The 107,001-nt window shown below is 59.7% G+C and carries 88 protein-coding genes, 1 tRNA gene and 2 pseudogenes (1 of these 91 only partly in view); 28 read left to right on the top strand and 63 right to left on the bottom strand.

Annotated elements, in window-relative coordinates:
- Positions 1 to 844, top strand: a pseudogene (locus tag HX613_RS03585) (ATP-dependent 6-phosphofructokinase); the annotation flags it as partial.
- A gap of 328 nt (positions 845 to 1,172) precedes the next feature.
- Here HX613_RS03585 and HX613_RS03580 read toward each other — a convergent pair.
- From HX613_RS03580 to HX613_RS03565, 4 genes are all read right to left on the bottom strand, one after another.
- On the bottom strand, positions 1,173 to 5,045 hold the full coding sequence (locus HX613_RS03580; RefSeq protein ID WP_328284889.1) for a DNA-directed RNA polymerase subunit beta': 3,873 nt from the start codon (positions 5,043 to 5,045) through the stop codon (positions 1,173 to 1,175).
- Between the two features lie 68 nt (positions 5,046 to 5,113).
- On the bottom strand, positions 5,114 to 8,593 hold the full coding sequence (gene rpoB / locus HX613_RS03575; protein WP_204234744.1) for a DNA-directed RNA polymerase subunit beta: 3,480 nt from the start codon (positions 8,591 to 8,593) through the stop codon (positions 5,114 to 5,116).
- 196 nt (positions 8,594 to 8,789) lie between these two features.
- On the bottom strand, positions 8,790 to 9,194 hold the full coding sequence (locus HX613_RS03570; RefSeq protein ID WP_328284888.1) for a GNAT family N-acetyltransferase: 405 nt from the start codon (positions 9,192 to 9,194) through the stop codon (positions 8,790 to 8,792).
- A complete protein-coding gene (locus HX613_RS03565) occupies positions 9,086 to 9,847 on the bottom strand; it encodes a GNAT family N-acetyltransferase (RefSeq protein ID WP_235344103.1) in 762 nt (253 codons plus the stop codon). The genes HX613_RS03570 and HX613_RS03565 overlap by 109 nt, the downstream gene beginning before the upstream one ends.
- 24 nt (positions 9,848 to 9,871) lie before the next feature.
- Between HX613_RS03565 and HX613_RS03560 the strand changes: the two genes are divergently transcribed.
- Positions 9,872 to 10,684 carry an MBL fold metallo-hydrolase gene (locus HX613_RS03560; RefSeq protein WP_235344102.1) on the top strand — a complete coding sequence of 271 codons (813 nt, stop codon included), beginning with the start codon at positions 9,872 to 9,874 and terminating at the stop codon, positions 10,682 to 10,684.
- Here HX613_RS03560 and HX613_RS03555 read toward each other — a convergent pair.
- From HX613_RS03555 to HX613_RS03470, 18 genes are all read right to left on the bottom strand, one after another.
- Positions 10,656 to 11,813, bottom strand: coding sequence for a hypothetical protein (locus HX613_RS03555; RefSeq protein WP_235344101.1), 1,158 nt, complete (start codon positions 11,811 to 11,813; stop codon positions 10,656 to 10,658). The genes HX613_RS03560 and HX613_RS03555 overlap by 29 nt on opposite strands.
- Entirely contained in the window at positions 11,810 to 12,598 is a 789-nt protein-coding gene (locus tag HX613_RS03550; protein ID WP_235344100.1) for a hypothetical protein, read from the bottom strand. Before HX613_RS03550 ends, HX613_RS03555 begins: the two co-directional genes overlap by 4 nt.
- Entirely contained in the window at positions 12,595 to 13,215 is a 621-nt protein-coding gene (locus HX613_RS03545) for a hypothetical protein (RefSeq protein WP_235344099.1), read from the bottom strand. The genes HX613_RS03550 and HX613_RS03545 overlap by 4 nt, the downstream gene beginning before the upstream one ends.
- Before the next feature lie 8 nt (positions 13,216 to 13,223).
- Positions 13,224 to 13,829 carry a hypothetical protein gene (locus HX613_RS03540; protein WP_235344098.1) on the bottom strand — a complete coding sequence of 202 codons (606 nt, stop codon included), beginning with the start codon at positions 13,827 to 13,829 and terminating at the stop codon, positions 13,224 to 13,226.
- A gap of 152 nt (positions 13,830 to 13,981) precedes the next feature.
- Positions 13,982 to 14,362, bottom strand: a complete 381-nt coding sequence (gene rplL, locus HX613_RS03535) for a 50S ribosomal protein L7/L12 (protein WP_198398449.1) — start codon at positions 14,360 to 14,362, stop codon at positions 13,982 to 13,984.
- A 57-nt stretch (positions 14,363 to 14,419) separates the two neighbouring features.
- The gene (rplJ, locus tag HX613_RS03530) at positions 14,420 to 14,953 is read right to left on the bottom strand and encodes a 50S ribosomal protein L10 (RefSeq protein ID WP_143921969.1); all 534 of its coding nucleotides are present in this window, start codon (positions 14,951 to 14,953) and stop codon (positions 14,420 to 14,422) included.
- A 351-nt stretch (positions 14,954 to 15,304) separates the two neighbouring features.
- Positions 15,305 to 16,324: an alcohol dehydrogenase AdhP gene (gene adhP / locus HX613_RS03525; RefSeq protein WP_235344110.1), complete on the bottom strand. Its 1,020-nt coding sequence runs from the start codon at positions 16,322 to 16,324 to the stop codon at positions 15,305 to 15,307.
- 125 nt (positions 16,325 to 16,449) lie between these two features.
- On the bottom strand, positions 16,450 to 17,973 hold the full coding sequence (exaC, locus tag HX613_RS03520; RefSeq protein WP_235344097.1) for an acetaldehyde dehydrogenase ExaC: 1,524 nt from the start codon (positions 17,971 to 17,973) through the stop codon (positions 16,450 to 16,452).
- A 146-nt stretch (positions 17,974 to 18,119) separates the two neighbouring features.
- Positions 18,120 to 19,412, bottom strand: a complete 1,293-nt coding sequence (locus tag HX613_RS03515) for a GAF domain-containing protein (RefSeq protein WP_235344096.1) — start codon at positions 19,410 to 19,412, stop codon at positions 18,120 to 18,122.
- A 159-nt stretch (positions 19,413 to 19,571) separates the two neighbouring features.
- On the bottom strand, positions 19,572 to 20,270 hold the full coding sequence (gene rplA / locus HX613_RS03510) for a 50S ribosomal protein L1 (protein WP_143921973.1): 699 nt from the start codon (positions 20,268 to 20,270) through the stop codon (positions 19,572 to 19,574).
- A 64-nt stretch (positions 20,271 to 20,334) separates the two neighbouring features.
- Positions 20,335 to 20,772, bottom strand: coding sequence for a 50S ribosomal protein L11 (gene rplK / locus HX613_RS03505; RefSeq protein WP_198398453.1), 438 nt, complete (start codon positions 20,770 to 20,772; stop codon positions 20,335 to 20,337).
- A gap of 205 nt (positions 20,773 to 20,977) precedes the next feature.
- On the bottom strand, positions 20,978 to 21,874 hold the full coding sequence (gene nusG, locus HX613_RS03500) for a transcription termination/antitermination protein NusG (RefSeq protein ID WP_235344095.1): 897 nt from the start codon (positions 21,872 to 21,874) through the stop codon (positions 20,978 to 20,980).
- Between the two features lie 94 nt (positions 21,875 to 21,968).
- The gene (secE, locus tag HX613_RS03495) at positions 21,969 to 22,244 is read right to left on the bottom strand and encodes a preprotein translocase subunit SecE (RefSeq protein ID WP_198398455.1); all 276 of its coding nucleotides are present in this window, start codon (positions 22,242 to 22,244) and stop codon (positions 21,969 to 21,971) included.
- Positions 22,245 to 22,342: 98 nt separating this feature from the next.
- Positions 22,343 to 22,415 (bottom strand) — tRNA-Trp (locus HX613_RS03490).
- A 125-nt stretch (positions 22,416 to 22,540) separates the two neighbouring features.
- Positions 22,541 to 24,202 carry a metallophosphoesterase family protein gene (locus HX613_RS03485; protein ID WP_235344094.1) on the bottom strand — a complete coding sequence of 554 codons (1,662 nt, stop codon included), beginning with the start codon at positions 24,200 to 24,202 and terminating at the stop codon, positions 22,541 to 22,543.
- A 23-nt stretch (positions 24,203 to 24,225) separates the two neighbouring features.
- Positions 24,226 to 25,305, bottom strand: a complete 1,080-nt coding sequence (locus HX613_RS03480) for a UDP-N-acetylmuramate dehydrogenase (RefSeq protein WP_235344093.1) — start codon at positions 25,303 to 25,305, stop codon at positions 24,226 to 24,228.
- Positions 25,302 to 25,745: a MaoC/PaaZ C-terminal domain-containing protein gene (locus HX613_RS03475; protein ID WP_204234756.1), complete on the bottom strand. Its 444-nt coding sequence runs from the start codon at positions 25,743 to 25,745 to the stop codon at positions 25,302 to 25,304. The genes HX613_RS03480 and HX613_RS03475 overlap by 4 nt, the downstream gene beginning before the upstream one ends.
- Positions 25,742 to 26,191, bottom strand: coding sequence for an FAS1-like dehydratase domain-containing protein (locus HX613_RS03470; RefSeq protein WP_235344092.1), 450 nt, complete (start codon positions 26,189 to 26,191; stop codon positions 25,742 to 25,744). The genes HX613_RS03475 and HX613_RS03470 overlap by 4 nt, the downstream gene beginning before the upstream one ends.
- A 282-nt stretch (positions 26,192 to 26,473) precedes the next feature.
- On the opposite strand from HX613_RS03470, the gene HX613_RS03465 reads away from it, so the two are divergent.
- Complete coding sequence (locus HX613_RS03465) at positions 26,474 to 28,255, top strand: biotin carboxylase (RefSeq protein ID WP_235344091.1); 1,782 nt, start codon at positions 26,474 to 26,476, stop codon at positions 28,253 to 28,255.
- A gap of 76 nt (positions 28,256 to 28,331) precedes the next feature.
- Positions 28,332 to 29,543: a serine hydrolase domain-containing protein gene (locus HX613_RS03460; protein ID WP_235344090.1), complete on the top strand. Its 1,212-nt coding sequence runs from the start codon at positions 28,332 to 28,334 to the stop codon at positions 29,541 to 29,543.
- Between the two features lie 40 nt (positions 29,544 to 29,583).
- Here HX613_RS03460 and HX613_RS03455 read toward each other — a convergent pair whose 3' ends face one another.
- The 11 genes from HX613_RS03455 to HX613_RS03405 form a co-directional block, all read right to left on the bottom strand.
- Positions 29,584 to 30,810 carry an MFS transporter gene (locus tag HX613_RS03455; protein WP_235344089.1) on the bottom strand — a complete coding sequence of 409 codons (1,227 nt, stop codon included), beginning with the start codon at positions 30,808 to 30,810 and terminating at the stop codon, positions 29,584 to 29,586.
- A gap of 33 nt (positions 30,811 to 30,843) precedes the next feature.
- Positions 30,844 to 31,965: an NAD(P)/FAD-dependent oxidoreductase gene (locus tag HX613_RS03450; protein WP_235344088.1), complete on the bottom strand. Its 1,122-nt coding sequence runs from the start codon at positions 31,963 to 31,965 to the stop codon at positions 30,844 to 30,846.
- A 90-nt stretch (positions 31,966 to 32,055) separates the two neighbouring features.
- Entirely contained in the window at positions 32,056 to 33,465 is a 1,410-nt protein-coding gene (locus HX613_RS03445) for an FAD-dependent oxidoreductase (RefSeq protein ID WP_235344087.1), read from the bottom strand.
- 17 nt (positions 33,466 to 33,482) lie between these two features.
- Entirely contained in the window at positions 33,483 to 33,809 is a 327-nt protein-coding gene (gene fdxA, locus HX613_RS03440; protein ID WP_235344086.1) for a ferredoxin, read from the bottom strand.
- Positions 33,806 to 34,606, bottom strand: a complete 801-nt coding sequence (gene cobA / locus HX613_RS03435) for a uroporphyrinogen-III C-methyltransferase (protein WP_235344085.1) — start codon at positions 34,604 to 34,606, stop codon at positions 33,806 to 33,808. Before cobA ends, fdxA begins: the two co-directional genes overlap by 4 nt.
- The gene (locus tag HX613_RS03430; RefSeq protein ID WP_235344084.1) at positions 34,603 to 35,931 is read right to left on the bottom strand and encodes a sulfate adenylyltransferase subunit 1; all 1,329 of its coding nucleotides are present in this window, start codon (positions 35,929 to 35,931) and stop codon (positions 34,603 to 34,605) included. The genes cobA and HX613_RS03430 overlap by 4 nt, the downstream gene beginning before the upstream one ends.
- Positions 35,931 to 36,839, bottom strand: a complete 909-nt coding sequence (cysD, locus tag HX613_RS03425; RefSeq protein ID WP_235344083.1) for a sulfate adenylyltransferase subunit CysD — start codon at positions 36,837 to 36,839, stop codon at positions 35,931 to 35,933. Before cysD ends, HX613_RS03430 begins: the two co-directional genes overlap by 1 nt.
- On the bottom strand, positions 36,836 to 37,609 hold the full coding sequence (locus HX613_RS03420; RefSeq protein WP_235344082.1) for a phosphoadenylyl-sulfate reductase: 774 nt from the start codon (positions 37,607 to 37,609) through the stop codon (positions 36,836 to 36,838). Before HX613_RS03420 ends, cysD begins: the two co-directional genes overlap by 4 nt.
- Positions 37,606 to 39,330: a nitrite/sulfite reductase gene (locus tag HX613_RS03415; RefSeq protein ID WP_442862583.1), complete on the bottom strand. Its 1,725-nt coding sequence runs from the start codon at positions 39,328 to 39,330 to the stop codon at positions 37,606 to 37,608. Before HX613_RS03415 ends, HX613_RS03420 begins: the two co-directional genes overlap by 4 nt.
- 154 nt (positions 39,331 to 39,484) lie before the next feature.
- Positions 39,485 to 40,255, bottom strand: a complete 771-nt coding sequence (locus HX613_RS03410) for a sirohydrochlorin chelatase (protein WP_235344081.1) — start codon at positions 40,253 to 40,255, stop codon at positions 39,485 to 39,487.
- Entirely contained in the window at positions 40,256 to 41,101 is an 846-nt protein-coding gene (locus HX613_RS03405; protein WP_235344080.1) for an aldo/keto reductase, read from the bottom strand.
- Between the two features lie 151 nt (positions 41,102 to 41,252).
- Between HX613_RS03405 and HX613_RS03400 the strand changes: the two genes are divergently transcribed.
- Complete coding sequence (locus HX613_RS03400; RefSeq protein ID WP_235344079.1) at positions 41,253 to 41,822, top strand: hypothetical protein; 570 nt, start codon at positions 41,253 to 41,255, stop codon at positions 41,820 to 41,822.
- On the opposite strand, the gene HX613_RS03395 is transcribed toward HX613_RS03400, so the two are convergent.
- Positions 41,819 to 42,778, bottom strand: coding sequence for a squalene cyclase (locus HX613_RS03395; RefSeq protein ID WP_328284887.1), 960 nt, complete (start codon positions 42,776 to 42,778; stop codon positions 41,819 to 41,821). The two genes, HX613_RS03400 and HX613_RS03395, sit on opposite strands and share 4 nt — an antisense overlap.
- 93 nt (positions 42,779 to 42,871) lie before the next feature.
- On the opposite strand from HX613_RS03395, the gene HX613_RS03390 reads away from it, so the two are divergent.
- Positions 42,872 to 43,432, top strand: a complete 561-nt coding sequence (locus HX613_RS03390) for a PadR family transcriptional regulator (protein WP_235344078.1) — start codon at positions 42,872 to 42,874, stop codon at positions 43,430 to 43,432.
- Here HX613_RS03390 and HX613_RS03385 read toward each other — a convergent pair.
- Positions 43,429 to 44,220, bottom strand: coding sequence for an SGNH/GDSL hydrolase family protein (locus tag HX613_RS03385; protein ID WP_235344077.1), 792 nt, complete (start codon positions 44,218 to 44,220; stop codon positions 43,429 to 43,431). The genes HX613_RS03390 and HX613_RS03385 overlap by 4 nt on opposite strands.
- A 202-nt stretch (positions 44,221 to 44,422) precedes the next feature.
- On the opposite strand from HX613_RS03385, the gene HX613_RS03380 reads away from it, so the two are divergent.
- The 11 genes from HX613_RS03380 to HX613_RS22975 all read left to right on the top strand — a co-directional run bounded on the left by HX613_RS03380 (position 44,423) and on the right by HX613_RS22975 (position 55,925).
- The gene (locus HX613_RS03380; RefSeq protein ID WP_235344076.1) at positions 44,423 to 44,665 is read left to right on the top strand and encodes a hypothetical protein; all 243 of its coding nucleotides are present in this window, start codon (positions 44,423 to 44,425) and stop codon (positions 44,663 to 44,665) included.
- A 570-nt stretch (positions 44,666 to 45,235) separates the two neighbouring features.
- A complete protein-coding gene (locus HX613_RS03375) occupies positions 45,236 to 45,457 on the top strand; it encodes a hypothetical protein (protein ID WP_235344075.1) in 222 nt (73 codons plus the stop codon).
- Positions 45,458 to 45,519: 62 nt separating this feature from the next.
- Positions 45,520 to 46,416 (top strand): tyrosine-type recombinase/integrase, encoded by an 897-nt coding sequence (locus HX613_RS03370; RefSeq protein WP_235344074.1) that lies wholly within the window; start codon positions 45,520 to 45,522, stop codon positions 46,414 to 46,416.
- 100 nt (positions 46,417 to 46,516) lie between these two features.
- Positions 46,517 to 47,098 (top strand): hypothetical protein, encoded by a 582-nt coding sequence (locus HX613_RS03365; protein ID WP_235344073.1) that lies wholly within the window; start codon positions 46,517 to 46,519, stop codon positions 47,096 to 47,098.
- 46 nt (positions 47,099 to 47,144) lie between these two features.
- Entirely contained in the window at positions 47,145 to 47,444 is a 300-nt protein-coding gene (locus HX613_RS03360; protein ID WP_235344072.1) for a glutaredoxin family protein, read from the top strand.
- Positions 47,441 to 48,577: a YibE/F family protein gene (locus tag HX613_RS03355; RefSeq protein ID WP_235344071.1), complete on the top strand. Its 1,137-nt coding sequence runs from the start codon at positions 47,441 to 47,443 to the stop codon at positions 48,575 to 48,577. The genes HX613_RS03360 and HX613_RS03355 overlap by 4 nt, the downstream gene beginning before the upstream one ends.
- 139 nt (positions 48,578 to 48,716) lie before the next feature.
- Positions 48,717 to 50,498 (top strand): hypothetical protein, encoded by a 1,782-nt coding sequence (locus HX613_RS03350; RefSeq protein ID WP_235344070.1) that lies wholly within the window; start codon positions 48,717 to 48,719, stop codon positions 50,496 to 50,498.
- Positions 50,495 to 52,195 (top strand): hypothetical protein, encoded by a 1,701-nt coding sequence (locus HX613_RS03345; RefSeq protein ID WP_235344069.1) that lies wholly within the window; start codon positions 50,495 to 50,497, stop codon positions 52,193 to 52,195. Before HX613_RS03350 ends, HX613_RS03345 begins: the two co-directional genes overlap by 4 nt.
- A 64-nt stretch (positions 52,196 to 52,259) precedes the next feature.
- Positions 52,260 to 53,981 (top strand): phage tail tip lysozyme, encoded by a 1,722-nt coding sequence (locus HX613_RS03340; protein WP_235344068.1) that lies wholly within the window; start codon positions 52,260 to 52,262, stop codon positions 53,979 to 53,981.
- A 146-nt stretch (positions 53,982 to 54,127) separates the two neighbouring features.
- A complete protein-coding gene (locus tag HX613_RS03335; RefSeq protein WP_235344067.1) occupies positions 54,128 to 54,979 on the top strand; it encodes a hypothetical protein in 852 nt (283 codons plus the stop codon).
- A gap of 55 nt (positions 54,980 to 55,034) precedes the next feature.
- Positions 55,035 to 55,925 carry a type IV toxin-antitoxin system AbiEi family antitoxin domain-containing protein gene (locus HX613_RS22975; protein WP_442862582.1) on the top strand — a complete coding sequence of 297 codons (891 nt, stop codon included), beginning with the start codon at positions 55,035 to 55,037 and terminating at the stop codon, positions 55,923 to 55,925.
- Positions 55,926 to 56,751: 826 nt separating this feature from the next.
- Here the strand turns inward: HX613_RS22975 and HX613_RS03330 are convergent.
- Positions 56,752 to 58,344 carry a hypothetical protein gene (locus HX613_RS03330; protein ID WP_235344066.1) on the bottom strand — a complete coding sequence of 531 codons (1,593 nt, stop codon included), beginning with the start codon at positions 58,342 to 58,344 and terminating at the stop codon, positions 56,752 to 56,754.
- An 885-nt stretch (positions 58,345 to 59,229) separates the two neighbouring features.
- Here HX613_RS03330 and HX613_RS03325 point away from each other — a divergent pair.
- Together HX613_RS03325 and mobF are read left to right on the top strand one after the other, a co-directional pair.
- Entirely contained in the window at positions 59,230 to 59,961 is a 732-nt protein-coding gene (locus HX613_RS03325) for a hypothetical protein (RefSeq protein ID WP_235344065.1), read from the top strand.
- A gap of 58 nt (positions 59,962 to 60,019) precedes the next feature.
- Positions 60,020 to 63,790, top strand: a complete 3,771-nt coding sequence (gene mobF, locus HX613_RS03320; RefSeq protein ID WP_235344064.1) for a MobF family relaxase — start codon at positions 60,020 to 60,022, stop codon at positions 63,788 to 63,790.
- Between the two features lie 329 nt (positions 63,791 to 64,119).
- On the opposite strand, the gene HX613_RS03315 is transcribed toward mobF, so the two are convergent.
- From HX613_RS03315 to HX613_RS03280, 8 genes are all read right to left on the bottom strand, one after another.
- Complete coding sequence (locus HX613_RS03315; RefSeq protein WP_235344063.1) at positions 64,120 to 64,854, bottom strand: Abi family protein; 735 nt, start codon at positions 64,852 to 64,854, stop codon at positions 64,120 to 64,122.
- A 261-nt stretch (positions 64,855 to 65,115) separates the two neighbouring features.
- Entirely contained in the window at positions 65,116 to 66,225 is a 1,110-nt protein-coding gene (locus tag HX613_RS22500) for a helix-turn-helix domain-containing protein (protein ID WP_235344062.1), read from the bottom strand.
- Between the two features lie 135 nt (positions 66,226 to 66,360).
- The gene (locus HX613_RS03305; RefSeq protein WP_235344061.1) at positions 66,361 to 67,311 is read right to left on the bottom strand and encodes an alpha/beta hydrolase; all 951 of its coding nucleotides are present in this window, start codon (positions 67,309 to 67,311) and stop codon (positions 66,361 to 66,363) included.
- Positions 67,298 to 68,770 carry a flavin-containing monooxygenase gene (locus HX613_RS03300; protein ID WP_235344060.1) on the bottom strand — a complete coding sequence of 491 codons (1,473 nt, stop codon included), beginning with the start codon at positions 68,768 to 68,770 and terminating at the stop codon, positions 67,298 to 67,300. Before HX613_RS03300 ends, HX613_RS03305 begins: the two co-directional genes overlap by 14 nt.
- Complete coding sequence (locus HX613_RS22495; protein WP_442862585.1) at positions 68,763 to 69,782, bottom strand: zinc-binding dehydrogenase; 1,020 nt, start codon at positions 69,780 to 69,782, stop codon at positions 68,763 to 68,765. The genes HX613_RS03300 and HX613_RS22495 overlap by 8 nt, the downstream gene beginning before the upstream one ends.
- Positions 69,783 to 69,922: 140 nt before the next feature.
- Complete coding sequence (locus tag HX613_RS03290) at positions 69,923 to 71,194, bottom strand: MFS transporter (RefSeq protein ID WP_235344058.1); 1,272 nt, start codon at positions 71,192 to 71,194, stop codon at positions 69,923 to 69,925.
- 64 nt (positions 71,195 to 71,258) lie between these two features.
- Positions 71,259 to 72,185, bottom strand: a complete 927-nt coding sequence (locus HX613_RS03285; RefSeq protein WP_235344057.1) for an alpha/beta hydrolase — start codon at positions 72,183 to 72,185, stop codon at positions 71,259 to 71,261.
- A gap of 729 nt (positions 72,186 to 72,914) precedes the next feature.
- Positions 72,915 to 73,856: a GlxA family transcriptional regulator gene (locus tag HX613_RS03280; RefSeq protein WP_087136509.1), complete on the bottom strand. Its 942-nt coding sequence runs from the start codon at positions 73,854 to 73,856 to the stop codon at positions 72,915 to 72,917.
- Between the two features lie 107 nt (positions 73,857 to 73,963).
- Here HX613_RS03280 and HX613_RS03275 point away from each other — a divergent pair, with 107 nt between their 5' ends.
- Both HX613_RS03275 and HX613_RS03270 read left to right on the top strand, forming a co-directional pair.
- Positions 73,964 to 74,275: a putative quinol monooxygenase gene (locus tag HX613_RS03275; protein WP_033107114.1), complete on the top strand. Its 312-nt coding sequence runs from the start codon at positions 73,964 to 73,966 to the stop codon at positions 74,273 to 74,275.
- 106 nt (positions 74,276 to 74,381) lie between these two features.
- A complete protein-coding gene (locus HX613_RS03270; RefSeq protein WP_235344056.1) occupies positions 74,382 to 75,707 on the top strand; it encodes an ISL3-like element ISPfr2 family transposase in 1,326 nt (441 codons plus the stop codon).
- A 364-nt stretch (positions 75,708 to 76,071) separates the two neighbouring features.
- Here HX613_RS03270 and HX613_RS03265 read toward each other — a convergent pair whose 3' ends face one another.
- From HX613_RS03265 to HX613_RS03225, 9 genes are all read right to left on the bottom strand, one after another.
- Entirely contained in the window at positions 76,072 to 76,965 is an 894-nt protein-coding gene (locus tag HX613_RS03265) for a LysR substrate-binding domain-containing protein (RefSeq protein ID WP_235344055.1), read from the bottom strand.
- A gap of 143 nt (positions 76,966 to 77,108) precedes the next feature.
- A complete protein-coding gene (locus HX613_RS03260) occupies positions 77,109 to 78,485 on the bottom strand; it encodes an NADP-dependent succinic semialdehyde dehydrogenase (protein WP_235344054.1) in 1,377 nt (458 codons plus the stop codon).
- 79 nt (positions 78,486 to 78,564) lie between these two features.
- Complete coding sequence (locus HX613_RS03255) at positions 78,565 to 79,542, bottom strand: ABC transporter permease (RefSeq protein WP_235344053.1); 978 nt, start codon at positions 79,540 to 79,542, stop codon at positions 78,565 to 78,567.
- Between the two features lie 16 nt (positions 79,543 to 79,558).
- Positions 79,559 to 80,557: an ABC transporter permease gene (locus HX613_RS03250; RefSeq protein WP_235344052.1), complete on the bottom strand. Its 999-nt coding sequence runs from the start codon at positions 80,555 to 80,557 to the stop codon at positions 79,559 to 79,561.
- A 3-nt stretch (positions 80,558 to 80,560) separates the two neighbouring features.
- Complete coding sequence (locus HX613_RS03245; RefSeq protein ID WP_235344051.1) at positions 80,561 to 82,057, bottom strand: sugar ABC transporter ATP-binding protein; 1,497 nt, start codon at positions 82,055 to 82,057, stop codon at positions 80,561 to 80,563.
- A 26-nt stretch (positions 82,058 to 82,083) separates the two neighbouring features.
- A complete protein-coding gene (locus HX613_RS03240; RefSeq protein ID WP_235344050.1) occupies positions 82,084 to 83,217 on the bottom strand; it encodes a sugar ABC transporter substrate-binding protein in 1,134 nt (377 codons plus the stop codon).
- Positions 83,218 to 83,284: 67 nt separating this feature from the next.
- Positions 83,285 to 84,658, bottom strand: coding sequence for a M24 family metallopeptidase (locus tag HX613_RS03235; protein WP_235344049.1), 1,374 nt, complete (start codon positions 84,656 to 84,658; stop codon positions 83,285 to 83,287).
- 203 nt (positions 84,659 to 84,861) lie between these two features.
- The gene (locus HX613_RS03230) at positions 84,862 to 86,127 is read right to left on the bottom strand and encodes a dihydrolipoamide acetyltransferase family protein (RefSeq protein WP_235344048.1); all 1,266 of its coding nucleotides are present in this window, start codon (positions 86,125 to 86,127) and stop codon (positions 84,862 to 84,864) included.
- A 19-nt stretch (positions 86,128 to 86,146) separates the two neighbouring features.
- Positions 86,147 to 88,330 carry an alpha-ketoacid dehydrogenase subunit alpha/beta gene (locus HX613_RS03225; protein WP_235344047.1) on the bottom strand — a complete coding sequence of 728 codons (2,184 nt, stop codon included), beginning with the start codon at positions 88,328 to 88,330 and terminating at the stop codon, positions 86,147 to 86,149.
- A 165-nt stretch (positions 88,331 to 88,495) separates the two neighbouring features.
- Between HX613_RS03225 and HX613_RS03220 the strand changes: the two genes are divergently transcribed.
- From HX613_RS03220 to HX613_RS03205, 5 genes and pseudogenes are all read left to right on the top strand, one after another.
- Positions 88,496 to 89,041, top strand: coding sequence for a VOC family protein (locus HX613_RS03220; protein ID WP_328284886.1), 546 nt, complete (start codon positions 88,496 to 88,498; stop codon positions 89,039 to 89,041).
- Positions 89,042 to 89,050: 9 nt separating this feature from the next.
- Positions 89,051 to 89,749 carry a GntR family transcriptional regulator gene (locus HX613_RS03215; RefSeq protein ID WP_235344045.1) on the top strand — a complete coding sequence of 233 codons (699 nt, stop codon included), beginning with the start codon at positions 89,051 to 89,053 and terminating at the stop codon, positions 89,747 to 89,749.
- Positions 89,746 to 90,195: pseudogene (locus HX613_RS22970) on the top strand (alcohol dehydrogenase catalytic domain-containing protein); the annotation flags it as partial. The gene HX613_RS03215 and the pseudogene HX613_RS22970, both read left to right, overlap by 4 nt.
- Before the next feature lie 27 nt (positions 90,196 to 90,222).
- Positions 90,223 to 90,840 carry a zinc-binding dehydrogenase gene (locus tag HX613_RS03210; RefSeq protein ID WP_235344044.1) on the top strand — a complete coding sequence of 206 codons (618 nt, stop codon included), beginning with the start codon at positions 90,223 to 90,225 and terminating at the stop codon, positions 90,838 to 90,840.
- Between the two features lie 24 nt (positions 90,841 to 90,864).
- Positions 90,865 to 91,734 carry an NAD(P)-dependent oxidoreductase gene (locus HX613_RS03205; RefSeq protein ID WP_235344043.1) on the top strand — a complete coding sequence of 290 codons (870 nt, stop codon included), beginning with the start codon at positions 90,865 to 90,867 and terminating at the stop codon, positions 91,732 to 91,734.
- A gap of 1,082 nt (positions 91,735 to 92,816) precedes the next feature.
- Here HX613_RS03205 and HX613_RS03195 read toward each other — a convergent pair.
- The 5 genes from HX613_RS03195 to HX613_RS03175 form a co-directional block, all read right to left on the bottom strand.
- Positions 92,817 to 94,013: a hypothetical protein gene (locus HX613_RS03195; RefSeq protein WP_235344042.1), complete on the bottom strand. Its 1,197-nt coding sequence runs from the start codon at positions 94,011 to 94,013 to the stop codon at positions 92,817 to 92,819.
- Between the two features lie 155 nt (positions 94,014 to 94,168).
- Complete coding sequence (locus HX613_RS03190) at positions 94,169 to 95,518, bottom strand: MFS transporter (RefSeq protein ID WP_268826558.1); 1,350 nt, start codon at positions 95,516 to 95,518, stop codon at positions 94,169 to 94,171.
- Positions 95,519 to 95,645: 127 nt separating this feature from the next.
- The gene (locus HX613_RS03185) at positions 95,646 to 96,848 is read right to left on the bottom strand and encodes an alpha/beta hydrolase family protein (RefSeq protein ID WP_235344040.1); all 1,203 of its coding nucleotides are present in this window, start codon (positions 96,846 to 96,848) and stop codon (positions 95,646 to 95,648) included.
- Positions 96,849 to 96,973: 125 nt separating this feature from the next.
- Positions 96,974 to 98,416, bottom strand: a complete 1,443-nt coding sequence (locus tag HX613_RS03180) for an APC family permease (RefSeq protein WP_235344039.1) — start codon at positions 98,414 to 98,416, stop codon at positions 96,974 to 96,976.
- 944 nt (positions 98,417 to 99,360) lie between these two features.
- Positions 99,361 to 100,104 carry a hypothetical protein gene (locus tag HX613_RS03175; RefSeq protein WP_235344038.1) on the bottom strand — a complete coding sequence of 248 codons (744 nt, stop codon included), beginning with the start codon at positions 100,102 to 100,104 and terminating at the stop codon, positions 99,361 to 99,363.
- 161 nt (positions 100,105 to 100,265) lie between these two features.
- Here HX613_RS03175 and HX613_RS03170 point away from each other — a divergent pair, with 161 nt between their 5' ends.
- Complete coding sequence (locus tag HX613_RS03170) at positions 100,266 to 100,799, top strand: TetR/AcrR family transcriptional regulator (RefSeq protein WP_235344037.1); 534 nt, start codon at positions 100,266 to 100,268, stop codon at positions 100,797 to 100,799.
- Between the two features lie 79 nt (positions 100,800 to 100,878).
- The gene (lhgO, locus tag HX613_RS03165; RefSeq protein WP_235344036.1) at positions 100,879 to 102,093 is read left to right on the top strand and encodes an L-2-hydroxyglutarate oxidase; all 1,215 of its coding nucleotides are present in this window, start codon (positions 100,879 to 100,881) and stop codon (positions 102,091 to 102,093) included.
- A gap of 160 nt (positions 102,094 to 102,253) precedes the next feature.
- Here the strand turns inward: lhgO and HX613_RS22035 are convergent, their stop codons facing one another.
- The 5 genes in view from HX613_RS22035 to HX613_RS03140 are tightly spaced (at most 24 nt apart) and all read right to left on the bottom strand, a layout consistent with a single transcriptional unit that may run on beyond the window.
- Entirely contained in the window at positions 102,254 to 102,991 is a 738-nt protein-coding gene (locus tag HX613_RS22035) for an AMP-binding enzyme (RefSeq protein WP_328284885.1), read from the bottom strand.
- Positions 102,988 to 103,839 carry an AMP-binding protein gene (locus HX613_RS03155; protein WP_268826555.1) on the bottom strand — a complete coding sequence of 284 codons (852 nt, stop codon included), beginning with the start codon at positions 103,837 to 103,839 and terminating at the stop codon, positions 102,988 to 102,990. Before HX613_RS03155 ends, HX613_RS22035 begins: the two co-directional genes overlap by 4 nt.
- Before the next feature lie 24 nt (positions 103,840 to 103,863).
- Positions 103,864 to 104,712, bottom strand: coding sequence for an MBL fold metallo-hydrolase (locus HX613_RS03150; protein WP_235344035.1), 849 nt, complete (start codon positions 104,710 to 104,712; stop codon positions 103,864 to 103,866).
- Positions 104,709 to 106,424, bottom strand: a complete 1,716-nt coding sequence (locus HX613_RS03145; protein ID WP_235344034.1) for an acyl-CoA dehydrogenase — start codon at positions 106,422 to 106,424, stop codon at positions 104,709 to 104,711. Before HX613_RS03145 ends, HX613_RS03150 begins: the two co-directional genes overlap by 4 nt.
- A 9-nt stretch (positions 106,425 to 106,433) precedes the next feature.
- Positions 106,434 to 107,001, bottom strand: the 3' portion of a protein-coding gene (locus HX613_RS03140; protein ID WP_235344033.1) for an SDR family oxidoreductase. Its footprint extends 221 nt past the window's final position; the window shows 568 of its 789 coding nt (coding positions 222–789); its start codon lies beyond the right edge, outside the window; it ends in the stop codon at positions 106,434 to 106,436.

Genomic DNA, 107,001 nt, shown 5'->3' with positions numbered 1-107,001 from the left:
CGGCCGAGGCGGCACCATCCTCGGCACGTCCCGCACCCATCCCTATGAGGCCGGCGGGCCGGAGCGGATGCGCGAGGTGATGACACCACCCACGGCATCGACGCAATCGTTGCGATCGGCGGCGAGGGCACACTGGCTGGGGCCTCCCGACTCGTGAACGAGGAGGGACTCAACATCATCGGTGTCCCAAGACCATCGACAACGATCTCAGCGGCACCGACTACACCTTCGGCTTCGACTCGGCCCAAGCCATCGCAACCGAGTCCATCGACCGCTCCGCCACAACGGCGGAGTCCCATCATCGATGCATGGTCATCGAGGTCATGGGCCGCAACGTCGGATGGATCGCGCTGCATGCGGGAATGGCTGGTGGTGCTCACGCGATCCTCATGCCGGAGTTTCCCGTCTCCTTCGACCAGATCGAGGAATGGGTGACTTCGGCAGGACCCGGGCCGTGCTCCGATCGTCGTCGTGGCCGAGGGCTTCATTCCCGAGGGTCTCGACGAGCAGGTCGCGGACCGGGGTGTCGAAAACAAGGGGCGGGCCTCCCGCCTCGGCGGCATTGCAGACTTCCTGGCGCCGAAGATCGAGGAGATCACACGGGATCGAGGCCCGTGCCACCACCCTCGGCCACCTGCAGCGAGGCGGCTCCCCACAGCATATGACCGAGTCCTGTCCACGCGCCTGGGGATGGCCGGCAGATCTCGCGCACAACGGCGACTGGGGCAAGATGGCCAGTCTCAAGGGCACCGACATCGTCTCGGTCGACATGGCTTCAGCTGTCGACCGACTCAAGTCTGTGCCGCTCCAACGTTGGGAAGAGGCGCAAGTCCTCTTCGGCTAGCCGTCCTGCTCAACGAGGCCGCCTCGCAACGCAGACACGCGTTCAGAGGCCGCGGCAGGCCAACAGTCGGTAAGTTCGTATCGAAAACTACGAGATGTTCAAGGCGGACTTACCGACCGTTGCACTTCTGACCGAGCTCGATGCCATGGGCCGAGGATGTTCTGCGGCAGTGCTTCTGCTCGCGCGTCTGCGTTCGCGTCTGCGTTCGCGGGGACCGCATAGGACAGAGCGAAGAGGGGCACCCACCTGATGGTGGGTGCCCCTCTTGCTGTGCCTGTCGGCTCAGTCTGGTGACTCAGCGACAGGGACGCGACTCAGACGATCAGCTTCAGCTGAAGGCGCCGTAGTCGTAGTCCTCCAGCGGGATGGCGGATCCGGAATCGGAACCGATGCCTGCATAGAAGTCACCGTAGCTGTTCGTGAACATCTCGGCCTTCGCCTCTTCGGTCGGCTCCACCACGATGTCGCGGTGTGTCTGCAGGCCGGTGCCCGCAGGGATGAGCTTACCGAGGATGACGTTCTCCTTGAGTCCGAGCAGGGTGTCCGACTTGCCTTCCATTGCGGCCTCAGTGAGGACGCGTGTCGTCTCCTGGAAGGATGCGGCGGACAGCCACGAATCGGTGGCCAGAGAGGCCTTCGTGATACCCATGAGCTCGTCACGAGCCGATGCCGGCTGGCCGCCTTCGGCGACCACACGACGGTTCTCGCCCTGGTAACGGCCACGGTCGACCAGCTCGCCGGGCAGCAGATTCGTGTCGCCCGACTCGATCACGGTCACGCGACGCAGCATCTGGCGCACGATGACCTCGATGTGCTTGTCGTGGATGCCCACGCCCTGCGAGCGGTACACCTTCTGCACCTGCTCGACGAGGAAGCGCTCGGCCTCACGACGACCGCGGATGCGCAGCACCTGCTTCGGATCGACAGCGCCGATGACCAGCTGTTCGCCAGCCTTGACGTTCTGTCCGTCCTCGACGAGGAGGCGGGCACGCTTGGAGACTGCGTGCTCGATCTCTTCGCCACCGTCATCGGGTGTGATGACGACGAAGCGGGTCTTGCGGCTGTCATCGATCTTGGCACGTCCGGTCGCCTCGGCGATGGGAGCGAAGCCCTTCGGTGTGCGAGCTTCGAAGAGCTCGGTCACACGCGGCAGACCCTGGGTGATGTCACCCGTGGACGCCGCCGCACCACCCGTGTGGAAGGTACGCATGGTGAGCTGGGTTCCCGGCTCACCGATCGACTGGGCAGCGACGGTGCCGATTGCTTCGCCGATGTCGACGAGCTTTCCGGTCGCCATCGAACGGCCGTAGTGCATGGCCGAGATCTGCGTATCGGAATCAGCAGTGAGCACGGAGTGAACCTTGAGCTCTTCGATCCCGGCAGCGACCAGCTTATCGATCGTCTCCGCGGTCACGTCGGTCTTCGCCGGCACGATGACATTGCCATCGGCGTCGGAGACGTCTGCGACCGTGAGACGGCCGTAGAGGCTCGTCTCTGCATACTCGTGTGGAACGAGGTTGCCCTCGTGGTCGCGCTCGGCTGCAGGCAGGGTGATGCCCTTGTTCGTATCGGCTTCAGCAGTGCGGATGATGACGTCCTGCGACACGTCGACGAGACGACGAGTCAGGTAACCGGAGTCAGCGGTACGCAGAGCCGTATCGGCCAGACCCTTACGAGCACCGTGCGAGGCGATGAAGTACTCGAGCACCGAGAGTCCCTCACGGTAGTTCGAGACGATCGGGCGAGGGATGATCTCACCCTTCGGGTTCGTCACCAGTCCACGCATACCGGCCAGCTGGCGGACCTGCATCCAGTTACCTGATGCACCGGACTCCACCAGACGCAGAACCGAGTTCTCCTCCGGGAAGTTAGTCCGCATGACCTGGTCGACCTTCTCGGTCGTCTCGGTCCACAGCTTGACCAGTTCGTTGCGGCGTTCGTCGTCGGTGAGCGCACCGAGTTCGTACTGCTGCTGAACCTTCGTGTCAAAGGCCTCCGCGTCGTCGATGATCTCGGTCTTGGCCTCGGGTGAGACCACATCGGACATCGAGATGGTGATTCCCGAACGAGTTGCCCAGTAGAAGCCGCCGGCCTTGAAGTTGTCCAAGGTGTGTGCGACCTCGACCTTGGGGTATTCCTCGGCCAGGTAGTTCACGATGCGGCTGAGTGCCTTCTTGTCGATCGTGGAGTTCACGTACGTGTAGTCGGCAGGCAGGTAGTCGTTGAACTGTGCGCGACCCAGAGTGGTCTGCACGTCCAGCGGATCGCCGGCCTCCCAGCCTTCGGGAACCTCAAGATCGTCGCCGGGGACGACGTTCTCAAGACGGATCGTGATGACCGAACCGAGGTCCAGCTCTCCACGATCGAAGGCCATGATGGCTTCGCCCAGACCGGTGAAGGAGCGTCCTTCGCCGGCCAGACCCTTGCGCTCGGAGGTCAGGTGGTACAGACCGATGATCATGTCCTGCGAGGGCATGGTCACGGGCTTGCCGTCCGAAGGCTTGAGGATGTTGTTCGCCGAGAGCATCAGCACGCGTGCCTCTGCCTGAGCCTCGGGGCTCAGCGGCAGGTGAACTGCCATCTGGTCACCGTCGAAGTCAGCGTTGAACGCCGAGCAGACGAGGGGGTGCAGCTGGATGGCCTTGCCCTCGATGAGCTGTGGTTCGAACGCCTGGATGCCCAGACGGTGCAGAGTAGGTGCACGGTTGAGCAGCACCGGATGTTCGGTGATGACCTCTTCGAGGACGTCCCACACCTGAGGGTGCTGACGCTCGACCATCCGCTTTGCCGACTTGATGTTCTGCGCATGGTTGAGATCGACCAGACGCTTCATCACGAAGGGCTTGAACAGTTCCAGAGCCATGGTCTTAGGCAGACCGCACTGGTGCAGGTGCAGCTGCGGACCGACCACGATGACCGAACGGCCCGAGTAGTCCACACGCTTGCCCAGAAGGTTCTGACGGAAACGTCCCTGCTTGCCCTTGAGCATGTCCGACAGTGACTTCAGCGGACGGTTGCCCGGTCCGGTCACCGGACGACCGCGACGGCCGTTGTCGAACAGCGAGTCGACGGCTTCCTGCAGCATCCGCTTCTCGTTGTTGACGATGATCTCGGGGGCACCGAGGTCCAACAGACGCTTGAGGCGGTTGTTGCGGTTGATCACACGACGGTAGAGGTCGTTGAGGTCAGACGTGGCGAAACGTCCACCGTCGAGCTGCACCATCGGGCGCAGTTCCGGCGGCACCACGGGAACAACGTCGAGGACCATACCCTCGGGGTTGTTGTCAGTGGTCAGGAACGCGTTGACGACCTTGAGACGCTTCAGGGCGCGGGTCTTGCGCTGGCCCTTACCCGTGGCGATGAGTTCGCGCAGCTTCTCGGACTCGGCCTCGAGGTCGAATTCGAGCAGACGCTTCTGGATCGCCTCGGCGCCCATGGCACCGGTGAAGTAGAGACCGAAACGGTGGAACATCTCGCGGTACAGGCTCTCATCGCCTTCGAGGTCATTGACCTTGAGGCTCTTGAACCGGTCCCACACCTGCTCAAGGCGGTCGACCTCACGGTCGGCGTTCTTGCGCAGCTTCTCCATTTCCTTCTCGGCGACATCGCGCAGCTTCTTCTTTGCCGGGGCGGAGCCGCCGTCGGCCTCGAGAGCTGCCAGGTCCTCTTCGAGCTTCTTGGCACGACGATCGATGTCGGCGTCACGGCGAGTGCCGATCTGCTGCTTCTCGATGTCGATCTTGTTCTGCAGGCTGGGCAGATCACGGTGGCGAGAGTCCTCGTCCACCGAGGTGATCATGTAGGCAGCGAAGTAGATGACCTTCTCCAGGTCCTTCGGTGCCAGGTCCAGCAGGTAGCCCAAGCGCGAAGGAACGCCCTTGAAGTACCAGATGTGAGTGACCGGTGCGGCCAGCTCGATGTGTCCCATGCGCTCACGGCGAACCTTGGCGCGGGTCACCTCGACGCCGCAGCGCTCACAGATGATGCCCTTGAAGCGGACACGCTTGTATTTGCCGCAGGCGCACTCCCAGTCGCGGGTCGGACCGAAGATCTTCTCGCAGAAGAGTCCGTCCTTCTCGGGCTTGAGTGTGCGGTAGTTGATGGTCTCAGGCTTTTTCACCTCACCGTGTGACCAGCCGCGGATGGATTCCGCAGTGGCAAGACCGATACGTAGCTCATCAAAGAAATTGACGTCAGGCACGTAAATCCTCTTTCCTGGCGATGAACGTCGAGTTCATCGCGAAGTTGTGTCGGTTGAAGTGGAAGTCCTCAGACTTCTTCTACGGTCTGGGCTTCACGGCGTGACAGGTCGATGCCGAGCTCTTCAGCTGCCCGGTAGACCTCGTCCTCGCCGTCACGCATCTCAACCTCGGCTCCGTCCGAAGACAGAACTTCGACGTTGAGGCACAGGGACTGCATCTCCTTGATGAGGACCTTGAACGACTCCGGGATTCCCGGATCGGGCAGGTTCTCGCCCTTGACGATGGCTTCGTAGACCTTCACACGGCCCGGGATGTCATCGGACTTGATCGTCAGCAGTTCCTGCAGCGTGTACGCCGCACCGTAGGCCTCGAGGGCCCACACTTCCATCTCACCGAAGCGCTGACCGCCGAACTGTGCCTTACCACCGAGCGGCTGCTGGGTGATCATCGAGTACGGACCGGTCGAACGCGCGTGGATCTTGTCGTCGACGAGGTGGTGGAGCTTGAGCATGTACATGTAGCCGACTGCGATCGGGTACGGGAACGGCTCTCCGGAGCGACCGTCGAACAGCTGGGCCTTGCCCGAGGAATCGATGAGTCGATCCCCATCGCGGTTCGGAGTCGTCGAGTCCAGCAGTCCACGCAGCTCCTGCTCGTGTGCGCCGTCGAAGACCGGGGTCGCCAGGTTTGTGCCGGCCTCGGCTTCGCGAGCGGCATCCGGCAGTTCGGCAGCCCACTCGGGGTTGCCCTCGATCTTCCAACCCTGCTTCGAGATCCATCCGAGGTGGACTTCGAAGACCTGGCCGATGTTCATACGACGCGGAACACCGTGCGGGTTGAGGATGATGTCGACGGGGGTTCCGTCGGCCAGGAACGGCATGTCCTCAACAGGCAGGATGGTCGAGATGACACCCTTGTTGCCGTGACGACCGGCCATCTTGTCACCGATGGTGATCTTACGGCGCTGAGCGACGTAGACGCGGACCATCTGGTTGACGCCCGGCGAGAGCTCGTCGTCTTCCTCGCGGTCGAAGACGCGGACACCGATGACGGTGCCGATCTCGCCGTGCGGCACACGCAGCGAGGTGTCGCGGACTTCGCGGGACTTCTCACCGAAGATCGCGCGCAGCAGGCGCTCTTCGGGCGTCAGCTCGGTCTCACCCTTCGGGGTGACCTTGCCGACGAGGATGTCGCCGTCGGTGACTTCGGCGCCGATGCGGATGATTCCGCGGTCGTCGAGGTCTGCCAGGGCATCCGGCGAGATGTTCGGAATGTCGCGAGTGATCTCCTCGGCACCGAGCTTGGTGTCGCGAGCATCGACCTCGTGCTCCTCGATGTGGATCGAGGACAGAACGTCGTCTTGGACGAGACGCTGGGAGAGGATGATCGCATCCTCGAAGTTGTAGCCTTCCCATGACATGAATGCCACGAGGAGGTTCTTGCCCAGCGCCATCTCACCGTTCTGAGTCGACGGTCCGTCTGCCAGAACCGTGCCTGGCTCGACGCGATCGCCCTCGTCGACGATGATGCGCTGGTTGTACGAGGTTCCGTGGTTGGAACGCTTGAACTTCGAAGCGCGGTAGGTCTGCATCGTGCCATCGTCAGCCAGAACGGTGACGAAGTCGGCGGATACCTCTGTGACGACGCCTGGGCGATCGGCAGTGATGACGTCGCCGGCGTCGACAGCGGCACGGTATTCCATGCCGGTGCCCACGACTGGGGACTCCGACATCACCAGCGGCACAGCCTGACGCTGCATGTTCGCACCCATGAGGGCACGGTTCGCGTCATCGTGCTCGAGGAACGGAATCAGTGCGGACGCAACAGACACCATCTGACGCGCGGAGACGTCCATGAAGTCAATCGTGTCGTACTGGACCAGCTCGGCTTCGCCGCCGCCGCCCTTAGGACGTGCGAGAACTTCGACTTCGGCGAAGCGCTGCTCTTCGGTCAGCGGCGCATTGGCCTGCGCGATGTTGAACTCGAGCTCATCGTCGGCAGTCAGGTACTCGGTGTCATCGGTGACGACACCATCGACGACCTTGCGGTAAGGCGTCTCGATGAAGCCGAACGGGTTGATGCGGGCGTAGGAGGCCAGCGAGCCGATCAGACCGATGTTCGGGCCCTCGGGAGTCTCGATCGGGCACATACGTCCGTAGTGCGATGGGTGAACGTCACGGACTTCCATGGCGGCACGGTCACGCGAGAGACCACCAGGTCCCAGAGCAGAGAGGCGGCGCTTGTGAGTCAGACCCGCGAGCGGGTTGTTCTGATCCATGAACTGCGAGAGCTGCGAGGTGCCGAAGAACTCCTTGATCGCAGCCACCACGGGGCGGATGTTGATCAGGGTCTGAGGCGTGATCGCTTCGACGTCCTGGGTCGTCATGCGCTCACGGACGACGCGCTCCATGCGAGAGAGTCCGGTGCGGACCTGGTTCTCGATGAGCTCGCCGACTGCACGGATGCGACGGTTGCCGAAGTGGTCGATGTCATCGAGCTTGACGTTGAGCTCGATGTCCTCGCCGTCACGGACACCCTTGGAGGTGTCAACGCCTGCGTGCAGGGACACGAGGTAGCGGATGGTCGCAACCACGTCGTCGGTCGACAGGACCGAGTCGCTCAGCGGTGCATCGACGCCCAGCTTGCGGTTGACCTTGTAGCGGCCGACCTTGGCCAGGTCGTAGCGCTTGGGGTTGAAGTACAGGTTGTTGAGCAGGTTGCGTGCCGCTTCAGCGGTCGCAGGCTCTGCCGGGCGCAGCTTCTTGTAGATGTCGAGCAGCGCTTCGTCCTGCGTGTTGACCGTGTCCTTGGCCATGGTCTCGCGGATGGATTCGAACTCGCCGAACTCCTCGAGGATCTTCGCTTCGGACCAGCCGAGGGCCTTGAGCAGCACGGTGACCGACTGCTTGCGCTTGCGGTCAAGGCGAACGCCGACCTGGTCGCGCTTGTCGACCTCGAACTCCAGCCATGCACCACGGGAAGGGATGATCTTCGCGGTGAAGATGTCCTTGTCAGTGGTCTTGTCGACGCTGGACTCGAAGTACGCACCGGGCGAACGCACGAGCTGCGAGACGACGACACGCTCGGTGCCGTTGACGATGAACGTGCCCTTGTCGGTCATGAGGGGGAAGTCACCCATGAAGACGGTCTGGCTCTTGATCTCGCCGGTGTTGTTGTTCATGAATTCGGCGGTCACATACAGTGGCGCCGAATAGGTCATGTCGCGTTCCTTGCACTCATCGATGGAGTACTTGGCGGCTTCGAACCGGTGCTCCCGGAACGACAGCGACATCGATCCACCGAAGTCCTCGATCGGTGAGATCTCTTCGAAGATATCTTCGAGTCCCGAGGTGGTTGCTACGGAATCGTCTCCGATTTCAATGGCCTCGGCGACGCGGTCCTGCCACGCTTCCGAGCCGATGAGCCAATCGAAGCTGTCTGTCTGCAGACCGAGCAGATCGGGAACCTCGAGCGGTTCGCGAATCTTCGCGAAGGAGATTCTCTTGGGGGCGTTAGCGGTCCTGGTGTTATCGTTGGCGGCGGCCAATGGGATCCTTCCGAGTGCTTCACCAATTGATAGGTTGACCCTCCACCCGAAGTCACGTCGACGGCCCCAGGTGTGTCAGATTTCGACACCGGGCGACAACGTGGTTCACTTGAGTGGAAATGAGGTGCCCCCCGCTATATGAAGGCACGCCACAGGCAGATCAACGCAAATATCAAGCTTATAGCAATCGGTCAAGTCATGCAAGACGCTTCTTCCACAGACCGACCCAGGCCCAGGTTGCGAATCCCGCCCTGTCATTGATGAGAAGCATCCACGAGTTCTCCACCGCATTCCACGTGTAGATTCGCTCCACGCCGGTATACTCCGCCAACGCAACGTGATTGGCGATCTTCAGTGCCGCCCCGAGTCCGTGTCCGCGGTGTTCTCGCGTCACCAGAGTCGATCCCTGCCACCCGACCTCAGGGCGTTCGTCGAAGTGCGCGACCTCGGTGAAGCCGGCGGCCGCCTCCCCTTTGAGCGCCAGTGCCGTGCTCACCAGCTCCCGGTCCGTGGTCCGCTTCGCGTCGAGGGCACGGACCCGTGCGGCGTCCCACGCCTCCTCCTCACCGAATTCTTCGGCGCCGGGGGTGTCCGTCGACATCCTCTGGTGCAGAAGTGCGACCGCGTCGAGCCGATGTTCAGGCGTCGGCCCGTCCCACGTCTCGATCGTGTAGCCGGCTTCGCCTTCAAGCAGCTCGAGCGGTGCTCCGTGGCGGAATTCGCCACGGAGCACCGCTCGAGCTGCTTGAAGGCGAAGCCGTGTCGGATGAGGAAGGCGACGTCCGGCTGATTCGCGGGCAGACTTCCCGTGCCGGAATCGGCCGCGAGATGCGCACCCCGCAGATCGGCGTCACGAGCCGATGGGGGGATCTCGCAGTAGCTGGTCAGCTGTGTTCGGCCCTGAGCTGCCAGATTCGTCTCCATCTCAGCCAGCAGTTCGGAACCCAGTCCCTGTCCGCGCAGCTCAGGGTGGACCGAGCACCACACGTCGGCGACATCGAGGTTGTCCTGCAATGCCAGGTAGGCGATTCCTTTGGCCACGATGGCCCGGCCGAGCCGACCGATCCACGTCTGATTGCTCAGGTATTGCGTGGGTGAGAGCAACTCCCGCCGCACCTCGTCTGCGCGGGGGTCGAAATCGGTGCCGAGCCCCGATGCTTCGTTGATGAGCGTATCGAAGTCGAGCACCTCGGCGAGGATGCTCTCGATCTCTTCGCCACTGCGAGATCCGGCTGGGATGTGAGTGATCTCCATGGGCTGACATTCTAGACTGCACCCATGGTCAATGTCAGTGTTCTCTCTCAGAATCCGGCCGCGGTCAACTGCGGAATCATCACCGGCTCCCGCGCCAGCCTCATCGTCGACTCGGGCCCGGGGCCCAGCACGGCGAAGCATCTGGCCGACACGGCACAGCATCTGAGCCTCGAGGTCACTGGCGGCGTCAATCCCATTGAGGCCGTCATCACTCATGACCATTGGGATCATTTCTTCGGCAATGCCACCCTGGCCGCAGCGGGAATCGAGACCTTCCACGTCTCCGAGTCCTTCGCCGGAGACCAGGAGGCGACCGCATGGATCGCCCTCGACGCCGTCCGCAACGCCCCCGAGACCGCCGAATTCGCATCCGAGCTGCCCGAGGATCCGAGCGACCTCATCGTCGACGTCTCCCCCGTCGATGCCGTTGAGTCGGAGGTTGTGCTTGACCTCGGGGACTGTCGGGTCGAATTCCACGTGTTGGGCGGGCATTCCACAGCAGATCTCGTCGTGCGCCTGCCCGATCAGGGCATCGTGTTCACCGGTGACCTGGTGGAGGAGGGAGCTCCCCCACAGGCAGGCGACGATGCTTCACTGAGCGAGTGGGTGACCAGCCTGCACACGCTGCTGTCCTTCCCCGAGACCACAGTGTTCGTACCCGGGCATGGAGTGCCCGTTGACCGGGACTTCGTCGAACGTCAGCTTGAGGACATCGACGGTCTGAGATCGAAGCAAGCCGACGCCGAGGTGGCTCTGCCCGCTCGTGTCATGCCGGGTGACCATGACCGGAGCTTCCCCCGCGAGCAGGTCATCTTCCCTGCCGGTGCAGGGCGGTGACGAGGTCTGAGCCGATGGCGCCGAACAGAGTCTGCGCCCACACGCTGTCGCCTTCGACATAGGGCCGATCACCGTCGAAGATCCACTGCAGTTGGTTGCCGCGCTGTCGGTCGTTCTGACAGCTTCCGCAGACGGGCACGCGCACACCGGAGGCATCGGCATCGAGGCGCGTCGTGGACTGCGCCTCTCCGTGCAGCGGATTGATGGTGCACAGACTCTGCGGCAGTCCGCTTCGTGCACCGGGACTGGGCTTCCTCTTCCTGGCGGCACCCACCTCGGCGATTTCGCGTCCCGCCTGCCGGAGGAGGACCATCGCTCCGGCCAGATCGATGCGTTCGGATGTTTCATCGCCGACGATCGTGCGGGCCATCTGATAGGCGTCGAGTCCGAGCTCGACGCTGGCAGCACTCACCGCGTTGAGATTCTGCGTCTGCAGCCGATCGATCTCCCCGGCCAGTTGCGTCGTGTCGGCATTGATGTTCTCGCGCAATGATCGCCGCTGCAGGCTGTCGACGCGGTTCAGCAGCCGATCGGGCAGCTGGAATCGCTGCTGCGTCCGCGTCACCTCGCGACGCTGCCGTCGCGAGCGGGTGAACCAGATACCGGCGATGACGAGAGCGAGGATGAGTACCGCCCCGCCGAGGAACATCGGAGCAAAGGAACCCGAGCCGTCAACGGTCTGGACCTCGCTGCCGGGCGCTTCCTGGCCGGTGACGGCTTCTTCTTGCTTGTATTCCTGCGGTTGCGCATAGAGGTCGAGGAGGATGTTGAGCTTCGTCGTCGACGGAGAGCTGCTGTTCCACTCGTCACGGGCGATGGACAGCTGATCCATCACCTGCATACTGAGATCATGGTTGTCCGCGAAGTTCACATCGACAGCGATCTGAGATTCGCCGTTGATCATGACGAACGAACCTTCGCCCCCGTTGAACACCTTGATCTGCTCCAGCAGATCTCGGTTCAGGGAGTGCTCATCGATCGCGATGACATAGACGTCATAGTCCAATCCCTTCGCCTTCTCCCGAGCCTGGTTGATGAGATCCGCATTGAGAGACCCCTCGACCGCCCCGTCGAAGTGGAACGGGTCGTCTTTGAGTGCCTCGGCAATCTGCTGTGCATCAGTTGTCACGTGTTCTGCTTCCTCTTCTTGATCGCCCTCCACGCCAGGACTCCCCCGATTCCCAGACCACCGCCGACGAAGAGGCCAAGCGCCGCACCCCCGACGGCTGCGCCGCTCGAATAGGCCAACGTGCTCGGATCGGTGGAAGTGTCCTCATCGACGACGATCGGCTGCAGCTCGTCGTCGAGACTTCTCGAGCTGCTGGACTTCGAGTCCTCGACTTCGGCCGCCTTGAGCGCTTCCACGTATCTGCGCGCCACGGCCGAATGATTATCGTCGACGTCTGTGGCGACATCGTAGGAAGCCACGCGCCGGCCGGCTCCCTTGTCGGCAATACCTTCGGTCACTCCCCCGATCACGACCACTGTGGCGCGCTTGTCGGGCAGCTCCTCGGCGATCCGCCCGGCCAGAAGTTCAGATTGTCCATCCGCATCATCGACCTGCGAGGTGGCCAGGAACGCGACGTAGATCGGCATGTCGAGGTCTTTGACTTCGGCTCTGACCGTCGCCAGGTTCTCGTCATCGACTTCGAATGCCTGATAGGCGTCGATATAGATCGGGTCGGACTGCAGCGACTCTGCGATCTTCTGGTACCGACTCCGATCGTAGTTCGGGTCGTAGCGGCCCTCGATACGATCGAGATAGATCGAATCGACCGTGATCGTGTCGCCCTTTTCAGCGACGATGCGAGCATCTCTGGCCGCGTCGAATTCGGAGTAGCTGTAGATCGACGAACCGGTTGCGACAGCACCGAAGATGATGATCGCCGCACCCAATTTCGCTGCCGTGTTCATCTTCGTCCTCCTGTCGCGGACGCAGACGGTGTTCCCAGCCCCTCAAGGACTGCGTCCTCGAGGGGCTGAAAGCTGCCGAACCCCGACAGTGCGTAGACATCGGAGCGCTGATAGTAGGGAACGGGCTTCTTCGATCCGGGCCGTTTGGGCACCATAAGGCACTCCGGTTCGTGCCCGTCGTTGATTTCACGGCGACAGCGATCGCACCTGTCGACTGTCAGAGTGGTCCCGTCCTGTTTGAGCGCGAACGTCTCGACCTTGTTTCGGTGGTGGGGGAAGATGAAGCAGAACCGAGGTGCTTCGGAGCTGACCTTTGTCGAACCGCGAAGCCGAGCACGTACCCATTTGTGCGTGCTCAGCAGGTTCTCAACACCGAAGCGATGCGAGAAGTCGACGCTCTCAGCCCAATCGGGATGAGCCGTGATGAGCGATCTGATCGCCTCTTGCACTCGTCGACCGCGGTCATACAGCGACCACATCTCTTCGGTGGAATCCTGCGGCTCGGGAAGCGGTTCGAGCGCACTCTCTACGCGCTCAGGCAGCTGCTGCGTCCTGACGGGGTCCGGTTTCGTCGTCAGTGAGTTCCGCCAGGAGTACTTTTCCCGACGGCGCAGCACCCAGATGCTCAGCCCCAGGGCGGCAATTGCCGTCGCACCGAAGACGAGGGCGTCCGGGTTGCCATTGTCCAGTCCGGTGGCTTCGATATAGTCCTCATTGCGATCCCCTGCATCGCGAGTGTCGAAGTCCGGGGGCGCCGGAGGTTCGGCCCCTTCACAGCCGCGACGAGAATCTGCAGCTGATAGGGCACTGCCAGTTCGACAGGCAGAAAGTCGTCACTGGACGAACGGGCCAGAAAGTCCGAGCCCGGCGGTATAGCCGGCCCATTCGCATCGACGAGATAGGCGTAGGATCGAGCGGCATCGTCTGCCTGGCTGAAGAGGACGATGGTCTGTTCTCCGCCGCTGTCTTTGTGCATCGCATATGCGAGGTCAGAGGTGAAACGGGCCCATTTCGACTCGTCTGATCCCGGCAGCGCAGGCGTAATCGCGACGAAATGGGAAACGCCCGACTGCCCTGCCTGCTTCGATGCGTGCTCGACCGCCGTCTTCTGACTGTCGGTGAGTCCCGGCGCAATGATCGGATCGATGTAAAGAGGATCGCTCTGCCAGGCGTCACGGAGTGTGGAACTCAGCCTCTTCAGCAGTTTGGTGTCAGTGGCGCTGTCAGCCACCACCTAAGAATAGGTCAGGGCAGGCTATCGCCGAAGTCGCAGCACGTTGCGGTCCTGCAACATCGCCGGCTCGCACTGTGAATGCGAAGAACCCCACAGCATCGGCTGTGGGGTTCTTCGAAGCGGCAGCAGTCAGACTGCTGCCAGAGAAATCACTTGAGGGTGACGGTTGCGCCCGCGCCCTCGAGGGTTTCCTTGGCCTTCTCGGCTGCGTCCTTCGACACGCCTTCGAGGACAGCCTTAGGAGCGCCGTCGACGAGGTCCTTGGCTTCCTTCAGTCCGAGGGAGGTGAGCCCACGAACTTCCTTGATGACGGGAACCTTCTTCTCGCCGGCCGATTCGAGGATGACGTCGAATTCGGTCTGCTCTTCGGCAACCTCAGCAGCGGCAGCAGGTGCAGCGGCAACAGCAGCGGCAGGTGCAGCAGCTTCAACTTCGAAGACCTCTTCGAACTTCTTGACGAAGTCGGAGAGTTCGATCAGTGTGAGCTCTTTGAAGCCTTCGATGAGCTCTTCGGGGGTGAGCTTAGCCATGGTGGCCAGTCCTTCCTTTGGTGGTCACTTTGAGCGACCGGGTTTATGGGGTGTTGCTCAGGCGTCTGATGCAGGAGCGTCGTCCTGCTTCTCGCGCAGAGCGTCGACAGTGCGCACGGCCTTGACCATCGGAGCGGTGAATAGGTAAGCCGCCTGGTGGAGGCTTGCCTTCATTGCACCAGCTGCCTTTGCAAGCAGCACTTCGCGTGGTTCGAGGTCGGCGAGTTTGTTGACATTCTCAGCACTGAGGACGGCACCATCCCAGTAGCCGCCCTTCAATACGAGCTGAGAATTCGCCTTGGCAAAGTTACGCAATGCCTTTGCAGCCTCTGGTGGTTCACCGTTGACGAATGCGATCGCGGTGGGTCCGTTGAGGAACTCATCGAGATCGTTGATTCCGGCTTCTTTGGCTGCAATAGCAGTGAGCGTATTCTTTACCACGGCGTAGCTGACGTTCTCACCGAGTGAAACGCGCAGATCTTTCATCTGCGCAACGGTGAGACCGCGGTACTCGGTCAGCAACACAGCGTCGGAGTTCTCAAACTGCTGTTTGAGCTCCTCTACTGCGGCTGCCTTGTCTGGCCTCGCCATGGTAGTTCCTTTCGTAAGTCGTGCGATCGTGTCCCAACACCAAAAAAGCGCTCCACGCAGGTATGCGTGAAACGCTTCGAATGATGAGTCCATAGGAACTCATCGGAAGAATCTCGTGCTCACCTGCGCAGGTCACTCCAGTGGAGTCTTCGTTTCCGGGCAACAGGATCCGATTGCGAATTCTGCTGGTTCCGAAAAGACCGACGGTCTTGGGTAGTTGAAGTCTATCGAAGGACTTCGCGCCAAGTCCAATCGATGATAGAGATGCTGGCCACACCTCCCAAAACTACCTGACGGCGGCCCAGCAACCTCGCGCGAGGTATCTGGGCCGCCGTCAGGTAGCAGTTGGGATCAGTACTCGATGACTACTCGGCCGTCGATCTTGCCGTGGATCATCTCGTCGAAGATCGCATTGATGTCCTCGAGCGGCCGCTTGGTGAACGTCGGGTGGATCTTGCCCGCTGCGTAGAACTCCAAGGCTTCCACCATGTCCTGGCGGGTGCCGACGATCGAACCGCGGATCGTCAGCCCCTTGAGGACGATGTCGAAGATCGGCGCCGGGAACTCGCCCGGGGGCAGCCCGTTGAAGACGATGGTGCCGCCTCGGCGAGTCATTGAGATCGCCTGCCCGAACGCTTTCGGGTGCACCGCCGTGACGAGCACACCGTGTGAGCCTCCAACCTTCTCCTGGATGATGTCGGCCGGCTCCTCAGCAAAGGCGTTGACCGTAATCTCCGCTCCGTGCTTCTTCGCCAGCGCCAGCTTGTCATCGGCGACGTCGACGGCGATGACGCGCATCCCCATCGCCACCGCATACTGCACGGCGATGTGGCCGAGCCCGCCGATGCCTGAGATGACGACCCATTGGCCGGGCTTCACCTCGGTGCGCTTGAGTCCCTTGTAGACGGTGACGCCGGCACACAGGACGGGCGCAATCTCATAGGGGTCGGATCCCTCCGGGATGATGGCGGCGAACTTCGTGTCGACGAGCATGTACTCACCGAACGATCCGTCGATTCCGTAGCCGCCGTTGACCTGCTGCTCGCAGAGCGTCTCCCACCCTTGGCGGCAGTGCTCGCATGTTCCGCAGGCACTCCACAGCCAGGCGTTTCCGATCATCTGTCCGACCTTGACATCGGTGACGTCGGGCCCGACTTTCTCGACGGTTCCGACGCCTTCGTGGCCGGGGATGAGGGGAACCTTCGGTTTGACCGGCCAGTCGCCGTGCGCCGCGTGCAGGTCGGTGTGGCAGACCCCCGAGGCGATGAGTTTGATCAGCGCCTGCCCGGGACCGGGCTCGGGAATCTCGTTGTCTTCGACGGCGAGATCCTTGCCGAATTCTTTGACGACTGCTGCTTTCATGTCTGACATCATGGACTCCTTTGTAATGATGGTTGATGAGGCGCTGCGGGGTTTGAACTTGTGGTGGAACTACCTGACGGCGGCCCAGCAACGTGGCGCGAGGTTGCTGCGCCGCCGTCGGGTAGCAATTGGGGTCAGAAGAAGCCCTGGGCGTTCTCCGAGTAGCTGACCAGCAGGTTCTTCGTCTGCTGGTAGTGATCGAGCATCATCAGGTGGTTCTCACGTCCGATGCCCGACGCCTTGTAGCCTCCGAAGGCCGCATGTGCCGGGTAGGCGTGGTAGTTGTTGACCCACACACGACCGGCCTGGATGTCCCGGCCCGCGCGGTAGGCGGTGTTGCCATTGCGCGACCAGACCCCGGCGCCCAGTCCGTAGAGAGTGTCGTTCGCCGTGGCGATGGCATCGTCGTAGTCGCTGAAGGTGGCTACCGAGACGACGGGGCCGAAGATCTCCTCCTGGAAGATCCGCATCTTGTTGTTGCCCCTGAAGATGGTCGGCTGCACGTAATAGCCGCCGGACAGGTCCCCGCCGAGGTCGGCCCGGGCTCCGCCGGTGAGCACCTCGGCGCCCTCCTGCCTTCCGATGTCGAGGTAGGACATGATCTTCTCGAACTGGTCGTTCGAGGCCTGCGCACCCATCATCGTGTCGGTGTCGAGAGGGTTGCCCTGCACGATCTTCTTCGTCCGTTCCGCAACCGCTTCGAGGAAGGGATCGGCGATCGATTCCTGGACCAGTGCGCGCGACGGGCAGGTGCAGACCTCGCCCTGGTTGAGGGCGAACATGGTGAAGCCCTCTTGGGCTTTGTCCCAGTAGGAGTCATCTGAGGCGTTGACGTCGTCGAAGAAGATGTTCGGGGACTTGCCGCCGAGTTCCAGGGTGACCGGGATGATGTTCTGCGAGGCGTACTGCATGATGAGGCGGCCCGTGGTCGTCTCACCGGTGAACGCGATCTTCGAGATCCGCTTGTTCGATGCCAGGGGCTTGCCCGCTTCGAGCCCGAAGCCGTTGACGACGTTGAGGACTCCCTCGGGAAGCAGGTCCGCAATGAGTTCCATCAGCACGAGGATCGAGGCCGGAGTCTGCTCGGCAGGCTTGAGGACGATGGCATTGCCTGCGGCCAGCGCCGGCGCGATCTTCCACACGCCCATGAGGATCGGGAAGTTCCAGGGAATGATCTGGCCGACCACGCCGAGCGGCTCGTGGAAGTGATAGGCCACCGTGTCGTCATCGATCTGAGAGAGGCCGCCCTCCTGTGCCCGGATCGCCCCTGCGAAGTAGCGGAAGTGATCGATGGCCAGGGGAATGTCGGCGTTGAGGCATTCGCGGACTGCCTTGCCGTTGTCCCAGGTCTCGGCCACCGCGATCATCTCGAGGTTCTCCTCGATCCGGTCAGCGATCTTGTTCAAGATCACGGCGCGCTCCGCAGGCGAGGTCTTGCCCCAGCCGGGAGCCGCCTTGTGGGCGGCGTCGAGTGCGAGTTCGATGTCCTCTGCGGTGCTGGCGGGCACTTCGCAGAACGCCTTGCCCGTAATCGGTGTCGGGTTCTCGAAATAGTTCCCGTTGACGGGAGCGACCCACTGTCCGCCGATGAAGTTCTCGTACCGTGATTTGAAGGTGACGAGCGATCCGTCTTGACCAGGCTGAGCGTAAACAGTCATTGCAACTCCTTTGATGCGTATGCGGCGATCGGATGTCTGTCTCCGATTGCTCCACACACTACGCAGGGCAACGTTGCATGTGGGTTGCATCACATAGGAAGAGCCGTCAGCTCCAGGTCCTTAGACTCAGTATCCGAGGGACCTGCTCAGTATCCGAGGGCTTCGAGTCGCACGACGGCCGCGTTGCGTTCGGGTGCTTCGGGTGGGGCCAGGCGCAGCACCGACATCAGCACTTCCGAATCCTCGCGAGCTTCGGCCAATCCCGCATAGCGCCACAGCTGCTGCCAGGTTCCGTTCTGCAGCAGACTCTCCCGAATCAGCGCCTGCAGCTCAGCACCGATCTCCCGGACGCCGGGCGCATCGGAATCGGGCAGCACCTGCCCCTGATAGAAGTTGAGCGCGGTCTCCACGTCCCCTTGGGCCAGGCCCCGGTGCGTGCGCTCGACGTCGCTGTCGATGTCTCCCCGCAGTCGGTAGGGGCGGGCATCGAGGCGCAGGTCGCCGAGGTGGTCAATCGTTCTGCGCAGACGCGCGATCTCCGCCCGGACAGTGACTTCACTTCCACCGAGCGCCCACAGCCGGTCAGCGAGCCCGGCGCTGCTGATGCCGCCGGGGTTGCGCGCCAGGAGCAGCAGGATCTCAGCATGTCGTCCCGACAGTGTGATTCGGGTGCCGTCAGGGCTCGAGAGCTGGGGACGGGCCCCGGTGACTTCGAGATAGGCACCGTCACCGGTACCGACAGGAGACAGTCCACCGGAGTCCGGGGTGTAGAGCTTCGACAATCCGGCGCCGGCGGCCTGAGCCGTGGAATTCAGCAACGGCAGGACGATGGACGATACCGCGTCATCACCGCCGGTGACGTCGATGATGCCCAGCACCTGACCGGTCAGCGGATGGGTCACTGGCACTGCACTGCAGCTCCACGAGTGCACCTCGGCGGAGAAGTGCTCGGCCTGACTGATCTGCACGGCAGTGCGCGAGCGCAGAGCGAGTCCGGGAGCGGAGGTCCCCATCACGTCCTCCGACCAGTCGGTGCCCGGCACAAAGCCCATGGACTCGGCACGATTGCGGACGGCGCGCTCACCCTCGACCCACAGGAGACGCCCCTGCTCATCACCGAGCGCCACGAGCAGCCCTGCCTCCTTGGCAGGTTCGATCAGATGCGACTGCAGCAGGCCCATGATGGAGTGGAACGGATGACGACGCCTCACCTCGGCGAGCTGATCGGCCTCATAGGCCATGCGCACACGTACTCCACCCGGATCGCGAAGACGGCCGAGGGATCGGTTCCAGGACTCGAGGACGGCTGGACGGACTCCCGGGCCCGAAGTCTCCGGTGCGGTCAGTGATGCCAGATTGTCATGGGCACGACGGACAATGCGCTGATAGTCATCGCGAAGCAGCGGAGTCGAATGCATGGCGGAGCTGTCCACCTCCATCGGCGGTTGGCACACAGTGATCGTGGGTGCTCACAATCTATCCGCGATACCTGATCCAGGCAACACCGAATGAAGGTTCTCAGGGAACAGAAAGGGCGGGAAGTGATTATCTCACTTCCCGCCCAGAACTGCTGAACGCGGTTCAACCCCTCAAAGAGATCAGACCACGCGCATCGATGAACCGTCGATCGGAACGGCAGGACCGTTCGATGTCGTCACGGTTGCCTTCGAAATGTAGCGGCCCTTCGAGGAACTCGGCTTCAGACGAAGAACCTCTTCGATCGCTGCATCGAAGTTCTGCTGCAGTGCTTCCTCGGAGAAGGAGACCTTTCCGATGATGAAGTGCAGGTTCGAGTGCTTGTCGACGCGGAATTCGATCTTTCCGCCCTTGATCTCGGTCACGGCCTTGGCGACATCCATGGTCACGGTGCCGGTCTTGGGGTTCGGCATCAGGCCACGTGGACCCAGAACCTTACCCAGACGTCCGACCTTGCCCATCATGTCAGGGGTGGCAACAGCCGAGTCGAAGTCGGTGAAGCCGTTGGCCACCTTCTCCAGCAGGTCATCGGAGCCGACGAAGTCAGCACCTGCTTCACGGGCAGCTTCTGCACGGTCGCCGGCAGCGAACACCAGGACCCGAGCGGTCTTACCGGTACCATGCGGAAGGTTGACGGTGCCGCGCACCATCTGGTCCGCCTTACGTGGGTCGACACCCAGGCGGAGGGCGACCTCGACTGTGGCATCGTACTTCGCCACTGTGGTCTCTTTGGCCAGGGCGATTGCCTGAGCCGGTTCGTATGTCACATCTGCGGCGATCTTCTCTGCCGCGGCCTGATAGGCCTTTGAACGCTTTGCCATCTGCTTCTCTCCTTGCAGTCGTGGTGCGGGCTGCGCGAGCCCTACCACAGTGAAATAACTGGTCTCAGACCTCGATGTCGGTGGTCACGCCCATGGAGCGAGCGGTGCCGGCGACGATGCGGTCAGCCTGATCCAGGTCATTGGCGTTGAGGTCAGGCATCTTCGTGGTGGCGATCTCGCGAACCTGGTCGGCGCTCAGGTGAGCCACCTTGTCGGTGTGAGGAGTAGCCGAGCCTGACTTCACGCCTGCAGCCTTTTTGATGAGTTCTGCAGCCGGTGGGGTCTTGAGAATGAAGGTGAACGAACGATCTTCGAACACCGTGATCTCGACGGGAACGATGTTCCCGCGCTGGGACTCTGTTGCGGCGTTATAGGCCTTGCAGAATTCCATGATGTTGACGCCGTGCTGGGCAAGCGCCGGACCAATCGGAGGGGCCGGGTTAGCGGCACCTGCCTGAATCTGGAGCTTGACGAGGCCGGCTACCTTTTTCTTGGGAGGCATATTCGGTCCTTAATCTTGAAGTTTCGATGCGCCAGAGAAATACGGCGCATCGTCCGAAATCGGCTTCCGATGGGAACCGAGATCAAACCACACCAGTATTCCATGCCTGCAGACCCTGGAGCAAATGTCGGTGACAGGCATCACTGGGCGTGAATGGCGAAAGGGCCCGGAGATCACCGGGCCCTTTCCTACTGTGAAAATCTGCTCAGAGCTTGGACACCTGGTCGAAGCTGAGCTCGACGGGAACGTCGCGTTCGAAGATCGACAGCAGCACGGTGAGCTTCTGTGATTCCGGACGGATCTCCTGGATAGTTGCGGGGTGACCCTCGAAGGAACCTTCCTTGACGAGCACGGACTCGCCGACCTCGTACTCCACCTCGGTGATGGGGGCGGATTTCGCGGCCTGCTCGGCCTGCACACCTTCGGCGGCAGCGGCTTCGGCCTGGCGCTCTTCGAAGATCGGAGCGAGCATCGTGAAGACCTCGTCGATGGACAGAGGAGTCGGGTCGTAGGCGTTGCCCACGAATCCGGTCACGCCCGGGGTGTGGCGAACCGCGCCCCATGACTCATCGGTGAGTTCCATGCGCACCAGCACGTAGCCCGGAATGCGCACGCGACGGACCTGCTTGCGCTGGCCGTTCTTGATCTCGACGACATCTTCCATCGGCACCTGGGACTCGAAGATGAACTCTTCGAGGTTGAGGCTGATGGAACGGTTCTCAAGGTTCTGCTTGACGCGGTTCTCGTAGCCTGCGTAGGAATGGATGACGTACCAGTCACCCTCCTGCATACGCAGTTCCGACTTGAACTCTTCGGCCGGGTCGACCTCGTCGGCGGCAGCTGCCTCATCCGTCTCGGCGTCTTCGGCGGCTTCGTCATCGCCTGAGGCAACCTCATCCGAGTCGGCTGCGGCACTGTCGTCGGCAGGTGCCTCTTCAGAGACAGCCTCGTCAGCGGGTGCGTCTGCCACCAGCGCGTCGTCGGCGCTCACAGCGGAGGTTTCGTTCTCGACGTCTTCCACCACTGGTGCAACGCTCGACTCCTCTGGAGTGGCGTTCTGTGTCTCAGGGGTTTCCTGCTCAGGTGAACTGGTATCCGACACCGATCAATTCCTCGCTTCGCGTGTAGTGATTCCCATATGGGAGTGAAGGGTCTGCAACGTGTTTGAAATCCAAGTGATCACCGCTGGGGGTGAGTCACCACAATGGCCACAGCGGTGTTCCGCCGAAGACGAATCCGACGAGCTTGCCGAACACGAGGTCGAGAACTACCACGAGAAGCATCATGAAGAGGATGAAGCCCAGCACAACCAGGGTGTAGTTGACCAGTTGCTTACGTGTCGGGGTGACGACCTTCTTCAGCTCCGCGATGACCTCGCGGAAGAACTGCAGGATTCGTCCGAAGAACCCGAGCTGCTTACGACTGGTGCCTTTGGGCTTATCTCCAGTCTTCTTTGCCGGTGTGTCTTCCACACATCCTCACTCGGTCGGTTTCCATTGGGACAGCACAATTGTTCAAGCCCGTCGAGGACGGCGTTTCGCCGATATGACTCAAGCAGATATCAACTGCGCAGGGGTGACAGGACTCGAACCTGCAACCTACGGTTTTGGAGACCGTTGCGCTACCAATTGCGCCACACCCCTTCGATTCGACACCCTCGATTCGTGTTCCCCGAGTTGTGTCCAACCACGAGAAACGAGCATACCGTCTGTGACCGCCGTTAGTCGAACCGGGCTCCCATACCTGTCCGAACTCGACTTCCTCACCCCTATTCCTCCTCGTTCGCCGGCTGTGTCTGCGGCGGCTGAGCGACCAGCGGCACCGGCTCCGGGAAGGTCTTCCACGGCTCGATCGTGACCGTCTTGTCGGGGCTGACAGTGACGATCTGGACGTCTATGGGCCGTTTGGTCCGATTGTCCACGCGCACGATGCTCAGCTCCGCGTCCATCTTCAGCGGCCCCGGGGTCAGGGCGTTCGCCAGGGCGCCGCCTGTCGTCGAACTCACATAGCGGACTCCGCTGCCCAGGGTCTCCGGGCCGACTCGTCTGTGCCAGTGTCCGCTGAGGCTGTACTGCGCACATCCGGAGCGCAGTGACGGGGCCCCGATCCGCGCATCGTGGATGAGCATGATGTCGAAGTCGCTCGCGCAGGCCTCGTCGTTGAGCCTCTGCGCGTACTGATCGGCGGTGAGATCGGTCTCAAGCTCCGGCCCCGATCCGAACACGGTCCGACGGGGGTCGGGCCCGCCGAAGAACGTCACTCCGCTCATCGTCGCACTCGTGTCGTCGAGGACCTTCCAGCCCTGGCTTCTCGCGTGATTCGTGGTTTCGGCGGAGTCATGGTTGCCCTTGACGATCATCCGCGGCAGCTTGTCAGGCAGCTCGTCGTCGAGCACGTCGAAGCAGTAGTTCTCCGCCGAGGTGCCCGTCATCGTCACGTCTCCCCCGTCGATGTAGGCATCGGCATCGCTCATCCGAGTCACCGCGCCGACAACCCGGGCCATGCCGATGTTGCAGTGCAGGTCCGAGCCGAACACGAATGTCGATACGTCTGCGTTCAGCCCGTCCTCGTCCCCGCCCGGGCGAGGCACCATCCCCTGATCCGACCAGTTGCCGGTCTGGGGGCGCGTGGTCCATTTGGCGCGCAGGTTCTCCAGCACTTGGTCGTAGAAGGCGTCGTTGTCGTCGGAGAAGTCCTTGACCGCCGTGAACGCGGCATCGATGACCCCGCCGAGGCGGCCCGTGACCTGTGCACCGGCCAGTGGGGTGCCGTCGAAGGCGGGATCGGCGTCGAGAGGCTTGGGGCGGGTGAGGACTGCTGTGCCGACACTTGCCAGGACGAGAATGGTGACCAGGCCGATGCCGATGAGCTCCTTTCCGACGAAGGCCCTCCCGATCCCGGCGAGCCGAACGGGTCCGAGGATGAACGCCATGGCCACGATCACGCCGCTGATGAGGCAGACGGCCAGGGCCCACCGGGCCAGGATCTCTGTGGTCAAGCCGTCGACGACCTCGTTGACCTGTGCCTGTGGGGCTGAGAACAGGGAAGCGTAGGACGCGATGTCGCCGCCCAGGGCATCGACCGCTCCTCCCCCGGCTCCCTGCTCAGATCCATCGGAGGAATCTCTGTCAGAACGCCGTTCGGAGGCACCTGTGTGGGAGTCGTCCTCGTCTGCTCCGGAGACCGGGATCTGACCGATGTCGACGGTCAGTCCCAGCCCCAGCGGCAGATAGTCGTCTGCGGGGACGAGCAGTTTGCCCAGCGGACCGAAGTCAACGGTCAGCCGGGAGTCTGCTGTGATCTGATAACGGGCCTCATGCGGGCCGAAGCTGAGATCAGCACGTGCAGACAGGAGCGCCCATGGCAGGGTCACGGCTGCGACCACGGCAATGAGGATCAGCAGGGCTGAGGTTCTCCGACGGGGCGACACAGGCTGCATTTCAGGACACGGTCTCAGAGCGAGCAGGCGATGAACGTGGGTTCAGGCTCGAGGACGATGCCGAACTTCTCATTCACCCCGTCGACCACGGCGCGGGCGAGTTCGAGGACGTCGTCCGTTGCCGCCCGGCCGCGATTCGTCAATGCCAAGGTGTGTTTGGTCGACAGGCTTGCCCGACCCTCTCCGACGCTGAAGCCTTTGGAGAATCCCGCATGTTCGATCAGCCAAGCGGCCGAGGTCTTCGTCCGTCCCTCGATCGTCGATCCGCTCAGTGGATCGGTGACCGGGTAGCGGGGTGCCTCGGCGGGCAGCTCGGCGGGGTCGTCGACGATCGGGTTCGTGAAGAAGGAACCAGCTGACCAGGTGTCGTGGTCGTCTGGGTCCACAACCATGCCTTTGGACCTGCGCAGGGAGATGACGCTGGTGCGCACCAGCGTAGCCGGCACCGACTCTCCGATCTCGACGTCCAATGCCGAGGCGAGTTGTGCGTAGCGCACCGGCAGGGAGTCCGGGCTGCGATGCAGATCGAAGGTCACCGACAGCACCAGGTACTGGGCAGTGCCCGTTCTCTGCTGCGCACGTTTGAGCACCGAGGTGCGGTAGCCGAACTCGAGTTCGGCGGCGCTGAGGTGACGGACCTGACCGGCGAGGCGATCGAATACCTCGACCGAGGTGATGAGTTCGGCGACCTCTGTTCCGTAGGCGCCCACGTTCTGGATCGGAGTCGCTCCGACGGAGCCGGGGATTCCGGACAGGGCCTCGAGACCCGAGAGACCGCAGCCGAGGGTGAAGGCGACGAATTCGTCCCAGTTCTCCCCCGCCTCGGCGGTGACACGGGTTTCGGTCTCCGAGGTATCGGTCATCGTCACACCCTTGGTGGCGACCACGCACACGTCGGCGTCGAAGCCGGCGTCGGAGATGAGGAGGTTCGATCCGCCGCCGATGAAGAGGACATCGGCCGCGGGGTGAGCCGACAGACTCAGGGGATGTTCACGAGAGAAGTCAACGAGATCGTCCCTGGTCTCGGCGATATGCAGCCTGGCTGTTGGGCCGCCGAGGTGGAACGTCGTGAACTCTGCCAGATCCTTCGTCACCGCGAGACTCGGATCTGGGTGCGGCTGAGCACATCCTGGTCACCGGACTTCACCGTGACGTCGATGCGGGCGGTCCCCACAGCTCCGTCGACGGCCCCGACCACCGCGGTCATCGACAGGGTGGCGGTGGGTGTGGCCGGTGTGCCGGATTCGGCGTCGGGGACGAGCACCGGCGCGGAGAACCGTGTCCGGTAGTCGACGATCGCGCCCGGATCGCCGATCCATTCGACGATGGGGGCGATAACGACGGCCATCGAGAGCATGCCGTGGGCGATGACTCCCTCAAGACCCACCTCGGTGGCGAAGCGTTCGGACCAATGGATCGGGTTGTGATCGCCTGAGGCGCCCGCGTAGTCGACGAGCGATGCTCGCGACAGGGGGATCTCGGCTTCGACGACGGTGTCTCCGATGGTCAGTTGGGAGAAGTCGGTGACGCTCATTCTCCGTCTCCTCTCACAACGATGGTCGAGCTCACTGTGACGACAGGCTGTTCGGCGGCGTCGGTGATCTCTGTGCGGGTGGTGATCATGGCGTTGGGTCCCGACGCGCGCACGCCGTCGACGTGGGTCGTGGCGTCCAGGCTGTCACCGGCGACGATGGGCCGGGTGATGCTGAACTGCTCCGAACCGTGAACGACCTTGGAGAAGTCGATGCCGGACTCGGGGTCACTGATGTAGGCCGCTTCGGACTTCTGCGCGATGATCACGGCGAAAGTGGTCGGTGCCACGACGTCGTGATAGCCAAGGGCGGTCGCTGCCTCGGTCTCGAAGTGGTAGTCGGCCTTCGCGTTGGTGGCCAGCGCGAATTCCGCGACCGCCTCCCGCGACACCTCATAGGGGCGTGGCAGAGAATAGCTCGTTCCCTGCTTATCGGTATTCACCGGCATAGTGACTCTCTTTCGAAAAGACGTGGTGATCCCAGCCTAGCGGCCCCTCACCACGCGAGGGGAATTCACCCGACTGGTACGTTCTACCTCGGATTTGACCGCGAATTCGCATCGGGTTCATCCAATTGATGCACCATCGTCCTCAGCCACCGAAAACTGGTATAGGTTGTTGCCCACATCACGTTTGACGTTCGGCATCCGAATCATCGCCGCGATGAAGCGGGCGGACGACTCAGGTGACTGCGAGCAGTTAGCCCAGATGTATTGACAAGGAGCAGTGCCATGACGAACAATCCTGCAGACCCAACCCCGTCGACGACGACTGGGAACACGGACGGGTCGGGCACGCCGACCGGCACGGGAGCAGGCGCGAACAGGCGTGTTGTCAAGGACGCTGTCGCGGTTCCCGGCACCGGTCGACCAGTCAACTCGACAGAGGCTCGCATCCCCGATGCCGCAACCGCCCCGCCTCAGGCAGTGCCGGCGCCCGCGCCCACCCCAGCTTCCACCTCGGCGCCGGATCCGGCAGATGTCGAAGTCCATGTCGGCACCGATGCCGCCTATGCGGGCAAGGAGGCCGAACGGGTCCAGATCCGACGGCCGCTGCGCAACATCTCCGAGGTCCGCCACTTCTTCCGCACCAACATCACGCCGATCTATTTCATCGGTGCGACCCCATTCAACCTGCTCGGCCTCGACCGCTGGGTCCGGAACTTCTCCTACATCACGTACTACGACGGATGGGACGGCGGGCACCCCCGCGTGTTCTCCCCGCGTTACAAGCCGTTCGTCGAATTCGACAGTGGTGAGGCGATCAACAACTGGCTCCTCCTCAACGCCGAGGTGCGCGCCCATATGACGACGAATGTGCCCCACGGTGAGCGACCCAAGGTGGCAATGGTCTTCTTCGACGAGGAGACCGAGCGGATCTGCCGCGAACTCGGCTACGACCTCATCCTGCCCTCGGCGACGCTGCGCAACCAGCTCGATTCGAAGATCGAGACGACGAAGCTCGGCAATGAGGCCGGGGCCTTCTCCGTGCCCAATGTGCTCACCACGGCCGACACGTATGCGCAGCTCAACGCCGAGGCCGAGAAGGAGAACCTGGGCACCGACCTCGTCGTCCAGACCCCCTACGGGGATTCGGGGAAGACGACGTTCTTCATCGCCGCCGAGGAGGACTGGAACCGGCACAAGCACGACATCATCGGCGAGCAGCTGAAGATCATGAAGCGCATCAACAACACGCCCGTGGCGGTGGAGGCGGTGATCACCAGCAGCGGAGTCGTCGTCGGCCCGTTCCTCACTGAACTGGCCGGCTTCGCCGAGCTCACTCCGTACAAGGGCGGCTGGTGCGGCAATGAGATGACCCCCGATGTGCTCACGGCAGACCAGCGCACTCGCGCCAGGGAACTGGTGCGACGCATGGGTGAGGGACTGCGCATGCGCGGTTACCGCGGCTTCTTCGAGGTCGATGTGCTCGTCGATCTCGACACCGATGATGTCTGGCTCGGCGAACTCAACCCGCGCATCTCAGGAGCCTCTGCGATCACCAACGTCACCGCCGGTGCCTATGCCGACGTGCCGCTGTTCCTGTTCCATCTGCTCGAATACATCGACGTCGAGTTCGATCTCGACGTCGATGAGATCAATGAGCGGTGGGAAGAGCTCTCCGGGGCTGATGAGTGGAGCCAGATGGTCATCAAGGAGACCGCTGACATCACGGAGTACATCACGCACTCACCGCTGACCGGTCAGTACTTCCTCGACCAGTACGGGACTCTGACCTACAAACGCGCCGCGCTCGACTGGCATCCCCTGCAGAACGGCAGTGAGGTGTTCTTCCTGCGCATCTTCGGGGCCGGCGAATACCGGTGGAAGGGCGCCGACCTCGGTGTGCTCGTGACGAAGAACCCCCTGCAGACCAAGGCCGGGGGTCCGAACGCACTGAGCATTCGGGCCAAGCACTTCATCGATTCGATCCGTGCGATGTACGCCGGTGTGCCTGTTGCTGTGGAGGATCCCTCACCTGCTCTGGGCGGCCCCGGAGCAAAGGGCGATTGACATCCCTGGTGGTAATCTCATCACGGACTGACGCAAATGCCGCAGACTGCACGAGACGAATTCGAAGAGGTGGAGAGTGACCGAGACGTCGCCGGACAATGCTGTGCCCGTCGCCCCCGTCATCGACAAGGACAACTGGCAGGATGCCGATAACGTTCGCTGGTCCTTCCAGCACGTCGATCAGGTGCTGCCCACGACGCCGATCTCCCGCGGGGCCGGACCTGTGGCAGAACTGCCCGTGGAGCTGCAGGACCTGGGCAGCATCGAGGTTCCGAAGACCGAGTTCTCCGAGGCTCGCAGCGTGCGCAGCGTCATCGAGACCAGCGACACGGATGCGTGGATGGTCATGCACAACGGCACGGTGCTCACGGAGGAGTACTTCTCCACGATGCGCCCGGAGACCGAACACCTGCTGATGTCGGTGAGCAAATCACTCGTGGGCACGGTGGCCGGTGTGCTCGTGGGCGCCGGGGATCTCGATCCGAACCGTCTGGTCACCGACTACGTCCCCGACCTCGCATCCTCCGGATATGCCGGGGCCACGGTGCGTCACATCCTCGACATGCGCTCGGGAATCAAGTTCTCGGAGAACTACCTCGACCCGAAGTCAGAGGTCAGGCAGATCGAGGAGTCGATCGGCTGGTCCGAGACGAACCCCGAGGGCCAGGCCAAAGGCATGTATGAGTTCCTGACCACGCTGGAGGCGAAGTCCGAGCACGGCGGGGTCTACGAATACCGCTCGTGTGAGACCGATGTGCTGGGCTGGGTGTGCGAGAAGGTCGCCGGTGAGAGCATGCAGGTCCTCATGTCGCGCGTGCTGTGGTCGCGGATCGGAGCCGAACGCGATGCGCTCATCGCCACCGACCAATACGGTGTGGGCATGTTCGACGGTGGCATCAACACCACTCTGCGCGACCTCGCTCGCTTCGGCTACCTGTATGCGAACCGGGGAGTCTCCCTCACCGGTGAACAGGTGGTGCCGACCTCGTGGGTCGGGGACACGCTCACCGGTGACGCGGACACCAGGAAGGCCTTCGCCGACGGTCCCGATGACAATCGGATGCCCGGCGGGATGTATCACAACCAGTTCTGGTTCCCTTTCCCGGATTCGCACGCCTTCCTCGCCTTGGGCATCCACGGGCAGATGATCTACATGAACCCGGGAGCCAACTTCGTCGGCGTCAAGCTCTCCAGCTGGGGCCTGCCGCAGGATGCTGCCAAACTGTTCCCCACGATTCGGGCCTTCGACGCCCTGGCGAAAGCAATCAGCGCACCGATCGTCGACTGATTTCTCCGGAGCGCTGTGCATCTGGCGGCTGCCCTGTGCTTCAGGTGTCGATTCGCACCGTGCGAAACGGCGAGAACCACAGGCCGCCAGCGGCCAGGGTGAAGATCCCAGCGGCGATGATCAGCGCGAGTTCAGAGCTCGCGGCGGCAGCGAGGATTCCGGCCAGCGGCGACACGATGACCACGACTGCGCGATTCGTCGATCGCATCGTCGTGTTCGTCCGCGCCTGGAAGCCGTCGGGAGTGATCGACTGCCGGTAGGCCATTTCGTGGGAGTTGCTCAGCCCGATGCCGAATCCGTGGAGGAAGACTCCGACGAAGAGGACGGGCACCGTTACGGCGCTGACCGTTGCCGCCAAGAGGACGAGTACTCCGCAAGCCGAGCACACATGCGCGAGGATCACGGCTCGTCCATTGCCCAGCTTCTCCCCCGCCGCACGAGAGCTCAGGGCTCCGATCATTCCGCCTGTGCCGCTGCCGGCCATGACGATGCCGAACCAGAAGGCGTCGATGCCGATGTCGTTGAGGAAGTAGTCTGCGGTGACCGCGGCGAGGATAGCCTGTGCGGCGAACCACACATGGGTCCATACGGCGAGATCTCTCAGGCTCGGGGTCGAATAGACCCACTTCAGCCCGGCCCCGATCTCCCGGCGCAGGTTCGGCTGGGCCGAATCATCGGCCCGCGATCGGCTCGGCTCCTCAACGTGGATGAGAGAGACGACGACTGCCGAGAACAGGAAGGTGCCTACGTTGACGAGCACAGCGAACGGCGCCGCGACGACCGCGAGCAGCGCACCGCCGATGGCCGGACCGGCCGTCTCAGCGACGGCGTTGGTCCCGTCGATCCTGGCATGGGCAGACTGCAGGCTCCGTGTCGGAATGAGACGGGGCACGAAGGCCTGTGAGGCACTGTCGTTGATGAGAGTCGCCGTTCCCAGAACCGCGGCAAGCAGAAGCAGCGCGCTCAGAGTCAGCAGGTCCAGGTACCACAGCACCGGAATCGCACACAGCAGCAGCGCACGCACGAGGTCGCTGGCAATCATGACGGGCCTGCGGCGAACCCGATCGATGAGCGCACCCAGCACGAGGCCCAAGAGGAGATAGGGAAGCCACCTCGCTGCGTTCATCCAGCCCAGGCCGACGGTTCCCGCGTGCAGGTAGTCGACGACGATGACCTGCAGGGTCAGGATGGTGATCCAGCTGCCGAATCCCGATACGGTTTCGCCCGCCCAGAACCACCGAAAGGCTCGGGGCAGCTGCGCGCTCATGGCTTCAGGTTAGCAAGGCACTGTCGTTCGAGGTCATAGGCCCAAGTGCGCGATCTCTGCTGCTTGCTGCCCGAGGATCGCTCTGGCGATTGCGTCGCCGATGAGCGGCCCCATCGTCAGCCCGCCCGCACCGAAGCCGGAAGCCAGCCACAGGTCTTGCGCACCGGGGACAGCCCCGGCATAGGGCAGTCCGCTCGTGCGTGTGGACATGGGTCTGACTCCGACTCTCGTCTCCACCACCGTGGCCTCTGCGAGTCCGGGAGCGATCCTGAGCGCATCGGAAAGCACCTGATGCTGCCCCGCAGCTGTTGCGCGCACGTCGAATCCGACACCGTCCTCACGGGTAGCGCCGATGACGACTCTGCCTCCGTCGAAGGGAGTGATGTAGTGGTGGTCGAGCGGGTGCACAGTCGGCCATGGCGAGGTGTTGACCGCGTGCAGACCCAGGTGAACCAGCTGTCCTCGCTGCGCGGTGATCGCCACACTATGACCAAGCCGCTGCAGCATCTCCGTGCTCCGGGCTCCACCAGCGACGACGATGGCGTCGAAGTCCTCCGTCGCCGAGGTGGTCCCCACCTTCCACGTGCCACCTCGGTGTCCGCTGGAGATGGTTCTCGCCGAATCGTGCACAAGCCGCGCGCCGTAGGCGTGCGCTCCGGTCAGAATGGCATCGCGCAGGGTACGACCATCGACGCGACCGCCCCCGGTGATGAACAGGCCTGTCATCTCCGGGGCGATGGGCGGGAAGATCTCGCGCAGATTCGCAGAGTCCATGTCGTGGACCTCGCCGGCAACGGGCCCGGCACCTGCGGCACGATCACGGATGAGTCGGGCCGCCTCGGCGAGCACGACAGGATCTGAGTTGACGACGAGCGCACCGGATCTGCGGTATCCCAGCTCGGGGATCCCCAGAGCGCTGAGGCGATTGAGGAAGTCCGGGTAGAAGTTGCCTCCGGCGGCATAGGTCTCGTAGTAGGCGCCGGTGCTCGTCGAGACCCAGGGCGCGATGATGCCGGCGCTGGCGGCGGTCGCCTGACCGGCCATGGCGTCGTCGACGATGGTGACGCTGACCTCGCGTGAGGCCAGGCCGAACGCGACAGAGGCGCCTGCGATTCCGCCGCCGATGACGGCAACTCGAGCTGATGTGTCGATCACGGCAGTGCGTCTCCTCTGACGAGTGCGAACCTTGTATGGCGGCTGTTGACCACCTCGACCCTACGCCCTCCCGCCAGCGCCTGACTCGGCTCAGGTGCCGGAGTGGGATTCGCTCCTGACCTGATCACGGGCCTCACGCAGCATGGCCTCTCGAGTCGCGAGCTTCACTCGCTCACGACCTTCGGCTTCGCCCAATGCCTTCTCCGCGGTCTCCAGCCGGTGGTAGCCCTCCCAGTCCGCGAAGTCGACGCCCTTGGACTCGAGGAGCTCGACGATCGAGTCCTCATCGGGGAACAGCGGTTCGGTGAGTACGCCGGCGGCGCGGTCGTCGAGGATGTGACCGATCGTCTCGAGGGCATCGCCCTTCGTATGACCGATGAGTCCGACAGGACCGCGCTTGATCCAACCGGTCGCGTAGACTCCCTGGACGACATCGGCCTCAGCAGCCGAAGCCTGCTCTCCTGTGTCCACGACGCGTCCCTCGTGATTCGGGATCACACGTTTGGCCTCGTCGAAGGGCAGCTGCGGCAGAGGCGTGCCGGCATAGCCGACGGCGCGATAGACGGCTGTGACGTCCCAGTCGATGAACTCTCCCGTGCCCGTGACTCCCCCTGTGCCGTCCAATTCCTGGCGTTCCGTGCGCAGGCCGGTCACAGCATCCTCGCCGAGGATAGCCACCGGCGCGTGGAGGAAGTGCAGGTGCAGACGGCGCTTGGCCCCAACAGGCTCACGCATTGTGAAGTCGGTCAGCGTCTTCGCAACCTGCTTGGTCTGATTGCTCGACTCGATCGCGGCCAGAGAGCCCTCGTCGAACTCGAAGTCCTCGGGGTAGACGATGACGTCGACGTCCTTGACCTGGCCGAGTTCGCGCAGCTCCAAGGGGGTGAACTTCGCCTGCGCAGGACCACGCCGACCGAACACGTGCACGTCTGTGACCCGCGAGGACTTCAGGCCCTCGTAGACATGATCAGGGATCTCGGTCGTGTGCATATCGTCAGCCTGCTTCGCCAGCACACGGGCAACATCCAAAGCGACGTTGCCGTTGCCGATGACCGCAACCTTCTCAGCGTCCAAAGGCCAGGTTTGGGCAACATCCGGATGCGAGTCGTACCAGTTGACGAAGTCAGCGGCACCGTAGGAGCCGGGGAGATCGACTCCGGGCAGGTTCAACGAGGCATCGATGAAGCAGCCTGTGGAGAAGATCACCGCGTCATAGCGATCCGTCAGCTCGCCCAAAGCGATGTCGGCACCGTACTCGACGTTTGAGAACAGGCGGATGTCACCGCGATCGAGGACCTTGATGAGGGCATTGATGATGCCCTTGATCCGAGGGTGATCGGGGGCCACCCCGTAGCGGACCAGGCCGAACGGGGTGGGCAGCCGGTCGAAGAGATCGATGCTGATCTCGAAGTCACGCTCGGCCTTGGTCAGCAGGTCGGCAGCGTAGATGCCGGCCGGGCCGGCGCCCACGATGGCCACGCGGAAGGGATTCGTCGTCATGGTTCTCCTCAGGACAGTCAGTCGTCGGTGTTCTGGGGCGGCAGGGCCGCGATCAAGGGGTGGTCGCCGTCGATGACTCCGTGCGCGGCGGCTCCGCCCGGGGATCCGATGGTGTCGAAGAAGTCGACGTTCGCAGAGTAGTAGGCTTCCCATTCGTCGGGGACGTCGTCTTCGTAGAAGATCGCCTCGACGGGGCAGACGGGTTCGCAGGCGCCGCAGTCGACGCATTCCTCGGGATGGATGTAGAGCGAGCGGCTGCCCTCGTAGATGCAGTCGACGGGGCATTCGTCGATGCAGGCCCGGTCCTTCAGGTCGACGCAGGGCTGGGCGATGATGTAGGTCATGGGTTCCTCATGAGTTCTGGCTCGGATACCTGCGCTGCGGCAAAGGCTCCGACGGCATACGGGCTCAGGGTCACTACGTCACCGGCGATGACAACGGCCGGTGAGCGGACACCTCGGCGTGCGGCCTGGAAGGCGATCGTATCGAGAGTGCCGACAGTGACCCGCTGGTTGTCTCCGAACCCGTCTTCGATGATCGCGACAGGGCAGTCTCCCCCGCGGGCGCCGCGGGCCAGGATCATCGCCGAATGCGCCAATGTGCCGATGCCCATGAGCACGACGACCGTGTGGTCGCGTCCTCCGCCGAGTTCGGAGAGCTGATCGTGGCCGGTGATGACCGTGTACGCGGTGGCCAGTCCCCTGTGAGTCAGCGGGATTCCGGCGACGGCGGGAACCGAGTTCGCACTCGTGACTCCCGGCACCACCTGCACGTCGACGCCGGCTTCGTGGCAGTGGGCGAGCTCTTCGCCGCCGCGGCCGAAGACGAACGGGTCTCCGCCCTTGAGTCGGACCACACGGCGCCCGGCGCGAGCCTGTTCGACGAGGATCTCGTTGATCCGCTGCTGCGGAACCGGATGGTGCCCCGGGGTCTTGCCGACGTCGATGATCTTGGCCTCGAGTGACTCCCCGCGCTCGGTCTCGAGCTGGTCGATGACCGAACGCGCGCCGAGGCGGTCCGCCACGATGACCTCGGCCGCTTCCAACGCGCGCAGGCCTTTGACGGTCAGCAGGCCGAGATCACCGGGTCCCGCACCGATGAGCAGCACGCTGCCCGGTGCCTGACGAGTGAAGAGGCTCATGACACTTCGTCCTCGGGAGTGTGGATTCCTGCGGCCACGGTGGACCCGGTCTGCGGATCGATGATGAGGAAGCCGCCCGCGCGTCCGTGCTCGCGGAAGTCCGCGATCGGCAGAGCGGTGGCCAGCTTCACCTGGGCTGTGCCGATGTCGTTGCCGGCGAGCACCTCGGCGGGTTCGGATCCTGCGGTCAGCAGGTTGTGCTTCGATTCGATCGTCATGATCGCCTTGACTGTCGAGGTGCCAGCCTTGACGAGCACCCGGTCGCCGGAGCGCAGCCCTTCGGAGGTGAAGGGGAAGACCTCGGCCCGCAGAGCCTTCCGAGGTTCGGGCAGGCTTCCGGCAGCGGCGAGGACGCTGCCGCGCGCGGTGTCGATGTCATCGGCCAGACGCAGCGCCACTGACAGCGGGGCGCCCGCGGTCTCCAGCGGACCATCTGCCGTGTCGATGCCGACCACAGTGGTTCGCAGACCGGCCGGATGAACCTCGATCTCATCGCCGAGGCGGATCCGTCCTGACGTGACCTGGCCGGTCACCGCCCGGTAGTCGCGGAAGTCATCGGGGTCGAGTCCCGGTGCCAGGCCGCCCTGCGGGCGCAGCACGGACTGCACGTCGAGGCGGAAGGGCTCGAGGTCGGCCGTGTCCTCTTCCTTGCTGGGCAGGTTCTCGAGCAGCTCCAGCAGCGCGGGACCCTGGTACCAGGGCGTGTTCGCCGAAGCCTCGGCCACATTGTCACCTGCCAGTGCAGAGACCGGGATCAGATGAGCCGAGTCGAGTCCGATCTCAGCCGTCAGCGCTTCGATCTCGGCCTTCACCTTCGCATATGCCACCTGATCGTAGTCGAGGAGGTCGATCTTGTTGATTGCGAGGATGACGTGCCCGATGCCCAGACGGTGGACGACGGTGAGGTGGCGACGAGTCTGCTCTGTCGCACCGGTGCGTGCGTCGATGAGGACGACGACGGCATCGGCGGTCGTCGCTCCGGTGACCATGTTCCGGGTGTACTGGACGTGTCCGGGGCAGTCGGCGAGGATGAACGACCGTTTGTCGGTGGCGAAGTAGCGGTAGGCGACGTCGATCGTGATGCCCTGTTCCCGTTCGGCCCGCAGTCCGTCGGTGAGCAGGGCGAAGTCGAATTCGCCGCCGACGAAGCCGCGTTCCTCACTGGTGCGTGTCACGGCCTCGAGCTGGTCGGCGAGGATTGCCTTCGCATCGTGGAGGAGTCGACCCACGAGCGTCGATTTGCCGTCGTCGACGGAGCCGGCCGTGGCGAAGCGCAGCAGCGTCTTCGTCTGCGTGGCAGCGGTGGTGTCTGGTGTCGTGGTCATCAGAAGTATCCGTCCTTCTTGCGGTCTTCCATCGCCGCGGCCGAGATCCGGTCGTCGGCGCGGGTCGCTCCGCGTTCTGTCACAGTGGTCACAGCCACCTCGGCGAGGACCGAGGAGATGTCGTCGGCGTCGGATTCCACGGCGCCCGTGCAGCTCATGTCGCCGACGGTGCGATAGCGCACCGACTTGCGGATGACGGACTCGTCGGGCCGCGGGGCCGAGAACTCACCCGTTGACCACCACATGCCGTCGCGCTGGAAGACCTCGCGCTCGTGGGCGTAGTAGAGGTGGGGCAGGGCGATGTTCTCCCGGGCGATGTAGCTCCACACATCGAGTTCGGTGAAGTTCGAGATGGGGAACACGCGCACGTGCTCACCATTGACGTGGCGGCCGTTGTAGAGGTTCCACAGCTCGGGGCGCTGATTGCTCGGATCCCACTGGCCGAATTCATCGCGCAGGGAGAAGATGCGCTCCTTGGCGCGGGCCTTGTCCTCGTCACGGCGGGCACCGCCGAAGACGGCGTCGTATCCGCCCTCGGCGATCGCGTCGATGAGCGGCTGGGTCTGCAGGGTGTTGCGGGTTCCATCGGCGCGCTCGCGCAGGCGGCCGTCGTCGATGTAGTCCTGGACCTTCGCCACGCTCAGGTCGATGCCGTAGCGCGCGGCGGTCTCATCGCGGAACTTCAGGATCTCCGGGAAGTTATGGCCGGTGTCGACGTGGAGAAGTCCGAACGGGATCTTCGCGGGCCAGAAGGCCTTGGCCGCGAGGTGGAGGACGGTGACGGAGTCCTTGCCGCCGGAGAACAGCAGCACGGGCTTCTCGAATTCGGCGGCGACCTCGCGGATGATGTGGATCGCTTCGGATTCGAGGACGTCGAGGGTGGACAGTGGTGTGTGATCGATGCTCATACGTGCAGCCCGCATTCTGTTTTCGAGGTTCCAGCCCAACGGCCGGCACGGGGGTCCTCCCCTTCGGCCACGGGGTTGGTGCAGGGCTGGCATCCGATGGATGGATATCCCTGCGACAGCAGTGGATTGACCGGCACGTCGAAGGCACCGGCGTAGTCGAGAAGATCGTCGAAGGACCAGGCGGCCAGGGGGTTGATCTTGACCAGCCCGTTCTTCTCATCGAAGGTCACCAGCGGCGTATTCGCGCGGGTCGGTGCTTCGTCCCGGCGGACTCCGGTGAACCAGAGTTCGTAGCCGGCCAAAGACTTCTTCAGAGGTGCGACCTTGCGCCGGGCGCAGCAGAGGCCGGGGTCGCGGTTGAACAGCTCGGCACCGAATTGGGCATCCTGCTGTGCCACGGTCTGCTCCGGGAGGACGTCGACGATGTTGACGTCGACTTTCCTGGCCACCTCGTCGCGGGTCGAATAGGTCTCCGCGAAGTGGTAGCCGGTGTCGAGGAAGAGCACGTCGACGCCGGGCAGGTACTGGGCGACATAGTGCGGCAGGGCCGCATCGGCCATCGAGCAGGCCACCGCGCAGGTGGAGGTGTCGAAGTTGCGTGAGACCCAGCGGATGACGTCGGCCGGGTTGGCCTCGGCCACGCCGTTGTCGGGATCGCCTGCCAGCTCCTTGGCCCCCGCCTCGGCGAGGGACTTGAGCTCCTCGATGCCGCGGCGGTGGCGGGTGGGCGTGGGCAGCGCTGCTGTGGTTCGGGTTTCCGTGGTGCTCATACCAACTCCTCGTCTTCGACCCTGTGGGCCCATTCGGAGAACGTCTCGGTCTCATCGCGTCCGTCGAGGAAGCGGCGGACGAGCTTCTCGACGTAGTCGCTGAGGTTGTCGACCGTGACCTTGAGGCCGCGGACCGTGCGGCCGAGGCCGGCTTCGTCGCGGTCTTTCGAGGCCAACCCCCCGCCGACGTGGACCTGGAACCCGGGAACCTGCTCACCCTCGTCGGTCGTCACGATCTGGCCCTTGAGCCCGATGTCGGCGGTCTGAATGCGTGCGCACGAATTCGGGCAACCGTTGAGGTGAAGACTGATCGGGTGGGGCAGGTCGATACCCGCGAGGCGCTCTTCGAGCGCCGTCACCGCATCCGCTGCTGTCTGCTTAGTCTCGACGATCGCGAGCTTGCAGTATTCGATGCCGGTGCAGGCCATGGTCGAACGGCGGAAAAGGTCCTTACGGCTGGAGAGGCCGAGGGCATCGAGGCCTGCGACGACCTCGTCGATGTCTGCTTCGTCAATATCGAGGAGCAGGACCTTCTGATGCGGAGTCGTGCGCAGTCGCGTGGATCCGAACTTCTCAGCCAGATCGGCGATCTGATTCAGCAGAGTGCCCGAGGCGCGACCTGCGATGAGGCTGACTCCGATGTAATACTTTCCGTCGGCCTGCTTGTGCACGCCCACGTGATCGCCCGCTGTCATAGGCTTCTCCGGGGCGGGACCGTCGGCGAGCTTGTACCCGAGGTACTCGGTCTCGAGGACCTCACGGAACTTCTCCGGGCCCCATTCGGCGAGGAGGAACTTCAGACGTGCCTTGTTGCGCAGACGGCGAAAACCGTAGTCGCGGAAGATCTCGGTCACGCCGAGCCAGGTCTCGACGACCTGGTCGGGCGCGACCCACACGCCGAGTCGCTCGGCGAATCGGGGAACCACCGACAGGGCTCCGCCGACCCACAGGTCGTAGCCGATGCCCTTCTCGGGATGTTCGACGACGACGAACGAGCAGTCGTTGATCTCATGGACGACGTCCTGGCTGGGATGGCCGGTGATCGCCGTCTTGTACTTGCGGGGCAGGTTCGACAGGCTCGGGTCGCCGATGTAGCGGCGCGAGATCTCTTCGATCGCCGGTGTCGGGTCGATGAGCTCATCGGCGGCGATGCCCGCCACGGGAGAACCGAGGATGACACGTGGGACGTCGCCGCAGGCCTCGGTCGTCTGCAGGCCCACGGATTCGAGGCGCTCCCAGATCTCGGGCACATTCTCGATTTCGATCCAGTGGAGCTGAATGTTCTGTCGGTCGGTGAGGTCGGCACTGCCGCGACCGAAGTCGTTCGAGATGCCCGCGATGGTGTGCAGCTGCTCGGTGGTGAGCTTGCCACCATCGATGCGGATCCGGAGCATGAAGTACTCATCCTCGAGCTCATGCGGCTCGAGCTTGGCCGTGCGACCGCCATCGATGCCGGGCTTCCGCTGCGTATACAGTCCCCACCAGCGGAAACGAGCATGCAGATCATCGTCGGTGATCGAGGCGAAGCCGCCCTTCGAATACACCTCTTCGATCCTGGTGCGGACGTTGAGCCCGTTATCCGCCGCCTTGTCGACTTCATTTTTGTTCAACGGTTCCTGACCGTCGATCTTCCACTGACCGTTTGACTTCTTCGGTCGGGCCGGCCGTGTGGAAGCCCCAGACCTCGGAGTCTGCTTGATTTCTTCTACATGTGCGGACACGATCGTCTCCAAACGCTGCTGTGAACCTTTGATGAGTCACGCTACAAGAGATATAGATTGCTCAACAAATTAGGGTCCCCAATCATGTCTTTTCGTGACACATGACGACATAAGTCGACCGATGACGATCCTGGTCGTGGAAATTGACCCCGGTTCAGAGTGCTGAGATTATCCGGTCCCGAACGACATCGACCAGCAATGGCGGGGTTCTCGCGCCGTCATGGAGCAGCGGTGGTGCGAGGGTCTCGCGGGAATCAGAAATGAGCGTCGAAGTGAGATCCTGGAAGAATCCCGGCGCCAGAAGATAGCTCGAGAGCACTATGCGTGCACCGGACCCACATTTCTGCTCAACAATATCGCCCAAGCGCTCTCCCCTGCCGGCATGAAACCCTGCAACGACGGGCCTCGAGAGCTCATGAGCCAGAGATTCAGCCATCTCCAGGCAGGCATCGTTGGCCCTGTCGTCACTTGATCCTGCGGCCGCGAGCACCACCTGATCTTCGTCTTCGAGGTTCGGCAGACGCTCGGCCAGGATCCGGGCAAGCCGAGGGTCCGGCCCCAGCGTCGGCGTCAGTCGGATGTCACGACTCCCGGCTCGCACGCTCGCTTCAGGCTGGTCAGCGTCTGGCTCCGTTCGCCCATCGGCGCCTCCCGCAGCACGGACGGCGTCAGCGAGGTCGACATGAACGTGATAACCCGGGGAGAGCAGCAGCGGCACGAGGATCACTGGGGAATCAGGCGGCAGGGCCGAAAGCACCTCGGCGACATCAGGGTGCTGGACATCGACGTGGCCGAGCATCACCTCGGCGGCCAGGCCTCGGCGGTGCAGGTCCTCAGTGACGGCGGAGGCGAGCGATTCGATGACCTTGCGCCCCTCTGCCGACGAGGTGCCGTGGGAGATGAGACCGATCGATGGCAGGGTCATTCAGATCACTTCCAGTGGCAGCGGCGATGTCGGGGCGGGGAATGCACGATCGATGTCGACCGCCGCAGCGTTGGCCCGCACATGATCTGGCCTCGAGGCCTTGGGGATCGCGATGACATCACCGGACCGGATCGCCCAGGCCAAGAGGATCTGGGCGGTGCTCGCGTCGTGGCGGCGGGCCACCTCGGCGGGGGTGGGATCTTTAAGCAGCTGCCCCTGTTCCACGGGCGAATACGCCATCGTCGTGATGTGCGGTCGGCTGTCGCGGTGGGCGGGCAGAAGGTCGAACTCCGGACCCCGGCGGGACGGGTTGAGCAGGACCTGATTGATCAGCGGCACCGCGGGCAGGTCCGCGATCTCGGCCGGGTCGAAGTTGCTCACACCCCAGGCTCCGATGAGACCCCGTTCGCGGAGTCCCTCGAAGGCGGCGATCGTCTCCTCCACCGGGTATGAGCCTGGCCAGTGGAGCAGGTAGAGGTCGATGTGGTCGGTGCCGAGGACAGACAGGGACCGCTCACAGGCCTCGACTGCACCGGATTCCGAGGCATTCGTCGGCAGCACCTTGTCGACGAGGAACACCTCATCACGCACAGGTGCGATCGCCTCTCCGACGAGGTTCTCGGATCGTCCGGAACCGTACATCTCCGCGGTGTCGACGAGGCTCATGCCCAGCTCGATACCTTCGCGCAGCGCCGCGATCTCGGTGGTTCGCTGCGCTGGATCGTCGCCGATGTGCCAGGTGCCCTGCCCGAGGAGCGGAAGGCCAGTGCTGTCGGCTGCTGTCGTGGTGGGGATCATCCGGTCATCGTAGTCGAGACTGCGACGGTGGCGGGGATCAGGCGTCATGTGCCTGGATGGACACATGTGTCTCCGGAACTGAACAGCGAAATCCTTCGCTGTCGGTGCAGTGATGGCAGAATCGTCAATGAACGAACAACGCCCGTGGTGTCAGATGAGTCATTCCTGGCACAGATGAATTCCGATGAGGAGCAACAAGATGAAACCGATGCAGAAGTCACCCTCGCGACCAGGAGCAATCATCGCCGCGGCTGGTGTCGCATTGGCCCTGACGCTGAGCGGCTGCGGCGGAGGTGATGAGAAGAAGACTGACGAGGCCGCGCAGGGTGAAGAGACCAAGGCCCCGGGTGCCATGCAGGGCGAGGCTGCTGAGACGGAAGAGCCCACGGAGGCCGGAAACTCGGAGGCCGCGAAGCCGGAGCCCAGCAAGACCAAGTATGAGGATCCCTACAAGGATTCCCCGAAAGCCACCTCCTGGGCCAGTGACGACGGGATCAAGGTCAACAAAGAAGGCGACGGAACGGTTCCGAAGGCATCACTTGAAGCCGACATCGACGACCTGTTCAAGAACAAGTTCAAGATGAAGGTCAAGGCGGTCGAGTGCAGAGACGATATGAAGGTCATGGACTGGTGGGGCCTGACTAGCTGCGAGGTTCAAACGAAGAAGAAGACCTACTTCGGCTCGGTCAAACTCGTCGACCACAAGAACGATATGGTCAAGTACGAGGTCAAGTTTCCCGGCCTCGACCCGAGCGAAGTCGACTTCTAGGCCGAATCCCACCATTCCAGAACTCTGGTCGCCTGGAGGGTCACCCACTTCGACGGTTCGCCTGTCGGCACGTCGATGTGGAACCAGACGTCGCCGTCGAGCCGGTGCCCCTGCAACCAGGTCCCGTCGTTTTGACGCTGCGATCTGATGACCTCGATCGCCTCCGCCATGCGCGGATCGGGACCGGTGCCGTCTGCCGCCGCCCGGAAGCAGTCGGCCTCCCGGAAGTAGTCGGCCGCAGCGAGGACGTTGTAATAGGCTCGCCTCGGATGGACGAGGCTGAATACGCGATCGCAGAAGGGTTCCCCCGTCGAGAGCCTGCGGAAGAGCTCACGATGCAGCAGGTATTCCTCTCCTCGGGCCCTTGCGGCCGCCACCCTCTCAATATCGCCGGTTCGCACCTGGTAGTCGAGGAGTCCGATCAGGGCATTGAGCGTGGAATGGTAAGAGGCCACCCTCGACCCTTCCACCCATTCGCAGTTCCAGCCCCCGTCGTCGAGTTGGTGGTCGAGGAACCAGTCGACGATCGCGTCGACGTCTGCACCGAGCCACAGACCGTTCGACAGCGTCATCGCATTGATGCACACGTCGACTTCCCCGCCCCAATACGGCAGGTCGTCGTATTCCCATTTCACCGGAGCCAGCTTCTCGGCTGTTCCCTCCAGCGCCGAGGCGGGAGCTCCCCAGTCTCGAAGCTGATTGAGCGCCCAAGTCGTGGCCGTCCACGGCTGAGGCCCTTCGCCCCCGAAATCCGACGGGAAGTACGCACCCCCGGCCCACTGCCCGTCAGCGTCCTGATGGCTGAGAAGCTCACGGCCAAACCCTTCGGTCGGCACCTTCGCCCGCGTTTCCCTCCAGACGTCTTCGTCGAGGCCCAACAGGTCGCGTTCGACCTGCCAGCGCAGGGCCGGGTCGGAGTCCAGGAGCCAGTTGCTGAGCCGTGTGTCCATCATCATTGATTCCCTACGGTGGGCAAGTGCGTGACCTGAGTCTACGTCCGGAATAATCAACTTTGTGATCGGTCGAGATGCCGGGCTATGGTGTCGGCTATGGCACTTCAGGATGCGATCTTGGCCGCGATCTCGAATGGCGAGGCCTCCGGATACGACATGGCGAAGGCATTCGACGTGACCGTCTCGAACTTCTGGGCCGCCTCGCCGCAGCAGCTCTACCGCGAGCTCGACAAAATGGAGGCGGCCGGCCTCATCGAAGCCCGGGCAGTCCACCAGCAGAAACGACCGAACAAACGACTGTTCTCCCTCACCGACTCCGGCCGTGCCGCTTTGCACGACTTCACGATCCGCACCCCCAAACCGACCGCCATCCGCGACGAACTGCTCGTACAGGTCGAGTCGATGGAACTCGGAGACGCCGCATCGATCAAGGCCAATGTGCACGACAAGCTCGAGGCTTCGAAGTCGAAGCTGAAGAGCTACGAGCAGACTCGCAGACACCTGCTCGAGGGCCGGAGCGAGCAGGCTTATCTGGTCGAGGCCGACCACCTCGGCCCGTACCTCACCTTGGCACGGGGGATCACCTTCGAACGGGAGAACATCCGCTGGTGCGAGTTCGTGCTGGCGACACTCGCCGATCGGACAGCAGCCTCCTAGTACCCGTCTGTGACGATCGGCCCCAGCTCAGGGCGTTTGGCCACTCGACCGTCGCCTGACGACTTGCCGGTCAGCCGCCGATAGACCCATGGCCTGACGTGTTTCCACCACCATTGTGCTTCGGTGCCGCCTGTGCGCACCGGCGCTGGCCCGTCTGGAGCACCGAGGAAGTCGAACCCGATCGGGAGGCCGAAGCTCGCAGCAGCGGCACAGGCGAGCCGCTCGTGACCAAGTGTGGCCAGGTGAAGGCGATCTTCGTCCCAAGCCCGGGGATCTTCGAAGACCGAATTTGTGGTATCGGTCAACGGCAGGACTCCGTGGGTATCGACGAGGTGCTGGTAGATCGCATTGAGTCGCAGTCGACGGGTGTTGATCAGTCGTCCGGCTGGCGAGACCCCGGCGAGATTGGGGATGGGGACTACGAAGACCTCGGCGCCGGCAGAGATCAATGGCTCGACGATCCCTCCGAGGGCACTCTTCAGGGCGCCGAAGTCGACACGGGGCCGCATGATGTCATTCATTCCGGCGGTCAGAGTCACGAAGCTGGGCCGCAGCGCAATGGCCGTCTGGATCTGCGTGTCGACGATCTGGGCTGTCTTGTATCCGCGCACGGCCAGATTCGCATAGTGAATGGGCCGATGTTGTCCGTAGTGCGCTGTCAGAAGTGCGGCCAGGCGATCGGTCCAGCCTCGCGGGCTGCCATCGGGCCAGGGTTCGTCACCGACGCCCTCGGAGAGGCTGTCCCCGATCGCAACATATCGCAGCGGAAGCCTGGGATCACCGCTCACAGGGTCGCCGCCATCTGGACTCGACTACGCAAAGGCCGACAACCGAGATCCCGCGGTCCGTGCAGATGTCGAAAGTGGTCTTTCATCACAGGCTCCATTAGTCAACAAATTGAGTAACGATCATCTTAACTTCACCCTCAACCGCGGGTCCACCGAAAACAAACACCCTGAAGATTCAATTATTCAGGTAGCCTTGTTTTTTATGAAGGAGTCAACCTCCGAACGCCGTCGCAACCGACGCGAAGCGATCACCCTGATGATCCTCGTCCTGTGCGTCCACTCCTGCTTCAAACTTCTCGGCTGGGGCTCACAAGATCTGTCATGGTGGCAGGTCATCTTGGTTGCCCCGGTATCCGCAGCCATCTACTGGGCCCTGTGCAGCACATTTCGGAAGTTCGCGGCGGAATTCGCACCAGAGGACGTCATTGCGCAGCCGCACGAGTGAGCGGTGAATCAGAAGAACCCCCACCCTGCAGGTGGAGGTTCTTCTGTCAGTGTAGCGGGAGGGGGGCTCGATCCCCCGACCTCACGATTAGAGGATTCACCACAGAGGCTGCTTTCGCCCAACTAATCGGTGATCATATTCCGCTCGCTGGTGGACAACTACTCGCTGCCGCCTGGAGTAAGGCTCTTGTCGATCTGCTCGCCGAAGGGGTCGGACGATGACGGCCAAACATCTCACGGTCGGCTCGGTACGATCGATGCTCACTCGGGCCGGAATCGATTACTCAGCCTTGACTTTCGCTCTCATCGACAGGTCAGGTACGCACACCAGCGGTATGCACGAGGGCCAGTACGTTGAGGAGATGGACGTTCGAATCACCGGAGACCCAACCGCCAGGCGAGGAGCTCGAACAGTGCTCGGAGAGCGCGGACTCTGGCTAACACCGACCCGCGAATACGATGACTGGAGCCTCGGTGCTATTCCAGTAGTAGCGCGAGCATAGTGCCATGTCAGTGACGAGTAGTAACGTATGTCACTTAGTACCAGCACAAAAGGCAAGGAGACGCGAACATGGACATCGGAGTCATAGTGGCGCTAGTACTCGCCGGATTTCTGCTTATCGGAATCCTCGGAATAGCCGTCAGGCTCGCGTTCTTCGCCTGCGCTGCACTAGCTGTCGCCTCCTTCCTTCAGATTTTCTTGGTCGAGTCTTCCGGTCCGCTCTGGCTCGCAGCGATCGGCGGCACTCTAGGCTTCTTCATCTTCGGGGCCATGTCTGCGCGACCCCGGTAGTAGGACAGCTAGTCGCTAATGCTAAAAACAATCTCACTTCCCCTAATCGAAAGTGAGATTCCATGTCCGCCCGCGATCTGTCAAAGCCCCACCAGGCACTTCACGACTCCTTCACCACGTCCCTCTCTAACTACCGCTCCCCACACACCGTCGAACTGCGCGGGTACTATCTTCAACGGCTGATGCTCTGGACCCAAGACACCACCAACCACAAATCAGTCCTCAAGCTCACTCTCGTCGACTTCCACACATGGCTCTCCAAAGACGTAGGACCAGCGATCTCGACAAAACGCTCAGCTCGGTCCACTCTCAGCGTCTTCTACGAGTGGGCCGAGACCATCGGCAAGATCAAGAAGAACCCCGCCCGTAAACTCCCCAAGATGCGCAACAGCATCGGCATCCCAAACCCCTGCCCCATCGACGACATTCACAGAGCGCTCGAGCGAGCAACCCGACCCATTGATGTCCTCATGATCCTCTTCGGAGAACTCCAAGGAATGAGAGCCGGTGAGATCTCCCGCGCACACTCCGACGACGTCATGCTCCCGACCAAAGAACTTAGGGTCCTCGGCAAGGGAAACAAACAACGCCTTGTCCCCCTCCACCCCCTCATGCAAGACCTGTTACCCCAATTCCCCGCCGGATACTTTTTCCCTTCCGACCAGAACCCTTCAGGTCACATGCTGCCCCGATCAATCGGACGACGAATCCGGCATCTGCTCGGCTTTCAACCGGGGAGGAATGCCCACTCCCTGCGACACAAATTCGGCGTTGACGCCCTCGAGCTCAACCCCGACCTCATGGGTCTCCGTGACCTCCTCGGCCACGCTTCGGTCGCTACGACCCAGATCTACACCAAAGCTTCCAGCAGCCGTTTAAGGAAGCTGGTCGACGACCTGCCAGAACCGGCTGGCCACCGCGACAAGATCCAAGCTCTCCGGCGACAAGCAATCTCCTAATCACGAGCGTAGCGAGACCCCTCTTATACCCGCGACAAACACCGACATCGCGTGTGCCCGAACTTCGTGCACAAGTCCACAACGAGACAAAGGAACCGTGATGAGCAAGATTCCCACTCACTACCCCGTCAAATACAAATGCGGCCATACCGCCAGCACCGATCTCTCGAAGGTGCCACCATCGAGGCGAGCACAGGCTGCTAGGTCTGACTTCTACGCCACCAAAGCAGGCAAAGATCAGAACGGAATGATCTGCCCCAAGTGCTTCAAAGAGCAACGGACTGCCGACACAAAGAGTTTCCTCAATCAGCTCATGCTCGACACTGAAGCCTTCGAAACCGAGCATGACCTTCCCTCGCTCGAAGGCACAGACCGCATGGTCTCGTCCGGACTCGTCGACAGTGCACGACGTGACCGATACACCGTTCTCTCGACCCTCCTTGGTGGGGATACGGAATACCCGGACAACCGCGACGACGTTCTCGGCGCAGCGCAGGCGCTGACCTGGGCCGGGTGGTGGGCCAATACGTTGTCCTACCGAATCCGCAAGGACAACGATTACGGCCAGGAAGAGTTCTACACCCTCGTCATTGACGGTGCTGAGCAGGAAGCCAAACGCGATAAGAGCGATCACGTCGTAGCTGAGAACCCCCACGACTGGAATCCCAACGAACCAGAATGACCCACCCGAGGTGAACACCATGACCACCCGAACCGAGGAGGAACCAATGTCCAACATCACCGTGTGGGCGGCCCCGCAATGTGGCAAGTGTGAAAGCACGATCAGCTTCTTTAAAGGTGCTGGCTACTCGCCGAACGTCAAGGACCTCTCCGCCCCTGAAAATCTCGACAAGCTCAAGGAAATCAAAGCCGCCGGCCACCGAGAAGCACCCTACGTCGAGACCCCGACCGACTCGTGGTCAGGTCTCCGGCCCGACAAGATTGCCGAAGCCATTGCAGTGGAAAGAACCGCAACACCAACACCGGCCGTCCAACCGCCCAGTCACGCCCAAGACCTGAGCGCATGAGAACACTCCTTACCCGCCTCGACCACGGCACCCGCCTCGCCACAGCGGTTGTCGTGGTCATTGCTGTGGCCCTCATTCCTCTCACCATTGCCCTGTGGCCAAACCCCAGCAACACCACAGAAACTTCTTACCCGAGCGCCGTCCTGACTGAAGTGTCCTACACCGACTGCGAGAACGTCACCGACGAAGTCCCATGCGGAGACGCCACCGGGACCCTGAGCACCGGGCAGCAGGTCAACGTCATGCTTTTCCGAGACGCGTGGCTATCCCACGTGGACAACGGCGATCGATCAATCCTGTACGCCTCCGAATCCGACGACGCCGAAACTGTCTACACGTTCCACTCCCATGACCGCGCATTGAAGCTCACCATTTTCACGATCATCATCATCGCACTCGTGCTCCTGGTCGTCGGAGGCAAAGGAATCCGAGCCATCGCCTCTCTTCTGGCCTCAGCACTGTTCATCTGGGCATTCCTCATCGGCGGAATTGCAGCAGGCGGATCCCCGCTGCTCTACACCGCCATCAGCATCGTCCTCGTCCTCACCGGCGTGCTGTTCTTCACCCACGGACTATCGACGAAGACCCTCGCCGCCTGGGGCGGAACCATGTGCGGTGCCGCCACTGCCATGCTCGCAGGCACTCTGCTCGCGACCTGGCTCGAATTAGGTCCAGCCGACGAATCCGCATCTGCACTGACCTACACCAGTCTCGAAATCGACCTCTCAGCCCTATCACTTGCCGCTCTGCTGATCGCGCTCGTCGGCATCCTCAACGACATTGCCGCAGCCCAAGCCGCCACCGTCTTCTCCCACACCACCCCAGGTACTCCCCCGACCTGGCGAGCAATTCTGCCCACAGCTCTCGCCGTCGGACGAGACCATTCCGCCTCAGCGATCTACACGATCAGCTTCTCAGTCGTCGGCGCCGGCCTCGCAGCATTTGTCCTCGCCCATACCTACAATCAGCCTCTGTCCGCGTTCCTCCAAACAGACACCGTGGCCACGACTCTCACTCAAATGCTCGCAGGCATCATCGGAATCTTCGTCACCATGCCCGCCACCACCGCATTCGCGCTTTTTCTCTCCCGGATCCCCACACAGCCAAGTCCGACACCGCTTCATACACACTGACCCTCCACTCCCACTGACGGCTCCACACATGAGTGTGGAGCCGTAATCATGTGCAAACGACCGACCTCCTTGACAAACATTCGCCCGAGTTTTCGGGGAACAACACCTGAAACCAGGATTTCCCTCAAGGCGGAGAAACATGCACGACACCACAGATACGACCCCAGACATCGAAGTCGGTGAGACAGCCCCAAACGGGCTGATCGTCACCGCCGAGGTCACACTCAAAGACCGGTCGAATGTCTCCGTGTCCAAACCCACCCTCGATGCAGCTCTGGCCGTCATCCGGCGACGCCACCACAACCGGCAACCGATCATCGAGCTGGCTCCCATCCATGCAAAAGACACAGTCTGCTTCCGAGCCGGTCGGTGGCGAGTCACGCCAACCGACCTCGAATTCCTCGACCCGAACGAAGCGACCCCCACGACATATCAAATCGAGTTCCACAACTTCTCGATCATCACTCCAGGAGAGGGCTCTATCGCCGCGAAATCCTCCTTGGCGACCGTCGTGGCCGCTGCCCAGTCATTGGCCAACCGCAACGTCGACTCCTTCGAACTGACCTCCGCACTCCCTGGTTTCCGTGCGCTGGTCCTCGAGCCGGAGAGTTTCGACGACACCGTCGGACTCTCCACCGTCCCCGAGCTGCCGCCCAAGCCCACAAGCAAGCCTCACACCCCCACACGGATCGGTCGCCTCCTCTCCCGTGCCAAGGCCAAGTGGGCCACGATCAAACCCGCCACCACGAAAAAGTCGACATCCCGCGCACAGACCAATACAAAGAACAGCTTCTCCGATCCGGCGTGGGCCAAACGCGCCCCAATCATCATCACTGCCCTCGCTGTCTTCCTCGTAGGCGTCCTCATTCTGGGTCTTCTGCAAATGGGATCCTCTCGCCAGCCCGAACCCGCATCCTCACCCACCTGGTTCACACCAGCACCCGTGGCTCAACCCGCCGACGCCGAACTGCTCGACGGCTACGACAAGCAACTGTGGGAACTGCCAGCAGATAAGACCTCAGCCCTCGGCTGGTTCAATGCCGGGGTCGCCTACGTCACGCCCGATAGCGGAGAGCTCGTCCTAACTAACATCCACAGCGGAGACGAAATTGGAAAGGCGAAACTCGCTGGCCCGATCAAATACACCGCAGAGTTCACCATCAATGACACACCGGCAATCGCAGCCCGAACCGACAAGACGGTCACAGCCATCACAGCAAAGGGCAAGACTCAGACCTGGCCGATCGGCAAAGACCAGAAACTCAACGTCACCGGAACAACGCCGATGATCACGACCGAAGACGGCGATATCGAAGCACTCATAGTCGGAGAGAAAGACCCGGTCAAGGTCACCACCAACCCCCAATTTCTTCCTGTGGCCATTGACGATCACGCGCTCATCCAAGTCGAGTCTGGAAAACCACGACTCGTGAGTGTGCCCTTCGGGAAAAACAAAGACGCGGCAACCACGATCACCCTGGCCACACCGACAAAGGGTGCAACGTTTGTTCGCCATATCAATGCCGGTCACGGTCTGGCCGTCGCGGAATGGTCAGTCGATGGAACCAACTACGTCGTTGTCCACTCCCTCGCCGACGACGGTGCCGTCTCCGGCGCATCTGAGGCATCACCGACCGACATGGACTGGAAAGTTGGTCGTGGTCTCGAGACGGCAATCATCGGCAACACTGCATTCAATCTCGACGACGGAACGGTCGCCGCGCAATCCACCGAGGGAGTCTTCACGACCGCACTCGGAGCCGCAGCAATCACCGAAACCGGAGCCGAACGCACCTACTACCTCAACAAGCACACCTACACCGATCCAGATCGTGTCATCGGCTACACCAGCGAAGGCATCGCACTCGTGCGCGGTTCCAACGGTGTCGTCACCGCTAATGAGAAAGGTTCAACTAAATGACACAGCCAACACCCGCCAAGAGGCGCGTTCTGGCCGCCGCAGTGGCCGTCGGGCTTGCAACGTCCGGGACGACTCTGGCGACTTCATTGGCCCATGCCGATGAGCCAAGCACAGAACAGCCCGCAGAGACTCCCCCTGCTCAGCAGCCAGAGGCGGAACCGTCCGCCGAACCAGAATCTGAGACTCCAACAAAGGTCGATACCCAGCCTGCACCGAAGCCAGAGCCGGTCACCGACGAACCTGCACCCAAGACGGTTGACACCCAGCCTGCACCGAAGCCAGAGCAGCCAGTTTCCAAACAGCCAAAAGTCGACCCTCCTATTGCGAAGAAGCCAGACGAGCCGTCGGACGCTGGCGCACCTTCGCTACCTGCCAAAGTGCCCACCGCTGCCAAAGACGATACAGATCCAAAGGGTCCACTCGACAACGAGGTCCCCGTCGACGAACCTACCGAGGAACCCACCGATGAGCCGAGTGACGAGCCTGATTCCCCGGCGCCTCCCGAGGAAGATTCCTATGACCCGACGAATCCAGGTGACCGCGAAGAGCCGGATCCCGATGCACCCGCTCCCCCGCCCGATTCGGAGCACCATTACCCCGCTGACAACTCGGACTCTGTGACGGTCAAGCCAGCCATTCCTCCCGAGGACTACGACCAGACATCTATTGGTCTTGTCGACCCTAAGACTGGCAAACGCTCTCCTGCAGTCAGGGTCGACGGCTACGGCACATTCGTGACGCTACCCGACGGTTCAGTGACGTTCACTCCTGATAAGCCGTTCGAGGGATCAGTCACGATCAAGTATTTCGTCAAGAACAGCGACGGTGAGTGGGTGGTCGGCTGGTTCAATGTCCACGGTGGAGGCACTACCCCACCCGGCGACAAGAACGCGACCGCAAACAGCAACGGCGACGACGACACCGGAAATGCCACCGCCGATGGAGCCGACTCCAACGCAGCGTCCGACGCTGGAGCCGATGGCTCCAACGACGCAGGCGGCACGTCTGCCGACGACGACGCCTCATCCGATGGTGCCAACAGCCACCATGACGATCGGGGTGACGCGACCGGTGGCGGTAATGACTCCACTGCTGCTAACGGTGATCGGGAAGCCGAATCCAATGCTTCAGGCGATAACGCGACCGCAGACGCACAAGGTCCGCCTCCGGCTGCCGATAGTGACAGCAATGCCGGATCCTCAGACACCGACGCTGACGGAAGTGCCGACGATGCTGGCGCTGACGGCGGAAAAGGCGATGAACCCAAAGCAGGTTCAGACGGTAGCGACGATAAGGGCGATAAGGGCAAAGACGACGAGGACAAGGATCAGCCGGATATTGCCGATGATTCCAATCTCGAAGACAACGCCCCGTCCACTCCTCGCGACGTTCCCGAACTGCCGACCGGACAGGGCGACGACGACCAGTATCAGCGCCCGGCCCCACGCGATGAGACAACCCTCGTCGATGGTGACGACGATGCCCCCGACGATGAACCCACCGATAAGTCCACTCCCTCCCCCGAGAAGACCGACGAAGTCGTGATCACCGATGGCGCCTCGCCCAAGGCTGGTGAACCCGCCAGTGAGGGTGTCCACGGTGTCACGGTCGGTTTCAGTCTCGGTGCTCTCGTCGCCGTGACGGTCGGCGGATTCGTCCTCTTCGCTGTACTGCGTCGCAAGAAGAAGAATCAGTAATCAACCATGATGACCACCGGCCCTGCTCTTTGGGGTCGGTGGTCATTGCCGAAAGGCCCTCGACATGTTCTCACTCAAGTCGCTCCTTCCGGGTGCTGCCAGCCTCGGTGCAGGCTTCCTCGCGCTCGTCGTCATCGTGCCGATCCTTTTTGGACTCATGGCCGCAGGCGGGGCATGCACGCCGGTCAGCGACGACGGTAATGGTGGAGGCGATGTCGGCGATATCGGTGATATCGACCCGAATGAGAAGGCCCACGCGAAGGCCGTGTTCGAGGTGCTCTCAGATAAAGGAATGTCAAACACCAATATCGCGGGAATCCTCGGAAACTGGTCTCAGGAATCAGGCGTCGACCCCACCAGCGTGCAAGGCATCATGGACTCCCCGTACAAAATGTCGCCGAAGAAGCGCGAAAAGGCCGAATCGTCCTCAGGAGGAATCGGTCTGGGGCAATGGACAGGCGATCGCAACAGCAAGCTCAAAGCGTATGGCAAGAAGAAGAACAAAGACTGGTGGACGGTCGAAGTTCAGTTGTCCTTCATGTCGGATCCCAAGGGCGATAACCCAGGCGACGTCGAGATCTTCGAGAACATGATCAAGAAAGAACTCGATTCAGTCACCGCGGCAACGAAGCATTTCCACGACAAATGGGAACGGGCCGGAACACCCAACATGCCCAATCGGATCAAGCAGGCCGAGAAATGGTTCGACGAAATGAAGAACTGGGAGTCAGACGGTAAGGCCCAAGCTGCCAGTGCTTCTACGAACACCGATGAGGCCATTGCCGGTGGCTCTGTCACAGTTCAGAAGAAGAAACTTCCGCTCGGCAAAGTGAAACCCCACGTTCAAGATGCCGCCGAGGTCATCCACGACGAGTACGACGGCATCACGGGAGTCGGTGGATACCGGTCTGGCAACTCGTCACGAGACCCTAACGGTCACCCTGCCGGTCTCGCTGTGGACTTCATGGTCCCTTTGAACAAGGACGGCAAAGCACTCGGCGACGACATTGCGAAGTTCGTCATCGACAATCACAAAGCACTCAACGTCAAATACGTGATCTGGTACCAACGGATCTACAACGTCGAACGCGCCGATGAGGGCTGGCGCAGGATGCCAGATCGCGGTGGAGACACTCAGAACCACAAAGACCATCCACACGTCTCGTTTCAGGCCGAAGCCAAGGGAAATCCCAAGGACGTCGTCGGCAAGGGCGGAAAAGGCGGCGGCGATGACAATGATGACAGTGACGATGGCAATGCCAGCAACGTCAACTGCGAAACCGACGGCGGTGGAGGCTCCGGTGGGGGTGGCGGCGACGTCCCCGACGACGGTCGACATAACCCCGGTCCGTGGGGCGGTCACAAGAATGGAGAGATCCCGACCGACAAGCTCAAAAAGATCCCTTGGACGCCCAAGAGCAAGGAAGAGTTCCTCCGCAAGGATGCCACCGACGCTCTGATCGCGATGAACAAGGCGTACAAGAAGGAGTTCCACACTGACATCGCTATCACCGACGCCTATAGAGACCTCGCAGAGCAGAAGATCCTCTTCAAGAAATACGGTCCCGGTCGAGCCGCCGTCCCTGGAAAATCAAACCATGGTTGGGCTTTAGCCGTTGACTACGGTGGCGGTATCAATAAATTCGGCTCTCCGCAACATAAGTGGATGCAGAAGAACGCCAAGAAGTTCGGCTGGGAGCATCCGCCCTGGGCACGCGAAAGGCAGAAAAACAGTGAAGCGTGGCACTGGGAGTACTACGGCAAAGACAAGGAATCCAAAGCCTGAAGACATCACCATAAACACCACCAGGCACCAGGCAATCTCACGTTGTAACTTGGTGGAAGTAATGCTCTCGGTGATGTGTGCTGAGCAACACGAACTACCCGAGCAGGAGAAGACAAAGCACACATCACCGCGAGCAGGAGAGAAAAATGATCGACCTCACCACGTTCTCAAGCAACGAAGCTTGGGTACTGCGCCGACTCGTCGACGGAGGGATCCATGACTTCGAAGAACAGGTGCGCAACGACCCAAGAATGAACGATCACATCGCCGACAGCGAGGTGTCACTCGAGGACTACCGCGAATTGCACACGCGCATCGCCAACAAGCTCCAGGAACACGAAAACGACGGCTTCGACTGCCACCCGTTCGACCGTGACGAGACCCAGTTCATCGCTCATCTCGCCCAAGTCGGCAGCGACGCAAGCCTTTCCAGCGCAACGTATGTTCGTGAAGACACTCGCAAGTGGCACACCACTCTCATTGAAAAGGCCGAAGCTATGGATCAAGACCGCCGCACCACCGACTCGACTCCGACCTCCCCCGCGCCTGCAGAATCCGAACGCACGTACAACCATGCCACGCTCGCCGCCGCCGGCCACCAGCTCGAAACCGGAGACTGGGACGCGCATCGAAAGCTTGCTCAGATCGCAGTTAAGAGCGGCTACGCCGCTGAAGTGACGCAAGAGTACTTCAACGACGCTGGTACTGATACACCCCTGGAGCACAAGATCGAGATCCTCGACCCTGGCGAAGCTGCCCCCTGTGCGACCCCCGGCCTCCGTCTCGAAGAAGAAACCGTCCTCGGCTCAACTATTTCAGTCGAACAATTCACGCCCGAGACTCCGCACGGATTCTTCGGACCCGTCACTCCACTCGAGGACGCCCCGACCGACCCAGAAGGGCCAGGCAACCCCGTCGCCTCCGACGCACACCTCAGCGCACTATCCGCACAGCCGCCCCACCGGGAGGCACACAGCACAGGCCCCAGCCTGACCTGATAACTCCAAACCGCTCTCCACTGGAGCACACGTCTACCAGCCAGAAGCATCATTAATGCTTCTGGCTGGCATTATTGATGCCATGAGTTATCAAGTGGTTGCCGCGCTCAGCCCCGTGGCCCACGACTACAACGGGTTCGTGACCTCCCGGCAGGCACACGACGTAGGGGTATCGAACACGCAGCTGAAGTCAATGGCCGACGCCGGAGTCCTGGAGCGAGTTGAACATGGAATCTACCGATTCGAAGCTGCCCCTGGGCAGCTCTCCGATCCAACATTCTGGCGATGGCTCGCAGTCAGCCAGGGCGACCGTCACGGAAGCAACGGTGTGCCACCGGTCATTGTGGCGGGAGAGAATGCCGCTGAGCTCCACGGCATCGGTGACTTCTGGCCTCGCGGCTTTGACTTCATCGTAACTGCCCGTCAATTCACCCGAATCAAAGACCTGCGGCTTCGGAGACGGACAGTCGACCCGATTGATGTCGACTATGTTGACTCGATTCCTGTTCTGACTATCGAGGCCACCCTGGCGGATCTGGTAGGACCGGATCAAGGTGCAGATCTGTCGCTGATTGGTGATGCCTACAGGGATGCCCGTCGACTGGGAAGGATTGTGAGGCCCAGCGTCTGGTGGCTCTTCTTGGGCGACATGCCCACATTCACGGCTTCTCCCGAGGCAACGGGTCGACGCTGCTCGACTACATCGTGCCGAACGACGAAGGGACCGCCACATGACAGCATCCGGCTACTCGACTTGGACGGCCACCGACAAGGCGATCAAAGCAGCAGCGAGGACAATCTCGAAAGAACAAGGACGAGGCATTCACACCCTCATTCGCGGCGCCTGCATCGACCGCTTCTTATCTCGCATGCTCGATCTATCGTAGGGAAACCGCTGGGTGCTAAAACGCGGCACAGGGAAGCTCTCATGTGTCCGAAACACTAAAGACGCCCAGGTCGGTACATCGGTCGGCGACGTCGACAAGGCGAAAAAATCACTCACTGCGCTGGCCACTCGTGATATCGGCGACCGCGTCAACTCCAAACTCGAAGCGAGCACAAACACCGTCAACGCAGCACTCCGCCTCGGGGTTACTGGCCGTTGACTTTTCTGACAGATGTAGAACCCGAAATAGGGTGGACAATTGCGTCTCCGACCAGGCAGCGACGGATACACGAGACCGGACTTAACACCCCTTCCCGACCAGAGAAGCACCGAACGCGGGCGGCCCCGATGTTGATCGATCCTCACCGACTCCAACTACGGCACCCCGATCGGTGCGGTGGTTGAGTAAGGACGGTCACCACAGTTAGCGAGTGCTGGGCCTTGACGATGAAATCCTGCCGCGCTTCCAGCGTCGCCGCATACTGTGCCTCCTCCCAGCGTCCCCTCGCTAGCCGCGGGGTGCCCTGCGTGTCTTCCAATTGTGGACTCTAGGAATTTTCACCGTTACGTCTAGATCGCTGGACGTCTTTCTCGGCTTTGCCCTTGGCAAGGATCTCACGCGCTCTGGTCTGATAGTTGCCGAGAAAGATTGGCATGGGCGAGTACACGAAACCGCTCTCGGGGAGGGACTAGAAGCAGTTTCTTCTGTCATCGTAGCGTGTGGCAAGTGCGGCTCCCTAGAGATCCTTTTATGTTTCGCAAACAGGTCTATCAGGCGTCCGGGCGGCGCGCGTCGGGGTGGCGTTGACAATCTGTTGCATATGCTGTGCAAGATGACGTCTCAACCTGCGCCGAATCTCCTAGCCGTCCGGCTTTCGACTTGTTTTCAGTCTGTATCCTCAGATACAGAAGATCGGGTCGAAAGTAGACGAGTACCTTGTCGAAGCGGGCTTTGGCGGACACCCAACGACGGGTAACCCAACTCGGCGATATCTTGCCGGAATCGCCGGGCGAAGTCGAGATCTAAAATCGTCAGCATCGGACGCATCAACACGAACCTTCGTCGACGGTCCCACACCATCGCGATCACCACCCCTGCTGTGACCGTCATGCTAGCGACAAGGGTAACGATGGCGAGAACGTCGTCAGCATCAACCGTCTCGACCCCCCTCCAACCGGTAGCGATGACAATCAGAATAGCTACTGTGAATTTGCCGGCTCGCTCAATAGCCACACTCCAGCGTGCGGTGGCGGCGATCGTCATTGACAAAATGATGAGGATCAATGGATACCAGGCAATTGACTCGGGCGATGCAGCGATGGCAAATCCTACTGGTGGGGCCACGATCGCACATCCGCACGCAAACGCTTTCCACATTACGTTCTTCGGACGATTTGCCCAGCTGAGTCCATCCAGGCTGACCTCGCCAGCCGTCCGGACAATTGCCGAGTGTTGTGCTCCGAACCAGCGAAAAAACAACCACCCCGACTCGCCCCAGATTCGCAAGAAGGCCCACAGGAGCGTGACGACGAATGCGACAAAGTAGGTGTTGACCAGAGCCCACGAACTCACTGACGCATCGCTCATATACTCAATCGCAATCTGAACTGTCATCATCCACACAACGAAAAACAGGACTACGCTCAGAAGCCGAGCAGCCAATCGGCTGCTGACGGACACTCCGACGCTCCCCCTCACATATGCAATCGCTGCAGATAGACCGAAACTCCAGGTGATGACGGATACCACCGCGATTTTAACGGCCATCTTGAGGAATCCCTCTTCAGCTGCAACAACCGCTGGAACAACGATCGTGAGCAGGTACACCGAGTACCACACGATTGATCGCCAATCGTGTCCATCCGCGGCAGCGAATGCTCGATGGAACGAAGCGCGGTCCTTACTGGAAACGCTCTTCTTAAATTCGTCGAGTTCGCTTGTCGCCTGTTGCAATCGAACAAGCTCAAAGAATAGGAAAAGTGCTAAAAATCCGGACACAGCGGCGGCAGCTCCGTCTCCATTGAGCGCAACGATAACCGTCACGAGTGCCGCAAGGGCCGCTCCGAGCACACTGAACATAGTAGAAGCGAGAAGAGATGATTGCAGTTGAGAGGCACGCCGTACGGCGTCTTTCAGCTTGCCACGATCGGAGGTAGAGATCTCCTGAAGTCTTCTCACCTCCGCCGGCGTCGAACGTATGGAAACTGCGTGAGCAATACATACGGTCGCTAGAACGCCGACAATCGGTACCACTCCCTCGTCTGGAACGATGCCTTGGAGCACCTCGATTCCGGAAGTAACAAGCTCGATGAAGTCGGGTTCTTCCAGTTTCGGCGTGCCGACGGCAAGTACCACCACCATTCCAAATAGCACCACCGCAATGGCCAGAATGATAGCGGATTGCGCAAACCCTTTCCGGCCTTGAGCAATCGCCTCCGTGTACTCGTTGGAGTCCAGAAGGTCGTGATGTTTATTCATAAAATAAGCTCCAGTCAACTAGAAAACTGCAACACCGCTTGCCGCAGCGCGGAATCAAACTCAGACGAACAATACCGAAGCAGCCGGGCGTGAGGAACGAGAGGCCGAGTAGGGCACCAACGGCACCGTCCGACGCTGCCCTCACCCGAGACACGTCCCATTCTTGCGAGAGAAGGGAGCACGCGGGTGCCGATGAAGTCCGCCGCGTTATAGACCTGGATCATGAGACCCTCACCCCAGCCGGATACCCGTTGGTCGGGTTACCGTCGAAGGCGATTCTTGTGGTCGTCGACGGGACTTCAGCCATTCTTCAACGCAGGAATCTTCGGAAAACTGGCGATACCACAGCGACGCCTGTCAGCTCCGTTTGACAAGACAGACGGAACCCCAATTGTGATGTCCAGAGATTTTGCACCGCCACCAGGCGGTGAGCAGCGATGACAGGGGAAACCCCTCGATAGTGAGGTAGACGTGAATGTACTCGCCACCATCATGAACGCACAGCGCCTAGAAGGCCCCATGCTCAGTCGTCCAAACTGAACTACAGGATCCGTTTCTACGTTCTAATCTGCGCCGCTGGGGCCGGTTACGTCTACGATCCTCCTTCGGGTTTCTCGGACAAAAAGGCAAGCCAAGACCCTCAGCACACATCGCGCCTCCCGAAGCAGACTCCCCAGACAGAGCCTCAATGTCGAAGACAACTCGACTACTCAACAAGAAAGAACACACACATTCCCAAACTCCACAAGCTCAAGGAGAAAACTACTTTTCCGACGAGCGAACCCAACCCTAAAATCTACACACCTCTGGCACCAAGGTGCATACGTCCCACGTTTCCATGGGACGGTGACAAACGCCCCGCGCGACCTCCAGCGAACAATGATCATGAGCAATCGACCCCGCACCTGCATCGAATGCGAGTCCCTGCTGCCAGTCGCGGCCCCACAGCGTCGCCGGTATTGCGGCATAACCTGCCGCCGACGCGCAAGCCGTCGGCGCGAGCGGCGTGCCGCACACGAGACCGAGATCGCTCGGCTAAAACGCCTACTCAACGAAGCCACCGCCCGCGAAGACCGGCTCGAATCACGGATCGCGGCCGCGCGCGAACGCATCGAGACCACCCGGACGAAGATGCGCCGCCAAGCGGTCAAGCACCGCAAACGCGAACGCCACGCCCAACGGGCGATCATCGACCGCGTCCACACCCTCGTGGCCACACGTGACCGGCTGACCTCGGTGACCGCTGACCTCGAAACTGCCGCCTCAAACCAAAACGACCGGACAGACCTCGAAATCGCCGCCCAGCAAATCGTGGACCTGCAGAAGCGACTGGCCACGGTCACCGACCGCCACCAAGCACTGACCGGCCAACACGCCCAACTGCGTGACCGGTACGCCGCTATCGTGTCCAACTACAACAAAGCCGCCGACCGGCTCAACGACCTCGCCCGAGACCGGCAACGCTTCCGTCCGGTCATCGAGGCGTGGGACACCCTGGCCGGCCGTCTCGCGAAATCGGCCAGGACGACCACCCTGTCCGCCGGTGACCGAGAGATTGTCCGCATGTGGGCGACCTGGCAGACCGGACGTGACCGACGCCGACGGACCGGACAATGACCGCTGATCCAGTGACCGTTCACCAGCCACACCGGTCCGTGACCGAAGGAGACCGCTCATGACCGTGTCCATCTCGAAGATGTCCATCAACTACTACCTCGAACATGCCGCGACCGGCGACGGTCAGACCCGCGACATGACCTCCTACTACACCGAGGCCAAAGCCCCTCCGGGCACATGGCTCGGTAGTGGTCTCGACGGACTGACCGGGCTGTCCGTCGGTCAGCAAGTGACCGAATCCCATGCCCGGTCGCTCTACCAGGACCAGGAAGACCCCATGTCCGGTCGTCCGCTCGGTCGACCACTGATGAAGACACAGGCCACGCCCAACGGTGCGGTCACACCGGCAGGTCGACCGGTCAAGTCTGAACGCGAGGGCGTGGCCGGCTTCGACCTGACCTTCTCCCCACCGAAGTCCGTGTCCGCGCTCTGGGCACTGGCCGGTCCCGAGCTGCATGGCCGCATCCAAGCCGCACATCGGCAGGCCCTCGAAGAAACACTCGCGTGGGTCGAGGCCAACGTCATCCAATCCCGTGCCGGTCACGGGGGAGTCGCCCACGTCGCCGTCAACGGTGTCATCGCCTCCGCATTCGACCACTGGGACTCACGTGCCGGTGACCCGCAACTGCACACCCACCTGGTCATCGCCAACCGGGTCCAGCGGGCCTCAGACGGCCACTGGGTCACCATCGACTCATACACGCTCCATCGACACGTCGTGGCCATCTCGGAAATGTACAACTCGCTGATCTTCGACCGGCTCGCCGCTGATGTCGGCACCGTCGCCGAATCGCGCACCGACGTTGATCTCGACGTCCAACAGCTCATCGAATCCGGCACAGACACCGACTCGGAATACGAACCCGCACATCGGGTCGAACTGGCCGGAATCCCCGACGAGCTCATCGAGGAATTCTCCAGCCGGTCAATCAGCATTGAAACCCGCACCGATGAACTCATTGCCGAATACACCGACACCTATGGCACGCGACCGACCCCACGCGAGGTGCTGCTCATACGACAGCAGGCCACCCTCGAGAACCGGCCCAAGAAGAACACCATCGAGCGCACCACCCTGCCGGAGAAGATGCACTGGTGGAGGCAACGCACTCACATGGCCGGTCTCAACCCGGACACCCTCGTGAAGAACGCGGTCGGTCACCATGTCCGGACAGTGACCGCCGACATGCTCACCGGCGACATCATCGAACAGATCAGCCAGTGGACACTGACCGACGCCTCACAGCGCCGCACGACGTTCGCCCGCGCCAACGTGCGCGCCTCGGCTGAACGAGTCCTCCGCCTTGTCCGGTGTCCGACCGTCGATGACCGGCACGCGCTCGTGGACAACATCGTCGAACTCACTCTCGACAAGGCCGTCTCTCTGACCCCTGACCGGTCACGAGCACCCGAGGGACCGGACACCACGGTCAACCTCCGTGACCGGTCAGTCTTTGACCACCAGCATCACTCCGGGGTCTACACGACCGAGCAAGTCATGGCCGACGAAAACTACCTCATCTCGCGCGTGACCGCGACCGGGGCGCCGACCCTGGCCGGACACCCAGAGCATGTCGACGTTCTCAAACAGTGGCGCACCGATGATGGACACCCGCTCAGCGCGGATCAGATGCGTGCCTCGAAACACGTACTGTCCTCCGACGCTGGAATCTCCGCCATCATCGGTCCCGCAGGCACAGGCAAGTCCACCACCATGGGCGCGATCACCGATACCTGGCACTCGGTTCACGGTGAGCAATCCGTCATCGGTCTCGCTCCCTCCGCGGTGGCGGCAGGTGTCCTCGGTGATGAGATCCACGTGGACACCGACAACGTGGCCAAATGGCTCTTCGAATCCGTCGGGGAGGGCGCAGCACGGCGTGCCGAACGTGTGACCAACCTCGAAACACGGCTGGCCACGCTCAACACGACCATCGACAGCACACCACATCGTGACCGAGCCAGACTCATCCAGCAACGCGAGGCCATGCAAGCCAAGCTCGCCGCCGACTACGCCACCCAAGCTCAATACCAATTCCACCCCAACCAGCTCATCATCGTCGACGAAGCCTCCATGGTCTCAACATCCAACCTCGCTGAGCTCTCCCGCCAAGCCGAAGCCACAGGAGCCAAACTCCTCATCGTCGGCGACCCCGCACAACTGGAGGCTGTCGACGCCGGAGGCTTCCTCGGACACGTCGAACGCAACCTCGACCACACCACCCTCGATACCGTCTGGCGGTTCAAGAACGAATGGGAACGTGCCGCCTCCCTCAAGCTCAGATCGGTCACCGACAAAGACGGAATCGACGCCGTCGTCGATACCTACGACAAGCACGATCGCATCCACGGCGATCCCAACCAGGAAGCCGCCGACACCGCCTACTCCGCATGGAAAGCTGACGTCGATGAGGGTCTGTCCTCGATCCTCATTGCCTCCGACAACGAGACCGTTGCCGAACTCAATCAGCGTGCCCACACCGACCTGGTGGAAGCTGGCGACGTGGACATCACCGACCAGGTCACACTGCGCTCCGAGGTACCGGCCGGCATCGGTGACGTCCTCTTGGCAAGGCGCAACGACCGCAGCATCCGCGACTCTAACGGTGCCTTCGTCGCCAACGGCACCCGCCTGACCATCACAGAGATCCGCCCTGACGGCAGCGTCGAGGCCAACGTGCAGACAGGGGAGGACGGCACGCCTCCCACGATTGTGCTCGACGCGGACTACCTCGCGTCGTCTGTCGAACTTGGCTATGCCACCACCGCGCACCGGTCACAGGGAGTCACCGTCGATACCGGCCACGCCGTGGTTACACCGAAACTCTCTCGTGAACTGTTCTACGTCGCGATGACACGAGGCAAAAGCGGCAATCACGCCTACGTGGACATCGACGACCCCGAAAACCCCACCCCTGAGGACTGGAACGTGCAGATGACAGCCGCCGCCGTCGACAAGGACGGGGAAGTCATCGACTACCCTGCCTACTACATCAAGTCCGTCGTCTCCCGCTCCACGGCTGAGAAGTCCGCACATGAAGTCCAAGATGCTGAGCTTGGCTGGGCCAACGATGTCGGACGGCTCTGCCACGAACTCACCTACCTCAGTTGGGCGGCGAAAGTCACCCGAACTCAAGAATGGCTCGAAGAGAACGCCGACCCGAAGCTTGCCGAGCAGATCCGTACCGATAGCGACTGGCAGCGCCTCATCAGCGTCGACCCGGCGCAGAACATGCGTGGAGAGCTTCAACCAACCGACACAGCCGAAACCATCATCGACCGCTGCCACAAGCCCGCCGACCCTCCGGTCACCGGGTCTGGTGACATGATCGCCGATACCACGATCGCCACGGGCGAGCAGGCTCGGGTGTGGGCACAGACCATGTACGACCTCCAGGACCAAGTCGCAGCGCGGCGAGCAGTGCTGGCGAAGGATCCTCCAGAGTGGTTTTCGACCCTTCGCGAGCAGTACTCCCACCACCCCCGCCATGACGACGTTATCGAGGCCGTGATCGTGTGGCGCGAAGTATCCGACCAAACTGACTCCCCCACAGCCCTTGGAACAGAACCACCCAAAGATGACTACCTCCGCCCGTACTGGAACAGAATGCAAACAGTCATCGCCGCCACGACTGAAAGAATTTGCCAGCAGATCGAACATACGGTCGATCCTGACGTCGACCAAAATGGCTGGAGAACACAAGTCTTCGATCCTGACTACGCCGCCCTGGACGACTTCACTCAACAGATCACACGAACCGAAACTCGCACCCCTTACCCGCCGCCTCCCTCTCCAACACACCGCGGTCCAGATCGATATCTCCGGTAGAAGAGAATCATGATGAAACTTGTGAAATGAAACACCTCTTCCGGACTGTCATCTCCGATATTCGTCTTGCGGAAATGTCAGCTGCCATCAGGACCAGCATCTTGTCAGCGGTAGTCAGCCCACTCATTGGCAACGTCAATGCGGGCTGGGCAGGATAGCGTGTAATCGGTGCTCTCGTCGTCATCGTCATTGGTGGCGTAGTCGCTCACCGCGCGCAAGATGCGCTGGAAACTAATCGGGTGGAACCTGCACCTCATTGCGACCACGACACGGCTAACCAGAGTCTCGCACGCTTGACCCAGATCGAGCGCAGGTTCAGTGATCTCCAGTCAGACATTGATTTTCGGCTCCAGTAGAGTTGCCGAGTTCTCCATGGCTCGCTGTATCAGGCTTATCCGCGAGCACTGAGCGACTTTCGAAGTGCGAACGATATGGTCGTGCACGTCCGGAGCAAACGACATGAGACAGGCCAACATGCCCTTGTGCACACCGCTCGGGGGAAAAGCCGAGGTGAATAGCGGCTCATGGTGGGCAATCCGATTACGCAACCGGTTGACCGTTGAAACGTGAGTGTCAACCTCACTGCGTGATGTACCCTTGGGAAACGCAGTGTGCAAATAGGGCACCCAGACCGTCTTCTCCATGGCATTTGTGGTGAGCTGGCGCCAAAAACCAAACGAAAGTTCCGCGATGACCTTGCCCGGACTTGCTTTGCGGTACCCGCAATGTTTAATCGCGTCGTCAACGCTTTTACGTGTGCGGAAATTGACGTCCGATCCACGCTTGATTCCCTGGACTGTTCTTGTCCGCCAGACGGGCATTACAGCCGGAGATTCTGGATGGAGGAGCCAGTGCTTCTCGTGGGGCCATACAGCTGAGATCGCAACATCATAGGCATTGCGCAACGCAACCTCGAAGTGAGCGATGTCGTGCATTAGCGCTTGTCCAGCTTCGACATTCCACTCATACAACTCGAGCGCCTGCACCCGGTCTCCACCGCACTCATCGACGTATCGACGGAAACGAGCCTCTCCGAGCCACGAGTCGATCCACTGGTCTGACATGCAAGAAGTCTTTCAAAAAACAGTGCCCCGGCGACTTGGCCGAAACCAGCGGTCCACACGGGGCTTACGAATGATATTCGTACGTCCGCATCTCGCCCAAGGCAAGCGAACAACCGATACGAACCCCGCAACTCCTCATTCTCACAGAACTGATGCGATTTGATAGACGCCCAGGTGAGGCTGGCCGAAGCGCCAAGACGTTCGACAGTTATCCAATCACCGACAGGTGCTTGGGAACAACCGTTCGCACTCACCATACGTTCAGATCCACAGTTTGGCCATCTTACGGTAAAGAGTGGCTCTAGAAATATCGAGCAGTTCGGCAGCTAGGCCACGATTCCCGCCGACCCTGGCGAGAGCCCTCACTATCACCTCTCGTTCGGCGTCCTCAAGCAGTGACGACCCTCGACCGTATTCTTCCTGTGGCATAGCTTCAAACGATCCGATTTCCTCCGGGGGCTTTGACGACTTTCCGGAAGAATCGATCGAAACTATCGCTCCGACCGAAGAGTCGTCGTCAGCGGCGCTGACTCTGCCAATGAGTGGTGATGCATCGTTTTGGAGAACCTCGATCCGGTCCTCCCCCGTTTCGAGTGCAGCTCGGCTATGGGCCCACAATTGCTTATGGAGAGGCCCCAACGACAGCGCATTGCCAAGCGAATTTCCGATGAGAAGTCGATCGTTGAGCGCGATAACCGCCCGTTTCGGACCCCTCCGTTCTGTGGCAAGGAAAGCGTCCATCAGCGTTCGGTCCTCAGCGGCATAACCTGTGACTAGTCGATCGGCGATCTCTCTCGCTGCTCGTGTCACCGCGGCGTACATAAGCTCTACATCCATGCCGACCTGACTGACAATGTCGACGATTCCTTCGACTGTCCCAGAGGTGGGGTGGATAATAGGAGCGCCAACGGCCGACAAAGGGTCTAGATGATCTAAGACGTGCTCAGCGCCCTCAACAATTGCCGGCCGCCGAGTTTCTAGTGGGGTACCTAAGCCCGAGGTTCCAGCTGACTGTTCGTCAAAAATCCTGCCAGGCCCCACATTTGCGTCATCGAGCAGTCGGTTAACTGCCGAAGACTTCGACCACATTCCGGCAACAACTCCGTCGGGGTCTAACAAAAGCATCGCAGCCCTGTTCTCGCCAATGTCCTGCAACAGCTTAGCTGCTACCGGGCCGGCGGCCCGCCTCAGCCTCTTCTCGCTCCGTGCTACTGTGAATCGCGGTTCCACTCGGTACTCAGGCGTGATTCCTGCCAGTACGGAACGCTGCCAAGAAACCGCGATGTCCGCGCGCACTTCATCAGATATTTCGCCGTACTCGAAAAAGCGATCCCTCGCCTTGACGAGCCGGCACTGCGCATCCCTTCTCACGAGCTTCGCCCCTTCCGCCGGCGTCCTTGTTCTGGAATTGCCCTAACACCTCGTTCCGGGCTTCTAGGCAGCATTATCTCACCACTGAGACATGACCAACAGTTCCCCCGCATCGACTTTCCCTACCGCGCACGGTCAGTCACGATTGCTGATGCTGGCTTCAAAAACTTCATCAAGAAATCTGCTCGCCCGGTCGAGGATCCGCTGTCCCGTCTCAATTGCCCCCGCTGAGGTAAATAATCCATGCGCGTGCTCCGGGAGATGCACATGCTCGACTCGTGAGCCCGCCCGTGCCAACTTACCGGCGTAAGCAATTCCTTCATCACAGAGTGGATCTTGGCCAACAGTGCACACAAAACTAGCGGGAATCTGGTTTGCGACCTCACCGTGCAACGGGCTAAGTGCGGGGTCACCGCGATCAGCTTCTCCAGCATATTGATTAGCGAACCATTCCATTGTGGATGACACCACGGGTAGCCCCGCTGTCACTCTTTTATACGATTCGGTACTCATTGTTAGGTCTGTCACTGGATAGAAGAGAACTTGTACCGCGACCGGAAGATGACCGGCATACTCTTGCGCCAGCACCGCCGCAAGACCTCCTCCGGCGCTGTCGCCGACTACCGCGATCGAAGATGGCGTTACTCCCAGGGTGTTTGAGTAGGAGGCAAGCCATTCGAGCACTGTTCGAGCATCTTCGAGGGCAGCAGGATACGGATGTTCGGGGGCTAAACGGTAGTCCACGGCAATGACATCGGTCCGAGCATTCGAAGCAAGTGATCGGCAAACCCCGTCGTGGGTGTCGAGACTGCCGAACACCCATCCTCCACCGTGAAGATAGAGGACGATTCGTCCGTCATCGGCAGAGGACTCGGGAACGTAATGACGCACGGGTACCTGTTCAGCGGCGTGCAAGTCCGACACCTGTGCCATTGGCAAACGCCTAGGACCGTTGAGCGCGCAACTTTGTTCATATCCGAGGCGAGCCTGCTCGAGTCCTTGCTTCTCGAACGATTTGGATCCATTCTCACGGAAAGCCTTGATTAACGGCCAAGCATCCTCAGCGATCTGGTCATGACCCGACATGCACTGCGCTCCTCGACGTGTAGTCCGCCAGATTGAGTGAGGCGGCATTGACATATTCCTCGACTGTTCCGCTCCAATTATTGATGACCTTTCCCGCGGCGTTTTTATACCACGAGGAACATTCTGAGGCATAGGCCGAATTCTGCAGCTCAGCCTGCAACTCTCTATTAAACTTACGGAGCACATTTGTTCGAACTTCCAACGCGGTGCGCTGACGTTTCACATAATCTGCTGCCCGGGCGATGTAGTCGTGTTGTGCTTCGAGCATTGAAATGACGGAGTTGTGGTTCAAGTTCGTGTTCGGACCGTAGACGAGGAACATGTTCGGGAAACCGTCGACCGCCATTCCAAGGAACGCCTCGGGATCATCCCCCCATCGCTCTCCGAGAGTCACACCGTCACGGCCGATGACGGCAGTTGTACCGTTGAACGTTTGGCTATCGAACCCTGTTCCGTAGACAATTGCGTCGAGTTCGTGAGCTCTCCCTGAATCAGTGATGATCCCAGTTTCAGTGATCTGTTTTATCGGATCGGTCTCGAGTTCGACATTCGCTCGAGTCAACGCGGGGTAATAGTCGTCGCTACGAAGTATGCGCTTGCATCCGAACTCGTAGTTAGGCGTCAGTTTCTCGCGCATTTGCGGGTCGATGACCTGAGATTCAAGGTGGGCGCGCGCTTCATTTGCTCCGGCTTCTTGTGCGCCCGTGTGATGGCGCACACGATCGAATCCGTCTTCACGTTGTCGGTGGATGTCATCTCGAATGCGACGATATGTTTCGGGGTCGCGTTGGAACCCGGCTGATTGCTCGGGGGTGAAGGCGATCTGGTTACGCGGCAGAATATAGTTAGCAGAGCGTTGAAATACGACGACCTCGGCAGAAGTGCGAGCGAGTTCAGGAACGTACTGTACTGCAGAAGCCGCATTGCCGATACTTCCGACTTTCGCACCTTGCAGATCCACCTCGGTATCCCAACGCGCGGAGTGGAAAGACAAGCCTGCGAACGTTTCGGCCCCTGGGATGTCGGGAATGTTCGGTGTTCCTAGCTGCCCCCAAGCAGGGATAAAGACTCGGGTGTAGAAGATGTGAGAGATAGTTGAAATCTCCCATAAATCAGTTGCCTCATCCCACCGCGCTTCGGTGACCTCCAAGCCAAGTCGGATGCGTTCATTGAGGTCGAATTCGGAGGCCAGATTTTTGAGATAGTTGTAGAGCTCTGATTGTCCGGCATACATGCTAGAAGCCGATAGGTTAAGAAAGTAGCTATAGCAGTAGATGACTGACTGAGTGTCACAGGCGGCGCCGGGGTAGATATTGTCGCGCCAGACTCCTCCGATGTCGTTGCACCTTTCCAGAATCAGGAAGTCGGTGATTCCAGTGCGCATCAACTGGGCTCCGGCTCCGAGTCCGCCGAATCCTGCGCCCAGGACAATGGCGTCATAGACGTGTTCGTCATTCATGTGGTTGCTCCTGTACCGAGGGGAATCGAATAATTTGTCTGATCTCAGTGCCGTCGCTGAGTCTGTCCATTGCTTCGTTTATTTCGTAAAGGGGTAACTCGGAGGAAATCAGCCTCTCGACCGGCAGCCTGGACTGCCGCCAAAGCTGTTCATACCGAGGGATGTCTCGTTCAGGAACTGCCGAACCCATGTAACTGCCCTTCACAGTGCGTGCTTCTGCAGTCAAAGTCAGTGGTTCGATTTGGGAGAGTTGTCCTGGAGCAGGCAGGCCGACAGTGACGGTCGTTCCGCCGACGCCCGTGATCGCGAAAGCAGTCTCAAAAGCGCGCGTGTTGCCGGCGGCTTCGGCTGCGACGTCAACTTTCACTCCAGAATTGAGCGCCTCGTCAGGCGTCATGGCTTCGTCGGCGCCGAGTTCGAGGGCGCGCTGGAGCTTATCGGGTAGCGCGTCGATGGCGACGATTCGACGCGCGCCGAGTGCTTTTGCGACGATGAGCGCGGCCATGCCGACACCTCCAAGACCAACAACGCCAACGACAGAGTCGCTGTTCACCGGCGCGGTGTTGAGGAACACTCCTCCGCCAGTCAGCACGGCGCATCCGAGGACGGCTGCCACATCGGGCGGTACATCGTCACCGACAGCGACAACCGAGCGCCGGTCAACGACCGCGTGACTTGCGAATCCGGACACGCCGAGATGATGGTTGACGATCTCTCCATCTCGGCGAATACGCCTCTCTCCAGTTAACAAGGTGCCTGAAGCATTGGCAGTCGAGCCTTGAGCGCAAGGCAGAGCACCTGCACTACGGCAGCCTAGACACTTTCCACAACGAGGAAGAAAAGTGGTTACTACCCTTCGACCGATGAGGTCGGCAGAAACCTCGTCTCCCACCGTTGTGACAATTCCGGCCGCCTCGTGGCCAAGTGCCATAGGCAGCGGACGGGGACGGGTCCCGTTCACGACGGACAAATCGGAATGGCAAACACCAGCTGCTTCTATTCGGATGTTCACCTCGGTAGCCGCGGGAGGGTCAAGGTCCACTTCGGCCACAGTGAGTGGTCTAGATTGTGCGTACGGGCGCTTGGCGTCAGCGGTCTCCAGCACTACCGCCAATGCGCGTGTCCGCCTGGGCGGACTGGTCTCTAAGGCCGTCACGACAATACTGTTCCTTTCTCCTCGTTGAGTCCAACATCACGAACAGAGTTTGATTTCCTATCCCGTCGAGTAAATGTGTTCGGCAGGAAACACACGAGAACTCCAGATGCCAAAAAGCAGAGACCGCAGATTATGAAGCCAAAGCCAAAGCCATGTCCGGCTGCGATGTATCCGAGCAATAGTGGCGCGAGAGCCGAGATTCCGCGGCCAATGTTGAACGCGAAGCCGACTCCGGTCGCCCGCAATTCGGTTGGGAATAGTTCGCCGAGATAGCTGCCAAGTATGCCAGTAAACACGGCGAAAAATGCATATGCCGGACCGAGCACTAACAGAGTGGTTTCATCTGCAGTAAAGGCATAAAGAGGTAGCACCACTCCGACGCCGATGAGGGAAATCATAAGAGCACGTTTACGACCTATATAGTCTGCTATCAGGCCGAAAGCGTTGTATCCAACAAACAACCCAATATTCAACACCGCGACAAAGACTGCGACCGTATCTCCGGGCACCCCTCGTTCTTCGGCCAGGAAGGTTGGCAGCCAAGCGCTTGCGCCCCAAAACCCGAGAAGCGCAAATGCGCAGACTAGTGTCCCAACAACGGTATTACGGGCATAGCGCCGACCGAACAGATCCCGGAATCGATATTTTAGCTCAGGAGCACTCTCATGAGTTGGCGAGTTTCGGCGCTGGCCAGCCGAGCTGGCGAGCCAGGCCTCAGATTCGGTGAAAAGTAGTCCGCAGAAGAGAACTGGTACAACCGCGCTCAACCCGGCGATAAGAAACATGATTCGCCAGTCAGTTCCTCCGATGTTAGCAATTAGAGCAGCGAGCAAGCCGCCAATAGCGAACGAGCTAAGCACGAACGCCACTGCACGTCCGCGTTTGGCAGGCGCCCAAGTCTCCACCACGTAAGTTGACACGATCGCCCATACCCCGCCGAGTCCGAGTCCAGAAAGGAAACGAAGTATAAGGATGGTGGTGAAATTTGGCGCAAAGAACACTAGTGCTGTGAGAGTGCCGAAGATCGACAATGACCACACGAGCGCACGTTTACGCCCGTATCGATCTGCCAGTCTTCCGATTGTCACCGAGCTTACGCCGATTCCAAGCAACGTCACCGTTGCTAGCCAGCCGCCTTGCACGACATCGATGCCAAGGTCTGTGCGCATTGCGGGTAGGGCCAAGGACAGGATAGACAATTCGAGCGCATCGAACATGTAGGCAAGGAACGAACCAATCAGCACGATCCATCGCTTTGGAATTCGCATTCTTCTCTCCTTTGAGTCGCGCCTGAGACAGGGCGCAAGTGCGAGTTGGAGCTGAACCTGCAGCTCAGGCATCTTTCAGATTCGAGGCGACCGGCTCGAAGGCTTGGGCAAACCAATTTGCAGCGGCCGCGGCTGCGACGTTTGTGTCTGCACGGTCGGAGTAGAGACTCATGTGACTAACTGCGGGTAAGAGTTCGAGGCGTTTGTGCGGTGATGCGACAGCATTGAAGGCAGCTATTTCGCGATCCCACATGGTGATGTTGTCGCCTTCGGCGACGATGAGCATGACCTTCGTGTCAAGAATGCGACTCAGGTAGGGAAAAACCGAGTAGTTGAGCAACAATTCTGTCGACTCCACAGTGCTCTCGTGGATGTGTCGCTCGGCTTCCCCCGATTCCTTGAGACGGTGGAATACCTCACCAATGTTGGGAAAGGGCCAAGTCGACAGCTGAGTCGATGGCGTGGGTGAGCTCATCGGGAGGAAATTGCCAGCGTTTCCCTTAGCGCGTTCACGTCGATCGTCAAGGATGAAATCTTCGAGCTTGGCGAAGTTGATCTCGCCGTGAGCGCGGCGCATATTGTCGTAGCCTTCGACTACAGGAACAACCCCTACCACTGACTTCACTCGAGGATCAGTAGCAGCAAGAACGAGTACGTGACCCCCGCTGTATGAGATCCCAAAGGCTCCTAGCTTCTCTGAATTGACATCGTCACGATTCTCCACATAACTCAGGGCATTCTTATAGTCGGAGATTTGCTCCCAGGGATCGATATGCTGCCGCCGATCGCCGCTACTCTCCCCGAACCCGCGGTAATCGAATCCAAGAAACTGGACACCCTGTTCTTCTACGATCCGTGCAACGTGTGGAAGTACAATCTCCTTCACATAGCACCACCCTCCTCCTGCAACTACGGTGGGCAGTGGGCCAGTCGCTCCATCAGGGCGGAAGAGCGTGCCCACCAGAGTCTCGCCGTCGCTGTTGAATGTCACTCGCTGTTCCATTTGTGCCGCTCGCTTTCACATTAGGGCCGCAGTGTCGATGCCAGCCATCGACGATCAGCTACGACCTGGAACTCGAGTCTACGAATGGTGACAAGGGGAGGAATGTCTCAATTCTGAGTCATATGAAGCTGACCTCGAATCTTTGCCGTGTAACTGCTCGCAGCGCACCACGAATTGAGGCAATGCGTCAGGGACGACTTCATTGCCTCAGGGGAATAGGTCTACCGCTTAACGGTTTAATGGGATCAAAAGCAACTATGCAAATTCGCCAGGTCCGGCAATTGCGGTTTTCAGGCAAGCTCTCAAGAACAGCGAAGCAAAAGGGCTCTTCCCAGATGAAGGTGTAGGTCGGCCGGGCGCGTCGGTCCGCAGATAGACGTCGAGGTCTCCCGACGATGGAGGTTCCTACGCCATCCACCCGAAAGACCTCGACGTGCCCGACGCTACCCCGCCGGCCGGCTTCGGCCGCCCTGACCTAACCGCCTTCGCGGCTCATCCCAATCGGCTCTGATCGGGTCTGCTGACCCTCTCGACGAGAACGCAGCGACATCACAGCCACCCAACCCCGACCGTCCGGGAAGCCGGGGCACGTCACATGGGCTGTGCTGCGGGCGTGTCGAGTGGGTAGTCCAGGGGCGACGCAGGAGCGTCGACGCGACGTGCTGAGAGGTGGTTCCAACCGAGCACTAGCACACCGGCTACAGGCATGGCGATAGGTCAGGAACGGCGTCGCTCCCTGCGCAGGAGGGAGCGCAGAGTCTCGGCGTTTGCGTAGCCGACCCGTAGCGCGATCTCGGCGGAGGTGAGGTCCGTGGTTGCTGAGAGGTGTCGAGCTCGTTCGGTGCGAAGCCGTTGGACGAAGCCGAGCGGAGTGAGGTTGAGCGCCGCACGGACTCGTCGTTCGAGGGTGCGCCGGCTGGTGCCGAGCGACTGCGCGACGAAGGCGACGTTGAACGGTTCGTCCAGGCGGGCGCGCACGAAGCGTTCGAACTCGACGACGATCGGGTCCTCGTGCCGGAGATGTTCGTAGGCGACGAAAGCCGCCTGCGACGGGCGCTCGTCGATGATGAGGAGCTTGGCGACATGTTGGGCCAGGTCGGGGCTGATCGATCGCACGAGTGAGAGCGCGAGGTCGATGTGGGCGAAGGCGGCGCCGGCGGTGACGAGGTTCCCGTCGACCACGACCATGGTGTCGAGATCGAGGGCGACGGTCGGATAGCGCTTCCGGAACTCCGGCCCCAGGAACCAGCTGGTCGTCGCCCGCCGATGATGCATCCGTCCTGTCTCGGCGACGGCGAACACGCCGGTGCACGCCGCGGCGATCCGGGTGGTCGCGTCGTCGAGGCGCCCGAGCGAGGCGATGACCGAACGAGCATCTCGGCTCTGGAGGGCGTCGTGGGTCGCGGCGGCCGTGAGGGTTCCAAGCGCAGGGACGACGACCACGTCGAACTCTCCGGACTCCGGCAGCGGGTGGTCCACCGACAGGGTCATCGATGCCGTCGTGGTCACTCGCCGTTTCGGTCCGAGGATGGCGAGTTCGATTGGGTCGATCCGCGGGTCGACATCGCCGCGGGCTCCGTCGGCCACCCGCACGATGTCGATGATCGACGCGATAGCCGAACCGAAGCAGCCGTCGATCGCGATCAGTCCGATACGCATGACGTAAACAATAGCAATACTGCCGTATACGCCACTCCCCACCGGCCCTCGCTCGTCATACGCTGAACTCGTCCCACGAAGAACCCCGACGTCAAGGAGAGTCCCTCATGTCCACACCCGCATCACTTCCGTATGCCTTCGTCGCCAAGATCGTCGCGGCCGATGGACAGCACGACGCGGTCGCTGATCTGCTCGCCGGCGCTGTCGCACTCGCCAACGAAGAAGTAGGAACGATTGTCTGGTTCGCGGTCAGGACCCACGCCGACACCTTCTGGATCTTCGATGCATTCCCCGACGAAGCCGCTCGCGACGCCCACGCCAACGGCGCCATCGTCGCAGCCCTGATGGCCAACCAGCACCTCCTCGGCGCAGCACCCGAGATCCTGGCGGCCGACGTCCTCGCGTCCAAGCTCCCGTAGTCCGCCAACGCACGAGACGATCGGGCCCGCCGAGTCGGTCCGCAGATAGACGTCGAGGTCTCCCGACGATGGAGGTTCCTACGCCATCCATCGGAAAGACCTCGACGTGCCCGACGCTACCCCGCCGCCCGGCTTCGGCCGCCCTGACCTGACCGCCTTCGCTCGACTCGACGGCCGCGGTCTGAGCGTGATCGGGCAACGACTTGAACCGGATCGTGCGGTCCTCGCGTGCCGCGTGGTGGAACCAGATCAGTGGTGCCGACGGTGCGGCAGCGAAGGCGCTGCTCGTGACACCGTGATCCGGCGGTTGGCCCACGAGCCGCTGGGCTGGCGACCGACCGTGCTGGAAGTTGTAGTGCGCCGCTACCGCTGTGCAGACTGCGGACACGTGTGGCGCCAAGACACCAGCGCCGCGGCGGAGCCACGCGCGAAGCTCTCGCGCACCGGGCTGCGGTGGGCGCTGGAAGGGATCGTGGTCGCACACCTCACCGTCGCCCGTGTCGCCGAGGGACTCGGGGTCGCGTGGGACACCGCCAACAACGCGGTCCTGGCCGAAGGCAAGCGGCTGCTGATCAACGACCCCACGCGGTTCGAGGGCGTGAAGGTGATTGGCGTCGATGAGCACGTCTGGCGCCACACCAGGCGTGGCGACAAGTACGTCACCGTGATCATCGACCTCACCCCGGTCCGCGATGGCGCCGGCCCAGCAAGGCTGCTGGACATGGTCGAGGGCCGGTCGAAGGCGGCGTTCAAGACCTGGCTCGCCGACCGCGACGACGCCTTCCGTGACGCGGTCGAGGTGGTCGCGATGGACGGCTTCACCGGGTTCAAGACCGCCGCTGCGGAGGAGATCCCGGACGCGGTCACGGTGATGGATCCCTTCCACGTCGTGCGCCTGGCCGGTGAAGCCCTCGACAGGTGCCGGCGCCGGGTCCAACTCGCGATCCACGGGCACCGTGGGTTCAGGGACGATCCGCTCTACAAGTCGCGGCGCACGCTGCACACCGGCGCGGACCTGCTCACCGACAAGCAGAGAGACAGGCTACGCGCGCTGTTCGTTGATGACGCTCACGTCGAGGTCGAGGCGGCCTGGGGTGTCTACCAGCGGATGATCGCCGCCTATCGCCACGAGGACCGGCAACGTGGCCGCGAGCTCATGGAGAAGCTGATCACCGACCTCAGCGCCGGCGTCCCCAAGGTGCTCACCGAGCTCACCACCCTGGGCCGGACCCTGAAGAAGCGAGCCGCCGACGTGCTCGCCTACTTCGAACGACCCGGCACCAGCAACGGGCCGACCGAGGCACTCAACGGACGGCTCGAACACCTGCGCGGTTCCGCACTCGGGTTCCGCAACCTGACCAACTACATCGCCCGAAGCCTGCTCGAGACCGGCGGCTTCAGACCCCAACTCCTACACCCCCGATTGGGATGAGCCAGCAAAAGGAAGCCCAACGGTTCCGTAGCCACTCCTGGTCGAGAGCATGCAACGGACTCAAACGACGCGAGTTTCTAATCTCTGGGGCATTTAGCTCGCATACGATCACAATTATCTAGCCGCTCGTTCTGAGGGCTCCTGAACATTTCCCACGGGAATCGCCACCCAGTACTTCGGTGCATGATGTCCCGCAGCTAACCCGGCAATCCAAATCCACGCGCAGCGGGGCCTAAAAAACTCTGAACATCTCTCAGTACGCGTCCGCCAGTTGTACAGATCAGCCGAAAGCATTCTAATTTCGAGGTCTATTATCTTTATTTACCCGTTCGACGACGAAACCGCCTATTTCGAACAGTCGAAACTAAGTTGCAAACTCGTCTGAGGCAATATTGAGTACTCGGGCAACGACGGGCTTCACTGGTTCATCTCGACGCCAAGCCATTCGCAATTGCACTGGCGGAGTTTCGTCAACGAGAGGCACAAAAGCCACGTGCGGGTCAGAGACGTTCTCCGCAACGCTTGATAGCGTTAGTGCGGGACCGATCTCCGCAGCTACAAGCGCCAATACAGTCCAAGTATCCGGAGCAACTTGGGCTATATCCGGGACGAACCCTTCACTCCTTCCCAACCTTTCGAGACGATCTGTGAGAACCGAGCCCTGAAATGGGCGCAGAGCGACAAACGGTTCGTGGGCAAACTGGCAAATTCGGACTTTGTTCTCGCCGGCGAGGGGGTGCGACACAGGCAACGCTATGACCAAACTTTCAGTGGCGATAACTTGGCTGCTTATTGACGCCGGCATGTAGTCCCAGCGCCCCATACCAATATCAATCTCTCCCCGGACAATCCGGCGCATAAGAACCTGTGCAAAGTTCTGGCTTTCGAGCACTAGACCGACTCTTGGCTGTTCGCGTCGGACGCGCCGCGCGAGCCTACTTATCATTGAATAGGTCGAAGCTCCTGCAAAACCCACACGGACTTCCCCTATTTTGCCGCCGAGCGCGTCACGAACTGCACGGTGTCCGTCGAGCTCGGCATCGAGGAGCCTGCGAGCAGGACCAATGAGCGCAAGACCAGCCGCGGTCAACGATACTTGCCGTGTCGACCGCACGAACAACTCAGTCTCGAATTCCCTCTCGAGATTCTTGATAGTTTTAGTTACCGGTGGTTGAGTCATGTTCAAACGTGCTGCGGCGCGACCGAAATGCAGCTCCTCCACCACAGCCAGGAAGACTTCGGCCTGACGTGATTCCATCTTGGACTACCTCATCTCTAAAGTCGCAGCACACGACACACAGCTGGCTCGAGCCAATTCCCCGAAGCGGGGCTGAACTCATGAACTGCGATCTCCGAAATACAGTGAAGTGTCCAGCTCTGGCGCGGTCCAGACGTACGCCATCACCCGCGCCACACAGTCTTCAGGTTGCAGAATTCGCGGATGCCTTCGGCGGACAATTCTCTACCGATACCGGAGTCTTTCACGCCGCCGAATGGCAGCTCAGGGTATGAAACAGACATGCCGTTGACGAATACTGCACCAGCTTCAATACCATCCACAAAGAATGCCTCTTCTGCAGAATCTTGCGTCCAAACTGCCGAGCTGAGTCCAAACGTTGTGTCGTTCGCTAGCTCAAGCGCCTCTTGTCGGTCGGCAACCCGAAACACGGTAGCAACTGGGCCGAACGCTTCTTCTGCATACAAGCGCATCCCCTTTGTCACACCTGTGATCACTGTAGGTGGGTAGTACCAACCTCCGCCTTCAAGCTTTTCCCCTCCAGTGGCGACTTTTGCGCCGTGTTTTCGGGCGTCGCCAACCAGCTGGTGAAGCTCATCTCGCCCTGTTGAGGTAGCAATTGGGCCGACGTCGGTCTCTTCGTCCATTGGCGGACCAACTTTGAGAGACTCCATCGCCACCACAAACTTATCGACAAAAGAGTCATAGACATCAGCATGAACGATAAACCGCTTCGCGTTGATACATGCCTGCCCATTATTCGACGTTCGGGAAGTTACCGCAGTCGCAACTGCTCGGCTAATGTCAGCGGATGACATCACAATGAACGGGTCGGAACCGCCAAGTTCGAGCACGGAAGGTTTCAGCTCCGCTCCGGCTATTGCGCCTATGGATCGGCCAGCAGGTTCTGAACCAGTGAGAGTAACGGCAGCCACTCGACTATCGCGTGCCACTGCCTCAACCCGAGACGCTGGAATGAGAAGCGTCCGAAAGCAACCGGCTGGGAAGCCAGCGCGTTCGAACAGTGAATCGAGGTACAACGCCGACTGCGGAACATTGGAAGCATGTTTAAGCAGTCCGGTATTACCAGCCATCAATGCAGGCGCTGCAAAGCGAATGACCTGCCATAGTGGGTAATTCCACGGCATTACAGCGAGGACAGTCCCCAGTGGTTGATAGCGGACTGATGCAGACGATGCTCCTACGACGCTTGGACGTGGCAACTCGTGGCCAGACAAGAATTCTTGTGAATGTTCCGCGTAGAACCGCATCCCAGTGACGCATTTTGCTACCTCACCGCGCGCTTGCGTAATGGGCTTGCCCATCTCCTTGACGATAGTCGTTGCGACATGTTCCGATTCAGCCTCGAGCATGTCCGCAGCTCTATGCATCCACGCAGCCCGCTTGGGAAAATCGGTGTGTTTAAGAGCGACGAAAGCCCTTCGGGCTTCGTCAATCTTTATGTCGACTTCGTCGTTATTATGCGGAGAGTACTCCCTGATAACAATTCCAGTCGCGGGGTCCGTTGTGGCGATAGGCATTTGAAATCTCCTAGTGTGTATATTCAGGTACGCGGTTTGTAACGCAGGTATAGACCAAGGTGCAAATCAGTTTGAACGACTATTGCGTTACCGCTTCAGCCATCGCTCTTCTCTTTGTAAGCCGCCGAGCCTTGACGACGCGATCAAGGAGGAAGTCTGAGAGAAGCAACACAATGAGCGCCGTCCCCAGGACCAGGGAATGCATGTACGACGGACTCGCTAGGGTTGCCATTCCTGCTGTCAGGACACCGACGATCAAAATACCGATGAGCATGTTCCATACGTTGCCGACGCCGCCGTACAGACCGACTCCACCAATCAGAGCAGCTCCGACAGCGAGTAGAAGCAAGTCGCTTGAACCTTCAGGTGCTGCGCTTCCACCTTTTAGGCACGTGATCCCGCCAGCAAGCCCGGCACCCGCGCCAGAGGCCATGAACGCCAGGGTCAGCGACGACCTCACCGGCACGCCGGCCGCAGTCGCTTCTATTCGCGAACCACCGATCGCATAAATGTTTCGTCCAGGACGTGTGTAGGCTAGGAAGAGTCCGAGGATAGCGAGGCAAGCGATCGCAATTGTGCTGCTCGGGGACAAAAAGAGCAGTCGTGTATGCAGTGGGTCAGTTACCGTAAAGTCGTCGAGCACGATCGGTTGGCCACCAGCGAAGATGTATGCGCAGCCGCTGAAAAGAATTAGAGTGCCAGTGGTAAACACAAGCGAATTGATGCCGAGTTTCGCAATTGCGAAGCCCTGTATACCACCGAGTAATGCACCGCCCAGCAACGCGCTGAGAATGCCAGCCACCAATCCAAATTCCCCCATTCTGACCGCAACTACCCCCATCATCGAGGCCATAGAGGCGACAGATAGGTCCAATTCCCCAGCGATCATGGTGACTGCGAGGCCAGCCGATGCAACCCCGACAAAAGTCATCTGCTCAACTACAGCGAAAAGCGATGATTCTGACCTGAAACCTGGAGACGCAATTAGAAAGATCGCGATGGCGGCGACAAGAATCGCTAAGCGTAGACCGTAGTCCCGCAAGAACTCTAAGGACATGACAGGAGCTCTCATTTCAAATCGCCTTCTTTCGCAGTACATGAAGTAGGGAGACCATAAGCACAACGAGGGCGCCCACGGACGCCAAGCGCCAGCCGTGTTCAAAATCGTGCAGGACCATGACGTTGCCGAAGATTGCGATCGTTAATGCTCCAAGGGCTGAGCGGGTGGGTGAACCGAAGCCGCCTTGAATAGCGGTACCACCTACGAGGACAGCCGCGATCACATCTGAAGTCATCGTTGCCAAGTCAAGCGTCGTCGCTTGGCCCGCCTGTGCAGCGACGACTATTCCTGATAGAGCGGTGCCAACGCCAAACAGGATAAACGCCGCAATCGTTGCACGGGAGTGGGACAGTCCACTTAGTCGAGCAGTCGCCCTATTCGCTCCAACGAGTAGGACTTCGCGTCCACTAACTGTCTTGTCGATACAGAAGATCGCGATGATGGTGAACCCCACGAAGATGTAGATCGGCAGTGGCAGTCCGAGCGGGCTGTTAAGCGCGATCCATCGGTAGTCGGCTCCCGGAGCGGACACAACATCGCCACCAGTCACGACAGTGGCTAAGCCAAATATTACGGCGCCTACTGCCAAAGTAGTGATCATGGGATTAAGACCAACTGATATGACTGCCCCCTGCATTGCTCCAATCGCTGCGAGCAAGGCCAGGGTCGCGCCGCCGGCGAGCCAGACGTTAGCGCCGAAGGAGAGCAGTCCGAGGAAGGAAATCGCGGCCAGGACTCCTTGTTGAGTGACTCCCAGAGACACCAGATTTCCTGACATTGTGACGGCGGTCATCCCCACCGCAGCGATTCCGATCACTGAGGTGTTAAGAAGAATTCCTCGGATATTGTCAAAAGAAAGAAAGCCCGGAGTACTCACTGTCGCGATTGCGATAATGAGAACTAATAGTGATGGCAAGGACCACCGTGTGATGATGTCGGCCGTCTTTCGGCCTCCGAGCTTGGGCTTCAGTGCTGAGGTTCCGCTCGCGTCTGCAAGACTTGAAGTATTCACTGGTCACTCGCTCCTATTCATTACGGAAGCAACCAAACGGTCTTCGGTCCAGTCATCTGCTGGCCGCATCTCCGCAAGTTCTCCGTGGTAGAAAGTGCCGATTGTGTCGCACAGGCCGTAGATCTCCGCAGTATCCGATGAAGTGACAATCACCGTCATCCCGCGATCGCAAAGCTCTCGCAACTTCCGGTAAATATCAGCGCGTGCGCCTACGTCCACACCTCGCGTGGGTTCCTCCACTAAAAAGACCCGGGGCTCATTGCCTAGCCATCTTGCGAGAACAACCTTCTGCTGATTGCCTCCCGAAAGTTGCCCGACGCTTGCTCCCAGCCTCGTTACGTCGATCGTGAAGCTCGATGCGTACTCTGTCGACTTTTCACGCTCTCTACGGCTGATGAGCACTCCAGCCGAAGATATGCGTTTGAGCCAAGAGGCGGATAGATTCATCAGAATCGAAAGGCCCGCGAATATCCCGTTCCGCTTTCTGTCTGAAGTCACATAGGCGATGCCCTCTCGAATTCCGGCAGCGCGTGTACGTGCGTGCAACACTTCGTTATCGATCGATATCGTTCCGGTGAGTATTTCGGTCTCACTACCGATTGCTTTGATAATAAGATCGGCGCCGGAACCTAACTGACCTGTCAAGCCCAAAATCTCTCCCTGTCTTGCTACGAAGCTCACTGGCTTACGCAGACCAGCTACGTGAACATTTTCCAAGCGAATTCGTTCGGACCCGAAGGACTCTGCCTTTTCCGGAAAGAGGCTGCCTAGTCGCCGACCAAGCATGAGAGCGATTACCTCATCCACGTTCGTTTTCGCTGTCACTACGGACGGCTGGGAAAGTCCGTTGCGGAAGATGGCTACTTTCTCGCTGATCGCGAAGACCTCTGGGAGTCGATGAGTTACATATATAATCGAGATGCCTCTCGACGCGAGGCGGCGCACAACATCAAGAACGCGTGCAGCCTCTGTGTCAGAAAGAGCTGCAGTCGGCTCGTCGAAGATTACGATACGTGCATCACGCGCCAGCACTCGGGCGATCTCGAGTAATTGCATTTCAGCCACCGATAGCTCTTCAACCAAAGTGCGTGGATCTAGGTGGCTGAGCCCAACCTCTGCCAGGAGCTCATTTGCGCGAGCTCTTAGGTTGCGTCCGGTCCAGAAGAAGGGCGCCTCGTTACTACCGAGCGCAAGATTTTCGGCAATAGTCAACGCCCCTACGGTGCTGTACTCTTGCTGAACCACAGCTATTCCAGCCGCCTGGGACTTGCTGCTGGACGAAAGGTCCACTGGAACACCGTCAATTTCGATTGTCCCTTCATCGGGCGTAACAAGTCCCGAAAGTACTTTGACAAGCGTGCTCTTTCCGGCACCGTTCTCTCCCAGCAACGCGACGATCTCTCCGGGTTGGATGGTGAACTCGACGTCGGTCAACGCTCGGACTGCCCCGTAGCGCTTACTTAGACCAGTTGCACGCAGACGCGGGTTCTCTCCAGTCATGGTTCCTCTTTTCTCCCCGTTGAGCTCTACTGTGAGCCGAGCTGTTCATATGAGAGACCCCAGAACTTGAAGTCGTCGATCTGATCAGCCTTGATGGGCGGGTTGGGCATATACGTCGTTTTTGCGGGCGGCTCGACCTTGAGCTCGGGTTCCTCGTCGGTTACCTCAAGATCGACTGTCTCGTCGGTGACCTCTCCAGTGGCGATGTATTTGGCCACGGTCTGGACCGATACCTTTCCTTCGATGACCGGCGATTGGATAACAGCTGAATACACTGAGCCATCCTTGAGAGGAGTTTTGTCGCCTGCATCGTTACCTGCGATCACGATGACATCCTTGCCCGGCTCTAGACCGTTCTGTTCCAATGCTGTGTTAGCGCCGGCGGCCATCGACAAGTTCTGCGCGGTAACGATGTCAATGCCCTTATTCAAGTACTTCGGAACCACTTGGCTGGCTGTTTTGAACGTTCCTTGAGAGTCAAAACCTTGAGCATTCGGTTCGCTCTGCAGGATCTTGAACGGTTCATTCTTCGTCGCAGCTTTGAAGCCCTTCTGTCTATCGATCCCAGATTGGTAGCCGGCGGGGAAAGTGAATTCGAGAGTGTTTCCTTCCGGTGAATGCGGCTCGTCGATCTCGGAGCGTGCCTCAATGGCCATTTCACCCATCGCTTCACCAATTCCATAGGCTTTCACTCCGGCGTAGGCCGTGATGTAGTCTCTGCCTTCAGCTAGGACATCCTGATTCGTCTGGACTACCGGAGCGACTTGCGACAGAAGACGCGATGAATTGATACCCGCTTTTGCGTTTGACGGCCACCAAATGAAAGCGGCAGGGTCCTCACCAGTGGCCAGGAACTGTTGTACCTGCTGGTCCTGCTCTGACTGGTCCGCCTTGCTTTCGAATATCTTCAGCGAGTATCCGAGCGCATCAGCTTCGTCTTTGGCAGACTCGGCCCAGTCCTTCATATAGATCGTCGCTGTCGACGGCATGAACGCCACGATCGACTTTCCGTCGCCATCGATGTGTCCCGAGCCCTCTACCTGGTCTTCGGACGAAGTCGAATCGGAGGAGCAGGCAGATGCCGAAATTAGTAGTGCGCCAGCTGTGAGTACAGACATCAGGTTGCGCGCCGACAGGGTTCGCTTGTGTGTGAATGACATATCAACTCCGTTGGTGATGGGCAGCTGGGCGGTCGATTGACCGCCCAGCTGGATGGATGGTGCGTTGCTAGATGCTTGAGGAATCGTTGTTGGCTGTGAATAGCGGAGAGTTCAGATGCGATTGCGAATCGCGGGTCAAATTCATCGGGCCGTCGACAGTGAAGTAGCGTTGTCCACCTGCCACCATGAGATTCTCCGCGGGGAACTTCGTGATCACTTCACATCCGTCGGCCGTGACGACGAGTTCTTCTTCGATGCGAGCCGCGCCCCAGCCGTCAGAGGCCGGCCAGTATGTCTCCAGAGCAAACACCATTCCCTCTTCGATTACTTCTGGATGGTCAAAGGAGACCAATCGGGAGAAGATCGGCTTCTCCCAAATCGACAGACCGACTCCATGGCCGTACTGAAGTGCGAACGCTGCCTCTTCGTCCGGGAATCCGAATTCCTGAGCTTTGGGCCAGACTGAAACGATGTCCGCAGTCGTGACACCCGGCTTGACAAGAGCTATTGCCGCATCCATGTACTCACGAGCGCGGACATATGCATCCCGCTGAGCACGTGAGGCTGACCCGACAGAGAACGTCCTGTAGTAGCAAGTCCGGTATCCATTGAAGCTGTGCAGGATATCGAAGAATGCAGGGTCACCGGGGCGGATAAGCCTGTCGGAGTAGACATGTGGGTGTGGCGCGCACCTCTCGCCTGATATCGCGTTCACTCCTTCAACGTATTCAGAGCCAAGCGAGTAGAGTTTGTTGGCGACTAAGCCGACTGCCTCATTCTCGCGGACACCCGGGCGGAGGAACTCGTAGAGATCTTCGTAGGCGGCATCGACCATGGAAGCGGCTTGCGACAACAGTCCGATCTCATCGGACGTTTTTACTCGCCGAGCCTCCATGAACACTTGTTGTCCGTCGACAACCGTGATCCCCTCGCGCTGCAATGCGAACATGATGGGGAGCTCAATGACGTCGACGCCCAATGCCTCGTCCGCAAGCCCGAATTTCTCCAGCTCACGCTTAATCCTCTTTGCGAGCGATTCGGCGATTCCAGCGTCTGGGTGGAAAGCTCCGCGAAGGACAGAGACGCCTGCCCGTGCTCCGTTTTCCTCGCGCGGCTTAATGGCTCCGTGATGGGGTGCGTGCGGGTGGGCATCCATTTCCATGCTGGTCTGGTTGAGCCAGGGATTATATAGCTCGTGATGCTTCGCTGCGGAGCCGAAGTCCCACGAAATAGGGTCGGAGTTGCGCGTCAGAAGACTGAATCTGATTAGTTTGTCCATCGCCCATGTGCCTATGTGCGTGGCCGTCATGTAACGAATGTTGGAGAAATCGAATGCGAGAATGGCACCCATATCCGATTTTTCCAACTGCGCGCGCAACTTAGCGAGCCGCTCGCTACGAAGACGCTCAAAGTCGATGCGCGCTTCCCAATCAACTGACATCGTTCCTTGAGTACCTGTAGGCTTCATCGTCCTTTACCTTTCATAATTCTTATGTCAGACGACCGGCTGGTGCCGACCGCCTCGGGAATGGTTATAGTCCGCTTTCGTGTTCAAAGGTCTTCCACGTTGTGGTTGGCGGGGAGAGACATCAGTCTCCGCTTGATCCCGCTGGCTGAATCTATTACTCACCTTCTCCTGTCTCTTCACAATAGAATCGACATCGGGTTTTCGATGTGCTGTTTGAAGGCCGCCATCCACTTCGCAGCCAGTGCGCCGTCGATCACCCTGTGGTCGGCGGACAGAGTAACCGTCATCATTCGGTGGGCTTCAACGGAGCCGTCCTCTACGACGATTGCACGCTGTTCGGCGGCGCCCACTGCCAGGATTCCGGACTGCGGAGGATTGAGAATGGCTGTGAACTCTCTTGTCCCATACATGCCAAGATTTGATACCGCGAAGCTCCCGCCGACAATCTCGTGCTGTTTGAGCCCCCCGGAACGTGCGCGATCCGCGAGGTCTCCCACGACCAGACCGATCTGACTGATTGACAATTTGTCGACAGATTTCACGACTGGAGTAACCAGCCCACCGTCGGTTGCGACAGCGACGGATATGTCCACGCTTGAGTAGCGACGAATCGTGTCTCCGTTCCAAATAGCGTTAGCATCTGGAACTTCTTCGAATGCTGCCGCGACTGCCTTCACGATGAGGTCGTTGACTGAGACTTTTCGCGTGGCGATAGCGTTGATCTTTGAGCGCAGCTCCAACAGTTCGTCCATTCGGCACTCTGCCGAAAGATAAAAGTGAGGAATTGTCGACTTGCTCTCTGTCAAGCGTCGCGCGATAGCTCGACGCATTCGATCGTTTGGCACGTCGGTGAATTCGTCTGACTGCTCAGTAGGATCGGAATCAGTTCGTTCGCCCTGATCGTCCGAATTAGAGCTCGGAGTTTCGGATCCCTCTGATGCGGCTAGAAAGCGCTCCATGTCCCGTCGCACCACTCGCCCGCCTGGGCCGGTACCTTGAATCTCCGAAACGTCGACATCGTTCTGAACAGCCAGTCTCCGGACAAGGGGGCTAGCGAAAACTCTTGGTCCGGCGTATCGAGCAGATGAAGCCGGCTGCAGAGGTTCAGTCTTTGGGGCCTCGGGGTCTGGCCGAACGCTTGAAGCAGATTGTGCAGAGGAACCGGTCGGTTCGGTTCGCACTTCAAGCTCCAAAGCAGCATCTACTCGAGACGCATCGTCGGTATCGTCTCCGATTGCAAGTATGGGAGTCCCAACCGAGACATCCTCGCCCGCCGAGACCAGAATGCGGGCCACTACGCCTTCAATCTCAGATTCATATTCGGCGACGGCTTTCTCCGTCTCGATTTCCGCAAGCGGTTGACCCACTGATACTGAGTCGCCTTCGGACACTAGCCAGTTCTGGATAGCCGCTTCGTCGATTCCAGCTAGCACTTCCGGCATTCGAACAACTGTCCCCATGTCAGACCTCTCCAAATCCGCGCCGTACAGACTCGAGTCCGTGAATGACTTCCTCCGTTTTTGCTATTGCCGCTCGCTCCAAGACTCGCGAGATGCTCGGGGATGCTTCCTGACCACTGACTCGGGCAACTGGCTGGTCGAGCCAGTCAAAGAATCGGCGCTGGATCTCATCCGCCAGCCATCCGCCGTAGGAAGTTCCCTGGGCACCTTGCTCGACGATGAGCACGGCATTGGTCTTGCGAATACTTGCTTCTATCGTCGTCCAGCCAATCGAGGCCCTGTCGAGCCACCGCAGATCAATAAGTTCTGCGTCGATCTGCGATTGCTCAATCGCCTCGCGCGAATGCTCAACCATGGAAAGGTAGGTCAGCACCGTGAGATCGTTACCTTCCCGCACAACTGCGGCGTTGCCAGGGGCAATGATGTAGTCGAGGTCGCCGGCCGGGACTGTGTCCTTCTTCCCGTAGAGATCGACGTGCTCGATAACCAACACGGGATCCTCCAGTGCCAGTGCCGCGTTCATCAGACCGACATAGTCGGTGGCGTTAGAGGCGGCTACAATTCGCCAGCCTGGACTCGTTGCGAAGATCCCTGCGGGATCCATCAAATGCTGGGAGCCATAACCGCTGCCCATTGCGACTTTGGTTCGAAGTACAAGAGGCACAGGGTTGTCCCCACCAAACATGTGTCTAGCCTTACCGACCTGGTTAAATACCTGATCGGCGGCGACCCAGACAAAATCGGGATACATAAATTCGACTACAGGTCGGAACCGCCCGTCGAGCGCTAAGCCACCGGCCAAACCGAGAAAGGCGTTCTCACTAATCGGCGTACCGAGCACTCGTCCGCTGCCGAATTCTTTGATGAGCCCCTTCGTCGCGCCGTTGGTTCCACCGTTGAGTTTGTGCACGTCTTCGCCTAGTACAACGATACGTTCGTCGTCATGCATTCGACGGTTCATGACTTCTGCGACGGCACCGACGAACTTGACTTCTCGACGCTCCGAGCTCGCCGTTTCCAGAGTCGGCAGACCTTCCAACTCACTCGCGTCCCCACGAACCCCGACGTTGACGAAGTCAGGCGAAGGCCAAAGGTTGGTCCTGATCCTTCGTTTTCCGCGATTCTCCGGATCCGCTTCGATCAATTGATCTACCGTTGTGCTCATGACCTCCTTGCACCGTTCTTGGAGGTCAGATACCTCCGCATCGGAGATCAGATCGAGTTCGATCATCTTTCGACGCATCAGTGATAGCGGATCGCGCTCCTTCCACTCCTCTTCCTCTCCCTTGCTCCTGTAGCCAAATGCGCTGCCTGGGTACGGACCATTCTGATGAAAATAGCGGTAGACCTCGGCCTCGATGATGACAGGTCCCTCTCCCGCTCTCATCCTCTTGGCAGCCTCAGTCGTGGCAATATGAACGGCTAGTGGATCCATGCCGTCGACACGCCACGATGGGATGCTGAAGCCCTGGCCCCGGACAGAAAATCTCGGGTCTGCAGAGATCTCGTCAGCTCGAGTTGAGACAGCGTAGAGGTTGTTCTCGATGAAGAAAGCAAGCGGTAGCTTCCATGTCGCTGCCAGGTTCATGGACTCGAGAACTGACCCGATTTGTGAGGCTCCATCTCCCAGATAGTTGATTGTGACGTCTGAAGTCCCATCGTGCAGTTGAGCCCACGCATTGCCTGCTGCAATCGGGGCACCGCCACCCACGATGGCGTTCGTTCCCAGCGCCCCGGCCTCGAACCATTGCAAGTGCATCGACCCTCCCCGACCACGGCAGAATCCCTCGCTGAGGCCCAGGATCTCTGACAGTGTCCGGTGAACGACGGATTCGACCTCCGCACTGTAGTCCGCAGTCGGATCAAGGTCCCCTTTCGAGACATGTGTCAGCGCTTTAGCGAGGAACTGATGGTGCCCCCGGTGAGAACCGTTCACTGCATCTGTCGAGCGTAGCGAAGCAATCGAACCGACCGCTCCGCCTTCTTGACCGATGCTCGAGTGGGCAGGGCCGTGAACAAGGCCCTCGCTCGCGAGATCAAGCACCGTTTCTTCAAACGCTCGGATCAGATGCATTTCGGAAAGCATCGTCTTGAGCAACTGCGGATCTGCCGACCGCCAATCCGCAGCAGTCGATTTGATCTCCGTCCAGTCGGCATCTGTCTGCAGCCGGCGCCTCTTTGCCATGTTTGCAACTTTCTATAGTTCTTCGCCTCTGACGTCTTTGTGAAGAACACCATACTCACAGATTTAATACAATTCAACGCCTCAAGAGGGTCGAATCAGGTATATTCGCATCGGAACGAACCTGATATTATCCAATCAGGTGAACCTTGACCTCGAGGAGGAGTAGTGTCGTCGAACAGTCTCAGTGGTGTGCCAGGACTTCAAGGCACAGATCACATAGGTTTCAATGTCCCCGACATGGAGGCCGCCCACGAGTTCCTCGTTGACGTGATCGGCTGCGACTTCATTTATGAACTCGGGCCGAAACAGGCAGAGGATGACTGGATGCAGGTACACCTCGGTGTGCATCCCGATACCGTGATCAGAGCGATCCGTTTTTACCGCTTGCGGAACGGCGCCAACTTCGAAGTCTTCCACTACGAACCCGCAGATCTGCCGGGACCGCCACTCCGCAACAGCGACCCGGGCGGGCACCACATCGCGCTCTATGTGGACGATATTGACGAGGCGATTCAGTACTTGCGGAGCAAGAATGTGGAGATAATGGGGGAACCATCGCCGAGCTCAGAGGCGGCGCAAGGACAGAAGTGGGTCTATTTTCGAAGTCCATGGGGCCTACAATTCGAGCTCGTAAGCTACCCGCAGGGGAAAGCGTACGAGCAAGGGGCAGAACGCTTGCTCTGGCACCCTGCCCACCCTGTCCGAGATTAGGGAGATCCTTTGGCTTCTTTAACGATCGATCACGGAGCGACCGGCGCTCACATAGCAGAAAAACTCCGCGAGGACATCCTTGCAGGTTTGTATGTACCGGGCGAACGCATACGTCCAGATGAAATTGCAGAGCATCATGGGGCGAGCCGTGTGCCCGTGCGTGAAGCACTCCTCAAGCTAGAGAATGAGGGGCTAGTCACCATGATCGCTAACAGAGGATCCTGGGTCTCTGAGCTTAACCAGCTCGAATGCCAAGAGCTCTACCATATGAGAGAGCATCTCGAACCCATGTTGCTGGGTCTCAACGTGCCGCTAATCAAAGACGCCGACATCGACGAGTTGCAGAGTTTGGCCAATGAGATGGAAGCATGCGACGACGTCGAGTCGTTCTTGACGATGGACAGAGAGTTCCACCTCTCGCGTCTCCGGTACGCCCCAACTGTCGTCCTAGCCGAGACGGTGCTCTCTCTCTGGAACCGGACTCAACATTATCGTCGAGCGGTCACCCGACTGTATTACACAGGTGGCGACCTCAGTCTCCACCACGACCACCAACTTATTGTTGGAGCACTTAGGCGGCGAGACGAACATGAGGCTACTTCTTCATTGGCCACGCACATTCGACGCAGTCGAATGGAGTTAGCAAAGCATCCTGAAGTTTTCGCCGAAGCGCGATCTTCAAAGCACACGACTACAAGGAGACAATGATGTCCAAGACTGGAGAATTGGGATTCGCAAGTACAATGCGGGCTGCAGTCCTTCACGGACGGCGCGACCTCCGTATAGAGGAGCGACCGGTTCCTACGCCGGCCGCTGGCGAAGTACTCTTGCGCACCGCTGTCGTCGGCGTCTGCGGAACTGATGCTACCGAATGGTCTGTTGGGCCTAAATTGTTTCCAGTTGCACACGCGCATCGTGTCAGCGGTCATGTCGGCCCAATGATCATAGGACACGAGTTTTCAGGAACAGTCGTCGACGTGGGCCACGGCGTCTCGGAGAGCTGGATCGGAAAATTAGTTGGCTCTTGTGGGGCACAACCATGTGGGGAGTGCGTTGCCTGTACCTCGAATCGTTCTAACCTATGTCGGGACTATTCCTCTGTCGGTGTTTATAGAGACGGCGCCCTCGCCGCTTACGTCACAGCTCCGGTCGAAAGTTGTATTGATGCGGGAGAACTTGGCGTGGGGGCAGACGAAGCAGCACTCTTCCAGCCAATGGCTATAGCAGTACACGCGATGCGGCGTGCCAAGGTCCAGGCTGGCGACTGCGCCGTGGTTCAAGGAATTGGCGGCATTGGCGCTTTCCTTGTTCATGCTCTCGTCGAACTTGGCGCGGTGGTGACTGCGGTAGACCTGTCGGAGGAGCGTCTTAATCTCGCCCGCGAGATGGGAGCGAACAGAGTAATCACTGGTGGAGGAACAGACACCGTAGCTAGAATCGCGGCCGAAATTGGCCATGCCATACCAATCTTCTATGAAGTGACAGGGTCCGTGAGCGGCTTAGAAGTCGCGCTTGAGGTCTCACCCCCTGGGACACAGATAGTTCAAGTGGGGATCCATAAAAAGCTCCGTGAAGTAGACCTTGCACGTTTGACTCTACGGGAACTCTCACTGTCGGGAACAAATGCTCTCGTCCGCGAAACAGACTTCGTCGATGCTGCACGGCTCGTGGCTTCTCGGAGAGGTCGTTGGAAGTCTATTGCACCTGAACCAATAGCAATCGAACACGTGGTCGACGGCGCGCTTCGCCCAATGGCCGAGGGAAATCCTCCCGCGGTCAAAATGCTCGTTCAACCGTAACCCCTACTCGTAAGGAGAACAAAGATGACTGACGTCGCCTTTATCGGCTTGGGCACTATGGGAGCGGCCATGGCCTGCCGTTTCTTGGAGGCTGGATATCGGGTTCATATCTGGAACCGTTCAGACGCGCCAGCCGCTCGTTTAGAAGCTAAAGGCGCAATCACGGCGGAGTCTCCAGCCGCCGCCATGTCTGTAGGATTAACATTCTCGATGCTTTCAAACGACCAGGCTGTGGAGGCCGTTTTCTCGGAGGAGACACTCGCAGACGCTCACGGAAAAGTTCACGTCAATATGGCGTCGGTCAGCGTTCAAACTGCCCGAGAAATCAGCAAACGGCACGAGCGCAATGGAATTGACTATGTCTCTGCACCTGTTCTCGGTCGACCGAATCTTGCCAGAACTGGACAATTGAACATTGTCTCTGCTGGAGAACAACGAATCCTCGATATAGTGGAACCGTACTTACAGGTTCTAGGCAAACGAATCTGGAGAATCGGGGCGGAACCTGCATTAGCCAACCTCGTCAAGATCGGTGTCAACTACAATCTAATCCACGCCCTCCAGGCACTCGCGGAATCAGTCACGCTAATGGAACGTGGAGGAGTCGACGGCAAACAGTTCGTCGACATTCTCACTGATGCAGCATTCACTGGAAGTGCATACACTGGTTACGGACCTATGATAGCCGATCGTGCGTACTCCCCTGTTGGATTCTCCATGAATCTCGGACTCAAAGATCTGGCCTTGACAGAGCAAGCAGCGGTCGAAGTCGGCTCTTCATTACCTAGTGCACCAGTTCTTCGGCAGATCTTCGCCGAAGCCTGCGAAGATCCAGATCTCAAGGCACTGGACTGGTCCGGGATGGCGGAGATTACCCGGCGCCGTTCTGAATAGGTACAAGTACATGCCTGTACTCCAGCCGACCCTTATCGGTGAATAATTCTATCTACACTCAGGTCACTCTGATTGTGCCGTTTCTCGCTTGCGAATAGGGCATTCCAACAAACTATACAGAAATCGCTAATCGACGGCGGGACTGATTTAAGGAGAGGTGACAATCAGAGAGTCATGCTACGACAGCAGCTGATTTTATGATTGCTTCGTGCTCGCCATTCGACCCAACCGTGCCTGTCGACGACCTCGGTGATGTTCTCGACTAGGCGCGTCACCGTGTTCAGCAGGATACTACTGGGCGCCGCGGTCGAGCGAGAGACCTTTTGTATTGGTCACGCAGGACGCCACACACGACCGCTGATGTGCTGACGAAGCAAGCAGCAACTACAGGTCTCGGCGGTGAAGGCGCCGAACCTGGCCGCAATCGACGCATCAGTAGCGGTGGAGGCGGATGTGGAGTGTCACGAAACGGTGGCCCAAAAGGCTCGTGCATTATATTGTTGCGGATCCTTGCATAGCCATCATATCGCCAGCACGAAACGTCGTCGCATTGGGACAGTAATCCAGGATAGCTCTGCGACGGGTGATGAGGTCGCCGCTACAGGCTAGGTTGAATTGCTGCCCGGATGGACTCGATGAGAACTTCCATCTTCGAAAGACCTCGGAATCTATCCGGGCAGCGACTCGCCTTGCTCTGGAAAAGCCGATTCAATCCGGAAAGGCCAGTCACCCTTCGAAAAAGACCAAACTCCGAAAGCACAGAGCCAACCCACAACCGACTTCTCGGTAGAGTCAATGCCTATTCGTTGCACAGAAGTCTGCAACCAACTTTTCCGATTCTCAGAGAGAATCCCTCCCCACGCGAATACCACGTCTCACATTCCGTTGATCGGTTGACAGCCTTCTGCGTAGCTCCCTCGCCACAAATGCAATCAGCTCCCAGCGGCGAAAACAATCGTGTGCGGACCGACGAGACGCCCCTTAGCGTCCCGCCAGACCACAAGTTGCGGAGAACGACGGTACGCCCACATCCACAGCTAGAAGCACACGTTGCGCGCAAATGCCCGAAAGACTAGCTAAAGCTAGGGGCAATAAAATACAGCGTCGGCACTAACCGAGCATCCGTCTATAAATGAATCGGGAGAACGATCACCGACGAATGAGACAGCGACACTGTCCCCAACCATATCGTGAATCGCAGCGAACACATCCGACGCGTTGTTGATGTCCTTGAGATAAATGCGCAGCCGCACCAGATCAGCAATTGACCGTTCGTACAATGCACAAATCTCTTCGATCTGAGTCAAAATGTCGCGCGTCTCCAGGGCAACGGGATTCGTGTAATAGCTCATTGGAACTTGCTCTTGGCAGCGCGGGCCGGCAAGACATGTGGCAGTATGCACGAAGTCACCAATGCGAGAAGATCTAGGCCCGCCCCACACAGAGGGATCTTTCGACGCTAAACTGCTCATATCTCGATCAGCAGATCGAGTAGCCATAGCAGTTATCTCGATTCTCCCATCTTGCCAATGCAGCTGCGAAGCCGGACTAAACTGCAGCACAGGAAGTTCATTGTGAAATATTGATTTCAACGCAGAAACCACGGGAGCAACCTCGCGCGCAAGATTCTTCAGATGGCAATGCAATACTGTTATGTCGTTAACGCTACAGCCTTCAGCGTCCAGGCGCGGCGTTAGCTTTTCCCTGAACAACCATTCAACTGCATCTTGACTGGGAACGCTAGCCCACCTAGAAAGATCAGCAGATGCCGCGGCGTCACCTACTGTAACACCGGCAAAATACAAGTCGCCAGCCACTTCGATGCTCTCAGAGAACAGCAATACGTCCGCACCACGCGTCCGCTCAACTACGGCTGCTGACCCAGCATACGCCGCGATGTCCAACTGCATGTATCCCGCCCTTGTCGCCAAATCAGAAACTCCAATCGCAGTCGTACACGGCAACTCGTCGCCAAACAGAGACTGCCTCCCCGGATAGCTAGCCGTGACCATAGTTCTGTCGTCCGTCATATACTGAATAAGGTGAAGGATTCCGGAGCTCGGGCAGTTCAGCGCCGAAAGCACTTCTTTCGCGTATGTGTAGGTGTCGTTAGACCAAAGACGCTGCGACCATTCTCCTGGCCCATAAGCAGGTGCTTCACTAATGAAAACTCCGGGCGCGAATACGTGATCGGCGACTCGAACCGCAATTGGGAACTTTCCTTCGCTCTTAGTGTCGAACACCATCAGACGGTTCGATACTCGCTTGACTTCTAACACTACTAAGCTCCTTCTCATCCAACTATTAGTGATTATCGAAAATTCGTCTATTTGAGTACGTAATACTATCCTGACCAAGGTCAGTAGACAGTTATGGGGTCCTTCCCAAGTCGGAACTTTAGGACCGATAACCTCTCTATATAAAAGTATTTGCTTCAAGCAGGTTCGCTACCTTTTGTCCGCCTTTCCGGCATTTTCCTGCTCCTCAAGACTCCAGCAGCAAAAATACAGATAAAAGCGACTATGGCTGGCACTGATGCAAGCCGAAATATTGAGTAGGAGCTCCATCCTGCATCAACGAGAAGCCCGACACCAAGTGGCGAAAGGATTGCGCCGATGCGCCCCGCACCGCCTCCTATGCCTACTGCCGACGCCCGAACCTCCGTCCGAAAGAGTAATAGCGCAAGCACCGAAAGACTTCCCAACACTGCCAGCATGCACATTCCCAGGACAAAGGAAAGTGCGTAAATTGTCGCCACGCTTGCAGTCACCATAGAAAGTGCGATAAAAGCCGCGATCCCGCCGGCCAATAATCCCAAGCAACTTGCAAACGCAGAGTAGCGTGTCGTTAAAGCCGAGAATAAGAGAGCTCCTACTGCCCCGCCTATCGAAAAGAATGTTATTGCGCGTACGCTCTCGCCATCCCCGATCCCAGAAAGCACTAGCAACTGGGGCAACCATAGGTTTGCCATATAGTAGGCACCATTAATCATAACAAACGCGATCGCAAGAATGACCATCGCTATTGATTTCAAACTGAGATCTGCTGACCTCCCATGTTCGCGATTAGAGGAGACTCTGAGCATGGTGCTTGGATCGAATGGTTCTGTGGTCCGGACAAATCGTTCCAGTCGCTCTCGCGACGGTTGATGCTGTCTTCTTTTCCGACTGGAATCAAGAAAATCCGGCGTTTCGGGAAGTAGGAGGAACAACGCGATGAGGACCATTAGGGTCGCTGCTCCCCCTGCGAAGAATATTGAACGCCACCCGAGGTGCGTTATTAGATACTCTCCCGCTGCTCCCCCGATTGCGGAGCCAGCCGGCGTGCCAACTACGCATAGTCCGATCGCGGTCGCCCGTCTATGCAATGGAAAGAATTCACCGACTATTAGCGCTTGGATGGGGATGACTGCACCTACTCCTATACCGGTAAGAAACCGTGTTGCCATTAGAAACTCGGAAGAGGAGGTAACACCGGATAGGACCATTCCCAACCCAGCAAGAGCGATGCAGAACAGTTGAAGATTGCGTCTCCCGTATCGGTCTGCGGATGGCGCCACTAGAACAGCTCCGAGCAGCATCCCGACCGATCCGGTCGAAAGCAGGAGGCCCGTTGTAGCGCCGCTCAACTGCCATTCTGAACTCAGAGGAACTGCGGCGATCGACATGGCGATGATGTCTATTCCTTCCACAGCTGAGCACAAGATACATAAAACAAGTACGACAACTTGTAATCGTCCAACGGGTCGTATGTCTATTTCTTCACGGAGTGACACGAAAAGCATCCTTATCGTCTGAAAGAATATGTAATAGGTCAGGCTTTACCGACTACAATTCGACCAGCTGTACGGCCGATGGTCGTCCATAATGGACCGTTTTACGCTGGTCATCTTCCAATAGTTGGATTTGTAGTCAGGAACTAAGAACCTCGCGGGCCCAGTCGGCCATATAATCGATCGCGGGAGACATGTTTCCAATGTGGCAGTGTTGATCTCCCCCTTCTTCAGAGGTAAAGATTCTCAATTCTCGATTCGGGCTATTTGTGCATTCTTCAAATGTCGCCTCGGCCTTGTCCACTGTGATTTGCCGGTCGTTCTCGCCGTGGGTGATCAGAATCGGCACTGTTATGTGCTCGAGTATCCCTTCCAACGTGAACCCGTCTGCGATTTCTGCGGCGTTCTCGAGCGATTGGGCGCCCAGCACCCACATAACGTGCTCGAACACATGTGGCACCGACCTTTCAGTTCCCTGGCCGGCGATCCGCTCTCGAAACTGCTTTCCCCAGTCGTAGTTTGCCCCCCAAGCGATGCAGCAACGGAATCGCTTCTCGAATGCCGCCGCGCGGGGAGCGTGGTAGCCACCCATGCTCAACGCGGCCATTCCGATTCGCTCAGAATCTACGTCGGTCCTGGTTTTCAAATAGTCGAGGCACGCCGAGGCGGGCAGTTCTGCGTTCGGCGAATTATGTAGATCATGCTTGCGGAGTGCCTCACCGACTCCGGGATTGTCGACGAACAGGACGGATATGCCTCTTCGGGAAAGGGCCTGGCCATAGCCAGTTAGGAACAGGAACTCCTTGATACCGTCTAGGCCGTTGAAGTGGACAAGGCAGGGCGCTGGGCCGGTGCCCTCGGCGCGTACGAACAGAGACGGAAGGACGGACTGTTCGAAGGGAACCAACACTCGCTCGCAGTTGGCCTCACCATATTCGACGTACTTCGCGAAGCATTCCAGTACCCGGTCGTAGGCAGCGTGCCGATCAGGGTTACTGTGATTGGGAAGCCGTTCGCCAGTGAGGTACATGATTGTCGCTCGGCGGAATTTTTCGGCGCCCGACAATGTGTGGCCTTCGGCCACGTCGTTCTCCGCCCTCCGGCGCAACTGATCTGCGCCATTGAGCCACGCTTCGAAGAGCGCCAGCGAGGGTTCATCCGACTGCTCGAGCTTTCCACCGCGCAGATGCGAACAGGAGCGGTCGATCTCGTCGATGTTAGCCCCCATGTCTAGAGCCATTGACAAAGCTAAGTCGGCGGGATAGTCACTGAAATAGGTATACATGTTGTGTTTCTGTCCTTTGGCGATCAGTTGGAATTGTTGATGTGCGAGCAGGGCCACGAACCCCTATGGGATTCGCCTGACACACGAGTTCTCGGTCCGCCTCACGAACAACCGCGCACCTCACGCGGTCTCGAGACCGGATCGAATAGAATTCGACTGGCGGTAACCGGGTGCTCGCTGGATTAAGCGCGCACGTTCTGTAGCGACGCGGCGATGCGGTCGACCTGCCGTTGGCGTATTGCCCCCCAGCCGGCGAAGAAGAGAATCATTACAGGCATGAGATTGACCCAGAACGTACCCGAGCCTGTGATGTCTCCATAGTGGGCGATGACTAGACATGTCGCCGCGAGGAACCCGACGATTGCAATCGTCGGAGCGATCAGCGTCTCGTAGGTGGACCCGTGGATAGTGCCCTTCACCTTCGACGCAATAGTACTGACTGATACCGTCGTCATCTTCGTCATCATGTTCAAAGCGTTGTAGCCGCCAATTGCAGGGAGCAGATCTACCATGGGGCTGCCTCCAGACACCGCGAAAGGGACGAGGAGTAGGACCGTAACACCGACTTGGCAGAACACGGCTATGTGGGGGGTGAAGAATCGAGAATGGGTCCTGGCGAGGGCCGCAGGCAGAATTCCCGCGCGTGCCGAAGCATACATGTAGCGTGTCGACAGGTTGTTGAAGGCAATCGCTGCGCTGACAATAGTGACGGCGATGATGAAGTTGGTGACTGGCCCGGTCCATCCACCTAGATAGGTTGAATACAGAGTCGGCACGAGTGTGCCCGGGTCGCCGCCCGAGAGGCCAACAGGGTCACCGTTGGAAGCTGCAACCAGTACCCAAGAACCTAAAGCAAAAAGGATACTGAGCGTGATCAGAACGAGGTAAGTGACCCGCGGGATCGTCTTGACGGGCTCCCGAACTTCCTCACCATAAGCAGAACTTGACTCGAATCCCGAAAGCGAAAGCAGGATGAAGACGATTGACAGCCCGAATGCAGCTGGGGTCACACCCGTCATCGAGAATACTTCTCCGGTGAAATTGCCAGGCGACTGAAAGAGCACCGCAAGGAAGAACACAAAGATCATAACGAACTGCAATGCGCAGATCACACTGTTCACTTTGCTGGCAACTCCTACCCCGATCACGCCGAGCCAAGTGACGAGCACCAGTATTACGATTGAATAGACCCACCAGGGCAGATCTAAGCCCAGCGGCACGAAGGAATTCATAAGAAAGTACCCGCCGATACCGACGAAGGCAACGGTAGCGAGGTTGTAACCGACTGCAGCTATCAACCCGATCCCAGATCCAGCCATACGCCCCAACCCGTGAGCAGCGTATGCAGCGTAGGCGCCCGAGTCGACTACGAATCGCCCGAGGACGCTGTAACCTGCAGAAAAGAAGAACAGCAACACCGTCACGACGACGGTGACGACCACCGTTGCCGGGCCGACACCTAGCACGAGGCTCTCGACCATATTGGAAGATAAAGTCGTCAGGGGTGTAATTAGTGCTACCGCCATTACTGACGCGCCCAAGACACCCATAGTACCTTTTTTGAGCTCTCCCGCCTCAGCGGTGGGAGACACAAGTTCGTGTTCGAACTCGTTGTTGACTGCCATAGTTAACAACTTTCTAATTCGATTATGAAACAGCATCGCACGTCGTGCAATGCCTGACCACGAGGACGGCGCAGAAGATCGACGATCTATTTCACACCTCTATGGAGGTTGCAAGAAGCCGACGCGTCATCTCTTCCAACGGTGGAGGAACTACAGCGACGCAACTCTGCCATCTCTCGTTGCCAACCCGACCAAACTCACACGTGGGATCGAAATCTGCAAGCCTCCGAATTACGCTGACGGGTCCATTCGAAGCGGCAAGACTGTCGAGACTTGCAGGCTCGGCTCGCCCAGCACGAGCAGAGAAAGTTGAATTTCCGCGACTTTTCGGCTGGTCAAAGCAATAGACCATTGGCGAGTCACTTTCGTTTCAAGCCTTCAGCAAATTGGAGCCATATATCCAATCGAAATCAATCCGGCCAGCTAGCAGAATCAATCAAGCTCGATCCCGCCGACGACTCCCCTGATGCAAAGTCGAGTTCGCCTCCGGGCAAACTGAAGACGGTGGATAGGCATCACGACTAGGGGTGGTTGCACTCAAGTCTCTTACGCTGCGGGAATCGTGTTTACCGCGACTAGTACATCGAACACCAGTTCAATCTAGTGTTGCTATTTCAAGATCTGGTCTAATCGAGAGTCTCAGAATCTTTACTGAGGTCATCAGTTCTCAACCGTCACTCACTGAGATCGCGCTGCTTGTTCAAAGGCGACAACCTAACAAAGGATTTAACTGTCAGGTCACTGCAGGTCGCAACCGTCCTCCTGCACAACTCTCGCGTTTAGTTCAACAACCTGAGCAACAAGCGCCGGCAGCCTACTAGACCAGGCGCACGATCGGTTCCCCTCGGAGATACCAGGTACGCTTCAGCTGTTTGACTCGAGCCAATGGCGAGTTGTCACTGGGACTGGAAAACTGAAGCGGTCAGCTGCCCGAAAGATTATCACTAAAGCACAGTGCGAGCTTGATGGAACTCTATCCAGTTTCCAAACTCGCAGGCCAAGTGCCATTGGTGTCCTTTGGCTACGCGATCTCCAACGTGCTTAGGAAATTCGACGGTGTTCCACGATTCGAAACCGCCGTTGATCAAGTTGCGGAACTGATGCCGCACTCCCCCAATTGGCAGTCCCGCCGCTGTGCGCGCGACCCCGGCAATTTGGAACGGGTACTCATCTGATGCTTGGAGCTTCAGCGAAGAAATGTCGTTGTAGTCAATAAAGAACTCTGTCGGGAGAGGCGAACCTCCTGTCGTTTCGACTACCTTCTGACGACCGTTATCATCTTCGCCGATGAAGTAGTGATCCGGACAGGCAGCAAGCATTGCGTCTGAGTCGGGCAGAGCCGATTGATCGTTGAACCATCTCACGAACTCTTCGGCACTACCAGCCGGAACCGTAATCTTTACCGAACTTGCGATTCGCTCACCTTTGGCGCTCTTCGCCGCGACGAGAGAAATGGAATTGCCTAGCCTCACTCTGGTCCTGAGCTTACGTTGCAGTTGTGTGGGTCCAATGATCCGTTTCAACTCGAACAGTCGCCGGCGCAGGTCATCGACGTCTCCCCCGTCCGGGGCAGGAGCGCCCAACAATCTGGAAACACTCTTCAACCTAGTGAGTTCCCAGGAGAGCACGGCCTCACGGCTCGCCTCCCGATCGCCGATCTGTGTGACCATCTGCAGGTGCTTCGCCATCGTGGCTCCTCTCTTCATCGTCTATCATAATATTAATGCAACTTTTTCTGCAATAGGTACTCGCCGTCTGGAGAATGACTATGAGCAAGCCGAGTCCAACACCGAGACCGCGGCCCAGTCTTCGGCCCGGGGGCAGGAGCGCCCGAATTCGGGAATCGGTGGTGTCCGCGGCACTAGGGCTGCTAGAACAGCACAGCATTGAAGAGCTCAATGTGTCGCAAATCGCCCAGGCAGCTGGAGTCGCAGAGACAACAATCTATCGTCGTTGGGGATCTTTGCCTCAGATAATCGCAGAAGCAATGTCCCGATTGGTCCTGTCAGAAAACCAAATACCCGATTCAGGATCCCTTGAGGACGATCTAAAACGTTTGCTTGCAAACGTAGCTTCGATTATCGAGAAGCCTGCGGTGCGCCGAGTATTCAGATTCACGATGTCTGTCGATGACAAGAACTCCGATATAAGCAACGAGTGCAAGAGATTTTGGAGAACACGCTTCGAGATGGGGACGGTCATTGTCGCCCGCGCAATCAGACGAGGAGAGGTACCTCAGTTGGCAGATCCGCAGGCAGTAATTGAAGTGCTCGTGGGGGGTGTTTACGTTCGCTCCTTCCTCCTCGAACAACCGGTTACCAATACTCTGATCACGTCCTCAGTGCGTGCAGCAATGGACGTTGCGCGGACAGCATCTGGCTGAATGGCACACTGACAACGCGACGTATGCACGAGATGAGCACTTCACTCACCACGGTATGTCCGAAAGGAAGCTGATAACCATGGGTACTACCAAACACTTTGGAATCATTGGCGCCGGAGTACTCGGCGCCGCAGTAGCCCGCGAGGTCTCTCAAAAATTCCCAAAGGCCCACGTAACTGTCGTTGACAAAGCCAGCACAGTTGCCGCTCATCAGACAGGCCACAATTCCGGAGTTGTGCATGCTGGCCTGTACTACGAACCTGGGAGCCTTAAGGCCCGCTTGTGCCGACGTGGAGTCGATCTCATGTGTCAGTATGCAGTGGACGGAGAATTACCTTTCGACGAATGTGGCAAGCTCGTCGTAGCCCTCGAGACCCATGAAGAACCCAGATTGAAAAACATCTATAACAGGGCCTTGGCCAATGGGGTCCCAGATGTCGAACTGGTCGGACCAGACGGCATCAGAGAAATTGAACCCAATGCCGTAGGACGCATGGCGTTACATTCACCGCACACCGCAATTATCGACTATTCGGCTGTGGCGCGACATCTCATTCAGGATGTCGTAGATACGGGTGGTGATGTCCTATTGGGTGCCGAGGTAACAGAGATTCTCAATGGGCACCGCTCGTGCTCAGTGGTCGTCCGGCGCGACGACGGTGAAGAAAAGTATACTTTCGATCACCTTATAATTTGCGCGGGTTTGCAATCCGATCGCATGGCCTTACTCGCAGGCGGTTCTCGGTATCCCAGGATAGTTCCGTTTTTCGGTCAGTACAGCATGTTAGGTGCAGCACACCGCAACATCCTTCGCGGTCTGGTCTATCCAGTCCCAGACCCAACCTACCCATTTCTCGGAGTCCACCTGACGAAGCGAGTGGACGGCGAGATGCTCGTTGGACCCAATGCATTCCTCTCTCTCGGCCGCGAGAACTACTCTGGTTGGCAGATCGGTCTCAAGGACAGTTTGGCAGTGGCGAGCGAACCAGGCTTCTGGAAGTTTGCCAGTCGGAATCTCAAAGCTGCCGGACGAGAACTTGAAGCTGTCGTGTCGCGTAGGAAGTTTATCGGTGGGGCGGCAAAGTACGTTCCAGATTTAGTCGGCGCTGAATCCACTCCGCTCACCAGGGGAATTCGCGCTCAAGCTATGGATCGTAAGGGGCATTTGGTTGACGATTTCGTGATCGAGAGGGTCGGAGCTTCCACTATCGTGCGCAATGCGCCATCCCCCGGCGCTACGTCATCCTTGGCGATCGCTGAATATCTAGTTGAGACGACTATCGAAATCGTCTGATAGCAGTGCTTTGAATAAGATGGCCTCTCCAAGATACGAAATTGACTGGAGCACCGGCAGACGCAAAGCGTTCACCTCCGCCTCCGTACCGACACGCCCCACACAAGGTTCTACAGTGCCGGGAGATAACTTCAGCTAACCCAGGATTGCTCAGTCAGGGTCAGCCGTTCCACTGCAAACTATGAACTCCGGGACGAGACGTCTTGCCCCCGGAGTAATACTCTTTAATAGATCGTTTGAGCACTTTACCTGCGCCGGAGAGCGGTAGTCGCGAAACGAAATTAACCGAGCGAGGAGCTTTGTAGTGGGCAATCAGTTGCCTTGTGTGTTCACGGATTTCCTCGGCAGTCGCAGCCTCTCCCTCGTGAAGAACGACCACGGCATGGACGCGTTCGCCCCATAATTCGTCGGGTAGGCCTACTACTGCGACGGCGTCTACCGCAGGATGCTCAGCGATAGCGGCTTCTACCTCAGTCGAATACACGTTCTCACCGCCGCTGACAATCATATCTTTGATTCTGTCTTGAACGAACAGATAGCCGTGCTCGTCCAGATAGCCTACGTCCCCTGTGCGAATCCACCCATCCACAAATGTTTCGCGAGTCTCAACTGGCTTGTTCCAGTACCCAGTCGATATGTGCCCACCGCGCACTAGTATTTGTCCTGGCGCGAATGGCGGCAACTCGGCGTCGTCTACATCGACAATCTTCACTTCTGAATGTGCAACAGCACGGCCGGCCGATCGCAGGCGCTCTCGATGAGGTCCGTCAAGAGTGTGGTCTGCCGGCCCCAAGAGAGTCGCGACAGTCGAAGTCTCTGTCATGCCGTAAGCCTGTGTGTAACGCAAGTTAGGTGGCAGAACCTGCTGGGCTCGAGCCAACAGTGCCGGCGAAATCACCGACCCCCCGTAGCACAGCACCTCGAGTGTCGACAGATCGTACTCACCAATATTGGATGATCGACGAGAATCTGAATCATCGTTGGCACAAGGACAAGATCTGTGACGCCCCAACGTTCCACAGCCTGGAAGACTGATATCGGATCGAACTTTGGCACGGTCACGTGAGTGCCTCCGAGGATCGTTTGTTGCACCCACACGGCGAAGTCGGCGGCATGGAACATCGGCGCAGCATGAAGGAGCACGCCGTCTCTCCGAATACTGATTCCCTCGGCCAGCATCCCAAGCCCAGATGTGACGATATTGGAATGACTGAGCATGACTCCCTTGGGGAAGCCTGTCGTCCCTCCCGTATAGAAGATTCCAGCTAGATCATCTCCGGAGCGGAGAGCGTCATCGATGGGTGGAGACGAGGCGGTCAGTGTTTCATATGAGACCAGTCCTTCCGGGCAGCGTTCATCGCCTGCGTAGATGACGTTCTGCAGACCGTCATACTGTCCGCGGATTTCATCGACGAGGGGAACAAAGGCGTCATCGACGATGAGAACACTGCTCTCTGAGTCCGACAGGGAGTAGGCAACCTCCTTTGGTGCCCAGCGTGTGTTTACCGGGTTCAGCACAGCGCCGGCCCACGGCACTGCGAATAGGTACTCGGTGTACCGCTGGGAGTTCATGGACAAGATGGCAACCCGGTCGCCGGGGTCGACGCCCAACGATCGGAGGCCCCCGGCTAGTCGCGCGACGCGGTCACGCAGCTGGCTGTAGGTTTGGGAACCGGACTGCGAAATAGTCGCAACTCGCTCCGGCGTCGTCTGTGCGGCCCGACGAAGGCCTTGAGTCAGATACATCGTGCTCCTTTGCAACGGTGGGACTCATTCAGTGTGGGAACTCGCGGCCTTCTTCCGCTTCATCGCTGTGGATGCGGACAGAATCAGCGCTGAGGGGTTGTCGTGGTCGGGAAATTCCGACTGCATGTGCTCGATCACGTCACGCGAGCTCGTCATCTCCTCCACTGCGCGGGAGAACTCATCGATATAGGCGCGCGTAGCGGTGATCGTTGCTTCGAGGTCGTTGTCACGGGCTTCCGCACGTTTGTGTCCGGCGACGACGGTCTTCGGTGCCAGCGCCTCGAGTTCGTCGATGCTGGCCAGCCATCTCTGCCATTCTGCCGGGCCGGTCACTGCGAGGAAGGGATGGATGCCGTTGTAGACGGCATCCCCGGCGATCACAGCCTGAAGACCCGGAATGTGCACGATCGCCGTCGGCGAGATGTCGGCCTGTTCGAGTTCGATGAGGCGGACCGGTTCTCCGTCGACCGTGACCTCGTCGCCTTCCAGCGCTTCGGGAACTGCGGAATTGTCCAAAGCAGCGCCGTCGAAGTACTGGCGCACGTCTGCACGGTCCTGGTCCAAGCTGTCTGTAATGGACGCCGCCACGGATGGGATCGTCCAGGCACGAGCCTCGGGGAAGCGTTCGAGCAGAGCATCGAGCCCAAAGTAGTGGTCCCAGTGTCCGTGCGTGACCAGGATCGCGGTCAGACGTCTGCCGGAGCGTTCGATTCGTTCGATCACCTCGTCCACCGACTCCCGCGTATAAGGAGTGTCGACCACAATCGCCTCATCCGCGCCGAAGATGATCGTCGACGAAGTGGGCGAGAAGTGACCGCCTCCGGCCATCTCGAGCATGGGGCTGACATAGACATCCAGTGCGAGCGAGGTCATGTGATCTCTCCTATCTCAATGATTTCTACGAGGTTGCCGAGGCGGCAGCCGAGATGATGCGTTCCGAAGAACTCGGCCTCGCGTAGACGACGGTGGCTCTGGGAGTCCGGATGCGCCACAGACGCCGCCGTGATGCGCGCGTGCATCCACATACCGGCGAGGTCGCCCCAGGCGAGCAACATCGGCACCGAAGCCGCGAAAGCATCACGGGGGTGCTGCTCTCCAACGGCGACGAGGGCCTCCACAGCCTTGCCCATCGTGGCCACAGCCGATTCGAGCTGTCCCGCGGTGCGGGCAGCAACAGAGTCCTGGTTGTCTCGCAGCGGCTCGACGTCCCTGGCGATCCGATCGAGTACGCGGCGGGCAAGTACTCCGCGATCACGTAAGATCTTTCGTCCGATCAGGTCGTTGGCCTGGATCGCTGTGGTTCCCTCATAGATGGGCAGGATCCGGGCATCACGATAGTACTGTGCGATTCCCGTTTCTTCGATGTAGCCGCTGCCGCCGTGCACTTGCACCGCGTCAGAGGTGATCTCGACTGCTGATTCGCTCATCCACCCTTTGACCACGGGTGAGAAGAAGTCAGCGAACTTTTGTGCCTCGTCGGATCCGGAACTGGCATCGATCCACGCTGAGACTTGGACGGTCAATGCACGCATGGCTGAGATCCTGCTGGCCATCGACGTAAGTCGTCGACCGACATCGGGGTGCTCGGCGATCGGAGCGCCCTGCGAGCGTTCGAGTGGAGTCCCCTGCACTCTCTCGTGCGCATAATCGCGGGCCATCTGATAGGCCCGGTCGGCGACTCCGACTGACTGGACGCCCACCCCGATACGAGAGACGTTCATCATCACGAACATCGATTCCAGTCCCGCATGGAGTCTACCTACGAGGTAGCCTGTTGCTCCGTCGTAGTCCAGAACACAGGTGGCACTGCCATGCAGACCGAGCTTACGCTCGACCGAGACCGTACTGATGCCGTTGCGCTCACCAGGTACTGCATCTGGGGACGGCAGATATTTCGGCACGGCGAACAATGACAGCCCCCCGTGGCCTTCGGGCGCTTCCGGCGTGCGCGCTAGAACCAGGTGGACGATGTTATCGGCCAGATCATGATCGCCCCATGTGATGAAGATCTTCTGTCCCTTGATCGACCACGTCCCGTCAGAGTTCGACTCAGCCATGGTCCGCACGGCTGAGAGGTCGGTGCCGGCTTGCGGCTCGGTGAGGTTCATCGTTCCCGTCCACCGCCCACTGACCATTGCCGGAAGCAGCCATGCCTTCAGTGCGTCGTCGCCCACGGCGTGAAGTGCAGTCACAGCACCCCTTGTCAACGCGGGAATAAGGCCGAATGCAGCCCCGCCGGCTGACCAGAATTCATCAATCGGGTGAGTGATGATGTGCGGCAGCCCATCGCCGCCCGCATCGATCGGGGCGGCCAGTGCCGGCCACCCTGCCTCGATGAATGTTCGGTAGGCATCAGCGAACCCTGAAGAGCTCGTCACCGCTCCAGCGGCGAGTCCTACACCTTCTCTGTCCGCTGGGGCATTCAGCGGATGGATGACGCTGGTCGAAAATTCTCCGGCATGGGCGAGTACGTCCACGAGGTCTGCCAGTGACATCTCCTCGTGTCCGAGATCGTCGAGAACAGCTTGCCCTTCGATGATGTTCTCGAGGTAGAACGCATAGTCTTCGACTGGTGGACGATACATGGTGGCCTCCTAGATCGCTGCGCCGACCGTGGTACTCAGTCCGCCGTCCACAGGCAGAACCGCACCTGTGACGAATGAACTCGCCCGCGAACTCAGATATATGGCGGCGCCGACGATGTCGTCTGGGTCGCCGATACGGCCGACGGCAGTGGCCTCGCGCAGCTCGTCACCCTTCTCTTCCAGTGCCTTGGCCAACATCTTGGTGGGAAACGCGCCTGGCGCGATCGCATTCACGAGAATGCTCGGCGACAATGCCGAAGCCAGATGTCGAGTCAGATGGTGGGCCCCGGCCTTGGCGCTCGAATACGAATAGTTCTCGAACGAGGGAACTACGAGGCCGTCGATCGATCCGATATTGAGGATGCGCGCTGGATCTCCCTCCGCCGCCGCCTTCTCCAGCAGCGGTCGTGCCAGCTGGGCCAGCATGAACGGTGCCTTGACGTTGACGGTCAGCACCTTGTCCCAGGCGGAGCCCGGAAAGTCGTCCAGGGGTGCGCCCCATGTGGCGCCGGCATTGTTGATCAGAACATGCAGCGCAGACTCGCGGGCGGTGATCTCCTCAATCAGCGCTTCACAG

It is taken from the genome of Brevibacterium sp. UCMA 11754 (genome assembly GCF_021532275.1).
Lineage (GTDB): Bacteria > Actinomycetota > Actinomycetes > Actinomycetales > Brevibacteriaceae > Brevibacterium.
The sequence above is the reverse complement of the archived record's forward strand: the minus strand, read 5'-3'. Positions and strand labels throughout refer to the sequence as shown.

Coding starts and splice junctions, on each gene's coding strand:
- HX613_RS03445 (WP_235344087.1), bottom strand. CDS start 33,465: ATGACGACGAATCCCTTCCGCGTGGCCATCGTGGGCGCCGGCCCGGCC.
- HX613_RS03410 (WP_235344081.1), bottom strand. CDS start 40,255: ATGACCCTGCCATCGATCGGTCTCATCTCCCACGGCACCTCGTCGGCA.
- HX613_RS03335 (WP_235344067.1), top strand. CDS start 54,128: ATGATCGACCTCACCACGTTCTCAAGCAACGAAGCTTGGGTACTGCGC.
- HX613_RS22975 (WP_442862582.1), top strand. CDS start 55,035: ATGCTTCTGGCTGGCATTATTGATGCCATGAGTTATCAAGTGGTTGCC.
- HX613_RS03430 (WP_235344084.1), bottom strand. CDS start 35,931: ATGACCACGACACCAGACACCACCGCTGCCACGCAGACGAAGACGCTG.
- fdxA (WP_235344086.1), bottom strand. CDS start 33,809: ATGACCTACATCATCGCCCAGCCCTGCGTCGACCTGAAGGACCGGGCC.
- HX613_RS03350 (WP_235344070.1), top strand. CDS start 48,717: ATGCACGACACCACAGATACGACCCCAGACATCGAAGTCGGTGAGACA.
- HX613_RS03475 (WP_204234756.1), bottom strand. CDS start 25,745: ATGAGCGTCACCGACTTCTCCCAACTGACCATCGGAGACACCGTCGTC.
- HX613_RS03235 (WP_235344049.1), bottom strand. CDS start 84,658: ATGTCAGTTGATTGGGAAGCGCGCATCGACTTTGAGCGTCTTCGTAGC.
- HX613_RS03175 (WP_235344038.1), bottom strand. CDS start 100,104: ATGGCGAAGCACCTGCAGATGGTCACACAGATCGGCGATCGGGAGGCG.
- HX613_RS03465 (WP_235344091.1), top strand. CDS start 26,474: ATGACGAACAATCCTGCAGACCCAACCCCGTCGACGACGACTGGGAAC.
- HX613_RS03380 (WP_235344076.1), top strand. CDS start 44,423: ATGAAGGAGTCAACCTCCGAACGCCGTCGCAACCGACGCGAAGCGATC.
- HX613_RS03420 (WP_235344082.1), bottom strand. CDS start 37,609: ATGAGCACCACGGAAACCCGAACCACAGCAGCGCTGCCCACGCCCACC.
- HX613_RS03560 (WP_235344102.1), top strand. CDS start 9,872: ATGGTCAATGTCAGTGTTCTCTCTCAGAATCCGGCCGCGGTCAACTGC.
- HX613_RS03315 (WP_235344063.1), bottom strand. CDS start 64,854: ATGTCAGACCAGTGGATCGACTCGTGGCTCGGAGAGGCTCGTTTCCGT.
- HX613_RS03470 (WP_235344092.1), bottom strand. CDS start 26,191: ATGCCGGTGAATACCGATAAGCAGGGAACGAGCTATTCTCTGCCACGC.
- HX613_RS03180 (WP_235344039.1), bottom strand. CDS start 98,416: ATGGCAGTCAACAACGAGTTCGAACACGAACTTGTGTCTCCCACCGCT.
- HX613_RS03145 (WP_235344034.1), bottom strand. CDS start 106,424: ATGTATCGTCCACCAGTCGAAGACTATGCGTTCTACCTCGAGAACATC.
- HX613_RS03360 (WP_235344072.1), top strand. CDS start 47,145: ATGTCCAACATCACCGTGTGGGCGGCCCCGCAATGTGGCAAGTGTGAA.
- rplA (WP_143921973.1), bottom strand. CDS start 20,270: ATGGCAAAGCGTTCAAAGGCCTATCAGGCCGCGGCAGAGAAGATCGCC.
- HX613_RS03190 (WP_268826558.1), bottom strand. CDS start 95,518: ATGCTTTTCGTGTCACTCCGTGAAGAAATAGACATACGACCCGTTGGA.
- HX613_RS03155 (WP_268826555.1), bottom strand. CDS start 103,839: ATGTATCTGACTCAAGGCCTTCGTCGGGCCGCACAGACGACGCCGGAG.
- HX613_RS03240 (WP_235344050.1), bottom strand. CDS start 83,217: ATGTCATTCACACACAAGCGAACCCTGTCGGCGCGCAACCTGATGTCT.
- HX613_RS03305 (WP_235344061.1), bottom strand. CDS start 67,311: ATGTCGGGTCATGACCAGATCGCTGAGGATGCTTGGCCGTTAATCAAG.
- lhgO (WP_235344036.1), top strand. CDS start 100,879: ATGGGTACTACCAAACACTTTGGAATCATTGGCGCCGGAGTACTCGGC.
- HX613_RS03355 (WP_235344071.1), top strand. CDS start 47,441: ATGAGAACACTCCTTACCCGCCTCGACCACGGCACCCGCCTCGCCACA.
- HX613_RS03230 (WP_235344048.1), bottom strand. CDS start 86,127: ATGCCGGAAGTGCTAGCTGGAATCGACGAAGCGGCTATCCAGAACTGG.
- HX613_RS03255 (WP_235344053.1), bottom strand. CDS start 79,542: ATGTCCTTAGAGTTCTTGCGGGACTACGGTCTACGCTTAGCGATTCTT.
- exaC (WP_235344097.1), bottom strand. CDS start 17,973: ATGACTGTTTACGCTCAGCCTGGTCAAGACGGATCGCTCGTCACCTTC.
- HX613_RS03400 (WP_235344079.1), top strand. CDS start 41,253: ATGAAACCGATGCAGAAGTCACCCTCGCGACCAGGAGCAATCATCGCC.
- HX613_RS03275 (WP_033107114.1), top strand. CDS start 73,964: ATGTCCACACCCGCATCACTTCCGTATGCCTTCGTCGCCAAGATCGTC.
- HX613_RS03515 (WP_235344096.1), bottom strand. CDS start 19,412: ATGGAGGTGGACAGCTCCGCCATGCATTCGACTCCGCTGCTTCGCGAT.
- cysD (WP_235344083.1), bottom strand. CDS start 36,839: ATGAGCATCGATCACACACCACTGTCCACCCTCGACGTCCTCGAATCC.
- rplL (WP_198398449.1), bottom strand. CDS start 14,362: ATGGCTAAGCTCACCCCCGAAGAGCTCATCGAAGGCTTCAAAGAGCTC.
- rplJ (WP_143921969.1), bottom strand. CDS start 14,953: ATGGCGAGGCCAGACAAGGCAGCCGCAGTAGAGGAGCTCAAACAGCAG.
- HX613_RS03150 (WP_235344035.1), bottom strand. CDS start 104,712: ATGACCTCGCTCGCACTGGATGTCTATGTCAGCCCCATGCTCGAGATG.
- HX613_RS03370 (WP_235344074.1), top strand. CDS start 45,520: ATGTCCGCCCGCGATCTGTCAAAGCCCCACCAGGCACTTCACGACTCC.
- cobA (WP_235344085.1), bottom strand. CDS start 34,606: ATGAGCCTCTTCACTCGTCAGGCACCGGGCAGCGTGCTGCTCATCGGT.
- HX613_RS03245 (WP_235344051.1), bottom strand. CDS start 82,057: ATGACTGGAGAGAACCCGCGTCTGCGTGCAACTGGTCTAAGTAAGCGC.
- HX613_RS03395 (WP_328284887.1), bottom strand. CDS start 42,778: ATGATGATGGACACACGGCTCAGCAACTGGCTCCTGGACTCCGACCCG.
- rplK (WP_198398453.1), bottom strand. CDS start 20,772: ATGCCTCCCAAGAAAAAGGTAGCCGGCCTCGTCAAGCTCCAGATTCAG.
- HX613_RS03330 (WP_235344066.1), bottom strand. CDS start 58,344: ATGAATAAACATCACGACCTTCTGGACTCCAACGAGTACACGGAGGCG.
- HX613_RS03325 (WP_235344065.1), top strand. CDS start 59,230: ATGAGCAATCGACCCCGCACCTGCATCGAATGCGAGTCCCTGCTGCCA.
- HX613_RS03260 (WP_235344054.1), bottom strand. CDS start 78,485: ATGCCTATCGCCACAACGGACCCCGCGACTGGAATTGTTATCAGGGAG.
- HX613_RS03300 (WP_235344060.1), bottom strand. CDS start 68,770: ATGAATGACGAACACGTCTATGACGCCATTGTCCTGGGCGCAGGATTC.
- HX613_RS03405 (WP_235344080.1), bottom strand. CDS start 41,101: ATGACGCCTGATCCCCGCCACCGTCGCAGTCTCGACTACGATGACCGG.
- HX613_RS03205 (WP_235344043.1), top strand. CDS start 90,865: ATGACTGACGTCGCCTTTATCGGCTTGGGCACTATGGGAGCGGCCATG.
- mobF (WP_235344064.1), top strand. CDS start 60,020: ATGACCGTGTCCATCTCGAAGATGTCCATCAACTACTACCTCGAACAT.
- HX613_RS03375 (WP_235344075.1), top strand. CDS start 45,236: ATGGACATCGGAGTCATAGTGGCGCTAGTACTCGCCGGATTTCTGCTT.
- HX613_RS03455 (WP_235344089.1), bottom strand. CDS start 30,810: ATGAGCGCGCAGCTGCCCCGAGCCTTTCGGTGGTTCTGGGCGGGCGAA.
- adhP (WP_235344110.1), bottom strand. CDS start 16,324: ATGTCAGACATGAAAGCAGCAGTCGTCAAAGAATTCGGCAAGGATCTC.
- HX613_RS03345 (WP_235344069.1), top strand. CDS start 50,495: ATGACACAGCCAACACCCGCCAAGAGGCGCGTTCTGGCCGCCGCAGTG.
- HX613_RS03550 (WP_235344100.1), bottom strand. CDS start 12,598: ATGAACACGGCAGCGAAATTGGGTGCGGCGATCATCATCTTCGGTGCT.
- HX613_RS03365 (WP_235344073.1), top strand. CDS start 46,517: ATGAGCAAGATTCCCACTCACTACCCCGTCAAATACAAATGCGGCCAT.
- HX613_RS03225 (WP_235344047.1), bottom strand. CDS start 88,330: ATGGCAAAGAGGCGCCGGCTGCAGACAGATGCCGACTGGACGGAGATC.
- HX613_RS03290 (WP_235344058.1), bottom strand. CDS start 71,194: ATGCGAATTCCAAAGCGATGGATCGTGCTGATTGGTTCGTTCCTTGCC.
- HX613_RS03280 (WP_087136509.1), bottom strand. CDS start 73,856: ATGCGTATCGGACTGATCGCGATCGACGGCTGCTTCGGTTCGGCTATC.
- HX613_RS03340 (WP_235344068.1), top strand. CDS start 52,260: ATGTTCTCACTCAAGTCGCTCCTTCCGGGTGCTGCCAGCCTCGGTGCA.
- HX613_RS03265 (WP_235344055.1), bottom strand. CDS start 76,965: ATGGAATCACGTCAGGCCGAAGTCTTCCTGGCTGTGGTGGAGGAGCTG.
- HX613_RS03565 (WP_235344103.1), bottom strand. CDS start 9,847: ATGGAGATCACTCACATCCCAGCCGGATCTCGCAGTGGCGAAGAGATC.
- HX613_RS03570 (WP_328284888.1), bottom strand. CDS start 9,194: ATGTCGACGGACACCCCCGGCGCCGAAGAATTCGGTGAGGAGGAGGCG.
- HX613_RS03390 (WP_235344078.1), top strand. CDS start 42,872: ATGGCACTTCAGGATGCGATCTTGGCCGCGATCTCGAATGGCGAGGCC.